At 62.1% G+C, this 90050-nt stretch carries 76 protein-coding genes, 2 tRNA genes and 2 pseudogenes (1 of these 80 cut by a window edge); 44 read left to right on the top strand and 36 right to left on the bottom strand.

Annotation, left to right across the window (positions count from 1 at the left end):
* Positions 1-189 precede the first annotated feature (189 nt).
* Positions 190-2088, bottom strand: a complete 1899-nt coding sequence (locus ACWKWX_RS06325) for a hypothetical protein (protein WP_483827237.1) — start codon at positions 2086-2088, stop codon at positions 190-192.
* 800 nt (positions 2089-2888) lie between these two features.
* Between ACWKWX_RS06325 and ACWKWX_RS06320 the strand changes: the two genes are divergently transcribed.
* Together ACWKWX_RS06320 and ACWKWX_RS06315 are read left to right on the top strand one after the other, a co-directional pair.
* The gene (locus tag ACWKWX_RS06320; RefSeq protein WP_483827236.1) at positions 2889-3908 is read left to right on the top strand and encodes a nucleoid-associated protein; all 1020 of its coding nucleotides are present in this window, start codon (positions 2889-2891) and stop codon (positions 3906-3908) included.
* Entirely contained in the window at positions 3908-5200 is a 1293-nt protein-coding gene (locus tag ACWKWX_RS06315) for a hypothetical protein (RefSeq protein ID WP_483827235.1), read from the top strand. The genes ACWKWX_RS06320 and ACWKWX_RS06315 overlap by 1 nt, the downstream gene beginning before the upstream one ends.
* Positions 5201-5413: 213 nt before the next feature.
* Here ACWKWX_RS06315 and ACWKWX_RS06310 read toward each other — a convergent pair whose 3' ends face one another.
* The 13 genes and pseudogenes from ACWKWX_RS06310 to ACWKWX_RS06250 form a co-directional block, all read right to left on the bottom strand.
* Entirely contained in the window at positions 5414-5578 is a 165-nt protein-coding gene (locus ACWKWX_RS06310; RefSeq protein WP_483827234.1) for a hypothetical protein, read from the bottom strand.
* A pseudogene (locus ACWKWX_RS06305) lies at positions 5575-6302 on the bottom strand (integrase domain-containing protein); the annotation flags it as partial. The gene ACWKWX_RS06310 and the pseudogene ACWKWX_RS06305, both read right to left, overlap by 4 nt.
* A 1798-nt stretch (positions 6303-8100) precedes the next feature.
* Positions 8101-10149 (bottom strand): antiviral reverse transcriptase Drt3b, encoded by a 2049-nt coding sequence (gene drt3b, locus ACWKWX_RS06300; RefSeq protein WP_483827233.1) that lies wholly within the window; start codon positions 10147-10149, stop codon positions 8101-8103.
* Positions 10142-11488 (bottom strand): antiviral reverse transcriptase Drt3a, encoded by a 1347-nt coding sequence (drt3a, locus tag ACWKWX_RS06295; RefSeq protein ID WP_104925708.1) that lies wholly within the window; start codon positions 11486-11488, stop codon positions 10142-10144. The genes drt3b and drt3a overlap by 8 nt, the downstream gene beginning before the upstream one ends.
* Positions 11489-11696: 208 nt before the next feature.
* Positions 11697-11972, bottom strand: coding sequence for a hypothetical protein (locus tag ACWKWX_RS06290; protein ID WP_483827232.1), 276 nt, complete (start codon positions 11970-11972; stop codon positions 11697-11699).
* Positions 11969-12949, bottom strand: coding sequence for an integrase domain-containing protein (locus ACWKWX_RS06285; RefSeq protein WP_483827231.1), 981 nt, complete (start codon positions 12947-12949; stop codon positions 11969-11971). Before ACWKWX_RS06285 ends, ACWKWX_RS06290 begins: the two co-directional genes overlap by 4 nt.
* A gap of 928 nt (positions 12950-13877) precedes the next feature.
* The gene (locus tag ACWKWX_RS06280; RefSeq protein ID WP_483827230.1) at positions 13878-15197 is read right to left on the bottom strand and encodes a tyrosine-type recombinase/integrase; all 1320 of its coding nucleotides are present in this window, start codon (positions 15195-15197) and stop codon (positions 13878-13880) included.
* Between the two features lie 163 nt (positions 15198-15360).
* Positions 15361-15436: transfer RNA gene (locus tag ACWKWX_RS06275), tRNA-Thr, on the bottom strand.
* A gap of 287 nt (positions 15437-15723) precedes the next feature.
* The gene (locus tag ACWKWX_RS06270) at positions 15724-16938 is read right to left on the bottom strand and encodes a methyltransferase (protein WP_483827229.1); all 1215 of its coding nucleotides are present in this window, start codon (positions 16936-16938) and stop codon (positions 15724-15726) included.
* 127 nt (positions 16939-17065) lie between these two features.
* Positions 17066-17755 carry an ABC transporter permease gene (locus ACWKWX_RS06265; protein WP_416421972.1) on the bottom strand — a complete coding sequence of 230 codons (690 nt, stop codon included), beginning with the start codon at positions 17753-17755 and terminating at the stop codon, positions 17066-17068.
* Entirely contained in the window at positions 17752-18447 is a 696-nt protein-coding gene (locus ACWKWX_RS06260; RefSeq protein ID WP_483827228.1) for an ABC transporter permease, read from the bottom strand. Before ACWKWX_RS06260 ends, ACWKWX_RS06265 begins: the two co-directional genes overlap by 4 nt.
* 58 nt (positions 18448-18505) lie before the next feature.
* A complete protein-coding gene (locus tag ACWKWX_RS06255) occupies positions 18506-19252 on the bottom strand; it encodes an ABC transporter substrate-binding protein (protein WP_416421974.1) in 747 nt (248 codons plus the stop codon).
* Positions 19253-19265: 13 nt separating this feature from the next.
* The gene (locus tag ACWKWX_RS06250) at positions 19266-20039 is read right to left on the bottom strand and encodes an ABC transporter ATP-binding protein (RefSeq protein ID WP_473005118.1); all 774 of its coding nucleotides are present in this window, start codon (positions 20037-20039) and stop codon (positions 19266-19268) included.
* 594 nt (positions 20040-20633) lie between these two features.
* Between ACWKWX_RS06250 and gabP the strand changes: the two genes are divergently transcribed.
* Positions 20634-22028 carry a GABA permease gene (gabP, locus tag ACWKWX_RS06245; protein ID WP_473005119.1) on the top strand — a complete coding sequence of 465 codons (1395 nt, stop codon included), beginning with the start codon at positions 20634-20636 and terminating at the stop codon, positions 22026-22028.
* 192 nt (positions 22029-22220) lie between these two features.
* A complete protein-coding gene (locus ACWKWX_RS06240) occupies positions 22221-22694 on the top strand; it encodes a WbuC family cupin fold metalloprotein (protein WP_473005120.1) in 474 nt (157 codons plus the stop codon).
* A 140-nt stretch (positions 22695-22834) separates the two neighbouring features.
* On the opposite strand, the gene ACWKWX_RS06235 is transcribed toward ACWKWX_RS06240, so the two are convergent.
* The 6 genes from ACWKWX_RS06235 to ACWKWX_RS06210 all read right to left on the bottom strand — a co-directional run bounded on the left by ACWKWX_RS06235 (position 22835) and on the right by ACWKWX_RS06210 (position 28158).
* Positions 22835-23263, bottom strand: a complete 429-nt coding sequence (locus ACWKWX_RS06235; RefSeq protein WP_416421979.1) for a hypothetical protein — start codon at positions 23261-23263, stop codon at positions 22835-22837.
* 72 nt (positions 23264-23335) lie between these two features.
* Positions 23336-24157, bottom strand: a complete 822-nt coding sequence (locus ACWKWX_RS06230; protein ID WP_416421980.1) for an acyltransferase — start codon at positions 24155-24157, stop codon at positions 23336-23338.
* A gap of 266 nt (positions 24158-24423) precedes the next feature.
* Positions 24424-24499: transfer RNA gene (locus tag ACWKWX_RS06225), tRNA-Phe, on the bottom strand.
* A 91-nt stretch (positions 24500-24590) separates the two neighbouring features.
* Entirely contained in the window at positions 24591-24863 is a 273-nt protein-coding gene (locus tag ACWKWX_RS06220) for an oxidative damage protection protein (protein ID WP_008367870.1), read from the bottom strand.
* Positions 24860-25927, bottom strand: coding sequence for an A/G-specific adenine glycosylase (gene mutY, locus ACWKWX_RS06215; RefSeq protein WP_483827227.1), 1068 nt, complete (start codon positions 25925-25927; stop codon positions 24860-24862). Before mutY ends, ACWKWX_RS06220 begins: the two co-directional genes overlap by 4 nt.
* Positions 25924-28158, bottom strand: coding sequence for an AsmA family protein (locus ACWKWX_RS06210; RefSeq protein WP_483827226.1), 2235 nt, complete (start codon positions 28156-28158; stop codon positions 25924-25926). Before ACWKWX_RS06210 ends, mutY begins: the two co-directional genes overlap by 4 nt.
* 353 nt (positions 28159-28511) lie before the next feature.
* On the opposite strand from ACWKWX_RS06210, the gene ACWKWX_RS06205 reads away from it, so the two are divergent.
* The 7 genes from ACWKWX_RS06205 to ACWKWX_RS06175 all read left to right on the top strand — a co-directional run bounded on the left by ACWKWX_RS06205 (position 28512) and on the right by ACWKWX_RS06175 (position 34326).
* Positions 28512-30176 carry an OFA family MFS transporter gene (locus ACWKWX_RS06205; RefSeq protein WP_416421983.1) on the top strand — a complete coding sequence of 555 codons (1665 nt, stop codon included), beginning with the start codon at positions 28512-28514 and terminating at the stop codon, positions 30174-30176.
* 199 nt (positions 30177-30375) lie between these two features.
* Positions 30376-30969 carry an imidazoleglycerol-phosphate dehydratase HisB gene (gene hisB / locus ACWKWX_RS06200; protein ID WP_008367877.1) on the top strand — a complete coding sequence of 198 codons (594 nt, stop codon included), beginning with the start codon at positions 30376-30378 and terminating at the stop codon, positions 30967-30969.
* On the top strand, positions 30969-31607 hold the full coding sequence (gene hisH / locus ACWKWX_RS06195) for an imidazole glycerol phosphate synthase subunit HisH (protein ID WP_416421984.1): 639 nt from the start codon (positions 30969-30971) through the stop codon (positions 31605-31607). The genes hisB and hisH overlap by 1 nt, the downstream gene beginning before the upstream one ends.
* The gene (locus ACWKWX_RS06190) at positions 31607-31861 is read left to right on the top strand and encodes a DUF2164 domain-containing protein (protein ID WP_416421985.1); all 255 of its coding nucleotides are present in this window, start codon (positions 31607-31609) and stop codon (positions 31859-31861) included. Before hisH ends, ACWKWX_RS06190 begins: the two co-directional genes overlap by 1 nt.
* 40 nt (positions 31862-31901) lie before the next feature.
* On the top strand, positions 31902-32639 hold the full coding sequence (hisA, locus tag ACWKWX_RS06185) for a 1-(5-phosphoribosyl)-5-[(5-phosphoribosylamino)methylideneamino]imidazole-4-carboxamide isomerase (protein ID WP_416421986.1): 738 nt from the start codon (positions 31902-31904) through the stop codon (positions 32637-32639).
* A 10-nt stretch (positions 32640-32649) separates the two neighbouring features.
* Positions 32650-33420 carry an imidazole glycerol phosphate synthase subunit HisF gene (gene hisF, locus ACWKWX_RS06180; RefSeq protein WP_416421987.1) on the top strand — a complete coding sequence of 257 codons (771 nt, stop codon included), beginning with the start codon at positions 32650-32652 and terminating at the stop codon, positions 33418-33420.
* Positions 33421-33570: 150 nt separating this feature from the next.
* Positions 33571-34326: a substrate-binding periplasmic protein gene (locus ACWKWX_RS06175; RefSeq protein WP_416421988.1), complete on the top strand. Its 756-nt coding sequence runs from the start codon at positions 33571-33573 to the stop codon at positions 34324-34326.
* Positions 34327-34490: 164 nt separating this feature from the next.
* Here the strand turns inward: ACWKWX_RS06175 and ACWKWX_RS06170 are convergent, their stop codons facing one another.
* The 4 genes from ACWKWX_RS06170 to gpmI form a co-directional block, all read right to left on the bottom strand.
* On the bottom strand, positions 34491-35321 hold the full coding sequence (locus ACWKWX_RS06170; protein WP_473005124.1) for a divergent polysaccharide deacetylase family protein: 831 nt from the start codon (positions 35319-35321) through the stop codon (positions 34491-34493).
* On the bottom strand, positions 35321-36673 hold the full coding sequence (locus ACWKWX_RS06165; RefSeq protein ID WP_416421990.1) for a S41 family peptidase: 1353 nt from the start codon (positions 36671-36673) through the stop codon (positions 35321-35323). Before ACWKWX_RS06165 ends, ACWKWX_RS06170 begins: the two co-directional genes overlap by 1 nt.
* Before the next feature lie 94 nt (positions 36674-36767).
* Complete coding sequence (locus tag ACWKWX_RS06160) at positions 36768-38048, bottom strand: murein hydrolase activator EnvC family protein (RefSeq protein WP_416421991.1); 1281 nt, start codon at positions 38046-38048, stop codon at positions 36768-36770.
* 140 nt (positions 38049-38188) lie between these two features.
* Positions 38189-39724, bottom strand: coding sequence for a 2,3-bisphosphoglycerate-independent phosphoglycerate mutase (gene gpmI, locus ACWKWX_RS06155; RefSeq protein ID WP_473005126.1), 1536 nt, complete (start codon positions 39722-39724; stop codon positions 38189-38191).
* Between the two features lie 211 nt (positions 39725-39935).
* On the opposite strand from gpmI, the gene ACWKWX_RS06150 reads away from it, so the two are divergent.
* Genes ACWKWX_RS06150 through secB form a run of 3 tightly spaced genes read left to right on the top strand, consistent with a single transcriptional unit; the run spans position 39936 to position 41141 of the window.
* On the top strand, positions 39936-40349 hold the full coding sequence (locus ACWKWX_RS06150) for a rhodanese-like domain-containing protein (RefSeq protein WP_416421993.1): 414 nt from the start codon (positions 39936-39938) through the stop codon (positions 40347-40349).
* Between the two features lies 1 nt (position 40350).
* Positions 40351-40605, top strand: a complete 255-nt coding sequence (gene grxC / locus ACWKWX_RS06145; protein ID WP_416421994.1) for a glutaredoxin 3 — start codon at positions 40351-40353, stop codon at positions 40603-40605.
* Positions 40606-40646: 41 nt separating this feature from the next.
* On the top strand, positions 40647-41141 hold the full coding sequence (gene secB, locus ACWKWX_RS06140) for a protein-export chaperone SecB (protein ID WP_416421995.1): 495 nt from the start codon (positions 40647-40649) through the stop codon (positions 41139-41141).
* 53 nt (positions 41142-41194) lie between these two features.
* On the opposite strand, the gene trmL is transcribed toward secB, so the two are convergent.
* Positions 41195-41650 (bottom strand): tRNA (uridine(34)/cytosine(34)/5-carboxymethylaminomethyluridine(34)-2'-O)-methyltransferase TrmL, encoded by a 456-nt coding sequence (gene trmL, locus ACWKWX_RS06135; RefSeq protein WP_008367899.1) that lies wholly within the window; start codon positions 41648-41650, stop codon positions 41195-41197.
* Here trmL and ACWKWX_RS06130 point away from each other — a divergent pair.
* On the top strand, positions 41649-42089 hold the full coding sequence (locus tag ACWKWX_RS06130; RefSeq protein ID WP_416421996.1) for a hypothetical protein: 441 nt from the start codon (positions 41649-41651) through the stop codon (positions 42087-42089). The two genes, trmL and ACWKWX_RS06130, sit on opposite strands and share 2 nt — an antisense overlap.
* 581 nt (positions 42090-42670) lie before the next feature.
* Here the strand turns inward: ACWKWX_RS06130 and ntrC are convergent.
* The 7 genes from ntrC to glnA form a co-directional block, all read right to left on the bottom strand.
* Positions 42671-44107, bottom strand: a complete 1437-nt coding sequence (gene ntrC, locus ACWKWX_RS06125) for a nitrogen regulation protein NR(I) (protein WP_416421997.1) — start codon at positions 44105-44107, stop codon at positions 42671-42673.
* Entirely contained in the window at positions 44104-45189 is a 1086-nt protein-coding gene (gene glnL, locus ACWKWX_RS06120) for a nitrogen regulation protein NR(II) (protein ID WP_416421998.1), read from the bottom strand. The genes ntrC and glnL overlap by 4 nt, the downstream gene beginning before the upstream one ends.
* 276 nt (positions 45190-45465) lie before the next feature.
* The gene (locus ACWKWX_RS06115; protein ID WP_416421999.1) at positions 45466-46071 is read right to left on the bottom strand and encodes a DUF4124 domain-containing protein; all 606 of its coding nucleotides are present in this window, start codon (positions 46069-46071) and stop codon (positions 45466-45468) included.
* Entirely contained in the window at positions 46068-46604 is a 537-nt protein-coding gene (locus ACWKWX_RS06110; RefSeq protein WP_473005127.1) for a DUF4124 domain-containing protein, read from the bottom strand. The genes ACWKWX_RS06115 and ACWKWX_RS06110 overlap by 4 nt, the downstream gene beginning before the upstream one ends.
* Positions 46605-46808: 204 nt before the next feature.
* Positions 46809-47348, bottom strand: a complete 540-nt coding sequence (locus ACWKWX_RS06105) for a chorismate mutase (protein WP_483827225.1) — start codon at positions 47346-47348, stop codon at positions 46809-46811.
* 58 nt (positions 47349-47406) lie between these two features.
* Positions 47407-47802: a cupin domain-containing protein gene (locus ACWKWX_RS06100; RefSeq protein ID WP_483827224.1), complete on the bottom strand. Its 396-nt coding sequence runs from the start codon at positions 47800-47802 to the stop codon at positions 47407-47409.
* A gap of 191 nt (positions 47803-47993) precedes the next feature.
* A complete protein-coding gene (gene glnA / locus ACWKWX_RS06095) occupies positions 47994-49400 on the bottom strand; it encodes a glutamate--ammonia ligase (protein ID WP_416422002.1) in 1407 nt (468 codons plus the stop codon).
* A gap of 332 nt (positions 49401-49732) precedes the next feature.
* Between glnA and thiI the strand changes: the two genes are divergently transcribed.
* Both thiI and typA read left to right on the top strand, forming a co-directional pair.
* Positions 49733-51187, top strand: a complete 1455-nt coding sequence (gene thiI / locus ACWKWX_RS06090; RefSeq protein ID WP_416422003.1) for a tRNA uracil 4-sulfurtransferase ThiI — start codon at positions 49733-49735, stop codon at positions 51185-51187.
* 139 nt (positions 51188-51326) lie between these two features.
* Positions 51327-53147 carry a translational GTPase TypA gene (typA, locus tag ACWKWX_RS06085; protein WP_027979873.1) on the top strand — a complete coding sequence of 607 codons (1821 nt, stop codon included), beginning with the start codon at positions 51327-51329 and terminating at the stop codon, positions 53145-53147.
* Between the two features lie 162 nt (positions 53148-53309).
* On the opposite strand, the gene ACWKWX_RS06080 is transcribed toward typA, so the two are convergent.
* Positions 53310-53714 (bottom strand): YkgJ family cysteine cluster protein, encoded by a 405-nt coding sequence (locus tag ACWKWX_RS06080; protein ID WP_416422004.1) that lies wholly within the window; start codon positions 53712-53714, stop codon positions 53310-53312.
* 201 nt (positions 53715-53915) lie between these two features.
* On the opposite strand from ACWKWX_RS06080, the gene ACWKWX_RS06075 reads away from it, so the two are divergent.
* From ACWKWX_RS06075 to ACWKWX_RS06060, 4 genes are all read left to right on the top strand, one after another.
* The gene (locus ACWKWX_RS06075) at positions 53916-56366 is read left to right on the top strand and encodes a glycogen/starch/alpha-glucan phosphorylase (protein ID WP_476294869.1); all 2451 of its coding nucleotides are present in this window, start codon (positions 53916-53918) and stop codon (positions 56364-56366) included.
* A 198-nt stretch (positions 56367-56564) separates the two neighbouring features.
* Positions 56565-59279 (top strand): DUF2339 domain-containing protein, encoded by a 2715-nt coding sequence (locus ACWKWX_RS06070; RefSeq protein WP_483827223.1) that lies wholly within the window; start codon positions 56565-56567, stop codon positions 59277-59279.
* Between the two features lie 10 nt (positions 59280-59289).
* Positions 59290-60648, top strand: coding sequence for a DUF3999 domain-containing protein (locus ACWKWX_RS06065; RefSeq protein ID WP_473005130.1), 1359 nt, complete (start codon positions 59290-59292; stop codon positions 60646-60648).
* A 173-nt stretch (positions 60649-60821) separates the two neighbouring features.
* The gene (locus ACWKWX_RS06060; protein ID WP_027979868.1) at positions 60822-61832 is read left to right on the top strand and encodes a class 1 fructose-bisphosphatase; all 1011 of its coding nucleotides are present in this window, start codon (positions 60822-60824) and stop codon (positions 61830-61832) included.
* Between the two features lie 141 nt (positions 61833-61973).
* Here the strand turns inward: ACWKWX_RS06060 and ACWKWX_RS06055 are convergent, their stop codons facing one another.
* Entirely contained in the window at positions 61974-62738 is a 765-nt protein-coding gene (locus ACWKWX_RS06055) for a methyl-accepting chemotaxis protein (protein WP_416427523.1), read from the bottom strand.
* 90 nt (positions 62739-62828) lie between these two features.
* A pseudogene (locus ACWKWX_RS06050) lies at positions 62829-63788 on the bottom strand (HAMP domain-containing protein); the annotation flags it as partial.
* A gap of 321 nt (positions 63789-64109) precedes the next feature.
* Here ACWKWX_RS06050 and bamE point away from each other — a divergent pair.
* Both bamE and ACWKWX_RS06040 read left to right on the top strand, forming a co-directional pair.
* On the top strand, positions 64110-64364 hold the full coding sequence (bamE, locus tag ACWKWX_RS06045) for an outer membrane protein assembly factor BamE domain-containing protein (RefSeq protein WP_416422008.1): 255 nt from the start codon (positions 64110-64112) through the stop codon (positions 64362-64364).
* Positions 64361-64939: a lipocalin family protein gene (locus tag ACWKWX_RS06040; protein ID WP_416422009.1), complete on the top strand. Its 579-nt coding sequence runs from the start codon at positions 64361-64363 to the stop codon at positions 64937-64939. Before bamE ends, ACWKWX_RS06040 begins: the two co-directional genes overlap by 4 nt.
* Before the next feature lie 122 nt (positions 64940-65061).
* Here the strand turns inward: ACWKWX_RS06040 and ACWKWX_RS06035 are convergent, their stop codons facing one another.
* Complete coding sequence (locus tag ACWKWX_RS06035) at positions 65062-66426, bottom strand: formimidoylglutamate deiminase (RefSeq protein ID WP_483827222.1); 1365 nt, start codon at positions 66424-66426, stop codon at positions 65062-65064.
* Between the two features lie 155 nt (positions 66427-66581).
* On the opposite strand from ACWKWX_RS06035, the gene hutC reads away from it, so the two are divergent.
* The 21 genes from hutC to ACWKWX_RS05930 all read left to right on the top strand — a co-directional run.
* Positions 66582-67292, top strand: a complete 711-nt coding sequence (gene hutC / locus ACWKWX_RS06030) for a histidine utilization transcriptional repressor HutC (RefSeq protein ID WP_416427524.1) — start codon at positions 66582-66584, stop codon at positions 67290-67292.
* Complete coding sequence (locus tag ACWKWX_RS06025) at positions 67289-67855, top strand: HutD/Ves family protein (protein WP_416422011.1); 567 nt, start codon at positions 67289-67291, stop codon at positions 67853-67855. The genes hutC and ACWKWX_RS06025 overlap by 4 nt, the downstream gene beginning before the upstream one ends.
* 336 nt (positions 67856-68191) lie before the next feature.
* Positions 68192-69871 carry a urocanate hydratase gene (gene hutU, locus ACWKWX_RS06020; RefSeq protein WP_483827221.1) on the top strand — a complete coding sequence of 560 codons (1680 nt, stop codon included), beginning with the start codon at positions 68192-68194 and terminating at the stop codon, positions 69869-69871.
* A gap of 180 nt (positions 69872-70051) precedes the next feature.
* The gene (locus tag ACWKWX_RS06015; protein WP_416422013.1) at positions 70052-70909 is read left to right on the top strand and encodes a transporter substrate-binding domain-containing protein; all 858 of its coding nucleotides are present in this window, start codon (positions 70052-70054) and stop codon (positions 70907-70909) included.
* A gap of 64 nt (positions 70910-70973) precedes the next feature.
* Positions 70974-71696 carry an ABC transporter permease gene (locus tag ACWKWX_RS06010; protein ID WP_416422014.1) on the top strand — a complete coding sequence of 241 codons (723 nt, stop codon included), beginning with the start codon at positions 70974-70976 and terminating at the stop codon, positions 71694-71696.
* Positions 71697-71710: 14 nt separating this feature from the next.
* Positions 71711-72448 (top strand): ABC transporter permease, encoded by a 738-nt coding sequence (locus ACWKWX_RS06005; RefSeq protein WP_416422015.1) that lies wholly within the window; start codon positions 71711-71713, stop codon positions 72446-72448.
* 17 nt (positions 72449-72465) lie between these two features.
* Positions 72466-73257 (top strand): ABC transporter ATP-binding protein, encoded by a 792-nt coding sequence (locus tag ACWKWX_RS06000; protein ID WP_027979857.1) that lies wholly within the window; start codon positions 72466-72468, stop codon positions 73255-73257.
* A 26-nt stretch (positions 73258-73283) separates the two neighbouring features.
* Complete coding sequence (locus ACWKWX_RS05995; RefSeq protein WP_473005134.1) at positions 73284-74750, top strand: purine-cytosine permease family protein; 1467 nt, start codon at positions 73284-73286, stop codon at positions 74748-74750.
* 16 nt (positions 74751-74766) lie between these two features.
* A complete protein-coding gene (locus tag ACWKWX_RS05990; protein ID WP_483827220.1) occupies positions 74767-75618 on the top strand; it encodes an ABC transporter permease in 852 nt (283 codons plus the stop codon).
* Entirely contained in the window at positions 75615-76424 is an 810-nt protein-coding gene (locus ACWKWX_RS05985; RefSeq protein ID WP_416422018.1) for a quaternary amine ABC transporter ATP-binding protein, read from the top strand. Before ACWKWX_RS05990 ends, ACWKWX_RS05985 begins: the two co-directional genes overlap by 4 nt.
* A 12-nt stretch (positions 76425-76436) precedes the next feature.
* Complete coding sequence (hutH, locus tag ACWKWX_RS05980; RefSeq protein ID WP_473005135.1) at positions 76437-77972, top strand: histidine ammonia-lyase; 1536 nt, start codon at positions 76437-76439, stop codon at positions 77970-77972.
* Positions 77972-79186, top strand: a complete 1215-nt coding sequence (hutI, locus tag ACWKWX_RS05975; RefSeq protein WP_416422020.1) for an imidazolonepropionase — start codon at positions 77972-77974, stop codon at positions 79184-79186. The genes hutH and hutI overlap by 1 nt, the downstream gene beginning before the upstream one ends.
* Positions 79179-79976 (top strand): N-formylglutamate deformylase, encoded by a 798-nt coding sequence (gene hutG, locus ACWKWX_RS05970; protein ID WP_483827219.1) that lies wholly within the window; start codon positions 79179-79181, stop codon positions 79974-79976. Before hutI ends, hutG begins: the two co-directional genes overlap by 8 nt.
* A gap of 218 nt (positions 79977-80194) precedes the next feature.
* Positions 80195-81328: a PheS-related mystery ligase SrmL gene (srmL, locus tag ACWKWX_RS05965; RefSeq protein WP_483827218.1), complete on the top strand. Its 1134-nt coding sequence runs from the start codon at positions 80195-80197 to the stop codon at positions 81326-81328.
* A gap of 155 nt (positions 81329-81483) precedes the next feature.
* Positions 81484-82455 carry a prolyl aminopeptidase gene (gene pip, locus ACWKWX_RS05960; RefSeq protein ID WP_473005138.1) on the top strand — a complete coding sequence of 324 codons (972 nt, stop codon included), beginning with the start codon at positions 81484-81486 and terminating at the stop codon, positions 82453-82455.
* Complete coding sequence (gene dtd / locus ACWKWX_RS05955) at positions 82452-82889, top strand: D-aminoacyl-tRNA deacylase (protein ID WP_483827217.1); 438 nt, start codon at positions 82452-82454, stop codon at positions 82887-82889. The genes pip and dtd overlap by 4 nt, the downstream gene beginning before the upstream one ends.
* Before the next feature lie 266 nt (positions 82890-83155).
* A complete protein-coding gene (locus tag ACWKWX_RS05950; protein WP_416422025.1) occupies positions 83156-84889 on the top strand; it encodes a glucan biosynthesis protein G in 1734 nt (577 codons plus the stop codon).
* On the top strand, positions 84882-87461 hold the full coding sequence (gene mdoH / locus ACWKWX_RS05945) for a glucans biosynthesis glucosyltransferase MdoH (protein WP_483827216.1): 2580 nt from the start codon (positions 84882-84884) through the stop codon (positions 87459-87461). Before ACWKWX_RS05950 ends, mdoH begins: the two co-directional genes overlap by 8 nt.
* Positions 87462-87683: 222 nt before the next feature.
* Positions 87684-88481: a transporter substrate-binding domain-containing protein gene (locus ACWKWX_RS05940; RefSeq protein WP_416422027.1), complete on the top strand. Its 798-nt coding sequence runs from the start codon at positions 87684-87686 to the stop codon at positions 88479-88481.
* A gap of 69 nt (positions 88482-88550) precedes the next feature.
* Entirely contained in the window at positions 88551-89513 is a 963-nt protein-coding gene (locus ACWKWX_RS05935; protein WP_416422028.1) for an amino acid ABC transporter permease, read from the top strand.
* On the top strand, positions 89506-90050 hold the 5' portion of the coding sequence (locus ACWKWX_RS05930) for an amino acid ABC transporter ATP-binding protein (RefSeq protein ID WP_473006804.1). 190 nt of this gene lie beyond the right edge of the window; 545 of the gene's 735 nt are visible here — the first part of the coding sequence; its start codon is at positions 89506-89508; its stop codon lies off the right edge, out of view. Before ACWKWX_RS05935 ends, ACWKWX_RS05930 begins: the two co-directional genes overlap by 8 nt.

The following is a 90050-nucleotide window of genomic DNA, read 5'->3' as shown; positions in this document are numbered from 1 at the left end:
GTTGCTTGGTCATCAGACACCTCTCTGTGGCGAGCATTCTCGCCTAAATGGGTGTCCGGTTTCATTAGACCACTACACAATTGATCGAGTATGACAGAGGGTAGCCGCTGAAATTAAGACTGTCCGCAAGACATTTGTTCTCGCGTTATGACGTCGAGATCGGTCGGAGCTATCCAGCGGCGCTCACCTTTACACTAGATCACTTGAAACTCTGCCCATGATCTCTCGTACCAAATCCTCAGTGTTGCCTGCAAATGACTCAGGGGTATTGCGGCTTTCCAAGATGTAGAAAGGAATTGGCTTCGGCATCGGAACAGCTTCTTTCGAGAGTTGTTTTAATGTGTTTTCGACTTTAGCTTTTAGCTTCAAATAACCGACCGTGCGGGCATAGCCTATTAACTGGTTTAGCATCGCCCTGTGCACTGTGAGGACGAACTGACGCTTGTGTTTCTGGCGGATGAGATTGAAAAACTTGTCAGTTCCTGATTGTCCGTAGTCTAGATCGGCTTTATATGCGTGGGGGTCTTCCATCACGATCCGCTGTCGGTATAGAACCAACATTCGACTGTAGTCTCTTGCTATGGCGATCAAATCGTCCTCGGCCGGAGGGTTCTTATCTCCAAGCCACGCAAGATTTAGACGAACAGGTATGAAGAACTGAAAGTCGATACCGGATAGGAATGACATCGCGTCCGCTACCATTGCCTGCTGTTCAGGTCGAGGAAAGCACCCTTTTGCGAGGGCAAGCCGCTGATCTGCGGAAAAGAGTTGCAGATAATTTTCACCGAGATTTAGAGCAATAAACTCATAAAGGTGCTCTGGTCCCAGCTCGATGTCGACCTCTGGGACCCCAACAGTGCGCAAACCGGATTCATCGTTTCTTTTCACGTACGGGTTGAGATTAAATTCAGTGTAAAGGGCTGCACGGCAGGGTGACGTTGCGAGCCCAGCCAAGAGTTCGTTCACCGAGTTCTTTTCATGATGGCCCAATGCGGCTTCTACGAATTCACCAAGTACTCGCTTAAACATCAGTGAACTAAGTCCTCCGGTATGGACAATTGCCATTCGAAGGAATCGGACCATGACATCTATTGCACTCCTGGTACCGTGCTGCAGATCACAGTGAGTCAGCACCTGGATACACTCAGCGACATTTTCAGAAATTTGCGCTGCGTTAAATACCGCGTCATTACGCCTAATTTCTTCAATGAAATTCCTATAAATGCCAGCTTGCGCGCCGTACGGGTCTTTGCTGCAGACAAAGTCGCGTAAATAAGCTTCGACGTGCTGAAGCTGTTCGGGCGTCATCGAGGGCGCTATGGCAATAAGAGATCTTTCACGAACGTGACGCCATTCGTCTATGCATACGGCCGTATCGCGTCGCGGCCTGCTTAATATAAAGGCCGGAGTGATCTTCATTAGCTCCTGCAAGCTGAAGCAGTTTTTGGGGAATGTCAGACCCCAAGCTTCCGCGTATCGCTCATAAAAGACAGTTGACGCGGCTATGTTGAAATTGATCGAATGGGCGTGTGAGTAGGGCTTGCCGTTGTTCCCAGTTGCTGGCTGCTCCCAGGCTGGAAAGGCCGATTGAATCTGATTCCCTCGAACCTGTATTCGGATTTTCAAAGACTTGAGAGGGGTGTCTATCAACGCATATCCGAAGAGGACCCCAGCCGGTTGTTCCTTCGTCGGATGCGTGGAATCCTCTCGGTCTAGATTATCGAAAGCTTCTGTCAAAACCCGGATGATGTCTTCTTCTGAATAGCCCACCGGGTACAGCGTTTTCCAGAGGTACCCCGACTTGTAGTGGGAGTCCGGCATCATGGTTATGCTGGCGGCGTCGCCTGTGAACATCCTCCGAGGAACCTTCAAGGTGATGACGCCATTCTGAAGCTCTCGCGCGTAAAACCAGTCGTCGTGGCGATCAACGTCGTACCTTAGCAAATGTGCTACTCGGGGATGTTGTCTGGAAAACTCTTCCCACCCTTCCCATGTGTGGAGCCCACCAGAAAGGACAACCTCACTTGAGCGCACCCCGTTTGCACTGACAGGGCGCACTACTGTGTCGCCAGTAAGGATATGCTTCATAGCTTTTTCAGATAGCTCGTACGTTCCATCTGTTCCGAACTGAATCGGATATGTCCTAGACATTTCTGGCCTTAGATTGAGGGTGGGGGTCTCGCATACTACGATGACTTCGCTTCCCAAGCTTTCTCGATCTCTGGAATTGGAATGGATGCGAGGCTTTTCGCTTCCTCGGTGGGGCACCTGGCGGGCAGCTGTCCATGGTGACCTGTTGCAGTCGGCCAACAAAAGCTTTTCCTAATCGACCCCAATCCGCCTGTCGCAATCTCCAACTTTCCTCCTGAAGTTCGACATTTGGAGCATGTTCGAGGACGTAGAGGCTTTCGCTGCATATCAATCGTTTGTCCCGGCGCAAATCCTGAGTCAATGTAAATCTACTAGGCCGTTACATCCGGTGACTAGGATATGGTGCTTTTCCCTTCCGGGCCATTCCCCAGTGATCACGCTGGCGGCTGGCGGCAACCGGGATCGGGGAGAACGGCAGGATAGTTTTGGCCGTTACCCCTCAACTGCACCCGTGTGTTTCGTAGGGGGCTCGATCCGACCGCGCCATTTTGGCTATCTCCCTCGTCTGGCGCAGAAATGAGGCTATTCGGACCTTATGCCATCATCGCACACTACCCCAGCTTGCAAGCATAGCGAAAATGAAATACTGTTTATCCATACAGTTTTTGCCGCGCCGAGATCGCCGATATCAGGTGTTGACCACAGAAATCGAAGAATGAAGGAATATGGCCTCATGCCAGCATGAGGTACAATCCCCGCCACTCCGGGGATGCACGATGTTCACGATAAGGACGGTCATGGAATTTAAGTTGCAAGGGTTTGTGTTTCACAAGATAGTGACCAATCAGCGCGACAAAAGCGTTGTATTGCTCCCTCGCGAACGACAGGTTGATCTTCCAGAACCCAAGGCTAACACCCTTGTGAGCACGATCCTGACGAGTTACCAAGGTGAGGGCAACATGGCGTACGCTCGTATCCTGGCCGATAGCTGGTTCGACACCAAAACCAAGCGTTATTTCGCAAAGGAGCTAGGGTTTTATCAGTTCTCTAGGGATACCCTTGCTCAGCTTAAAATCGAGCTAGAGAAAGCTCCACTGGCTACCGGCGGATTCTTGACCATCATTGACTATCTGATGGATGGGGAACCTAACCTCATGGTTGTTCTTATAAAGAATGCCAAAGGAATCGGTATCGATGAGAACCTCAACCTCGAGGAGATCGACACCCTCGATGTCGACAAGCTGCACTTTGCGGCGAATATTGACATACGTCGTTGGCAGGAGGCTGATAAAGATCTAGAGGCGCCCCATGTTTCTTTCTTGAAAGGAAAGAACCGGAAAGACACGGTGGTTGGATATTTCAAATCCCTCCTTGGCATTGATGAAGAAGCTTATTTGGACCCATCCAAACACACCCAGCAACTCGTGACCTTGATAAAAAACTATTGTGAGGAGTTCAAAAGCGAAGACGAGGCGTTGAATAGCCGCCGCGCCATTCAAGAGTGGGCGGACGGGAAAATTGCCAAGGGAGAGAGCATTACCCTGCGCGAAGTGGCTAACCAACTGGAACCGAGTGATCCTGATAATTTCATCACTTATGTCACTAAGAGCAAAATAGAGATTCCCGCAGAATTCGAGCCAGTAGCCAAACATCTGAAGTCACTTCTCAAATATAGGGTCTCGGGACCTAATAAGGAATATACGCTGTCGTTCGAACAGGCGGCCTTGGAAAACAAGACTATCTACCTGAATGCTGAGGGGCACCTAGTCATCACCAAGGTCCCTGAGAGCATCAAACCAAACATTCCGAAAGCCTGATGATGGCTTCCATTACGCCCATCGACGAAATAGAGGACATTCTGCGGCTAAACTGCATGTGTCCGTTGCAATGGTCCGATCATCGACTCACTGCGACGTTGAGCCTGCAAGCGCCGCAGCGCTCAATTCTGGACAGACTGAACGAGAGCGACACAGTCGAGGTTGAGGTGCGTCTGAATGGGCGACTGATCACATTTGGCGCCGCCGCCGAGCAGAACGTCGATATCGCCATCACTCCTCCTCGCGGGTCTCAGTATTGTCTAGCTAAAGATGAGGACGATCTGCTCGCCGTCTTCAACCTGCACTGCCTGCCTGAGCATTTCGCACTGCTTGACTCGGGCTATAAAACCTGGGGCGACGAACTGACGAACATCCCTCCTGCGGTGATCCGGGCTTCCAGTTTCATCAAAGAGCTTGAGCGCAATGCCATATTAGAAGTGACAGGAAGTCGCTTTACACTGATGACATACGACCAGAAAATCTATCTGACCTACGGAGTTAGTGCACCTATAGTGCGGCGTACCGCCGGAAGCGTCGCCAATGGGCTAAAAAAACTGGAGGAAATGCTATCCGACTCGCTGCACGGAACCGAAAAGAAACGGCTCATTCGTAACGCACTAATTTCCAGCTTGAAGTCCTGCGAAGAATCCAACCGGTTGGCGCACTTATTAAGTCACTGCGATGAAATCCTTGAAAATGCGCAGCAGAACTATGAGCTGTTCATCTCCAATTTCTCTTTCAACAATGATCTAGATAAGCTCAATGAGCAGAAGCGAGAATTCAGCGTCAAGCTCAATGGATTGCTTATAGGTATTCAAGGCAAACTGCTGGCAATACCTGTATCCACGATATTAGCCACAACGCAACTCAAAGACTCGACAGATGACAGTCATCTCACCATTAATAGTACGGTAATGATGTCGTCCCTTTTTTTTCTGACGATCATAGTGTGGCTTATCAAAAGCCAGATAATTGCCATCAATGCGATCAGGTATGAGATCTTGCAGAAGGAAAAGCGCTTCCGTCAGGAGTTGCCAAAGCTATTCACTGAAGTAGCAACAATTTTCGAGAGTTTGAAATCCGACTGCAGTCTAAACTTGAAAATGGCGTGGTCACTCACTCTACTTTCCTTTGTACTGACGGCCGTTACAGGCTACGTCTTTGTGGTCAAGACGCCGGAAGCTATGGTACTGCTGAAGCTGCTGCTCGAATGGGGCTCACAGTTGTGGACTTGCGCCGTAACGAGAGGTAGCAAACTGCTGGACCTATTTTTTTCCGGTAGGACTTGGTAGGGCTTGTTCGGAGCCATGACCATACGCGGGCGGCAACTACCGCCCTGTGCTGTCGCAGCACCCAATCTTTGTTCAGTCGTGATTGTCAGGATCAGGTCCCCTTCAGAGATTGAAAACCCATGACGTTTCTAGATGTCGAGCTAGCAGCCGGACCGTCAGTACGTAGTAATACTGCGTTGCCTGACTGTGTTCGCTCAAGCAATTCTCAAGAAACTACACCACATGCTTTTTCTGCCAAGCCCAAGGGTTTTCCGGTGCCAGCGCTTTGCGATTGCAACCTGAATGGTTTTTTGCCTGGCGTACATGAGGTTGTCGCGCCGCTTGCGAACCAATCAGCACACCAGCCAGGAATAGTTCCACATCGAATGACTTACTCACGTCCGTCCTCCGATGTAGGAAGGACTACATCGATCCGACCGTGCCCGAGCTCATAGCTGACTTGCTTGATAGGTGGGCGATGTGGGGTGATTTACTCGTAGCGCTCACATGCATACTCGGCTCTTAGCTCCTGGAAGCCTTTGAGCTTGTGGGCATGAATGGTGTCGCGTAGAGGGCGGACGATCGCCTGCAGAATGGTCGAGTAGCTTTCGTTCGGAGCAATCAGGTTTCAGCTAAGAGCAGGCGACACCTGCCTCGCAAACTCAAGGGCGGCACGAGTATGGTCGTCCACCGTAATCCAGCGATGTGCTGCTGCCCGGGCGCGGTGGCCTTGGTGCCGCCCTGAATGTCGATCTTGGCCAAGCTTTCAGCCTCGCGGCTAAACCGTGGCAGGTCAGCCAAGATGGCCTCAACTGCACGATCGGCGCAGCCCTTAGATGTTGATGGCTGCAGAGCGCCTCGACTATTCGCTGTATGGGCGCGCGATCTTGGCCCTACGGCACCGATTGACGAACTCCGCTGCGTTGCATACCTAACTCTTTGCCGGACTTGGCACTTTCATATACTGATCACCACGAAGCGCTGCCATTGTTCTATTAAAGCTGGATAGCCGGTTTTGCGCAGTGCTGATAGCTAGGTGGCTGTGCTCAACCAGGCCGCGAAGGTATGCGGTGTAGTTCGAAAGTACCTCGCGGTCAATCTGCCGCGCATCATTCACCCCGGGCCTTGGCGGGCATCTCGCCTTGCTGGTCGAGTATGAAGGCAGCGACATCGACCGCATGGGTCAAATTTTTTATTACCGGCATTTGGCGCCTTGTCCGCGCGGTCAAACTATTCGCACAGTTCCACTTCGTATCACGTTAGGTGTGCGGGACCTAATTGTAGGAAGCCTACATAACAACAATATTCAAAGAGTCCACCCCAGCCAACAGCCGAGGCGAACCCAACGCTTATTTACCGCAGTTCGTCAATGCTGTCTCGCAGGTAGTTCCATGCTTGAAAAGCACGGTTTGCTAACCACAAGAAGCTCAGTACGTTTCGGATTAACTTCCACATACCTTGGCCTCCTTAGCGGTGGCCAAGCCTCCAGCGTGCTTACCGGAACACGCATGCCTTCGGACAGTCTGCTGACTGTGCCCAGTGAGGCGGCCGGGCGGTTGACCCACTGCGCGAGTCCGGCACGGATTACGAGCCCGTGGAAGTGGGGCTTGAAATCTGAGCGGGCTCCGGTCGTCTCATTGGGTGTCAGCAGTGAGAGCGAGGCAGATGGTAATGTGTTTTTGGAATGGCTGCGGGACGGATTTCCGTATCAATTATATCTGGTTATTTCGTTTGCTTGAGTCCGGCCTTAATGGAATGGTTCGTTAATATATAATTGTGAAGTGAAGAAACATTGTGTTAAGTGTTTGTGTTGACAGTGCAGGCGGTCGAGCCGTAGCATTTGCCTTCTGCTGACGTGCCCAGTGAGGAACGTAAATCGGGATTACGGCCTGAATTTACTAGCTAAAAAGTTATCGTGAGAACCCGCTGGCTAAGCGGGTTTTTTCGTTTTTGGCATGGATGTAATCTTCAGGCGCCGGCAATGCCCGATGGCTGTATCGAGCCTATTAAGGGCCAGTCTGAACTGGCTGCAGGATAGGCGAGGGATAGGCTTCCCTCTACTCGTTGGAGTGACCTGTGAAAATCTGCAGCTCGACCTTATTAATCGAGTTGAATCAAAAAAACCGTCTTCTTGGGAGGCGGTTTTTTTTGGTCGGCGTTTTTTGCTTCACGAAGCAGGGCGCGAAGCGACGAAGGCATGTTTTAGGTCGACGCCGGCGACGATGCTTAGGGTCTGTATGAAAAAACATGTGAGGGTGGGTTCTGGTGTGTGAGCTGGCTTGCCAGCGAGCTTTTCGGGCCTCAAAAGCTCGCTGGCAAGCCAGCTCCCACAGTGTTCCACGCACCCTTCACATATTTCATACAGAGCCTAGGGCCAGCGCAGCCTGGCGGCAGCGGCTACGGGTGGTGGCCTTTGGGGCAGCGCCGGCGATGCCTTTCCGCGCGCAAACAAAAAAGGCCCACCTTGCGGTGAGCCTTCTTCGATACTGCGTATGGTGCGGCACCAGGAGTCGAATAAGTATTTAACTATATGATTTTCATGAGTTTTATAGTTCGACTGAAGATTTTGTATCTCTAAAAATACCCTCTAGAATTCGCGCCTTCACTCCTTTGTGTGCGGAAGCACGTATCGAGCGGGTAGAGAGGGGTACTGCTGGAGCTTTACGCTAGGCGATAGCTAGCCAATCAAACCTGGGACTGTTCACAGGCTCCTATCGGCTGGGAGTAGGTCATCAAAAAACGAGATAATCGAGCATCCTTCACTTTCCTGGTAGGCCTTAAGCTAAGAGGAAAGTGAAGGAGTCAAGACCGGAGAACTCACGAGGATTCAACGAGGCAAAGCTTTCGTGCATAGAACAACCTTGCCGTGATGCTGGTGTGTGCGACCGCAAACGGTCTTCTATGTGCGTGAAGCATCCGAATCAGTATACTTCTTGACTGACCTTAGCGTCTAGCTCCTTAGAAAAATCAAAATCGCCCCATTTGGTGAACCAGTATTCGCTATATTTTTGAACTCTTAGCAAATAATTTTTTGGCAAGCCATATTGTTCCAAGATTCTGATTTTAGTTTCATTGCTCACGAAGGGGCACGCTGTAAGGTCCAGTGCCAAATGAACCATTTCAGAATCACCGATCAACGAATCTTGCTTCAGTCTGAATCTCTCTAATATATGCTTTTCCAACGCAGTTCTTAACAGCGAGTAACGGGTCTTTTTTTCTATATAGAAAAAAAGGGTGACTATAGAAAAATAGTCAAGGCTAGATTTTGTTTGAAACTGTCCATCTGAGAAGTCAAAACCAAAGCTGTGTCCGAGAACTTTCTCATCTATGCGATAGTTTTTGCCAAGTTGACGCATTAACACCAGCAAATACATCGTTTCGATTTTCGCGCTTTTCCCGTCGGAGTTGTGATCCATGATGCTTCGGCATCTCTCATAAATTACCTGTGAGATTGATGCCTCATAGCTTAAACCGATTGGGTCAGACTTATAAAACGACAAGATACGTTGGCAGATACGGCAAAGTTTAATGGTTGTGTTTACTTTTGGTGACACGGCATAGATAAAAAAGACAAAACCTAAAAGAGCTTCTATGGACTTTGAAAAGCTCTTGTCGGTGCCGCTAAGGTTTTCTATCTTCTTGTAACTTTCAATTAACGATCCTACTTTGCGCTCTACCACGGAAAGAGAATAATTTAATATTTCCCCGTAATTAACTCCTGAGGTGGCAAGGATTGACTTGAAATCAGTGATTAATGAAGATCTTCCAATGTAAATTTCTCCCCTTGGAAGCTTCTCTCCATCCTTGATTTCTGAGGAAATTTCATAAGCTAACGTACGATCAAAAAGATCGGAGATACGCTTCTTTGCAATAGATATCGGCGTAATAATAGGGCGCTGTAGTGTTTCTTCTTTGCCCTTGTTTAAAGATAGCTTGTATAGCTTCAGACTTTCTTGCAATGTCATTTTTATCTGATGGCAGACTTCTTCATTGTTGTAAAAAACAAAATAGTCATCCACATATCGATAAATCTTGAAATCTGAGTTGTGTACATACCCTTTTTCAAGCAATTTTCCAGAGATTTCAGTATCAACGGCTTGGAGTATTATTTCCGCGAAAATCCTTGAAACCTCAGGGCCGATCAAAATTCCGTTTGTTTCATTATGATTCAACTTTTGCATCAGCGAGTCAAATTTTCCCGCAAATGAGCCTAATATGGGCTTAAGGTTTTGCTTTGCGAAGTCCTTTCCATATATTGCCCACGCTAGCGAATGTGTGTATATGCTATCGAAACAACCAGACACGTCAAACTTTGTTAGGTTTCTGAAGTCGCGCTCGCTACGCAGGTGCTCCCTCGATTCGTAGAACTTAAAAACATTGCTGAATCGTTCATATACAAAGAATGACTTTAAGTTTTCATAGTTTTCGCCGTCTACCTCTACCAAGGCATCAGATTTATCTTGCCTCTCTATTTGTGAGCGAAAATCTATATAGGTACATCCAGCAACTCTCTTGGGTGATCGCAGGCTGAACTCACTTCTGCCAGTGTAATAAATCATCAGGTCTTTATATTGATCATAAAAATCTACTACAAGCAACTGACCTTTGGGGTGCATTAGCGACAACTGTCTTAGCTGATCTTGCTTATGTGTCGTTGAAAAAATGAAGGGGACAGTGTGGACGAAATCCGATTTGTCCAGGCAAATTAGGGATTTAGATTCGCCATCTTCAGTGGCATGCTTGACAACTTTGCTTGGTTGGATACCAAGAATCATTTTTACAAGATTGTCTAGTACTTCATCTTTTGTAGTCCATGAGATCGTATTCCCATTGAACTTTATGTTGTGTTCGCACAAGAATCTGTAAAAGTATCTATTTGAGAAAACTATAGGCACTTCGTACGGAAGTACATCTGATAATATAACCCGCTCAATTGGAAAATTTATGGATAGTGCTTTTTTTCTAGACATGCTTCCAACCTCGCGAAAGCTCTGAAAGCTGTTTGGGGTCAAAATTTCTAAACAATTTGTCTTTGAACCCTTGCGCGAAAGATAGTTTCGAGAGCTTTCTCGATAGAGACGGGCTGGTAATGCTCTTGATTTTATTGATGTAGTAGTTGTCTAGCCCAGAAAGCTGAGTGGTCTCAGTTATAAACTTGTTGCTAAAGTAAACTCCGATGAATGCATTGCTTTTTCTATTGAACAAGCGCATGTTTCCGGTCAAGAAAAGACATCTGAGCATTAGTTCTCGTTCGGATTTCTCGGGGATAAATAAAGATTTTGAAGCGTAGTCGGAAAATGCTTTGTCGATACGTGATCTATATTTGTCAATTTTTCTCTGGCTCAGTCTTACGGCTGGACTGCTTTTGGAAACATCAAATGTATATCCGAGGTAGTCAAATTTACCTTTTTGCTCAATCAGTAGATCAATTACTTTTGTTTTGTCATTGAATTTCAGTCCCTTAGTCTCAAGTATTTTGCTTAGAGTAGATAGGTACTGATCTGCGAGTTCTTTTCGCTGGGGGGCATACATGAGAACCATGTCGTCAACGTATCTTGCATAATAAAATATATCCTCTTGTCGTTTGATTTCGGCATCAATGCTCGACAGGTATATTTCGGATAGATACGCACTTATACCTATGCCGCGCGGTAGTCCGTTCACGTCCCCGGATACAACGACATAATCTTTCATAAGTCGTGTTAAAATTCTTTTGATGAGTACCGAAAGCTCAGGAGCTTGGTGAATTCCATCGAGGAGCTCCTTATGCCTTACAGATTCATAAAATGATTCTACATCTGATCTAATGATGTACTTGGGTACGCCATCTAAAGCCAGTGATTTTATTTGGCTGACTAGAATGTCGCGCGGAGGCATACGAAGCTCATATAAAGTCTTTAGCGCTTGCTGAACAAACCTCATCGCGAGTATTTGATCTAAGCAATTCCCTGCGCCATAAACATTTTTACCTCCAATCGGAGCCGGCAGGAGCGTGATGATTATCCTGAAGTCTTTGCTGCTAACTGCTTTGCTAACCCTCTCCAACTCAGACTCAATCAAGGTTACATGCTGAGACTTACGTTTTTCTATAACGGTAGTCAATCGTGACATACGTTTTTCGTAGAAAGCGAGAGTAGTTTTCCCCGTGCGTAAGCGGTAGCGTGCAAATGATCTTAGCTTATTCAGCTTGTAGAGTTTTACTCTTATAGCAAAAGCGGTTGGGATATACCGCTCTTCTAAATCCCCACCCTTTTCTCTGTCAGCCTTTAGTAGCTTATTAAGATTTTTTATCGAGAAGGACTGATCCATAGTTAAGGTTAACCTTCCATATTTTTCTAGATGTGTGCTCAGTATGGCTAATAAGCGACTTTACCCGATTTTCGAGCAAGACTATGCTCCAGCGAAGGATTTCGTTAAAAGATGTTATTTTTCTGCGAACGTTTTGTAATTCTTCATTGATTCACTGGCCGTTCTTAGTCGATCACCGTTCGTCCAGACCACTACGGCCAGATCCCACTCAGCGCTTGAAAGCCCATGACGTTTCTAGGCGTCGAGTGATCAGTCGGATTGTTAACACGTAATAGTACCGTGTCGCCTCACTCCGCCGGCTAATGCAATGTTCGAGAAACCAGTCCACATGCTTTTTCTGCCAACCCCACGGTGTTCCTCGCTGCCAGCGTTCTGCAATTTCAGCCTGAATGATTTTAGCCTGGCGAACGTGGCGTTGCCGCGTTGCGTGCGAGCCGGTCAGAACGCAAGCTAAAAACAGCTCCATATCGAATGGCTTACTCATGCCCGGCCACCAATGTAGGCGGCGATCACGTCGATCCGCCCGTGCCCCAGTTCGCAGCTGATTTGCCACCGGGCCTCACGATCAAGGTTCCTATCTACCTGGTAACATTGGCCGCCGTTGATTGGCGCGGGGTGTTGGGTGATCTGCTCGTAGCGCTCACATGCGTACGCCGCTCGTAGCTCATGGAAGCCCTTGAGGTTGTGTGCATGAAGGATGTCCCGTGCAGGGCGGATGATTTCTTGCAGAACATTCAGGTAGCTTTCAGTGGGCGCAATCAGGTTGCGGCTACCTGCAGGTGACGCCTGCCATGCGAATCCAAGTGCATCACGAATATGGTCGTCCACTGTAATCCAACGCGGCGCCGAGGCTCCTGAGCGACCGCCTTTGGTGCCATCCTGAATGTTGATCCTGCCAAATTCGTTAGCCTCACGGCTGAGCCGTGGCAGGTTAGCCAAGATGGCCTCACGCAAGCGCATGCCGGTGGCTCGCGCCAACAGAACGATCGCGGCGGCCCGCTGCTGATCATGACGGCAATGCGCATCAACGATTTGCTTAACCTGTTCGCGGTCCTGGCCTTGTGGGGCCAATTGACGAACCCCGCTGCGCTGCATACCTAATGCCTTGCTCGGGCTTTGCAACTTCACGTATTGATCACCGCGAAGCGCTGCCATAGTTCTGTTAACGCTGGATAGCCGGTTTTGTGCGGTACTGACAGCGAGGTCACCACGCCTAACCACGTCGCGCAGATACGCCGCATAGTCGGCCAATACCTTCCGATCAATCTGCCGCGCATCACTAATACCGGGCCCCTGTTCGGAGCGGCACCACTTCACGAAGGCCTGCCACCGATCGCAGTGCGCCTTGACCGTGCCGTAGTGGCCACCGCCGAACATGTTTTTTAGCGCCTGCGGCCCTGCATAGCTCAGTTGTCTGCCGTAACCGAAATTGCGGCCATCGCGTCTACCTATCAATGCCATGTCGATCACCTCATCTGCCGTTCTCCGATCCTCGCCCCACGTCATCCCGCCAAGAATGCTGAGTGTTATCAGGGATCAAGGCCCCTGCGACCTGTGGGGATGTCCTCTAACGCTGGACTGGCGGCTCCTTACGTCCGGGAGCAAGGGCATCTCATGATCTGGCCTCCTGAGCACCGTTGCCGGTGGGCGGGTGGAGGCGGCATTGGTTGACGAGTCCAGTGCCTGAAGATCCTGAGCCGGGTGAACGCAGCAATGCGATGACCGAGGCATGCCTGACTGTCAGTCAGGTGCAGTCCATTCCGTGGTCTGCGGCACCATCATCTACAGCGCTGTTGCTGGTGACATCGGCGTTTGTCACGCCGATTGTCACGAGGGGAATTGCCGCAAAGCCATGTGCGATAAGGGCTGCAGCAATGGTAGGAGCGCCCGTCTCTTTCCAGTGAAAGAGACGGGCGCAGGTTGGCGCACGCGCAATGGCCAAGCGGATAGGTTGCTGCTGAGCAGATGGGTAGGGTGGTTGCCGCAGGGGCAACGATATTGAGTTGGCATCCATCACATGGGTAGTGATCGTACGAGCTGCCGGATGCGAATCGTACTTGGGGGTTGAACCACCGCGGTTGCGGCGTGACCTTTCAGGTTTCTGGCCACATTCGGCTGCCTCAGCAGCGCTTGCATCTACCGGTCTACGCTTGTGGACAATGTACGTCAAGCAAAGCGATTTCAGGAGGTTAGCGCCTGTGGATAAAACTATCCCCCGGTGGACATCACTGGTTTTCCACAGACGATAACTGTGCCAGTCGCTTTTAATAAGGTTAGGTCCATTGAAACGGGGCGGCTTTGCCGCCTCGTTTCAATGGACCCGCGCGGAGGAGCTTCATGCGGAGCTGTGGGTAACTTCACAGCTAGCTTAGGGAGGTGGTGCGGCGGGCTACTTGGTCCTCTTGGCACTGCGAAGCCGCGTGACGTTCTCGCCCGTCTGCTTGGCAAACTCGTGCGGTGTTACATGGTCCTCGCGGTTTGCCTCCAGAAACCGGCTCCACCAGGTCATGATCATCCGGCGCTCTTCGAGGAACTCGGCCTTGTGGGTATAAGCGGCCCGCACGTTGTTGCGTTCCTTGTGGCTCATCTGCCGCTCGATAGCCGTCTCCGACCATAGCCCCGACTCGACCAGCGCACTGCACGCCATGGCTCGGAACCCATGGCCGCAGATATCCACCTTGGTGTCGTAGCCCATCGTCCTGAGCGCGGCATTCACCGTGTTCTCGGACATCGGTTTCCACGGCTTGGCATCTCCCGCGAACACCAGGTCGAACTTGCCGGTGATCGCGTGGATCTGCTCAAGCAAGGCCACTGCCTGCGGTGATAAGGGTACAACGTGAATATCCCCGGCCATCTTTGTACCCCTTGTGGAAAAGGGCACTCCGTCCAGCGCCGGGCGGGTGTCGGGGATTTCCCAGATGCCGCGCTTGAGGTCAAACTCGTTCCAACGGGCGAAGCGCAGTTCACTGGAGCGTACGAACACGTGCAGCGATAGCATCACCGTGAGGCGCGTGAACGGGCGACCTTTGTAGCCGTCGATACGCGCCTGTAGCTCAGGCAATCGCGATAAGGGTAGTGCGGGTCGATGTGTAACCCGTGGCGTTTTGATCGAGCCATCGAGATCGTGAGCTGGGTTCGCCGTGATCAGGCGCAGCCGTTTGGCTTCACGCATGACGCTTTGCAGGTAGTTCTTGACCCTGAGCGCCACGTCGATGGTGCCGCGCTTCGTCAGGGCTTCCAGTGGCTGCATGAGGTCGTGGGTGTCCAACTCAACGATTGCCCTGGCACCGATCAAAGGGAACACGTGGGTCTTCAATCGGCTGAGCACAGTCTTGGCGTGGCCGGGCGCCCACTTCGGCACCATGCTCGCATGCCAGTCGAGCGCAACGCTTTCGAAGGTGCGGCCATTGATCACGGCTTGGGTCTTTGTTTGCTGCTTGTACTGGATGGGGTCTATGCCGTTGGCGAGCTGCTGCTTGATCTCGAAGCGCTTGCGGCGTGCGTCGCCCAGCCCGACCACCGGGTAGCTGCCGAGGGCGGTCAGGCCTTCGCGGCCATCGGGTTTCACGTACCTGAGCCGCCAGCCTTTGCGGCCGTTGGGTTGCACAAGCAGGTAGAGACCGTCGCCGTCGAAAAGCTTGTACTCGCGCTCTCTGGGCTTTGCCGTGCGGCAGGCGGTGTCTGTAAGCGGGGCAGTGGTGCGGGCCATAAGGGTAGTCTCCGATATCGAAACGGACCTCTATCCTTAAAACTACCCTTATTAGCGCTGGCTACCCTCGGAATCCGACGGAACGCCAAAACGAAAAAACCCGCCAGAAGGCGGGTTTTTCGGGGGTTCCAGAGATTTTGAAAGCTTTCTATGGAACCTTGAATGGTGCCGGCACCAGGAATCGAACCCGGGACCTACTGATTACAAGTCAGTTGCTCTACCATCTGAGCTATACCGGCATGTGAGGGCGCTGATTATAGCGACTCGTCGGCCCTAGGCAACCCCCAATTTGCACTATTTTCATGGCAAGCGCTGCCACCGCCAAAAACGCTTATGCACAATCCCCCGGTGAACAGACCAAACGCCCCCCGGCGCGGTGCCGATTTTGCACTCTTTGCGCAAATGGCTGTTTTTGCTGCGGAATAAATGATGAACAAAAAATGACCAGTTGGAAAACTTCGTTGGATCCAGCGATTTTCTTAGCTTGCTGGGGATTCTGCCCACAGAGTTATCCACAGGCTGTGTGTTAGTTTTGAAACGATTCTGGGCGTTCTGCCAGTAGCATGAGGTTGCGGGGGGTGAGCTGGGGTGTGCAGAAAACGCCCAGGCGTACCTGGTAGCCGTTTTCCTGCAGGAACAGGGCGCGGTCCAGGGTTAACCATAGCTCCAGCGGGCGGCGGAACAGGTTGCGGACCAGTTCCAGGTTGCGCACCTGGGCCAGGCGTTGCCAGCCGTTGGCTTCGGCGGTTTGCCAGGGGATGTCCACAGGCAGCGGGACGCCTTTCAGCTGTGCCAGTTCGCGGCAGTAGTCTGGGAATGGCTTGGCTAGCCAGGCGCTGGGCAGCGACGGGGTGGGCAGGTAGGCATTTACCGCGCTTGCCTGGCGTTGCAGCAGGTCGAAGGCCAGGCGCCAGGCCATGGACTGGTCGCGCTGGCGGCGGACGCGGGCGCCGGCGGTGACGGTTTCGCTGAGGGGCAGGCCGAGGTCGTCGCGGCTCAGGCGCAGGGCGCTGGTGGCTGCGGCGCTGGACAGCGGCTGGTAGTGGTCGGCGGCGGTGCGGTTGTAGCAGCAGGGGGCGATGGCCAGTTGCGGGCAGCCGTCGGCGGCGGCGCGCTGCAGCAGGCGTACGTGCAGGTCGCCGCAGGCGTGCAGGGCTACGGCGGTTGTGCCCGCGGGCAGGTGGCAGTCGGCGGCCATGACGTCTTGCAGGCGGTGGTCGGCGTTGAGCTGGTGGTGCTGGCTCAGGGCCAGGCCGGCGTCGACCAGGGCGGGGTCGTATTCGTAGCAGGTGAGGCTTTGCGCGGGCTGCAGCAGGCGGCGGCCCAGGTGGCCTTTGCCGGCGCACCAGTCCAGCCAGCCGTGGGTGGGCCGCTGGAAGGTGAGGGCGTCGGCGAAGGCTTCGATTTGTTGCCATTTGCGCCCGGGCACGTCGACGTTGAGGCGCGGGTGGCAGGGTTGCAGGGCGCCGGTGGGCAGCGTGGGCAGTTCGCTGAGGGCGGCGGCCTGGGCGGCGATGGCGGGGTAGGGCGCGGGGGCGTCGAGCAGTTCGGGGTGGTTGTGCTCGGCTTCGGCCTGTTCCAGGGTGCGCTCGCGTAGCCAGCTGGCCAGTTGCGGGTGGGACGTTTCCCACGGCAGGGTGAGCTGGGTGAAGGGCTTGGGGCGCCAGAGGGGCTGGTGGGCCAGCAGGAAGGCGTCGAGGGCCTGGAAGTGGGTGAGGAGGGTTTCGGCGGCGAGGCTCATGGCGGCTCCGAATGGGCGGCGTAATTTCGTGGGTGCTGCCACTGGCGTCATCGCGGCCAAGGCCGGCTCCTACCACGGGCCGCGTAGGAGCCGGCCTTGGCCGCGATGCAGGCGACGCGGGTAGGGCTCAGCGGCCTTGGCAGGCGTCCACGCGCAACCAGCGCTCCAGGCCTTTGAAGCCTTGCACCAGCACGAACGAGATCAGCAGGTACAGTACGCCGGCGGCGAAGAAGATTTCCACCGGCAGGTAGGTGCGGGCGATGATGGTACGCGCCATGCCGGTCAGGTCCAGCAGGGTGACGGTGCTGGCCAGGGCGCTGGCCTTGAGCATCAGGATCACTTCGTTGCTGTAGGCCGGCAGGCCGATGCGCACGGCGCGCGGCAGCATGATGAACAGCAGCGCCTTGGTGCGCGACATACCCAGGGCGCGCGCGGCTTCGATCTCGCCCTTGGGGATGGCCTGGATGGCGCCCCGCAGGATCTCGGCAATGTAGGCGGCGGTGTGCAGGGTCATGGTGGCGGCGGCGCACCAGAATGGGTCACGCAGGTAGGGCCACAGGGCGCTGTGGCGCACGGCGTCGAACTGCGCGGCGCCGTAGTACACCAAGAACAGTTGCACCAGCAGCGGCGTGCCGCGGAAGAAGAAGATGTAGCCGTAGGGCAAAGCGCTGACGTACCACTTGCGCGAGCTGCGGGCGATGCCCAGCGGCACGGCCAGTATCAGCCCGGCCAGCACGGCAATGGCCACCAGCTCCAGGGTCACGGTGGCGCCCTGGGTGAGCTTGGGCAGCCACTTGATGATTACTTCCCAGTTCATTGCGCGGCCCTCGTGAAGCCGCGTGCGGCGTATTTTTCCATGAAGTGCATGCCGATCATGGCCAGCACGGTCAGGCCCAGGTACATCACCGCGGCCACCATGTAGAAATTGAACGCCAGCTTGGTGTCGGTGACGGCGTTCTGGGCGTTGCGCATGATCTCTTCAAGGCCGATGACGGAGACCAGGGCGGTGTCCTTCATCAGGATCATGAACAGGTTGCCCAGGCCCGGCAGGGCGATGCGCCACATTTGCGGCAGGATCAACCGGGTGAAGATGCGCAGTTTGGACAGGCCCAGGGCCTGGCCTGCCTCGCGGTGGCCCTTGGGGATGGCGATGATGGCGCCGCGGAACACTTCCGTGGCGTACGAGCCGAAGCACAGGCCCAGGGCGATGACGCCGGCGGCGAAGGGGCTCAGGGTCAGCTCGGGCATGCCCAGCCAGCCGCCCAGCGCGGCCATCATGTTGACGGTACCGAAGTACAGCAGCAGTACCCACAGCAGTTCGGGCACGCCGCGCACGATGGTGGAATAGGTGCCGCCCAGCGCTTGCAGCGCCTTGTAGGGCGAGGTCTTGGCGAGCGCGCCGAGCAGGCCCAGGAGCAGGCCCAGGCACAGGGCCGACAGCGCGAGTTTGACAGTCATCAGCGCGCCAGCCGCCAGGGCCGGGCCGAATCCGTGGAGATCAATGTTCATGGGCAGGCTTTTTTGAGGACCAGCCGCCGCGCACCGGGCGCGGCGGCAGTCGGGCAGGTCATTCGATGCTGAACGGGAAGTACTTGTCGTTGATCTTCTTGTAGGTGCCGTCGGCCTTGATTTCCTTCAGGGCGGCGTTCAGCTTCTCACGCAGGGCGTCGCCCTTGCGCACGGCGATGCCGATCTTGTCGCTCTGCTCCACAGGCTCGCCCTTGAACTCGTAGTCCTTGCCGGCTGGCGATTTCAGCCACTCGTAGTTGGCGTACTTGTCGGCCAGGATGCCGTCCAGGCGGCCCGAGGTCAGGTCCAGGTAGGCGTTTTCCTGGGTGTCGTACAGTTTCACCTGCACGTCCGGCATGTTGTCTTCCAGCCAGGTGCCCGACAGGGTGGAGCGCTGGGTGCCGATGATCTTGTCTTTCAGCGCGTCCTTGTCCACCTTGAAGTCGACGTTCTTGGCGGCGATGAACTGCAGCTTGTTGGTGTAGTAGGGGTCGGTGAAGTCAACGGCCTGCTTGCGTTCGTCGGTGATGGACATGGACGAGATCAGGAAGTCGAACTTCTTGGCGTTCAGGGCCGGGATGATGCCGTCCCAGTCGGAGGTGACGATTTCGCACTCGACCTTCATCTTGGCGCACAGGGCCTTGCCGATGTCGGCGTCGAAGCCCACGACGTTGCCGCTGGCGTCCTTGCTGTTGAAGGGAGGGTAGGCGGCTTCGATGCCCATCTTCAGGGTGTCGGCCATCACGTTGGCGCTCATCGCCAGGCTGGCGGCAACGGCCAGGATCAATTTTTTGTAAGTCTGCATGCGTGATGCTCCGTTAACGGTTGCTGGACATGAATTGTTTGCAGCGTGCCGACACTGGGTTGTCGAATACTTGATCAGGTGTGCCTTGTTCTTCCACCAGGCCCTGGTGCAGGAACACCACTTCGCTGGACACCTGGCGGGCGAAGCTCATCTCGTGGGTGACCAGCAACATGGTACGGCCTTCTTCGGCCAGGTTGCGGATGACGGTCAGCACTTCCTGGACCATTTCGGGGTCCAGCGCCGAGGTGGGCTCGTCGAACAGGATTACTTTAGGCTGCATGGCCAGGGTGCGCGCGATGGCCGCGCGCTGCTGCTGGCCGCCGGACAGCTGGTTGGGGTACACGTGGCGCTTGTCGGCGATGCCGACCTTGGCCAGCAGCGCTTCGGCCACTTCAATGGCCTCGGCCTTGCTCTGGCCCAGCACCCGGCGCGGCGCCTCGATGATGTTGTCGAGCACGGTCATGTGCGGCCAGAGGTTGAAGTTCTGGAACACGAAGCCGATTTCGCTGCGCATGCGGTTGATCTGGCGGTTGTCGGCCGCCACCAGCTCGCCGTTGCGCGCAGCCTTGAGCTTGAGCTCTTCACCGGCCACGAAGATCTGCCCCTCGTGGGGGTTCTCCAGCAGGTTGGTGCAGCGCAGCAGGGTCGACTTGCCCGAGCCGGACGAGCCCAGGATCGAGATCACGGCGCCTTCCTGGGCGCTCAGCGAAACGCCCTTGAGCACCTCAAGCTGTCCGTAACGTTTGTGCAGGTTGCGGATTTCCAGCGCGGGCGTGGCCTGGGCCATGTGCGGTCCTCATCTATACGGTTGCGTTCCCGCCCTGAAGCGGTGCGCCAAACTAGCATGGCGCCGCCGTTATGGCAGTGGGCACGGGCACGGGGTGTCGCATGGCTGTAGCGGCATGTCGCCGACCAACGCCCATGGGGCCCGCGCGCAAGCGGGTGCGCGTGAAAAAAGGCGCGATGGTGCCAGTTTTGGCCGCCAATGGAAAGTAACCATTCATTAAACCGACCGGTGTGCACTGTGCCCAGTGACGTCCGTTGGTTGCACGTTTTTGTCGTAAAAGGCCATGCCAGGTTGCACCTTTGGTTGCACTTAAATTGTGCATTGGTGTTACCGAAGTCAGTTTTTGGTGCGACATTTCGTCCTGTTATTGTGTAGGCCGGTAACCCTTGGTTACAGGTGTACCGAAATGTCATTTTGATCAAGGGCTTGACCAATAGGGCTCAAAAGGCCGTCCTAGCGCTTTGGCATCACCGGTGAAAGGTTTTGGCGCAATATTTGCGTCAAAAATCCTCAACGGCATGTTGCATTCCCACAACACGGGTAGGTGTAACGCCAATTGCTGGACCGAACGCTATTCTTTGCATAGGTAGTTTTATGAGCAATAAGCACAACCACAACGACCTCGGGTCGGGGCTCAAACAGCGTCACGTCACCATGCTGTCCATCGCCGGCGTTATCGGCGCCGGCTTGTTCGTGGGTTCCGGCCACGCGATCGCCGAGGCCGGCCCTGCCGTGCTGCTGGCCTACGCTGCTGCCGGTACGCTGGTAGTGCTGGTAATGCGCATGCTGGCCGAGATGGCCATCGCGCAACCAGACACCGGTTCGTTCTCCACCTACGCTGACCGCGCCATCGGCCACTGGGCCGGTTTCACCATCGGCTGGCTGTACTGGTGGTTCTGGGTACTGGTAATTCCGCTGGAAGCCAACGCCGCCGCCGGCATCCTGCATGCCTGGTTCCCGGACATCGCCGTGTGGGTGTTCACCCTGCTGATTACCCTGGTGCTGACCGGTACCAACCTGCTCAACGTGAAGAACTACGGTGAATTCGAGTTCTGGTTCGCGCTGATCAAGGTAATCGCCATCATCGGCTTCATCATCCTGGGCGCTGCTGCCGTGTTCGGTTTCGTGCCGGGCAGCCAGGTCAGCGGTGTCAGCCACATCGTCGACACCGTAGGCTTCATGCCCAACGGCCTGGGCGCCGTGGTTGCAGCCATGCTGACCACCATGTTCTCGTTCATGGGTACCGAGATCGTCACCATCGCCGCTGCCGAATCGAAGGATCCGGGCAAGCAGATCACCAAGGCCACCAACTCGGTGATCTGGCGGATCTTCCTGTTCTACCTCGTGTCGATCTTCCTGGTCGTGGCCCTGGTGCCGTGGAACAACCCAAGCCTGCCGGCCATTGGTTCGTACCAGACCGTGCTGAACCTGATCGGTATCCCCAACGCCAAGATGATCGTTGACGTGGTGGTGCTGGTTGCCGTGACCAGCTGCCTGAACTCGGCGCTGTACACCTCCTCGCGCATGCTCTACTCGCTGAGCAAGCGTGGCGATGCGCCGAAGATGGCCCAGCGCACCAGCAAAGGCGGCACCCCTTACTGGGCCGTGCTGCTGTCCACCGCGGCTGCCTTCCTGGCCGTGTTCGCCAACTACGTTGCCCCGGCTGAAGTGTTCGACTTCCTGCTGGCCAGCTCCGGCGCCATCGCGCTGCTGGTGTACCTGGTGATTGCCGTGTCGCAACTGCGCATGCGCAAGCAGCGTGAGCAGAAGGGCGAAAAGGTCGAGTTCAAGATGTGGGCGTTCCCGGTGCTGACCTGGGCGGTGATCGTGTTCATCGTGGGCGTGCTGACCGTGATGGCCATTCGTGTCGACCACCGCATCGAGATCGTTGCCACCGGCCTGCTGACCATTGCCGTGGTTGCGGCTGGCCTGCTGGTTGACCGTCGTCGCAAAGCCCTGCCGCAAGGCCAGGCGGCGTTCGGCAAGTGATGTGCGGTGCTTGCTGACGCGGCTTGCAGCCGCTGCTACAGGTAACCCGTAGCAGCGGCCAAAGGCCGCGTCCAAGGCCCCCAAAAAAGCCGCTGCCAGCGATGGCAGCGGCTTTTTTGTGGGCGGCGTTCAGGAGAATTTCACTAACCGGCAGGCATACTGGGCCTTTCAACTCGAACCGTGCCCAGCCCCATGAAGCAGATCAACACCGCGCTCCTCGACGAGCTCACCGCCCGCGCCCAGCAGTCCCCACGCCTGCGCGCCCACCACAACATGCACCCGCAATTGGTCGACCCCACCCAGCGCCTGGCCGTGGCCATGGAGCCGGGCACCTACGTGCGCGCCCACCGCCACCCGCACACCTTCGAGCTGCTGCACTCGCTGCGTGGGCGTTTCGTGGTGCTGCATTTCAATGACGCAGGCGAGGTGACCGACCGCGTGGTACTGGGCGAAGAGACGAAGATGGTCGAGACCCCGGCTGGCGTCTGGCACGCGGTGTTGTCGCTGGACGAGGGCGCGGTGATCTTCGAAGTGAAGGATGGCGAGTACACGCCGATCCCCGAAGAGGACTACATGCCCTGGACCGTCGCCGAGGGCGAGCCTGGCATGGAAGCGATCATCGCCTGGTACGCCACCGCCCAGGTCGGCGACCGCTTCCAATCTTGAAACCGCGTTGCCGGAATCCTACACCGTGCGTGGTAGGAGCCGGCCTTGGCCGCGATGCAGCGGCCCTGTAGCAGCTGCCGAAGGCGGCGTCCGGGCTCGCCGCGGCGCCTTGGACGCGGCCTGTGGCCGCTGCTACGGTATCAGGCAGCCTGGGGCTGGATGTGCAGGTTGCCGTCGATGTCCTTCACCAGGCCGCTGGCCAGGAACAGCGGTACCAGGCGCTTGTGCAGCTCTGGCTCGACGAAGCCCTTGATGGCGGCCAGGTCCAGGATCGCGCCGTTGCCCAGCTCGGTCTTGGTGTACGACAGCCAGGCCTTTTTCAGCACCAGCAGCACGTCGCTGCCGGCGGTCAGCGCGTAGCGGCGGTTCAGCGCCTGGCCTTCGAGGTTGAAGGTGTGCTGGAACTCGTAGCCGGTTTCATCGCCACTGCTGGCCAGGCAACGCACGCAGGTGCACGTGCCGTCGCCAAAGGCGGCGCGCAGGTAGCTGTTGAAATCGGTGACGGGCTTGAGCGACAAGCGCTTGTCTACTTCAAACAGGTCCCCGGTCATTTTTTCCTGGGTGCTCATGGTCAATTCCTCGTCGTTCGGTTGCACAGGCGGTGCACGATACCAGCCGAAGACGGGGAGTGCTGCCAAACATTAGTACATCAGGGTGAACAGGCCCTTGCCGCCTACCTTGTAGTTCAGGTCGTGGGGGCGCTCGCCCATGGGCTTGGCGCCGCTGCCGCCGACGATCTTGTAGGGCGCGATATTCTTCGCCACCAGGGTGTTGGCCGTCACCACGGCGCCGCGGCCGATGCGCACGCTGTGGCCGATCAGGGCGCGGGTGGCGATCCAGGCGTAGTCGTCGATGTGGATGGGCCCCGACACCGACCAGAACTCGGGGGCGGTAAGGTCATGGCTGCCGGCGATGATCAGCACGTGGGAGGCGATGGCCACGTGGTCGCCGATGATCAGCCCGGCGCGCGCGTCGATCTGGCAGTGCCAGGCAATCACGCTGTCATTGCCGATGACCAGGTTTTCCACGCCCAGCACTTCGGTGTTGCGCCAGATGGTCGAGCCCTTGCCGATCTTCGCGCCGCCCAAGCGCAGCCAGGCCAGGCGCACGTTGTGGCTGGGGATCTTGTTGATGATGATGTTGTAGGTCTGCTCCCACACCCGCAGCCAGCGGTCCTTGAGGGTCGCCCAGTTCTTGCCGTAGCGCGGCACCAGGGTAGTGGGGATATCCTGCCGCAGGCGCTGGTACAGGCGCTTGGCCAGGGGGTCGTCGATGGTGGTCTCGATATTCACCGAGCAGATGCTGTAGCGCGCCTGCTCACCTTCGCCCTCGGCGAACAGCACGTTGTTGCTCATGCCCCATTGGTAAACCGCTTTCAGCCGGTCGAGGGTGACGCCCAGTTCCTCGGCCAGCGAGGGCAAGCGTTCGGGGAGGTCGGTAGAGTGGAAGATGCGATGTTTCATGCCTGACAGTCCTTTGGGCGCCCACCAGTGGTCGTTTGATGAGGGCAGGCGATCCTGCCTCATGTTTGGGGTCCATCAGCAGCCAATGCGGAGCGGTAATGGCAAAGGGCCAAACAGCGGCAATCTTAGCCCAGAACGGGGCCTGGTGCCGCCCACCGTGTGTCGGCATTTATACGAGATAGAGAAATCGCAGACAACAAAAAACCCGCACTAGGCGGGTTTCTTGTGGCTTTCAGGTACTGCATGCACCACCTGAAAGCGGAAGGTGGTGCCCAGAGACGGAGTCGAACCGCCGACACGAGGATTTTCAATCCTCTGCTCTACCGACTGAGCTATCTGGGCAACGGGGCGCATTAAAAGGCTTTTTCGACCTTGCGTCAAGCACGATCGCAAAAAATTTTTAATTAATTCCTCCGCTTACGTTTTTCCGGGCTCATTCGCTCGGTGGCACGTAGCCTTCGGCCTGGGCGTAATCCTCGCCGCTGAAGAACTTGTCCATTTCGCCCTGCAGGTATTTGCGGTCTTCGGCGTTCATCATGTTCAGGCGCTTCTCGTTGATCAGCAGCGTCTGGTGCTTCTGCCAGTCGGCCCAGGCCTTCTGCGAAACGTGTTCGAAGATGTCCTGGCCCTTGGCACCCGGGTAGGGCGGGCGCTCAAGGCCTGGCAGCTCTTCTTTGTACTTGCGGCACATTACGGTGCGGGTCATGACAACTCTCCTGCATTCAAGGCATCGGCCGCGCGTTTCAGCAGTTTCTTCACCGGGGCGGCAAGGCCCAGGCGCGGCGGGGTGGCGAGGTTATACCAGAGCCAGTCGGCCTCGGCCACGTGGTGGGCCGACTCTTCGACGTGCACCAGCCACGGCGCGATGGCCAGCTGGAAGTGGCTGAAGGTGTGCGTCAACGGCTCCAGGGCCTTGGGCGCCGCCATCACCAGGGCGTGCTGGGCGGTGAGGTGCTCGATGTCCTCGTAGCGGTCCAGCTCGGGCAGGCTCCACAGCCCGCCCCACAGGCCGGTGGAGGGCCTGCGGTAAAGCAGGATGGCGCCGTCGCGGTTCATCAGCAGGGGCATCAGCGTGTGCTTGAGCGGCACGGCCTTCTTCGGCTTGGGCACCGGGTAGCGAATTTCCAGGCCCAGCATGTGCGCCTGGCAGCCCTTCTCCAGCGGGCACAGCAGGCAGCTGGGCTTGGTGCGGGTGCACAGGGTGGCGCCCAGGTCCATCATCGCCTGGGTGTAGTTGTTCACCCGGGTGTGCGGGGTGTAGCGCTCGGCGTTGGCCCACAACTGCCTGGCCACCTTGGGTTCGCCCGGATAGCCCTCTTGCGCGGTGTAGCGCGCCAGCACGCGCTTGACGTTGCCGTCCAGGATAGGCGCGCGCAGGCCCATGCTGATGCTGGCGATGGCGCCGGCGGTGGACAGGCCGATGCCGGGCAGGTCGGTCAGTTTTTCAACGTCGCGGGGGAATTCGCCGCCGTACTGCTCGACGACGATCTTCGCGGTCTTCTGCAGGTTGCGGGCGCGGGTGTAGTAGCCCAGCCCGGTCCACAGGTGCAGCACTTCGTCTTCGGGCGCCTCGGCCAGTGCCTGGACCGTGGGCAGCGAGGCCATGAAGCGGTCGAAGTAGTTCAGCACGGTGCTGACCTGGGTCTGCTGCAGCATGATCTCCGACACCCACACCCGGTAGGGGGTGATGCCCTGTTGCCAGGGCAGGTCGTGACGGCCGTTGCGGTCGAACCATTCCAGTACTGCGGTGGAAAATTGCTCTGGGTTCATCGTTTGAACAGACCTTTCAGCGTGTTTTTCAGCTCGGGGCTGACCTTGTCGCCGAATTTTTCTTCCAGTTTTTCGGTGATCCTGTCGCCGGCAACCTTGGCAGCTACCTTGCCCATGCCTTCGCGGTCGATACGGCAGGCCTTGGCCCCCAGTTCGATCGGACCGCGGCAGCGCAGTGGCCATTCAATGCCGGCGAAACGTTCGTTGACCTGGCAGGCGGGGTCGGGCATGTCGCTCTTGTCGCCGTCCACCACCACGCCCACCTTGTAGTCCATGCCCAGCACGCGCAGGTCGATGTCGCCGTCGCCGTTCACGGTAATGCCGGGGATGCGCACCTTCAGGTCCTGGTTGCTGGCCACGCCGTTGCGCACCACCACGCTGCCCTTGAGTTCCTGGAAGGGCGTGTCCTTGCCGCGCGGGGTGCTGCTCAGCTCCTTGCGGTTGAGGGTGGCGATGCCCTGGCACACCTGTTGTTCCAGGTTGGCGTTGACCAGCAGGCCGTCGGTGAGGGCGAAGTTGGCGGTGCCGTTGAGGCTGTCGATCAGTGCCTTCTGGCTGTTGCCGGTGCCGGTCAGGTTGCTGTTGAGGGTCATCAGGCCGCGCACGGGGGCGGCCTTGCCGTCCTTGCCCTTGATGAAGTGCTCGACCGGCACCTTGTTCAGCTGGGTCTGCAGCGCCACCAGCGGTTTGTCCGGGCGCACGTCGAGGCTGCCCTTGGTGCTGAAGGTGCCGTCGTAGAGCCCGCCGGACAGGTTTTCCAGGGTGATCAGGCCGCCCTGGCCCTGGGCCTTGAGGCTGGCGTCGTCGATGGGCCACTGGTGCAGGGTGAGCTGGCCGAAGCTCAGGTCGGCGGACAGCTCAAGCTTGCGCAGGCGTTCCACCGGCAGGAGCGTGTCGTTGCTCCAGGCGCCCTGGGTGGGGGCGCTGGGCAGTGGGCTGTCGCCGCCACCACCGATGGCCGTGGCCTCGGTGGTCTTGACCTCGGCGTCGCGCGCTGCGCCGGCGCTGGAGGCTTCGGCACTGGTGGGTTTCAGGTAGCGGTCGGCGTTGAACGTGTCGCCCTTGAGCTGCACGGTGATGGCTTGTTTGGCGAAGTCGGTCACCGCCAGGTTGCCGACCAGGCTGCTGCCGTCCAGCTTCACCGCCAGGTTGTTCAGCGCCAGGCTGTTGGGCGTGCCTTCCAGGCGGGTGACCATCTCGAATTGGGTCAGGCTGCCATCGGCCATGGCCGGCAGGGTCTGGTTGAGGCCGGCCATGAACGCGCGCAGGTCCATCTGGGCGATGGAAATGCCGCCACTGACCTTGGGCTCGGTGCCCAGGTCGCGGGCGTTCAGCTCGCCCAGCGCACGCAGTTGGTTGAACGACAGCTTCAGGTTGCTCCAGTCGGCCACGTTGGCGCCCATGTCGACGTTCAGGTTGCCCTGGGCCGAATAGGTCACGGTCTTGCCTTGCAGCGGGTCGCCGCTGGCTTCGCCGGCCACTTTCATGTCGCTGAACTGGTAGCGCTTCAGCGCGCGTTCCATGCGCAGCTCGCCATTGATTTCGGTGCGCGCGCGCAGGTTGGGCTGGTTGGTGCCCAGGAAGGCGGTGAGCTTGACCGGTATGTCGATGCCGTCATGCACCGCGCCGGTGCTCAGCTGGATGCTCTCGGCGCTCAGCTCGCGGCCGCTCTTGGCGTCGCTGTAATGCACGCGGGCGTTGTTCACGGTGAGGCTGTCGATGTCCAGTTTCACCGGGCGGTCGGCCTTGTCCGGGGCGCCCTGGGTGTCGGCGGCGGGGTTGGCGATGTTGGGGGTCACCACCTCGCCGGGCGCAGGCGCCTTGGGCAGTGGCTTGCCGATGTCCTGCCAGTTGCCGTGGCCGTTTTCGTCGCGGGTCAGGGTCAGGCTCAGGCCTTCCACGCGCACGTCGCTCATCTGCACTTCACGGCGCAGCAGCGGCAGCACGCGCACCGACAGGCCCAGCATCTGCAGGTCGGCGAACGGCGTGGTGGGGTTCTGCAAGGTGGCGATGCTGGCGTCGTGCAGTTCCAGGCCCAGCCAGGGGAACAGGCTCCAGCCGATGTCGCCATTGAGGGTCAGCTCGACGTGGGCCTTGTCGCGGGCCAGCTTGCGGATCTCGTCTTTGTAGTCGTTGGGATCGAAGAAGTGGGTCACGGCGAAACCGAGCGCCACAATGATCAGCAACAGCCCGAGAATACACAGCCCCAGGATTTTGCCGAACGCTTTCATGGGCGAGTCCTTGTAGTGTCGAATTCAAAATTAGCCCGCGAGTATAGCGCCACGGGCCAGGCGGCAGGGTAACCGAGTGGGCAAGTGGGGATTTGCCGCCGGGCGTACCTGTTTCAGTATATTTCTACACCCGGCTGGCTGAACGAGCAGCGCAGTTTCGGCGCAAAAAGCGATATCAGATTGCTTCTACTGTAACCATCCGATGGTAATCTTTCGCCGTTCACCGGTCAGGTTGCGGCTTTTTGTCGCGAAAAACCTGCAGCTGCCGATAAAACGATCGAACGCCAGCGTGCTTCAAGGTCGTGGGCGGCCAAGAGGGCCGTGGACCATAAAAAAATCAAAGGGGTACAACAATGAGCAGCACCATTACTGCTGGGGGAGTCGCGGCCGAACGGCCGGCGTTCTTCTCCAAGGAACGCATCATCGCCAAGCCGGGGTTCAACCGCTGGCTGGTGCCACCGGCCGCCCTGGCCATTCACCTGTGCATCGGCATGGCCTATGGCTTCTCGGTGTTCTGGCTGCCACTGTCCAAGGCCATCGGCATCACGGCGGCCACCGCCTGCCCGGCCGACATGGGCTTTTTCGACCAGGTGTTCTCGTCCACCTGTGACTGGCCGATCTCCATGCTCGGCTGGATCTACACCCTGTTCTTCATCTTCCTGGGCTGCTCGGCGGCTATCTGGGGCGGTTGGCTGGAACACGCCGGGCCACGCAAGGCCGGCACCGTGTCGGCCATCTGCTGGTGCGGCGGCCTGCTGATTTCGGCGCTGGGCGTGTACACCCACCAGATCGCGCTGATGTGGCTGGGCTCCGGGGTAATCGGCGGTATTGGCCTGGGCCTGGGCTATATCTCGCCGGTATCGACCCTGATCAAGTGGTTCCCGGACAAGCGCGGCATGGCCACCGGCATGGCGATCATGGGCTTCGGCGGCGGCGCCATGGTGGGCGCGCCCCTGGCGGCGGCACTGATGAGCCACTTCGCTACCCCTGGCAGCGTCGGCGTGTGGCAGAGCTTCGTGGCCATGGCGGCGATCTACTTCGTGTTCATGCTCGGCGGTGCGCTGTCGTACCGCGTGCCGCCTACCGGCTGGAAGCCCGAGGGCTGGACCGCGCCGGTCAAGAAAGCCAGCAACGCGATGATCACCCACCGCCATGTGCACGTCAGCGTGGCGTGGAAAACCCCGCAGTTCGCCCTGGTGTGGCTGGTGCTGTGCCTGAACGTGTCGGCCGGCATCGGCATCCTCGGCATGGCCTCGCCGCTGCTGCAGGAAGTGTTCGGCGGCAAGCTGCTGGGCCTGGACCTGACTTTCAGCCAGCTCAGCGCGGCGCAACTGGCCCAGATCGGCGCCATTGCCGCCGGTTTCACCGGCCTGCTCAGCCTGTTCAACATTGGCGGGCGCTTCTTCTGGGCCTCGTGCTCGGACTTCATTGGCCGCAAGAACACCTACTTCGTGTTCTTCGCCCTGGGCGTGGCGCTGTACGCGCTGGTGCCGAACCTCGGCCACCTGGGCAACATCGCCCTGTTCGTGGCGGCGTTCTGCGTGGTGCTGTCCATGTACGGCGGCGGTTTCGCCACCGTGCCGGCGTACCTGGCCGACCTGTTCGGCACGCAAATGGTCGGTGCCATCCACGGCCGCCTGCTGACCGCCTGGGCCGCTGCCGGCGTGCTGGGCCCGGTGCTGGTGAACTACCTGCGCGAGTACCAGCTGAGCATCGGCGTGGAACGCGCCGCGGCCTACGACATCACCCTGTACATCCTCGCCGGCCTGCTGGTGCTGGGTTTCCTCTGCAACGCACTGGTGCGCCCGGTGGCCGACAAGCACTTCATGACTGAAGCGCAGCTGGCCGCCGAGCAGGCGCTGGGCCATGACAAGGGCGCCGACGCCAGCACCGTGCTGGAGTGGAAAGCCGCGCCGGGCAGCAAGCCGCTGGCCGTGCTGGCCTGGCTGGTGGTGGGTATTCCACTGGCATGGGGCGTGATCGTGACCCTGCAGAAAACCGCCGTGCTGTTCCACTGATACATCTTCAGGCCCCCTGAAGGGCGCCTGAACCTGTGGGAGCTGGCTTGCCAGCGAGCTTTTAAAGCCTGAAAAGCTCGCTGGCAAGCCAGCTCCCACAAACGCACCGGTCAGTTCATGTCAGCCTTTTGTTTCTGTTTGGCGCCCGCCCGGCCTATAATGTCTGCCTTTTTCGCCCAATGATTTTGCGGAGCTGGTGATGGCCGAACGTAAGGCGTCCGTCGAGCGCAACACTCTGGAAACCCAGATCAAAGCCTCGATCAACCTGGATGGCACCGGAAAGGCCCGATTCGATATCGGGGTACCCTTCCTTGAACACATGCTCGATCAGATCGCCCGTCACGGGCTGATCGACCTGGACATCGAGTGCAAGGGCGACCTGCATATCGACGACCACCATACCGTCGAGGACGTGGGTATCACCCTGGGCCAGGCGTTCAACCAGGCCATCGGCGACAAGAAAGGCATCTTCCGCTACGGCCATGCCTACGTGCCGTTGGACGAAGCGCTGTCGCGCGTGGTCATCGACTTCTCCGGCCGCCCAGGCCTGCAGATGCACGTGCCGTACACCCGCGCCTCCGTCGGCGGCTTCGACGTTGACCTGTTCCAGGAATTCTTCCAGGGCTTCGTCAACCACGCCAACGTCACCCTGCACATCGACAACCTGCGTGGGCACAACACCCACCACCAGATCGAGACCGTGTTCAAGGCGTTCGGCCGTGCACTGCGCATGGCCATCACCCTGGACGAGCGCATGGCCGGGCAAATGCCTTCCACCAAAGGTTGCCTGTAATGCAGACGGTAGCGGTTATCGACTATGGCATGGGCAACCTGCACTCGGTGGCCAAGGCCCTGGAGCACGTGGGTGCCGGCAAGGTCCTGATCACCAGCGACGCTGCGGTGATCCGCGAAGCCGACCGCGTGGTGTTCCCCGGCGTGGGCGCGATTCGCGACTGCATGGCCGAGATCAAGCGCCTGGGCTTCGACGCCCTGGTGCGTGAAGTCAGCCTGGACCGCCCGTTCCTGGGCATCTGCGTGGGCATGCAGGCCCTGCTGGACCACAGCGAAGAGAACGACGGCGTCGACTGCATCGGCCTGTTCCCCGGCAACGTGAAGTTCTTCGGCAAGGACCTGCACGAAGACGGCGCGCACCTGAAGGTGCCGCACATGGGCTGGAACGAAGTCACCCAGAGCGTCGACCACCCGCTGTGGCACAACATTCCGGACCTGGCGCGCTTCTACTTCGTGCACAGCTACTACATCGCCGCCGCCAAGGCCGGCCAGGTAGTGGGTCGTGGGCACTACGGCGTCGATTTCGCCGCGGCCCTGGCCGAAGGTTCGCGCTTTGCCGTGCAGTTCCACCCGGAGAAGAGCCATACCCATGGCCTGCAGCTGCTGCAGAACTTCGCCGCCTGGGACGGCCGCTGGTAATGAGCAAGAAGAAACCGCCGATCCTCACGCTCACCCCCGAGCAGGAAAACGAAGCCACCACGAAGATCAAGCGCTTCATGGAGGACCGTTTCGAACTGGACCTGGGGTCGTTCGAGGCGGCGGAGATTCTTGAGCTGTTTACCCGTGAAATTGCTCCGCACTATTACAACAGGGCGATTTTCGATGTTCAGGCGCACCTCAAGGAGCGTTTCGAGAGCATTGAAAGCGACCTGTGGGCGCTCGAGAAAAACTGATCTCGAGCATCGCTGAAAAATCGAATTGAAGGTTTGCCAGATGCTGATTATCCCCGCTATCGATCTCAAAGACGGTGCCTGCGTACGTCTGCGCCAGGGCCGCATGGAAGATTCCACGGTGTTCTCCGATGACCCGGTGAGCATGGCTGCCAAGTGGGTGGAGGGCGGCTGCCGCCGTCTGCATCTGGTCGACCTGAACGGCGCCTTCGAAGGCCAGCCGGTCAACGGCGAAGTGGTCACCGCCATCGCCAAGCGCTACCCCAACCTGCCGATCCAGATCGGCGGCGGCATCCGCTCGCTGGAGACCATCGAGCACTACGTGAAAGCCGGCGTCAGCTACGTGATCATCGGCACCAAGGCCGTGAAAGAGCCCGAGTTCGTGGCCGAGGCCTGCAAGGCCTTCCCAGGCAAGGTCATCGTCGGCCTGGACGCCAAGGATGGTTTCGTCGCCACCGACGGCTGGGCTGAAGTGAGCAGCGTGCAGGTCATCGACCTGGCCAAGCGCTTCGAAGCCGACGGCGTCAGCGCCATCGTCTACACCGACATCGCCAAGGACGGCATGATGCAGGGCTGCAACGTGCCGTTCACCGCTGCCCTGGCCGCGGCCACGAAGATCCCGGTCATCGCCTCCGGCGGCATCCACAACCTGGGTGACATCAAGGCCCTGCTGGACGCCAAGGCCCCTGGCATCATCGGCGCCATCACTGGCCGTGCCATCTACGAAGGCACCCTGGACGTCGCTGAAGCCCAGGCGTTCTGCGATTCCTACAAAGGCTGAGGACTGACCCATGGCGCTGGCCAAACGCATCATCCCTTGCCTGGACGTGGACAACGGCCGCGTGGTCAAGGGCGTGAAGTTCGAGAACATCCGCGACGCCGGTGACCCGGTGGAAATCGCCCGTCGCTACGACGAGCAGGGCGCGGACGAAATCACCTTCCTGGACATCACCGCCAGCGTCGACGGCCGTGATACCACCCTGCACACCGTCGAGCGCATGGCCAGCCAGGTGTTCATCCCGCTGACCGTGGGCGGTGGCGTGCGCACCGTGCAGGACATCCGCAACCTGCTCAACGCTGGTGCCGACAAGGTGTCGATCAACACGGCGGCGGTGTTCAACCCCGAATTCGTCGGTGAAGCCGCGCAGCACTTCGGTTCCCAGTGCATCGTGGTGGCCATCGACGCCAAGAAGGTCTCCGGCCCGGGCGAAACCCCGCGCTGGGAGATCTTCACCCACGGCGGCCGCAAGCCTACCGGCCTGGACGCAGTGGAGTGGGCGATGAAGATGGAAGGCCTGGGTGCCGGCGAGATCCTGCTGACCAGCATGGACCAGGACGGCATGAAGAACGGCTTCGACCTGGGCGTCACCCGCGCCATCAGCGACGCGCTGGGCATTCCGGTGATCGCTTCGGGCGGCGTCGGCAACCTGCAGCACCTGGCCGACGGCGTGCTCGAAGGCCACGCCAGCGCCGTGCTGGCGGCCAGCATCTTCCACTTCGGCGAATACACCGTGCCGGAAGCGAAGGCGTTCATGGCCAAGCAGGGCATCGTCGTCCGCTGATACAGGCTGTGGGAGCTGGCTTGCCAGCGAGCTTTTGGGGTCTCCAACAGCTCGCTGGCAAGCCAGCTCCCACAGGTTTAACGATTTGTGGGTAATGGCAAATTGCCTTAGTGTTGTATTCGACAGCCATGGATTTGGGGCTCGACTCTCATGAAGCGTTTTGCATTCGCCTTTCTCGCCAGTGTCAGCCTGTCGTTTGCCCTGGGCGCCCGCGCCGAGGTGCCAGCCGACTACTCCATGGTGCTGCTGACCGAGAATTTCCCGCCGTACAACATGGCCGCCAACGGCAAGAACTTCGCCCGGGAAGAGAACATCCAGGGCATCGCCGCCGACGTGGTGCGCGAGATGTTCAAGCGCGCCGAAATCCCCTACAGCATGACCCTGCGTTTCCCCTGGGACCGCATCTACAAGCTGACCATGCAAAGCCCCGGCTACGGCGTGTTCGTCACCGCGCGGCTGCCCGAGCGCGAGCAGGCGTTCAAGTGGGTGGGCCCCATCGGGCCTGACGACTGGATTCTGCTGGCGCGTGCCGACAGCAAGCTCAAGCTCGACAGCCTGGCCCAGGCCCGGCGCCTGAAGATAGGCGCGTACAAGGGCGACGCTATCGCCGAGACCCTGACCCGCGAGGGCATGCACCCGGTGATCGCCCTACGTGACCAGGACAACGCCCAGAAGCTGCTGGATGGCGAGATCGACGTGTGGGCCACCGGTGACCCGGCCGGGCGCTACCTGGCGCGGCTGGAAGGGGTGAGCGGGCTCAAGACGGTGTTGCGCTTCAACAGCGCGCAGCTGTACCTGGCGCTGAACAAGGACACCCCGGACGAGGTGGTGGCGCGCCTGCAGAAGGCGCTGGACCAGATGCGCAGCGAAGGCATCGTCGACGACATCATGTCCCGTTACCTTTAACCCCGCCCCGTAGCAGCTGCCGAAGGCTGCGTCCGTGCCCATCATTGCGGTGCCCCGGGACGCAGCCTTCGGCAGCTGCTACATCCTGTGGGAGCTGGCTTGCCAGCGAGCTGTTGGGGCCTTAAAAGCTCGCTGGCAAGCCAGCTCCCACAAGACAGTTGCTGCTACGGGACGGGTGTTGGAGCGGGTGCTGGCGCTGGCGCTGGTGCCGGGGTATAGGTGCCCCCCTTGCCATGCGCCGGCATCGCCCGGTTCGAGCGCACGGCAATCATCTGCCGCACCGGAATCCAGTCGATGCCCTGGCCCTTGAGGTCGGGCAGCTCGCGGGCCAGCACGTCCATGGTCACCGGGTAAGGGTGGCCGATCACTACCACCGAGCCGAACTTCTGCGCATGGGCAATGGCCGTGTGCAGCTGCTTGGCCACGGCCTCGGGGGTGCGCACGTCATCCAGGAACACGTCCCGCGACACGTGCGCCAGGCCGATCTCCTGGGCCTTGGCCGCGGCCACGGTGGCGGCGCTGGTGCGGCTGTCGACGAAGAACAGGTTGCGCTGCTGCAGCTCGCCCATGAGCATGGCCATGGCCTCGGGCTGCGAGGTCATCTTGCTGCCTTCGTGGTTGTTCATGCCGGCAGCGTAGGGCACGGCCTTGAGCGCCGCCTGCAGGCGCGTGCGCAGTTCGTCCATGGGCAGGTCGGGGTGCCAGGCGAACGGCCCGGTGGCCGGGTCCATGGGCATGTGCACGATCACCGTCTTGCCGGCCTTGTGCGCCTCGCGGGCGAAGTCGGCGGCGTGCGGGGTGTCGGGCATCACCGCCAGGGTGACCGGGCCTGGCAGCGCCAGGGCGCGACGGTCCCGCGGCAGGTTCTGCCCCAGGTCGTCGATGATCAGCGTGAAGTAGGCCTTGCGGGGCTTGGCGTCGCTGCTGCCCGGCGTGGCGTGGGCCAGGCCGGACAGGCAGCACAACAGGGCGAGGAATACAGCGCGTAGAGGCATCACTTGTTACGAGTGACGCTCAGGCCCTTGAGCAGCGACAGCGCCTGGCTCAACTGGAAGTCGCCGTCCTGCGGGCGGGCCTTCTGCTTGCCGATCGGCGCCTGGCCGGACGGGCGATCCTTGCCGCCGTTGCCGTTGCCCAGGTGACCCTGCAGGTCGGCTTCCTTGAAGTTCTCGTTGTCGGCGGTGTCGTTGGTGACCTTGCCCTGGCGCACGGTCACGTCAGGCACGATGCCCTGGGCCTGAATGGAACGGCCGTTGGGCGTGTAGTACAGCGCCGTGGTGATCTTCAGCGCGCGGTCATTGTTGAGCGGCAGCACGGTCTGCACCGAGCCCTTGCCGAAGCTGTCGGTGCCCATCAGCACGCCACGCTTGTGGTCCTGCAGGGCGCCGGCAACGATTTCCGAGGCCGAGGCGCTGCCGCCGTTGATCAGCACCACCAACGGCACGCCGTCGCTTTCGTCGTGGCCGGTGGCCGAGAAGCGCAGTTCGGAGTTGGCGATGCGGCCCTTGGTGTACACAATCAGGCCGCTGCTGATGAAGTGGTCCACCACTTCCACGGCCGCCTGCAGCACGCCGCCGGGGTTGTTGCGCAGGTCCAGCACCAGGCCGTTGAGCTTCTTGCCGTTGTCCTTGCGCAGCTTGGCCAGGGCCTTGGAGACTTCCTCGCCGGTCTTGACCTGGAATTGGGTGATGCGGATGTAGCCGTAGCCGTCTTCCAGCAGCTGCGCCTTCACGCTCTTGACCTGGATGACCGCTCGGGCCAGGGTCACGTCGAACGGGTTGCCGCCGTTGCGCACCAGGGTCAGGGTGATTTTCTCGCCGATCTTGCCGCGCATCTTGTCCACGGCCTCGGTCATGGACTGGCCGCGGGTAGGCTGGCCGTTGATCTTCACGATCAGGTCGCCGGCCTCGATGCCGGCGCGGGTGGCCGGGGTGTCGTCGATGGGCGAGACCACCTTGATCACGCCGTCTTCCGCGCCCACTTCGATGCCCAGGCCGCCGAATTCGCCGCTGGTGCTTTCCTGCAGCTCCTGGAAGTCTTCCGGGCCCAGGTAGGCGGAGTGCGGGTCAAGGTTGCTGAGCATGCCCTTGATGGCGTTTTCCAGCAGGGTCTTGTCGTCCACCGGCTCCACGTAGGCGGCCTTGATGCGGTCCATCACCTCGGCGAAGGTGCGCAACTCGTCCAGCGGCAGCGGTGCCTTGGCCGGGTCGGCGGCGGCCGCGGCGGGTGCCGGGGCGGTCGTGGTGGTGGCGGCCAGGTGCGCAGGCTCCGCCGCACGGGCGAGGGGGGCGCCGATCACCACGGCGATCGTCAGGGCCAGCGAGGTAAGGCGGGGCAAGTGCAGCATGACGAACGAACTCCTGATTCTGGTTTTGCGCCTTTCGGGGCATTGGCGCGCCGTCATTCACGACGGCCTTGACGCCCTTGTTGTGGTGCCGACTTCAGCCGCGGCACCATTGCGAAGGATCGCTGGGGCGACCTTGCTGGCGAACGGCAAAATACAATGCCGAGGTGTCCTGCCCACCACTATTGCCAACCGTCGAGATAGCCTCGCCGGCCTTCACGACATCCCCGGCGCCCTTGAGCAGGCTCTGGTTATGCCCGTACAACGTCAGGTAGCCATCGCCGTGGTCGAGAATCACCAGCAGCCCGGCACCGCGCAGCCAATCGGCGAACACCACGCGGCCGCCATGCACGGCATGCACCTGGGTGCCGGCCGGTGCGCTGATCATGACACCATCCCACTTGGTGCGGGCGTCATCACCGCGAGTTTCACCAAAGCGTGCCAACAATCGACCATCGACAGGCCACGGAAGTTTGCCCCGGCCTGCAGCAAACGGCCCGCCGTAGCTGGCGCCGCCACTGGAGACTAGTGCACCCGGCGTGGTTTTGGCACGTTTTGGCGCGTCATCGGCCTTGGCCTGGGCGTTTTCACGCTGGCGCTGCTTCTCGGCCTCCTGGGCCGCCAGCAGGGCTTTCTGCCGCGCTTCCTCGGCTTCGCGGGCCTGGCGGGCCAGGGTTTCCTCGATGGTCTTGAGCACCTTGGCCAGGTCTTCCTGGTCCTGCTGGCGCGCGGAAAGCTTCTGGTCCTGCTGCTTGTAGCTGTCGTTGAGCTTGGCCAGGGCGGCCTGGCGCTCCTTGCGGACCTTGTCCAGGTCCTGGCGCTGGCTGTCCAGGCTGCTTTGCTGGGCCAGCAACGCTGCCTGCTGGCCGGCGATGTCCTGTTCGACATTGGCCAGCTGGCGCAGGGTCTCGTTGAACTGCTTGAGCTGCGCCATGCGCGCGGTGCTCATGTAGTCGTAATAGGTCAGCGTCCGGGCGAATTTCTCCGGATTCTGCTGGTTGAGCAACAGCTTGAGGTATTCCTGGCGGCCGCCCTGGTAGGCAGCGCGGGCCTGGATGGCGATCAGGCGCTGTTGTTCAGTCTTGCTTTGCTGGAGTTGATCTTTTTGCTGGGCTAGGCGATCCAGCTCGCCTTGGGTCTTTTTTAGTTCCGTTTGCAGGGCCTCCACCTGCTTCTCCAGCTTGCCCATCTGCGTTTCAGTTCCGCGCAGGTCTTTCTGCACGCCGTTCTTTTGTTCCTGTACCTGGCTGAGTTGTTTTTTCAGCTCGGCGATGTCCTGCTTGGTGGCGTCCAACTGCTGTTGGGTTTGCTCACGGTCGTCGGCGTAGGCCGTACTCAGCAGGCCGGCTAGGGCTAGGGCTATCAGTGCACGAAGCATGGGGGTGGGCGATACCAGTGTGGAGACGGGCCTAGTATGCCCGCCGCGGCTTGCAAAAAAAACGTCCGTGCGGCAACTGCCGGACGTTTCATCCAGGGCGCGGGGGGCAGGGCGCTGGCACCGGCCCCCGCGCAGTGAGCTTAGTCGTCTACCAGAATCGAGTGGCCAGTCATTTCCTCAGGCTTGGCCATGTTCAGCAGGTGCAGCATGGTCGGCGCCACGTCGGCCAGCACGCCGCCTTCGCGCACGTGGACCTTGCGCTTGCCGACGTAGATGAACGGCACAGGCTCCGTGGTGTGCGCGGTGTGTGCCTGGCCGGTGGACTCGTCTTCCATCTGCTCGCAGTTGCCGTGGTCGGCGGTGATCAGCGCTTCGCCGCCCACCTTGTCCAGGGCTTCGACGATGCGGCCCACGCAGGTGTCCAGGCATTCCACGGCCTTCACCGCGGCTTCCATGATGCCGCTGTGGCCGACCATGTCGCCGTTGGCGTAGTTGACCACGATCACGTCGAAGCGCTGGTGCTCGATGGCGTCGACGATCTTGTCGGTAACCTCGGGGGCGCTCATTTCCGGCTGCAGGTCATAGGTGGCGACCTTTGGCGACGGGATCAGGATGCGTTCTTCGCCGGGGAACGGCTCTTCGCGGCCGCCGGAGAAGAAGAAGGTCACGTGGGCGTACTTCTCGGTCTCGGCGATGCGCAGCTGGGTCTTGCCGTTGTTGGCCAGGTACTCGCCCAGCACGTTGTGCAGGCTGCCGGCGGCGAAGGCGGCCGGGGCGGGGATTTTCACCGAGTACTGGGTCAGGCCCACGAAGCCGGCCAGCTTGGGCTGGCGCTTGCGCGGGAAGTCGGCGAAGTTGTCTTCGACGAACACGCGGGTGATTTCCCGGGCGCGGTCGGCGCGGAAGTTCATGAACACCACGGCGTCGCCGTCTTCCACCTGCACCTGGTCGCCAATGCGCGTGGCCTTGACGAATTCGTCGTTCTCGCCGCGCTCGTAGGCAGCGTTGAGGCCGTCCACGGCGGTGGCGGCGGTGAATTCGCTGGTGCCGTCGACAATCAGCTCATAGGCCGCGCTGACGCGGTCCCAGCGGTTGTCGCGGTCCATGGCGAAGTAGCGGCCGATAATGGTGGCCGTGCGGCCCTTGCCCAGGCGGGCGAAGGTCTTGTCCATCAGCTCCAGCGGCGCCTCGGCGCTTTTGGGCGGGGTGTCGCGGCCGTCGAGGAAGGCGTGCAGGTAGATCTTCTCGGCGCCACGCTGGGCGGCCAGCTCGGCCATGGCCACGATGTGGTCCTGGTGGCTGTGCACGCCGCCGTCCGACAGCAGGCCCAGGATGTGCACGGCCTTGCCCGCGCCCACGGCCTTGTCCACGGCGGCGCAGATGGTCGGGTTCTCGAAGAACTCGCCGTCACGAATGGCCTTGGTCACGCGGGTGAAGTCCTGATACACCACGCGGCCGGCGCCCAGGTTCATGTGGCCGACCTCGGAGTTGCCCATCTGACCGTCGGGCAGGCCCACGTCCATGCCTGAACCGGAGATCAGGCCATTGGGCATGGTCTGGGTCAGGCGGTCCAGCGTGGGCTTCTTCGCCGAATAGACAGCATTGTATTCGTGGCTTTCGCTGTGACCGAAACCATCCAGGATGATCAGGACCAAAGGTTTAGGCGTGGTTGTCATAGATCCACTCGCGGCTATGTCAGATGGAAAAGGAGAAGCGTATTTTAGGGCATAGACGCCAAGGCTTGCGAATAACCTTCATCAATCGCACTTATGAAGCACAGACAAGGCCCTTGCGCCGGCGGTTCCGTGAAGGTTGCGCCCGGCGGGCTTTGGCCGACTTTGACGGCTGTGTATACTGGCCGACATTTTAACGCCCTGGAACCTGCTGATGGCCGATCACCTGCTTCAATTCGCCACAAATCACTATCTGCTCGTCGGCGCTTTCGCCATCCTGCTGATCATGCTGCTTGCGCTGGAAGCCAGCCGTGGCGGCAAGAGCCTGAGCCCGCGTGAACTGACTGCACTGGTCAATGCCGAGCAGGCCGTGGTCATCGACATCCGCGCCAAGAAAGACTACGCCAGCGGCCACATCGTCGGCGCCCTGAACATTCCCCAGGACAAGCTGGCCTCGCGCATGGCCGAGCTGGAAAAGCACAAGGGCAAGACCCTGATCATCGTCGACAGCCTGGGCCAGCACGCCGGTACTACCGCGCGCGAGCTGCTGAAGGCAGGCTATACCGCGGCCAAACTGTCAGGTGGTGTTTCCAGCTGGCGCGCTGACAATCTTCCACTGGTAAAGTGAAATGAGCCACGTCGTCGTCTACTCCAGCGATTGGTGCCCCTACTGCATGCGGGCCAAGGCCCTGCTGGAAAGCAAGGGCGTTGCCTTCGAAGAAATCCGCGTCGACGGCCAGCCACAAGTGCGCGCCGCCATGGCCCAGAAGGCCGGGCGCACCTCGGTCCCGCAAATCTGGATCGGCGAGCAGCACGTCGGCGGCTGTGACGACCTGTACGCACTGGAGCGCGCCGGCAAGCTCGACGCGCTGCTCAAGGCCTGAATTCAAACCACGTTACGACCTTAATGTAAGAAGGATCTGCGATGACTGATCAACCGAACAACGGCGCGGCAAACGACGAAGCCAACGCCCCGCAATTCTCCCTGCAGCGCATCTACGTGCGTGACCTGTCGTTCGAAGCGCCGAAAAGCCCGGCCATCTTCCGCCAGCAGTGGGAGCCAAGCGTTGCCCTGGACCTGAACACTCGCCAGAAGGCGCTGGAAGAAGGTTTCCACGAGGTCGTGCTGACCCTGTCGGTCACCGTCAAGAACGGCGAGGAAGTGGCCTTCATCGCTGAAGTGCAGCAGGCCGGTATCTTCCTGATCAAGAACCTGGACGACGCCTCCCTGAGCCACACCCTGGGTGCCTTCTGCCCGAACATCCTGTTCCCGTACGCGCGCGAAACCCTGGACAGCCTGGTTGTCCGTGGCTCGTTCCCGGCGCTGATGCTGGCCCCGGTCAACTTCGACGCCCTGTACGCGCAAGAGCTGCAACGCATGCAGGAAGCCGGCGACGCGCCGAAGCCTTCGCTGCAGTAAGGCTTGCCGCAACGAAAAAGCGCCCCTCGGGGCGCTTTTTTGTGGCTACAAGGTCAGGCGAAGCCCAACTGGCGCCACGCCTCGTACACCGCGATGGCCACGGTGTTCGACAGGTTCAGGCTGCGGCAGCCTTCACGCATCGGCAGGCGCAGGCGTTGGTCGCTGCCCAGCGGGTCCAGCACCTCGGGCGGCAGGCCGCGGCTTTCCGGGCCGAACAGGAAGGCGTCGCCGTCGGCGAAGCTCACCTCGTGGAACGGCTTGGAGCCCTTGGTGGTGAACGCGAACAGCCGCGGGTTGCCCAGGCTTTCCAGGCAGCTGGCAAGGTCGGCGTGGCGCTTGAGCGTGGCGTACTCGTGGTAGTCCAGGCCGGCGCGGCGCAGGCGCTTGTCATCGAGCTCGAAGCCGATCGGTTCGATCAAGTGCAGGTGGCAGCCACTGTTGGCGCACAGCCGTATAATGTTGCCTGTATTGGGCGGTATCTCTGGTTGAAAAAGGATGACGTGAAACATGCACGGCTCCGAACTGAAAGACGGGCAGCATTCTACCCCTGAACCGGACCCGCGTCCGAGCCTGTTCCCGCGGGTGATGTTCTCCTTGGCGATCATCGGCCTGATGGTGGGGCTGATGATCGGCAAGCTCACCAACCCCGAAGTGCTGGAACTGGTGAAAATCGAGCCACAACCGGCGGCGCTGGTGTTCTGGTTCACGGGCGAACCCAAGGTGCAGACCACCACGGTGGACGGGGCGCTGGTGGTGCAATTCGAGGCCCACGGCCTGACTCGCAACGGCCAGGTGGATATCAACGGCAAGAAGGCCAACTGGCGCACCCAGCCAGGCGAGAACGGCCTGTTGTTGAACGTGGTGGCGGCGCGGCCCTTGCACGGTGATATCAGTGGGGAAGAAGAGGATGGGCGCTGGAGGCTGAAGCTCAGCCTCCGGGAGGAATAAAAGAGGGAATCCCCGGCCTGCCTGTACCAAGGTCCCCAAAACGGGAGGGGTGCGCAACGCTCGTCGAGTGCTGCGCGCCCCGTTGTAAAGAAGGGGAATCCCCGGCCTGCCTGTACCAAGGTCCCCAAAACGGGTGTGGGACCGCAACCCTCGTCGAGTGCTGCGCGTCCCGGCTGTAAAGAAGGGTTCCCCGGCCTGCCTGTACCAAGGACCCCAAAACTGGGCGTGTGTTTCTGTTCCTGCACTTACTACATTGCAGAGCGCGTGCCAGCTTTTGAAAAAATGCGCTCATGATGTTGCGAATTTGTGATCCGACGGCCGCAAGCCTTGTATTTCGCGGGTTTGGCGATGAATGGCAATTTTTGCCGAGGTATTTTTCAGGCCATTTTTGCTGGATCCAAGGGCAAAAACGCCTTGCGGCGGTGCACGCCAGGGCCACCATGCACAACCCCGTAGCAGCTGCCGAAGGCTGCGTCCGGGCGCAATACCGGGTTGGCTGGGGACGCCGCCTTCGGCAGCTGCTACGGGTAAAAAAAAACCGCCAGGGTCGCTGGCGGTTTTTTTTGGTGTAACGGGGTGGGTCAGGCGTCGTCGCCTTCGTCTTCGTCGCCGCCATCCACCTTCATGCCCAGTTCCTTGATCTTGCGGGTCAAGGTGTTGCGGCCCCAGCCCAGCAGCACGGCGGCGTCGCGGCGGCGGCCGGCGGTGTGCTTGAGGGCGGTCTCGATCATGATGCGCTCGAAGCTCGGCACGGCGCTGTCCAGCAGGCTGGACTGGCCACGGGCCAGGGCCTGGTCGGCCCATTGGCGCAGGGCCTGCTCCCAGTTGGTCACCGGCGCTGCGTCCTGCGGCAGGCTCAGCAGCTCGGGTGGCAGGTCGCCGATGTGCACTTCACGGCCCGAGGCCATCACGGTGATCCAGCGGCAGGTGTTCTCCAGCTGGCGCACGTTGCCGGGCCACGGCAGGTTCTTCAGGTATTCCTCGGTCTCGGCCTTCAGCAGCTTGGGCTCCACGGCCAGCTCCTGGGCGGCGCGGCTGAGGAAGTGCTTGGCCAGGGTCGGGATGTCTTCACGGCGGTCCGACAGGCGCGGAATGTGGATGCGGATCACATTCAGGCGGTGGAACAAGTCCTCGCGGAACTTGCCGGCGTGCACCAGGGTTTCCAGGTTCTGGTGGGTGGCGGCGATGATGCGCACGTCGACCTTCACCGGGGTGTGGCCGCCCACGCGGTAGAACTCGCCGTCGGCCAGCACGCGCAGCAGGCGGGTCTGGGTGTCGGCCGGCATGTCGCCGATCTCGTCGAGGAACAGCGTGCCGCCGTCGGCCTGCTCGAAGCGGCCGCGGCGCAGGTTGGCAGCACCGGTGAACGCGCCTTTCTCATGGCCGAACAGCTCGGACTCCATCAGGTCCTTGGGAATGGCGGCCATGTTCAGGGCAATGAACGGCGACGCCGCGCGCGGGCTGTGACGGTGCAGGGCGTGGGCGACCAGCTCTTTACCGGTACCCGACTCACCGTTGATCAGCACGGTGATGTTGGAATGGCTGAGGCGGCCGATGGCGCGGAAGACTTCCTGCATGGCCGGCGCTTCGCCGATGATTTCCGGCGTGCGGGTCAGCGTCGGCACTTCGGTCAGGCCTTGTTGCTCCTGGGCGTGCTGGTTGGCGCGCTTGACCAGGGCCACGGCCTCGTCCACGTCGAACGGCTTGGGCAGGTATTCGAACGCACCGCCCTGGTACGACGCCACGGCGCTGTCCAGGTCCGAATGGGCGGTCATGATGATGACCGGCAGGCGCGGGTGCGATTCGCGGATGCGCGCCAGCAGGTCCAGGCCACTGGCGCCGGGCATGCGGATGTCGGAGATGATCACGTCCGGCTGCTGGCGGGCCAGGCGGCTCATGACGCCATCGGCACTGTCGAAGCTCTGGGTGGTCATGCCTTCCTGCTGCAAGGCCTTTTCCAGCACCCAACGGATGGAACGGTCGTCATCGACGATCCAGACAGTTTCACTACGACTCATGACGAAGCGGCTCCTTGTTCCAGCGGCAGGAAGATCGAGAAAGTGGTGTGGCCGGGGTGGCTTTCACACTCGATCAGCCCCTGGTGCTGGCTGATGATGTTCTGGGTAATGGCAAGGCCAAGGCCTGTACCGTCCGGGCGCCCGCTGACCATCGGGTAGAAGATGGTCTCCTGGAGCTCGGCCGGTATACCGGGTCCGTTGTCGGTAATTTCGATTTTGGTCACCAGCCGGTGGCGGGTGTGGCCAATGGTGAACTGGCGCATGGTGCGCGTGCGCAGGCTGATGCGGCCCAGGCGCAACTCGTTCTGGCCGCTGATGGCCTGCATGGCGTTGCGCACGATATTGAGCACGGCCTGGATCATCTGCTCGCGGTCGATCAATACGTCGGGAATGCTGGGGTCGTAGTCGCGCACCAGGGTGATGCCGCCCTGGGCTTCTGCTTCCACCAGGCTGGACACGCGCTCCAGCACCTCGTGCACGTTGGTCATGGCCAGCGACGGCAGCTTGTTGGAACCGAGCATGCGGTCCACCAGGTTGCGCAGGCGGTCGGCCTCTTCAATGATGACATTGGTGTAGTCCTTCAGGCTCTCCTCGGGCAGCTCCCGGGCCAGCAGCTGCGCGGCGCCACGGATGCCGCCCAGCGGGTTCTTGATCTCGTGGGCCAGGCCGCGCACCAGCATCTTGGTGGTTTCCTGCTTGGACAGCTGGGCCTCTTCCTTGGTGATGCGCAGCAGCCGGTCACGGGGGTGCACTTCGAGCAGCAGCAGGGTCTGGCCGTTGTTGAGAATCGGCGTTACCGCGTAGTCCACGGTCAGGGTCTGGCCGGTGAGCGCGGTGAGCATGGCCTCGCGCTTGGTGAACGGGTGGGCCTGTTCCACGGCCTGGCGCAGGGAGTTGAGGGCCTCGGCCGACTCGGTGAACAGCTCGCTGATGAACTGCCCATGGCTGCGCTGGCCGCTGATGGCCAGGAGCATTTCCGCGGCCGGGTTCATGTACTCCAGGCGCAGCTCGGCGTTGAGCAGGATGGTGGCAGTGGTCAGGTTGTCCAGAAGCAGTCGGTGCAGTGCATCACTGATGGTCATTAGCTGTCGTTGACCTCTTTTGGCCCATTGCCGCAGGAGCGCGGGTCCTTGGCGGCGCGGGCTGGTAATCCGCTGATACACCTTAAAATGCAAGAACTAAACCAAAGCTCCGAAAAGAAGCGCGGCCGGCGGAAAATGGCGCTTTCACTGCTCATTAAATGACGCAGCGGGCAGGGTCTCGTTCAGGATTGACCCAAAATGGGATGTTCGTCCGACTTTACCGGTTCTATTCGCACCAAAATAGAGCGGATGCGGAAACTATAGCGGCTGGATGTGTCATTCGCTGTCTTCGTCGTCGGCGGGCTTGTCGGCGAGCGGGCATTCGGGGCGCACGCCGTAGTCCTCGGTCTTGCAGGGGTTGTTGCGGCGCTTCTGGATCAGCGAGATGCGTTGCATGTGGAACGGCTGGGCCGGGGTGCGTTCGATCACGGTTTCATGGTTGTCGATGATCTCCGCTGCAAGCTGGTGCGTGCCGCGGTCGACGTTCTTCAGCGCGAACACCGGGCTTACCGCGGGGCCGGCGACCACGTTGCCGTCCATCAGCAGGCGGTAGCCGTGGTTAGCCATCAGCGGCGGGTCGCTGGTGATGGTCACGATCATGTTGCCGGAAGCGTCATGGATGCTGGCGTCCGGTTCCGGAATGAGGATACGCAGCATGTCGTAGTGGCTCACGGGCTGCTTCCTGGCCAGCTTGCGCGCCGGGGTGGGCAGCACCGGGGTGGCGCTCATGCTGTTGCTGGGCCGCACGTCCACCACGGTGGCGTTGGCGTGGGGCTTGTCGGTGTAGACGCGGTTACCCTGGGCATCGATATAGGTGTAGACCTGGGCCATGGCCGATGCGCTCAGCACCAGCAATGCAAGGCCCGACAGCAGGCGGTTCATGGGCGTTTTCCGGCGGGTGGCAGGTGGTAGCGCTGCAGGGTGAAGGTGACCGTGGGGCTTTGCTGCACCACCTTGTCATTGAACAGCACTTGCACGGCCAGGCTGTGGTCGCCGCGGTCGATGTTCACCAGTTGCAGGCGTGGCACGTTGGTGGGCTGGCCGTAGGGCTGGTCGTCGAGCAGCAGGCGCAAGCGGTGGATGTCGCGCAGGCGCGGGTCGATCAGCACGCCCACGGTGAAGGTGCCGTTGTTGGCGCGCAGCGCTTCGTCGCTGGGGATGTCGGTGAGCTGCAAGGTGTTGTAGGCCTGCTGGGGCTGGTTGCTGCGAGGGCTGCGCGGCACCGGCACCATGGGCGCAATGGGGGCCTGCGGTTCCACGCTGTTGAGCGGTGGCAGTTCCACGGTCTGCGAGCGGGTGCCGTCGGGCGGCTGGTTGGAGTAGGCGGTGTTGCCTTCGGCGTCGGTGTATTTGTAGATCTGCGCGAAAGCGGGCAACGCCATCAGCATCAGTACCCAGATAAGGCATGAGCGCATGAACGCATCCTGTCGGTTCATGGAAGGAACGGCCTCGCGGCCCAGGTGCCAGCATAGAACAGAATGGCCGACGGATGGTTTCGGCTTTGTAGCAACGTGCCGGGTTCACGTAGCAGCTGCCGAAGGCTGCGTCCGAGGGCGCTGGGGTTTGCCTGTCATCCAGCGGTGCCTGTGACGCGGCCTGCGGCCGCTGCTACGGGCGCGTCAGGAAGGGCTGGCGCACAACTCGCCGGTGGCCCGCACCAGCGCCGTGCGCTGCAGCGCATCAGCCTTGCGCGCTTCGATGGCACTGGCCACCCAGCGTGGGCATTGCGGGTCGCTGCGCGCCGGCGCGAACGCCGCCAGGCGCTCCAGCAGCTGCTTCTGCAGCACGTCCAGCTGCGGGCGGATCTCCTTGGCCAGGTCTACCCGTGGCGTATCAGGCGCGGCGCCCTTGGCGTTCCACTGGGTCAGCAGGCCGTACTGCACCAGCTTGTTGGCCTCGATCTGCGCGGCGAAGAACTGTTCGGCCAGGGCGCCATCCACCTTGTACTCGGCGGCCAGCTTGCCAGCGCCGGCGATCACGTCGCGCTCGCGCGGGGCGTCGAGCACCGGCTTGTGGTTGTCCCATTTGGTCAGGGCGACCTTGGGGGCGATGTCCAGGCGTTGTTGCACGCTGTCCAGCAGCGGCGCGAGGGTGGCGGGCGGCGCGGCGAAGGCAGCGCTGGAGAACAGGGTGGCGGCGAGCAGCAGGGTTCTACGCATTGTCGTACTCATGTTGTTATTGGTGACGAACGGCAGCGGATGATTCTAACAGCCAATCCTATTGGGCAAGTGGCATGCCTGGGCTGCCGGCGTAGAAAACGATCAATTCTGCTGGCAGCGCACCGGTACGGCCGCGGTGCTGGGTGCCGATCAACTCGGCCATCGCATCACCTGGCCGGACGGTTACCGTCTTGCCGGTGTCCTGGGTTTCGACGATCAGCTCGCCGGACAGCAGGTAACCTGCGTTAGGCATGGCATGGCTGTGCCAATCCAGCACAGTATTGGCGGGGATGCGCAGCTTGAGCAGGGTCAGTTCTGGCTTGCCCTGGGGATAGGCCTGGTAAGGTGTACCGTCCCAGGACGTGGTGCTTTGCAGCAGGATCTGTTTTTCCACCGCCATGCCCAGGGTGGGTAGGCAGGCGAGGGCGGCGATCAGCAGGTGTCTCGGTTTCATGAGGGTTTGCCTTGCGCGAAAGGAGAGGTGAAGCCTATCGGCGGGGCGTGATCGAGAATGTCGGCAGGAGGCGGATTGAGATGAAGGATGAGTAGCAAGACGGTGTAGGACATGGCTCTGCAGCAGGCATAAAAAAGGCCTCCCGAAGGAGGCCTTTTTCAAATCACGCGGCTTGCGCCAACGTCACCGGATTAGCAGCTGTAGTACAGCTCGTATTCCAGTGGGTGCACGAAGGTGCGCACCTTGATTTCCTCTTCGCTTTTCAGGGCGATGTAAGCGTCGATGAAGTCGTCGCTGAAAACGCCGCCTTTGGTCAGGAACGCACGACCTTTGTCCAGCTCTTCCAGGGCTTCTTTCAGGCTGCCGCAAACTTGTGGGATCTCTTTCGCCTCTTCAGGCGGCAGGTCGTACAGGTTTTTGTCAGCGGCGTCGCCAGGGTGGATCTTGTTCTGGATACCGTCCAGGCCGGCCATCAGCAGTGCTGCGAAGGCCAGGTATGGGTTGGCAGCCGGATCCGGGAAGCGTGCTTCGATACGACGGCCGCGCGGGCTGTTGACGTAAGGAATACGGATCGAAGCCGAACGGTTGCGAGCCGAGTAGGCCAGCATTACTGGAGCTTCGAAGCCTGGGACCAGACGCTTGTACGAGTTGGTCGCCGGGTTGGTGAAGCCGTTCAGGGCCTTACCGTGCTTGATGATACCGCCGATGAAGTACAGGGCGGTGTCGGACAGGCCGGCATAGCCTTCGCCAGCGAAGGTGTTCTTGCCATCTTTGGCGATGGACATGTGTACGTGCATACCCGAGCCGTTGTCGCCGTACAGTGGCTTAGGCATGAAGGTAGCGGTACGGCCGTAAGCGTCGGCAACGTTGTGCACAACGTACTTCAGGGTCTGGACTTCGTCGGCCTTCTTCACCAGGGTGTTGAACTTGACGCCGATTTCGTTCTGGCCAGCAGTTGCCACTTCGTGGTGGTGAACTTCAACGACCTGGCCCATCTCTTCCAGTGCGTTGCACATGGCGGTACGGATTTCGTGGTCGTGGTCGAACGGAGGAACTGGGAAGTAGCCGCCTTTCACGCCTGGACGGTGGCCCTTGTTGCCGCCTTCCACGTCCTGGTCGGACATCCACGAACCTTGTTCCGAGTAGATCTTGAACATGGAACCGGAGATGTCGGACTTGAACTTCACTTCGTCGAAGATGAAGAACTCTGGCTCTGGGCCGGCGAACACGGTGTCACCGATACCGGTCGACTTCAGGTATTCTTCGGCGCGGTGGGCGATGGCGCGCGGGTCGCGATCGTAGCCTTGCATGGTCGAAGGTTCGATGATGTCGCAGACCAGGATCAGGGTCGGCTCTTCGGTGAACGGGTCCAGGACGGCAGTTTCGTCGTCCGGCAGCAGGATCATGTCGGAGGCTTCGATGCCTTTCCAGCCAGCGATGGAGGAACCGTCGAACATCTTGCCGACTTCGAAGAAGTCGTCTTCCAGCGCGTCACGGGCTGGCATGGTGACGTGGTGCTGGGTGCCCTTGGTGTCCGTGAAGCGCAGATCAATCCACTTGACGTCATGATCTTTGATGAGTTGAACCGACTTCGACATGTTGTCCTCCGGGGTGAATAAGGGCTGGTAGTGGTTAGCCCTGTAATTTGGGTGATGCCGGGCGCGAATAGTCTGCCAAGGCAACCTGCCTCACAAGGGAGCAATTTGCATGCCAGTGCCCCGAGATGGGTTTTTTGCCCCAAACCCAAGCATTTCGGCCTGTTTTCGGCAAAATGCGCCGATTTGCCGCACTGTTTTGAAGCGCTAGCAATCCTTAAGGCACCATAAAGGTGCACTGAAAACCTTCTGTACGATAACTGGTTAAAAGCTGAGCAATTTCCGCTATAATCCTGCCCCCCCTTTTTCGGCTGGCACCTCGCGCGCTGTTTTTCATGAAACTAATCGTAAAAGTCTTCCCAGAAATCACCATCAAGAGCCGGCCCGTTCGGAAGAACTTCATTCGCCAGCTCGCCAAGAACATCCGCGTCGTGCTCCGTGAACTGGACCCGAAGCTGGTGGTGGATGGCGTGTGGGACAACCTCACCGTTGTCACCCGCATCGAAGATGCGAAAATCCAGCGCGAGATGATCGAGCGCCTCAAGTGCGTGCCCGGTATCACCCATTTCCTCCAGGTGGATGAATACCCACTGGGCGACATGGACGACCTGGTCGCCCAGTGCAAGCAGCACTTCGGCCACCTGCTGGCGGGCAAGATGTTCGCCGTGCGCTGCAAGCGCGCCGGCAAGCACACCTTCAGTTCCATGGATGTGGACCGTTACGTTGGCAGCCAATTGCGCCAGCAGTGCGGCGCCGCCGGCATCGAGCTGCGCACCCCGGACGTGGAAGTGCGCCTGGAGATCCGCGACAAGCGCGTGTTCATCATCCACAGCCAGCACCAGGGCATCGGCGGCTACCCGCTGGGCTCGCTGGAGCAGACCTTGGTACTGATGTCCGGTGGCTTCGACTCCACCGTGGCCGCCTACCAGATGATGCGCCGCGGCCTGATGACCCACTTCTGCTTCTTCAACCTGGGCGGCCGTGCCCACGAGCTGGGCGTGATGGAAGTCGCGCACTTCCTGTGGAAAAAATACGGTAGCTCCCAGCGCGTGCTGTTCATCAGCATCCCGTTCGAGGAAGTGGTGGGCGAGCTGTTGGGCAAGGTCGACAACAGCCACATGGGCGTGATTCTCAAGCGCATGATGCTGCGCGCCGCCAGCCGCATGGCCGATCGTCTGCAAATTGATGCCCTGGTAACCGGCGAGGCCATCTCGCAAGTGTCGAGCCAGACGCTTCCGAACCTCTCGGTGATCAGTGCGGCAACCGACAAGCTGCTGCTGCGTCCATTGCTTGCCAGCCATAAGCAGGACATCATTGACCAGGCCAACGAAATCGGCACCGCCGACTTCGCCAAGCACATGCCTGAATATTGCGGGGTGATTTCGGTCAACCCCACCACCAAGGCCAAGCCCCACCGCGTCGCCTATGAAGAACAGCAGTTCGACATGGCCGTGCTGGAGCGGGCCCTGGAACGCGCCAAGCTCGTTTCCATCGACAATGTGATCGATGAATTGGGCCAGGACATCGAAATCGAGGAAGTCGCCCAGGCCCTGGCCGGGCAGGTGATCATCGACATTCGGCATCCGGACGCCCAGGAAGACGAGCCCCTTGAACTCGAAGGCATCGAGGTCAAGGCACTGCCGTTCTATGCACTGAACAGCCGTTTCAAGGAACTGGACCCCACCCGTCAGTACCTGCTGTATTGCGACAAAGGCGTGATGAGTCGCCTGCATGCCCACCACTTGCTCAGTGAGGGACATGCCAATGTGCGCGTTTATCGACCGAGCTAAGCGCCCGGGGCTGTTTGCCTGTGGCCTGCGTCACCGGCCCCCCGACGCCACCGTAAAGCTGTAACGGCTTTGCGGGACTCTAAGTCAAATCGCTGTCACAACCTGTCAGCACACCGAATCCTCTGATCGAGATACACAAGTGATCGAAAATCTACGTAACATCGCCATCATCGCTCACGTTGACCATGGTAAAACCACCCTGGTAGACAAACTGCTGCGTCAATCGGGCACCCTGGAGCGCAACGAGCTCAACGACGAGCGCGTGATGGACTCCAACGACCAGGAGAAAGAGCGCGGTATTACCATTCTGGCGAAGAACACCGCCATCAACTGGAATGGCTACCACATCAACATCGTCGACACCCCCGGCCACGCCGACTTCGGCGGTGAAGTAGAACGCGTTATGTCGATGGTCGACTCCGTTCTGCTGCTGGTTGACGCTCAAGACGGCCCTATGCCGCAAACTCGCTTCGTGACCAAGAAGGCCTTCGAAGCCGGTCTGAAGCCGATCGTCGTGATCAACAAGATCGACCGTCCGGGCGCGCGTCCTGATTGGGTTCTGGACCAGATCTTCGATCTGTTCGACAACCTGGGTGCCACCGACGAACAGCTGGACTTCAAAGTCGTCTACGCCTCGGCCATCAACGGCATCGCCGGCCTGGACCACACCGACATGGCCGAAGACATGACCCCGCTGTACCAGGCGGTCGTGGATCACGTGCCAGCTCCAGCCGTTGACCGTGACGGCGCGTTCCAGATGCAGATCTCGGCTCTGGACTACAACAGCTTCCTGGGCGTCATCGGTGTTGGCCGTATCGCTCGCGGTCGCGTCAAGCCTAACACCCCGGTTGTGGCTATCAGCGCCGACGGCAAGCGCCGCAACGGTCGTATCCTGAAGCTGATGGGTCACCACGGCCTGCACCGCATCGACGTAGAAGAAGCCGCTGCCGGCGACATCGTCTGCATCAGCGGTTTCGACGAGCTGTTCATCTCCGACACCCTGTGCGACCCACTGACCGTCGAAGCCATGAAGCCGCTGACCGTCGACGAGCCAACCGTTTCCATGACCTTCCAGGTAAACGACTCGCCATTCTGCGGTAAAGAAGGCAAGTTCGTGACCTCGCGTAACATCAAGGACCGTCTGGACAAAGAGCTGCTGTACAACGTTGCACTGCGCGTTGAAGAAGGCGACTCGGCTGACAAGTTCAAGGTGTCGGGCCGTGGTGAGCTGCACCTGTCGGTACTGATCGAAACCATGCGTCGCGAAGGCTTCGAGCTGGCCCTGGGCCGTCCGGAAGTGATCATTCGTGAAGTCGACGGCGTCAAGCAAGAGCCGTTCGAAAACGTGACCATCGACATCCCTGAAGAAGCTCAGGGCAAGGTCATGGAAGAGATGGGCCTGCGTAAAGGCGACCTGACCAACATGGTGCCGGATGGCAAGGGCCGTGTTCGTCTGGAATACAACATCCCTGCTCGCGGCCTGATTGGTTTCCGTAACCAGTTCCTGACCCTGACCAACGGTGCTGGCATCCTGACCTCGATCTTCGACCGTTACGACACCGTCAAGTCGGGCCACATGTCCGGCCGTTCGAACGGCGTTCTGGTTTCGGTTGAAACCGGCAAGGCTCTGACCTACTCGCTGGAAACCCTGCAGGCTCGTGGCAAGCTGTTCGTGGAACACGGCCAGGAGATCTACAACGGTCAAATCGTCGGCCAGAACAGCCGCGACAACGACCTGGGCGTGAACCCTACCAAGGGCAAGAAGCTCGACAACATGCGTGCTTCGGGTAAAGACGAAACCATCGCCCTGGTTCCACCTGTTCGCTTCACCCTGGAACAGGCCCTGGAATACATCCAGGAAGACGAGCTGTGCGAAGTCACTCCTAAGTCCATCCGTCTTCGCAAGAAGATCCTGGACGAAAGCGAGCGTACCCGCGCTGCCAAGAAAGCCAAGGCTTGATCTAGCTTTCGCTGAATGAAAAACGCCCCCGGTCGAAAGGCCGGGGGCGTTTTTTTATGTCTTTACAAATCTGTAGTCGCAACACGCTTATGTGGGAGCTGGCTTGCCAGCGAGCTGTTGATGCCCAAAAAGCTAGCTGGCAAGCCAGCTCCCACAGGCGGTTTAGAACGTCGCGGGCTTTGGCTTGTACGCGCAATACCCAGGCCGCGGGCCTACGCGCGGGTGGTTGCGGCAGGTATCCGGGCGCTTGTCGTAGATGGTGCACAGGCGGCTCTTGCGGTCCAGGTACAGGCAGTCGTTGTTGCTCATGCGCTGCAGGGTGAAGATGCCCGACTTCTGGTTGAAGCGCTCGACGATGCCGTCCTTCTGCAGGCGCTTGGCGATGTTCTTCGGCGGGTCGCCCAGTTCGAATTCGTCCACCACGCCGATGCGCACCAGATCCTTGATCTTCACCTCCACGGGCAGGGTGCAGCAGGTCGACATGCAGGCGCCGCACATGGGCTGGGTGAATTTCTGCCAGGTCTCCAGGCGGTCGACTTCGGCAGCGGCTATCAGGGTGGTCTTCATCGGGTTCGGTTTTTCGGGGTAATCGGGCGCGCGATGATACCGGGACTGGTGAAATTGTGAACAACCATTTGCCGGTTTCACCCCCGGGTGTTTCGTGGTTCTTACAGAAAAGCGCGAACCTGGCCTTTCACCTCCTGTCGAACCGTCTAGGCTCAGACAACCCCATCCTAAAAATCCGTCAACTTCCCCGAGGACGCATCAATGTCTCAGGAACCGCTTGTCCGTGACGCAGAGGTGGCCGAATTTCGCGCCGCTGTACTCGCAAAACTCACATACGCGGTAGGCAAGGACCCGGATCATGCCTTTGATCACGACTGGTTCGAAGCCATCGCCCTGGCGGCCCGCGACCATATGGTCGAGCACTGGATGGACCACACCCGGCAGATCTACCGCAAGGCGCAGAAGCGGGTGTACTACCTGTCCCTGGAATTCCTGATCGGCCGGTTGCTGTACGACAGCCTCAGCAACCTGGGGCTGCTGGACATCGCCAAGGAGGCCCTCACCGACCTGGGCGTGGACCTGGAGCGCATCCGCCTGCTGGAGCCCGATGCGGCCCTGGGCAACGGCGGCCTGGGCCGGCTGGCGGCCTGCTTCATGGAAAGTATGTCGACCCTGGGCATCGCCGCCCACGGCTACGGCATTCGCTACGAACACGGGCTGTTCCGCCAGGCCATCGTCGACGGCTGGCAGCAGGAGCAGACCGAGAACTGGCTGGACTTCGGCAACCCCTGGGAGTTCGAGCGCCCCGAGGTGATCTACCCGATCAGCTTCGGCGGCCACGTGGAAACCGTGCAGGACGCCGGCGGCCAGCAGAAACAAGTGTGGTGGCCCGCCGAGACCGTGCGGGCGGTGGCGTACGACACCCCGGTGGTGGGCTGGCGCGGTTCCAGCGTGAATACCCTGCGGCTCTGGCGTGCACGCGCGCTGGAAGAGCTGCACCTGGAACGCTTCAACGCCGGTGACCACCTGGGCGCCGTGGCCGAAGTGGCCCGCGCCGAAAGCATCTCGCGGGTACTCTACCCAGCCGACAGCACCGAGGCCGGCCAGGAACTGCGCCTGCGCCAGGAGTACTTCTTCGTCTCGGCCTCGCTGCAGGACCTGCTGCGCCGCCACCAGAACATCCACCCCTCGCTGCTGAACCTGGCCGACGGCGCCGCCATCCAGCTCAACGACACCCACCCCTCCATCGCCGTGGCCGAGCTGATGCGCCTGCTGGTGGACACCCACGGCCTGGCCTGGGACACCGCCTGGAACATCACCGTCAACACCCTGGCCTACACCAACCACACCCTGTTGCCCGAGGCGCTGGAAACCTGGCCGGTGGGCCTGATGGAGCGCATGCTGCCGCGGCACATGCAGATCATCTACCTGATCAATGCCTACCACATCGATTCGCTGCGGGCCAAAGGCATCCACGACTTCGACGTGCTGCGCGCGGTGTCGCTGATCGAGGAAGACAACGGCCGTCGCGTGCGCATGGGCAACCTGGCGTTCCTGGGCTCGCACAGCGTCAACGGCGTGTCGGCGCTGCACACCAAGCTGATGCGCAGCACCGTGTTCGCCGAAATGCACAAGCTGTACCCCGACCGCATCAACAACAAGACCAACGGCATCACCTTCCGCCGCTGGCTGTTCCAGTCCAACGGCGAGCTGACCTCGATGCTGGTGGATGCCCTGGGCGAGGACGTGCTCGACCATCCCGAGCAGCGCCTCAAGGACCTCGAACCCTTCGCCGAAAAGCCCGAGTTCCGCAAACGTTTCGCCGCCCAGCGCCTGAGCAGCAAGAAGGCCCTGGCGCGCATCATCCAGGACCGCCTGGGCGTGGCCATCAACCCCGAGGCCATGTTCGACGTGCAGGTGAAGCGTATCCACGAGTACAAGCGCCAGCTGCTCAACCTGCTGCACACGGTGGCGCTGTACCAGGCCATTCGTGCCGAGCCGGGTACGCACTGGGTGCCGCGGGTGAAGATCTTCGCCGGCAAGGCGGCCGCCAGCTACCACCAGGCCAAACTGATCATCAAGCTGGCCAACGACATCGCCCGCACTGTCAACAACGACCCCACCGTGCGCGGCCTGCTGAAGGTGGTGTTCCTGCCCAACTACAACGTCAGCCTGGCCGAAAGCATCATCCCGGCGGCCGACCTCTCCGAGCAGATCTCTACCGCCGGCTATGAGGCCTCGGGTACCAGCAACATGAAGTTCGGCCTCAATGGCGCGCTGACCATCGGCACCATGGACGGCGCCAACGTCGAGATGAGCGACCTGATCGGCACCGAGCACATGTTCATCTTCGGCCTGACCGCCCAGCAGGTCGAAGCGCGCAAGCGCGCCGGGGAGTTCAACGCCAGCGGTGATATCGCCGCGTCCCACCGTCTCAACGACGTGTTGCAGGCGATTCGCGGCGGGGTGTTCTCGCCGGACGATTCGTCGCGCTATGCCGGGCTGATCGACGGCCTGATCGCCTACGACCGTTTCCTGGTGTGCGCCGACTTCGACGCCTACTGGGACGCGCAGAAGCGCGTGGAAGACCTGTGGCACGACCCGGACCGCTGGTGGCGCTCGGCGGTGCTGAACACCGCGCGCACTGGCTGGTTCTCGTCCGACCGCACCATTCGCGAATACGCCGAGGAGATCTGGAAGGCGCTGGAGTAACGCGACTGCCGCAGCGACGCCGCCCGCGTAGCCGCTGCCGCAGGCTGCGCTGGCCCTCATGTACGCTGGAAATCTTCAGTGCACACCATGGCCAGCGCAGCCTGCGGCAGCGGCTACGGTTTTGCAGGGCACATGCAGCCCTACCCGATATACTGTCGCCCTGCCATGGACTTGTGACACCGGTTAGGGAAATCGATCATGCAATGGGTACTGCTGTTGCTGGGCCTTGCGTTGGGTGGTGCGTTCGATGAATCCATCGACGGCGCGCTCATTGGTGGGCTGTTGGGGCTGGGCCTGGGCCAGGCCTTGCGGCTTGCCACGCTTACGCGTCGCAGCGAGGAACAAGCCCGGGCGCTGACGGCCTTGCAGCTGCGGTTGCAGGCGCTGGAAGGGCCTGCGCCGGTGGTAGCGCCTGCTCCCGCCCCCGAAGCAGCCGCGGAGCTGGAATGGGAGTTGCCCGCAACCCCGCCCGAAGCCGCTCCCGAGCCTGTCACTGCCAAAGCCTGGGCCACCGAGCCCCGGCCACCTGGCGAACCCGATCTCTTCGGCAAGGCCTTCGCGGCCGCCCGCGGCTGGCTGCTGGGCGGCAACACCGTGCTGCGCGTGGGCCTGGTGCTGCTGTTCCTGGGCCTGGCGTTCCTGCTGCGCTACGCCACCGAAAACGTCGTGGTGCCGGTGGAACTGCGCTACGCCGGCGTCGCCGCCAGCGCCCTGGCGCTGCTGGGGCTGGGCTGGTGGCTGCGGCTGAAACGCCGCGGCTACGGCCTGCTGCTGCAAGGTGCTGGCGTGGGCGTGCTGTACCTGACCATCTTCGCTGCCATGCGCCTGCATGCGCTGATCGACCCCGGCCCGGCCATGGCCCTGCTGGTGGCCATCACGGTGTTCTCGGCCATCCTGGCGGTGCTGCAGGATGCCCTGGGCCTGGCTTGCGCGGCGGCCCTGGGCGGCTTTGCCGCGCCTATCCTCGCATCCACCGGGGCCGGCAGCCATGTGGCGCTGTTCAGCTATTTCGCCTTGCTCAACGCCGGCATCCTCGCCATTGCCTGGTTCAAGGCCTGGCGCCTGCTGAACCTGATCGGCTTCGCCGGCACCTTCGGCGTCGGTTTCGCCTGGGGGGTGCGCGCCTATACGCCCGAGCTGTTCTGGAGCACGGCACCCTTCCTGTGGCTGTTCTTCGCCATGTACCTGGCCATCGGCCTGCTGTTCGCCCGCCGCACCCTGCTGGATAGCCCAGCGCCGCCTGCCGACGCCGACCGCGCCACGCTGCTGCGCTGGGCGGCGCGCCAGGGCGACTACGTGCATGGCACCATCCTGTTCGGGCCGCCGCTGGTGGGCTTCGGCCTGCAATGGGCGCTGGTCCATCACCTGCCGTTCGGCGCGGCGTTCAGCGCCCTGGGCCTGGGCGCGATCTACATGGTGCTGGCCTGGCTGCTGGCCCGCAGGGCCCCGCAACGCGCCACGCTGCTGACCGAAACCTGCCTGGCGTTGGCGGTGATCTTCACCAGCCTGGCCATTCCCCTGGGCCTGGACGCGCACTGGACCAGCAGCGCCTGGGCCCTGGAAGGCGCGGGGCTGTACTGGCTGGGGCTGCGCCAGCAACGACGCCTGGCGTGCTGGTTTGCCTTGCTGCTGCAACTGGGGGCTGCCGGCTGCTGTCTGTTCGCCTGGAGCCTGTCGCCTTACCTGGCGGTCACCGGTGACCTGGCGTTCAGCGCCTTGCTGCTGGCCGTCGCCGGCCTGGTCTGTGCCTGGCGCCAGCATGCCGAACGGCCTGGCAGCGGCCTGGGCGTGGTGCTGCTGGTGTGGGGCGGGCTGTGGTGGTTGCTGGCGTGTGTCAGCGGGGTGGCGCGCTGGGTGAATTGGCCGCTGGACACGGCGGCGCTGCTGCTGGCCTTCAGCGCCAGCGGCGCCGTGGCCAGCGCCCTGGCACCGCGGCTGCGCTGGCCAGGCCTGGCGCACGGGGCGCTGCTGCTGGTGCCGCTGGCCTGGCTGCTGCTGCCCTATGGGTGGGGGCACAGTTTCCACGTCGCCGCCGACCTTGGCTGGCTGGCCTGGCCGGCGGTATTGGTGGTGCATTTCTGGTCGCTGCGGCGCCTGCCCGAGTGGCTGGGCAGCCGCGTGCTGACCATCAGCCATGTGCTCGGCGCCTGGTTGTTGATTGCCCTGCTGGCGCTGGAGCTGAGCTACGGCCTGGAACAGCTGGCCGGCTACTACAACGCCTGGCGCTGGCTGGGCTGGGCGGTGTTCCCGGCGCTGTTCCTGCTGGCCATGGCCAGCCCGCGCGAATGGCCGTGGCCGCTGGCCAGTTATCCACAGGCCTACCGCTGGTGGGCCGCCTGGCCCTTGGCGTGTGGCATGCTGGGCTGGCTGTGGCTGGCCAACTGCTTCAGCGACGGCTCGGCCGAGCCGCTGCCGTACGTGCCGCTGGTGAACCCACTGGAGCTGGGCCTGCTGCTGGTGATCTACGCCCTGTTCGTCTGGGCGCGGCACTTCGACAGCCGCCTGCGCAGCCTGGGGGTACGCGGGCCGGTAACCTGGATGCTGGGCGCCTCGCTGTTCGCGGTGCTCACCGCCATGGTCCTGCGCACCGCCCACCATTACGCCGGCTTGCCCTATGATCTACAGGCCTTGCTGGCCTCGATGCTGGTGCAGGCCAGCCTGTCACTGGTGTGGACGCTGGTGGCCCTGGGCCTGATGATTGGTGGGCACCTGCGCGGGCGGCGCAAGGTGTGGCTGGTGGGGGCGGGGCTTATCGCGGTAGTGGTGGCCAAGCTGTTCTTCGTCGAACTGAGCAATCATGGCGGCCTGGCCCGGATCGTCTCGTTCATTGGGGTGGGCGTGCTGTTGCTGGTGGTGGGGTATTTCGCTCCGCTGCCGCCACGGCGAATTGAAACGGCGGGGGCCGATTCCTGATATGGGGCACATGATCAAGACGTGGTGTGGGGTAATGGGCTTGTGTGCCGTGCTGTCGGCCATGGCTCAGGAGCAACCGCAAGACTTTGCCAACCAGGTGCCGCTGAGCACCAGTGGCCAAGGCCCGTGGTACCGCCTGGAGCTGCCGCTGGCGCTGCAGTTGGGCGCGCGGCAGGCGGACCTGGGCGACATTCGCGTGTTCAACGCCGCCGGTGAGCCCCAGGCCTATGCCCTGGTGCACGAACCGGCGCGCCATGGGCAAAGCGAGCACCAGGCCAGCGTGAAGTGGTTCCCGCTGTACGATGACGCCGAAACCGCGCCGGGCACGCCCAAGGTGCGGGTGCAGACCGGCCCCAACGGCAGCCTGATCGAGGTGCAGCCCGACGAGGAACTGGAAGCCGGTGAAGAGGTGCTGCGCGGCTGGCTGCTGGACACCAGCGCCATCAAGGAACCCTTGAACCAGTTGAGCCTGGACTGGAGCAGCGAGCGCGAAGGCTTCCAGCGTTTCACCATCGAGGCCAGCGACGACCTGCAGCATTGGCGCCCCTGGGGTGAAGGGCAGGTGGCGCGGCTGTCGTTCGCCGACGAACGCATCGAGCAGCATGAAGTCAGCCTGCCGGGCCTGCCGGCGCGCTACCTGCGCCTGTTGTGGCAGGTGCCGCAATCGGCGCCTGTGCTCAGCCAGGTGCTGGTGCAAAGCAGCGCCAGCAGCCATGTGCCGCCACCGCTGGTGTGGTCGGAGCCGATCAAGGGCAGCAGCGCCAAGGCCAACCAGTACGTCTGGATGCTGCCAGCGGCGCTGGCGGTGGAACGGGTGCAGATCGACCTGGACCAGCCCAACAGCCTGGCCCCGGTCGACCTGTTCGGCCGCTACGACCTCAATGGCAGTTGGGAACCGCTGGAAAGCGGCCTGCTCTACCGCCTGACCCAGAACGGCCAGGACGCCGTGCAGAGCGAGCTGCCCATGCGCGGCGAGACCCTGCGCCAGCTCAAGCTGGAGGTGGACGACCGTGGCGGTGGCCTGGGCGCCGAGGCGCCGCTGCTGCGCGTGGCGGTGCGGCCGGTGCAGCTGGTGTTCCTGGCGCGGGGTGCTGGCCCCTACCGCCTGGCCATCGGCAACCCGAATGCAGTCAGTGCGCAGTTGCCTTTGAGCACGCTGATACCCGACGTGGACGAGCAGCGCATGGCCGCCCTGGGCGTCGCCGAGCCCGCCGTGACGCCGGTCATCGTCGCGCCGCCGCCACCGGTGGCCGCGGCGCCATCGTCGAACTGGAAACACATCAGCCTGTGGCTGGTGCTGGTGGTCGGCGTGCTGGCGCTGGCGGCCATGGCGTACAGCCTGGTGCGGGCAAAACCCGGCGGCCAGTGAGGCCATAAGCGTCACCCGCGGGCATTTTCGGACTACGCTTGAGCGGGTGGCGTGAACCTTTATCGTTACAGCCCGGTCTGAAGGGCTGGAACCGCGCCCCTATCGCTCGCTAGGTTGTGAATGAGCCTGTAAACTGCGCGGGTTTTTCCCCACCCCATTCTCCGGAGCCGTCCATGTCCCGCGTTACCCTGAGTCGCTATTTGATTGAGCAGACCCGCAGCAACAAGACCCCTGCCGATCTGCGCTTCCTTATCGAAGTGGTGGCGCGCGCATGCAAAGAGATCAGCCACGCTGTGTCCAAGGGCGCCCTGGGCGGCGTGCTGGGCAGCATGGGCACTGAAAACGTGCAGGGCGAAGTGCAGAAGAAGCTGGACGTGCTGTCCAACGACATCCTGCTGGAGTCCAACGAATGGGGCGGCCACCTGGCCGGCATGGCGTCCGAGGAAATGGACAATGCCTACCAGATCCCGGGCCAATACCCCAAAGGCGCCTACCTGCTGGTGTTCGACCCGCTGGACGGCTCGTCGAACATCGACGTCAACGTGTCGGTAGGTACCATCTTCTCGGTACTGCGTTGCCCAACCGAGTACCTGACCCAGAACGACAGCCTCAACGAGCAGGCTTTCCTGCAGAAAGGTACTGAGCAGGTCGCTGCCGGCTACGCCATCTACGGCCCGCAGACCATGCTGATCCTGACCCTGGGCAACGGCGTCAAGGGCTTCACCCTGGACCGCGAGATGGGCAGCTTCGTGCTGACCCACGAAAACATCAGCATCCCGGAAACCACCGCCGAGTTCGCCATCAACATGTCCAACCAGCGCCACTGGGAAGCCCCGGTGAAGCGTTACGTCAGCGAGCTGACCGCGGGTGAAGAAGGCCCGTTGAAGAAGAACTACAACATGCGCTGGATCGCCTCCATGGTGGCCGACGTGCACCGTATCCTCACCCGTGGCGGCCTGTTCATGTACCCGCGCGACGGCCGTGAGCCAGAGAAGCCAGGCAAGCTGCGCCTGATGTACGAAGCCAACCCGATGTCGTTCCTGGTGGAACAGGCTGGCGGCGCTTCCACCGACGGCCACCAGCGCATCCTCGACATCCAGCCTGAAGGCCTGCACCAGCGCGTGGCGGTGTTCCTGGGTTCCAAGCAGGAAGTGGAGCGCGTGACCGCGTACCACAAGGAATAATTTGTAGCCGCTGCCGAAGGCTGCGCTGGTCCTCATCCCCGCTGGAGATCTTCAGTGAGGTTGAGGGCCAGCGCAGCCTGGCGGCAGCGGCTACGAGTCTGGCGCAAAAAAATGCCCCCATCACTGGGGGCATTTTTGTTTTCAGATGCGGAAGCTGCCCACCAGCTGCTTCAACCGCGACACCTGCTGCTCCAGCTCGCTGCACGCGCGCAGGGTGGATTGCAGGTTCTCCACGCCTTCCTGGTTCAGCGTGTTGATCTCGGTGATGTCCATGTTGATGGCCTCCACCACGGCGGTCTGCTCCTCGGTGGCGGTGGCCACCGACTGGTTCATGCCGTCGATCTCGCCGATGCGCTGGGTCACGCTGCCCAGGCGCTCGCCGGCCTGGTTGGCGATGCCCACGCTTTGCTCGCTCTGGCTCTGGCTTTCGGTCATGGTGCCCACGGCTTCGCGGGCGCCTACCTGCAGTTCCTCGATGATTTTCTGCACCTGCTGCGCCGAGTCCTGGGTGCGGTGCGCCAGGTTGCGCACCTCGTCGGCCACCACGGCGAAGCCACGGCCGGCGTCACCGGCACGGGCGGCTTCGATGGCGGCGTTCAGCGCCAGCAGGTTGGTCTGCTGGGAGATGCTGGTGATCACTTCGAGGATCTGGCCGATGTTCACGGTGTTGGCGTTCAGGGTCTCGATATTGCCGCATGAGTCGCTGATCTTCGCCGACAGTTGGCCCATCACCTCGATAGTCTTGTTCACCACCTGCTGGCCATCTTCGGCCAGGCTGCGCGCGTCGCTGGAGTGCTGCGAGGCGAGTGCTGCGTTCTGGGCGATTTCCTGGGCGGCGGCGCCCAGTTCGTTGATGGCCGCGGCCACGCTGCTGGTGCGGCTGGCCTGCTGGTCGGAGTTGAGCATCGACGAGTTGGAGGCGCTGACCACCTGCAGGGCCACCTCGTTGACGCGGCCGGTGGCCGAAGACACCTCGCGGATGGACTCGTGAATGCGTTCCACGAAGCGGTTGAACGATTGCGCCAGGGTGCCGAATTCGTCGTTGGCGTGGATCACCAGGCGCTTGGTCAGGTCGCCTTCGCCTTCGGCGATGTCGTGCATGGCGCGGCCCATCACGTGCAGCGGCTCCATCAGCACGCGAATCAGCAGACCCAGCAGGGCGATGATGATCACCACGGCGATCACCGTGGCCACCAGCGCCGAGTTGCGGAATTCGCCGAGCATGGCGTAGGCCGCGTCCTTGTCCAGCACCAGCGCCACGTACCAGTCGGCCGACGGCACGCCGTTCACGCGGGTGAAGGAGATGAACTGGGTCTTGCCGTTCAGCTCTACCTCCTTGAGGCCCGGCGACACCTGCGGGGCGCCCTGTGGATAAGCTTCCGACAGGCTCTTGAGGTCCAGCTTCACGTCCGGGTGGATAAGAATCTTGCCGTCGCCGGTGACGATGAAGGCGTGGCCATGGCCGCCGAAGTTCAGCGAGTTGATGATGTCGCTGATGCTGGTCAGGTCGATGTCCGCGCCGGCCACGCCGATGAACTGGTTGTCATGGCGCACCGGGGTGGCGATGGTAATCACCAGCTTGCCCGAGGAGGCGGCGATGTAGGGCTCGGTGACGATGGTCTGCTGGGCCGCGTTGGCCGCCTTGAACCAGCCGCGCTGGCGCGGATCGTAGTCAGCCGCGCGGTTGCCCGCAGGCACCGAGAACATCACGCCGTTCTGGCCGCCGAAGTAGGTCAGCTGGAAGTTGCTGGAGTAGGCCGGCAGGCCCACGCTGCGCGCCAGGCTTGGCGCCGAGTCGCCATCCACTGCCACTTGCTGGCCCAGGGACTGCAGCAGCTGGATGCGGCTTTCCAGCCACGTCTGGATGTTGCTGGTGGTCAGGGTGCCCAGCTGCTTCATCGAGGCTTCGGTGTTCTCGTGCAGCGTGGCGCGCTGGCGGTAGTCGTTGAACGCCATGAAGCAGGAGAACGCCAGGGCGACGATGAGAGCGGCCGCGATCAGGATCTTGTGGCTGAATTTCAGGTTTTTTGTCATTGGGGTGATCTGTACGCAAAGGGGCTGATCAAACGGGGGTGGCAATCTGCCAGATGCACGCAGATAGCGCTATCTACTGTCGGCCGAAACTTCGTGAAGATTAATGTACGGTTTGGTGAGTTGACCGGCGGGCAGGGCGGGGCTGGCATAAATGCCCGGGGTGGCCGGGAACCAGATCGCGGTTTTCTCTTCTAAGCTCTAGCTGGCAGCCAAGCCGGCACTACTGTCCAGGAGTGACCTTTCATGTCTTTGCGTTCCCTCGCCCTGTTGTCGTTCTGCGTGTTGCTCGCCGCATGCAACAAGATCAACCAGGAAAACTATTCACAGATCAAGGCGGGCATGACCAAACCTGAAATCGAGAAGCTGCTGGGCAGCCCCACCGATTGCTCCGGCGCGCTGGGCATGTCCAGTTGCACCTGGGGTGACAAGAACAGCTTCATCAGCGTGCAGTACGCCGGTGACAAGGTAGTGATGTACTCGGGGCAGGGCCTCAAATGAGCCGCTTGAAGATGGTGGCCATGCTGCTGGGCGGCCTGGCGGCAGGTGCGCTGCTGGCCGGCTGCGCCAACAAGGCCAGCGACCCGCTGGCGCCGCGCACCGAGGAGCAGGTGGACCTCAAGCGTTACCAGGGCACCTGGTACGAACTGGCGCGCTTGCCGATGTTCTTCCAGCGCAACTGCGTGCAGTCCGAGGCGCACTACCGCCTCAAGCCTGATGGCAACATCGCCGTGCTCAACCGCTGCCGCACCGCCAGCGGTGAGTGGGAAGAAGCCACCGGCACCGCGTCGCCGCAGGTGCCGGGCAAAACCGACAAGCTGTGGGTGGTGTTCGACAACTGGTTCTCGAAGATCCTGCCGGGCGTGGCCAAGGGCGACTACTGGGTGCTGTACGTGAGCGACGACTACAAGCAGGCCATCGTCGGCAACCCGGACCGCAAGTACCTGTGGCTGCTGTCGCGCACGCCAACGGTTTCGCGCGAGGTGCGGGAAGAGCTGCTGGCCAAGGCGCAGCAGCAGGGTTACGACACCACCAAGCTGATCTGGCGCGCCAAAGACTCTGAAGTCGGCAAATAACCCGTACACCCGTACACCTGTACACCCGTAGCCGCTGCCGCCAGGCTGCGCTGGCCTTTTTGTGCGCTGGAGATGTTCAGTGGGGCACAGGCCCAGCGCAGCCTGGCGGCAGCGGCTACAGGTCAGTTAAGGAGGTCGCGTAGCACCTGGGCGAAGGCCGTGGCGCTTGCGCGCTCTTGCGCATGCCGGCCTTCGCTGACCACCTGTTTGCCGTTCACCCACACGTCCCGCACCTGGCGGTCGCCGCCGGCAAACAGCCAGCGGTTGAGAATGCCGTCGCCGCTGGCGGTGGCCAGGTAGGGGTCTTCGCCATCCAGCACCAGCCAGTCGGCGCGGGCGCCTACGCGCAATTCGCCAATGGCCTGCCCCAGCGCCTGGGCGCCGCCTTGCAGGGCGGCGTCGTACAGGGTGCGGCCAACCATGGGCTGCTCGGCGCCGTAGAGGCGGTTGCGGCGCTGGTCGCGCAGGCGCTGGCCGTATTCCAGCCAACGCAGTTCCTCCACCACGCTCAGTGACACATGGCTGTCGGAGCCGATGCCCATGCGCCCGCCCTGGGCCAGGAAGTCCACTGCGGGGAAGATACCGTCGCCCAGGTTGGCCTCGGTGGTCAGGCACAGCCCGGCCACGGCGCGGCTGTGCGCCATGCGCTGCACTTCGTCGGCGTCGGCGTGGGTGGCGTGCACCAGGCACCAGCGTTCATCCACCGGCACGTTGTCGTACAGCCACTGCAGCGGGCGCTTGCCGCTCCAGGCCAGGCAGTCGTTGACCTCTTTCATCTGCTCGGCGATGTGGATGTGCACCGGCGCGCCTGGGTCGCTGGCGGCCAGCACCTGGTTAATCTGCTCGGGCGTCACCGCGCGCAGGGAGTGGAAGCACAGGCCCAGGCGCTGGGCCGGCTGTTCGGCGAGGATCGGCGTCAACTGCTGCTGCAGCCGCAGGTAGCCCTCGGTGCTGTTGATGAAGCGCCGCTGACCGTCGTTGGGCGCCTGGCCGCCGAAGCCGGAATGGCTGTACAGCACCGGCAGCAGGGTCAGGCCGATGCCGCTGCTGGCCGCCGCCTGGCTGATCTGCCGCGACAGCTCGGCCGGGTCGGCATAAGCCTTGCCTTGCTGGTCATGGTGCACGTAGTGGAATTCGGCCACCGAGGTGTAGCCGGCCTTGAGCATCTCGATGTACAGCTGGCGGGCGATGACGCCCAGTTGCTCGGGGCTGATCTTGCCCACCAGGCGGTACATCAGGTCGCGCCAGGTCCAGAAGCTGTCGTTGGGGTCGCCGGCCACTTCGGCAAGGCCGGCCATGGCGCGCTGGAAGGCGTGGGAGTGCAGGTTGGGCATGCCCGGCAGCAGCGGGCCCTTCAGAGGCGTGGCGTTCTCGGCACTGGCGTTGGCCTGCAGCTGGGTGATCAGGCCGTCGGCGCCCACCTCGATGCGGACCTTTTCGGCCCAGCCGGTGGGCAACAACGCACGTTCGGCAAAGAAAGCGGACATCGACACTTACCTCATCAGGTTTATTTGTATATACATATACAGACGTTTGCCTGCCCGGTAAACTGCGGCAAGCTATCCATCTATCGATTCAGATTGGCTTAACAGAAGGATTTCCCGTGTCGACTCCGCCCGTAGTTTCTCCACTGGTTGCCCAGATGGGCGAAAGTCCGGCACCGCTCTATGCCCGCGTCAAACAGATGATCGCCGGGCAGATCCAGAACGGCACCTGGCCGCCGCACCATCGCGTGCCCTCCGAAAGCGAGCTGGTGACCCAGTTGGGTTTCAGCCGCATGACCATCAACCGCGCCCTGCGCGAACTCACTGCCGAAGGCCTGCTGGTGCGCATGCAGGGCGTGGGCACGTTCGTGGCCGAGCCCAAGAGCCAGTCGGCGCTGTTCGAGGTGCACAACATCGCCGATGAAATTGCCTCGCGCGGCCACCGTCACCGCTGCCAGGTGATCATGCTGGCCGAGGAGGCCGCCGGTTCCGAGCGCGCGCTGGCGTTGGACATGCGCGAAGGGCAGAAGGTGTTCCACTCGTTGATCGTGCATTTCGAGAACGACATCGCCGTGCAGATCGAAGACCGCTACGTGAACGCGGTGGTGGCGCCGGACTACCTCAAGCAGGACTTTACCCAGGAAACGCCCTACGCTTACCTGTCCAGGGTCGCACCGCTGACCGAGGGCGAGCACGTGGTCGAGGCAATCCTGGCCGATCCGTCGGAGTGCAAGCTGCTGCAGATCGAGCCGGGCGAACCCTGCCTGCTGATTCGCCGCCGCACCTGGTCGGGGCGCACGCCAGTAACGGCCGCGCGGCTGATCCACCCCGGCTCCCGTCACCGCCTGGAAGGAAGGTTCAGCAAATGAACAGCATCAAGCACCTGCGCGCCGCCGGCTACCCACGCATGCCGTGGAAGAATGGCGGCGGCAGCACCGAGGAAATCACCCGCGACGGCGGCGACGGCCTGGACGGCTTCGGCTGGCGCCTGTCGATCGCCGACATTGGCGAGTCGGGCGGCTTTTCCAGCTTTGCCGGCTACCAGCGGGTGATCACCGTGCTGCAGGGCGCGGGCATGGTGCTGACCGTGGACGGCGAAGCCAGCCGCGAGCTGCAGCCGTTCGATGCCTTTGCCTTCAAGGGTGACAGCGCGGTGGCGTGCGCGCTGGTGGGCGGTGCCATTCGTGACTTCAACCTGATCTACGCGCCGGCCCGCTACCGCGCCCGCCTGCAATGGCTGGAAGCGCCGCAACGGCTGTTCAGCGCGGCGCACACGGTGCTGGTGTTCAGCGTGGCAGACGCGCTGACCGTGAAGGCCGACGCCACCACCCACATCCTTGGCTTGTACGACTGCCTGCAGATCGAAACCGCCGCCCTCACCGAGCTGGCCATCGATGGCCACTGCTGCCTGATCGAAATCTCCCCGCTCTAAAAACCCCCCTCGTAGCAGCGGCCCCAGGCCGCGTCCCGGCGCACCGCACGGCCGCCGTCGGACGCCGCCTTCGGCAGCTGCTACGGTTACGGTGGGGTGCACCATTTTGTTACCGTTTGCCCCATGGGGGCGCAAAATTCCCACTTGGGCGGGTGGCCTTCAGCGCCGCCAAACGCCTCGAAAATTTTTTTCATCGCCTCGCAACCCGCTTCCAGCCTGCCTTCAGCCCTAACGACTGCCTCGCTCCCGCAAACTTGGCAACTCAATTGCATATGCTTGTATGTACAAGTAAATACGTGCACGGATCAGTGCACTCAATGCTGAGGAGTCTCGTTCGTGACTGACAATGCCCAAAACAAATTCCGTGACGTTGAAATCCGTGCCGCCCGCGGCAACAAGCTGACCGCCAAGAGCTGGCTGACGGAAGCGCCGCTGCGCATGCTGATGAACAACCTCGACCCGCAGGTGGCCGAGAACCCCAAGGAATTGGTGGTGTACGGCGGCATCGGCCGCGCGGCGCGCAACTGGGAGTGCTACGACAAGATCGTCGAGAGCCTGACCAACCTCAATGACGACGAAACCCTGCTGGTGCAGTCGGGCAAGCCGGTAGGCGTGTTCAAGACCCACAGCAACGCCCCGCGCGTGCTGATCGCCAACTCCAACCTGGTGCCGCACTGGGCCAACTGGGAGCACTTCAACGAACTGGACGCCAAGGGCCTGGCCATGTACGGCCAGATGACCGCCGGCAGCTGGATCTACATCGGCAGCCAGGGCATCGTCCAGGGCACCTACGAAACCTTCGTCGAAGCCGGCCGCCAGCACTACAACGGCAGCCTCAAGGGCAAGTGGGTACTGACCGCCGGCCTGGGCGGCATGGGTGGCGCGCAGCCGCTGGCCGCGACCCTGGCCGGTGCCAGCTCGCTGAACATCGAATGCCAGCAGAGCCGCATTGATTTCCGCCTGGCCAGCCGCTACGTCGACGAGCAGGCCACCGACCTGGACGACGCCCTGGCGCGCATCGCCAAATACACTGGCGAAGGCAAGGCCATCTCCATCGCCCTGCTGGGCAACGCCGCCGAGATCCTGCCGGAGCTGGTAAAACGTGGCGTACGCCCGGACATGGTCACCGACCAGACCAGCGCCCACGACCCGCTGAACGGCTACCTGCCCGCCGGCTGGACCTGGGAACAGTACCGCGACCGCGCGCAGACCGACCCGGCCGCCGTGGTGAAAGCTGCCAAGCAGTCCATGGCCGTGCACGTGCAAGCCATGCTCGACTTCCAGCAGCAGGGCATCCCCACCTTCGACTACGGCAACAACATCCGCCAGATGGCCAAGGAAGAGGGCGTGGCCAACGCCTTCGATTTCCCAGGCTTCGTGCCAGCCTACATCCGCCCGCTGTTCTGCCGCGGCATCGGCCCATTCCGCTGGGCTGCGCTGTCGGGCGACGCCGAGGACATCTACAAGACCGACGCCAAGGTCAAGGAACTGATCCCGGACGATGACCACCTGCACAACTGGCTGGACATGGCGCGCGAGCGCATCAGCTTCCAGGGCCTGCCGGCGCGTATCTGCTGGGTGGGCCTGGGCCAGCGCGCCAAGCTGGGCCTGGCGTTCAACGAAATGGTCCGCCGTGGCGAGCTGTCTGCCCCGGTAGTGATCGGCCGCGACCACCTGGACTCGGGTTCGGTCTCCAGCCCCAACCGCGAAACCGAAGCCATGCAGGACGGCAGCGACGCCGTGTCCGACTGGCCACTGCTGAACGCCCTGCTGAACACCGCCAGCGGCGCAACCTGGGTGTCGCTGCACCACGGCGGCGGCGTGGGCATGGGCTTCAGCCAGCACTCGGGCATGGTCATCGTCTGCGACGGCACCGATGAAGCCGCCGAGCGCATCGCCCGCGTGCTGCACAACGACCCGGCCACCGGCGTCATGCGCCACGCCGATGCCGGCTACCAGATCGCCATCGACTGCGCCAGGGAGCAGGGCCTGAACCTGCCTATGATCAAAGGCTAATCCACAGTTGTGGGAGCTGGCTTGCCAGCGAGCTTTTCAGGGCAACCAAAAGCTCGCTGGCAAGCCAGCTCCCACAATCCTGAGATTGGCTTCCAATTTGCTTGTATGTACAAGCATAGGTGATTGCCTGGTGCGGGCTAGTAACACTTTCTCTCATTCGACTTTGCAGGAAGGTTAACGATGGCGCAGAAATTCAGCTTGTTGGGTTCATTGGCCCTGGGTGCAGTACTGCTGGCGGGCTTGCCGCTGGCGCAGGCCAAGGAGTGGACCTCGGTCAACATCGCGACCGAAGGCTCCTACGAGCCCTGGAACGTTACCCTGCCTGGCGGCAAGATCAGCGGCTTCGAGCCCGAGCTGATGGAGATCCTCTGCCAGCGCATGAAGCTTACCTGCAACATTTCGGTGCAGAACTGGGACGGCATGATCGCCAGCCTCAACGCCGGCAAGTTCGACGTGCTGATGGACGCCGTGGTCATCACCGAAGACCGCAAGAAGGTCATGGCCTTCTCCATTCCCTACGCACGTACCCCGGCAAGCTTCGTCGCCCTGGACGCCAACGTGCTGCCTGGCAAGCCGGGGCCGGCCAACGAAATTACCCTGGGCACCGACGAGAAGCAGATCGGCGAAGCCATCGAAGGCCTGCGCAAGGCCCTCAAGGGCAAGACCATCGGCATCGCCTCGGGGACCATCTACACCCCCTTCATCGACGACCACTTCAAGGACGTCGCCACCATCCGCGAATACAACGCCTCGGCCGACACCATCCTCGACCTGCAGGCCGGGCGCATCGACGTGGCGTTCGACGACGTGACCTTCCTCGACTCGCTGAAGGCCAAGGACGAGAACAAGAACCTGGCCTACACCGGCCCGCAGATCGGCGGCCCTATCTGGGGCGAAGGCGAGGCCCTGGGCTTCCGCCAGGCCGATGCGGACCTGAAGGCCAAGTTCGACGCCGCGCTGAAAGAGGCCCTGGCCGACGGCACGGTGAAAAAGCTCAGCGAGAAGTGGTTCAAGCTCGACCTTACGCCCAAGTCGTAAGCGTGGCAGGGCCGGCGCCTGCGGGCGCCGGGTGTTCAATGATTGAAGTGGTGGGAAAAACCTCATGAATCTCTTGCAGATGCTCAGCTTCGGTGACACCGGTTGGGGCATGGCCTTGCTCAAGGCGGCGGCCATGACCCTGCTGTTGACCCTGGCGGCGTTGCTGATCGGCGCCCTGGTGGGCAGCCTGGTGGCGGCGGCGAAACTCTCGCGCCAGCGCAGTGTGCGCTACCTGGGCGATGCCTACTCGATCCTGTTCAGAGGGATTCCTGAACTGCTGGTGATCTACCTGTTCTACTTCGGCGGCGCCAGCGTGGTGTCGGCCATCAATCACTGGTTCGGTGGCCAGGGCTACGTCGACGTGCCGCCGTTCCTGGTGGGCGCCATTGCCGTGGGCCTGATCTCCGCGTCGTACCAGGCCGAGGTCTACCGTGGCGCCTTCATCGCCGTGGCCAAGGGCGAACTGGAAGCGGCGCTGGCCATCGGCATGACCCGCGGCATGCGCATTCGCCGCGTGCTGATCCCGCAGATCTGGCGCTACGCGCTGCCGGGCCTGGGCAACGTCTGGCAGATGAGCCTCAAGGACTCGGCGCTGATCTCGGTGATCGGCCTGGTCGAGCTGATGCGCGCCAGCCAGGTAGCCGCCGGCTCCACCCGCCAGTACTTCACCTTCTACATCGTCGGTGGGGCCTGCTACCTGATCCTCACCGGCCTGTCGGGGCGCCTGTTCAACATTGCCGAAAACCGCGTGCAGCGCACCCAGCGCCGCAACCCGGCCCAGTCCTGAGAAGGGGAACCGTGATGATCGACTTTGCCTTTCTCGCCGACACCATGCTCAAGCTGCTGGGCGCGCTGCCCACCACGCTGACGCTGTTTTTCTCCTCCCTGCTGCTGGGGCTGATCCTGTCCCTGGGCGTGGTGTCCATGCGCGTCAGCCGCTGGTGGTTCCTGAGCTACCCGGCGCGCTTCTACATCATGCTGTTCCGCGGCACGCCGCTGCTGATCCAGATGTTCCTTATCTACTACGGCCTGGGCCAGTTCCCGGCCATTCGCGACAGTTTCCTGTGGGTGGTGCTGAAGTCGCCCTACGGCTGCGCCGTGGTATCGCTGGCCATGTGCACCGCCGGCTACACCGCGGAAATCATCCGTGGCGGCCTGCAAAGCGTGCCCCACGGCCAGATCGAGGCCGGCCAGGCCGTGGGCATGAACCGCTGGACCCTGCTGTACCGGGTAATCGGCCCGGTCACCCTGCGCCAGGCGCTGCCCGCGTACTCCACCGAGGCCATCCTGCTGGTGAAGTCCACCGCCCTGGCCAGCCTGGTCACCGTGTGGGACGTGACCGGCGTGGCCCAGCAGATCATCCAGCGCACCTACCGCACCATGGAAGTGTTCATCTGCGCGGCGCTGATCTACCTGGTGCTGAATTTCCTGGTGGTGCGGGCCGTGGCCTGGATCGAGCATCGGCTGTCGCCGCACCTGCGCGAGCGGCCCCAGGGCCAGCCCGTGGTGCCTGCGCCTGAAGCCTCTACCCATTCCTGATTGCAGCGGAGCTTGTCATGAGTACTCAATTCCAGACCGCCCTGTCGGTCGCCAATATTCACAAGGCCTTCGGTGCAACCCAGGTGCTCAAGGGCATTTCCCTGGACGCGCACAAGGGCGACGTCATCTCCATCCTCGGCGCCAGCGGCTCGGGCAAAAGCACCTTCCTGCGCTGCATCAACCTGCTGGAAACCCCGGACGAGGGCAGCATTGTCCTCGACGGCGAGGCCATCGAGATGAAGCGCCACCGCGACGGCCGCCTGCTGCCGGGCAACCGCCGCCAGGTGGAAGCCATGCGCAGCAAGCTGGGCATGGTGTTCCAGAGCTTCAACCTGTGGTCGCACATGACCGTGCTGCAGAACGTCATCGAAGGCCCGATGCGCGTGCTCAAGCGCTCGCGCGCCGAATGCGTGGAAGAGGCCGAACAGCTGCTGCACAAGGTGGGCCTGTACGAGCGCCGCGACTACTACCCGGCGCACCTGTCGGGCGGCCAGCAGCAGCGCGTGGCCATCGCCCGCGCGCTGGCCATGAACCCCCAGGTGATGCTGTTCGACGAGCCCACCTCGGCGCTCGACCCGGAGCTGGTGGGCGAGGTGCTGCGGGTGATGCGCTCGCTGGCCGAAGAGGGCCGCACCATGCTGGTGGTCACCCACGAGATGGGTTTCGCCCGCCATGTGTCCAACCGCGTGGTGTTCATGCAGGGCGGCCAGATCGACTGCCAGGGCACCCCCGCCGAATTGTTCGAAGGCCTGCCGACCGAGCGTTTCCGCCAGTTCGTGTCCAGCCATCAGCAGCGTAACGCCGAGTAATCGCCACCATTTTTGAGGGTCGTTGTATGGCTGGTTCAGTTGACCGTGCTGCAAGCACGCCATTGATCGAAAAACGCTCAATTGACTACATTCCTGAATCCGAGCGTCACGGTCGGTTATTCAGCCAGTTCACCCTGTGGCTGGGTGCCAACCTGCAGATCACCGCCATCGTCACCGGCGCCCTGGCCGTGGTACTGGGCGGCGACGTGTTCTGGTCGCTGGTGGGGCTGTTCGTCGGCCAGCTGCTGGGTGGCGGGGTGATGGCCCTGCACGCCGCGCAAGGCCCGCGCCTGGGCCTGCCGCAGATGATCTCCAGCCGCGTACAGTTCGGCGTCTACGGCGCGGTGATCCCGCTGGTGCTGGTGTGCCTGATGTACATCGGCTTCTCGGCCAGCGGTTCGCTGCTGGCCGGCCAGGCCATCGCCCAGCTGCTGCAGGTGGATGACTGGCAGGGCATCGTCATCTTCGCCGCCCTGATCGTGGTGCTGACCATCTTCGGCTACCGGGTTATCCACATGATCGGCCGCGTCGCCAGCGTGCTCGGTGTCATCGCCTTCATGTACCTGTTCTACCGCCTGCTGGCCGGCAACGACGTCGGTGCGCTGCTGGGCAACAAGCACTTCTCCCTGAGCAGCTTCCTGCTGGCGATTTCCCTGTCGGCGTCCTGGCAGATCGCCTTCGGCCCGTACGTGGCGGACTACTCGCGCTACCTGCCGAGCAAGACCTCGGTGGCCGGCACCTTCTGGGCCGTGGGCCTGGGCGCGGTGATCGGTGCGCAGGCGTCCATGGTGTTCGGCGTGTTCGCCGCCGCCCTGGCCGGCGCGCAGTTCGCCCACCACGAAGTGTCGTTCATCGTCGGCCTGGGCGGCACCGGCGCGGTCGCGGCGTTGCTGTACTTCAGCGTGGCGTTCGGCAAGGTAACGGTCACCACCCTCAACGCCTACGGCAGCTTCATGTCCATCGCCACCATCATCAGTGGCTTCCGCGGCAACCGCCATATCTCCAGCGCCCTGCGCCTGACCTACATCTTCCTGATGGTGGGCACGGCGACGCTGCTGGCGGTGCTGGGCAAGGACTCGTTCCTCAAGGACTTCTCGGCCTTCATCCTGTTCCTGCTGGCGTTCTTCACGCCCTGGAGCGCCATCAACCTGGTGGACTTCTACTGCATCACCAAAGAGCGCTACGACATCCCGGCGCTGTCCAACCCCGATGGCCGTTACGGCCGCTGGAACATTCCCGGCATCAGCATCTACGTGGTCGGCGTGGTGATCCAGATGCCCTTCATCTCCACCCACTTCTACACCGGCCCGCTGGTGGCCAGCCTGGGCGACACCGACATTTCCTGGATCATCGGCCTGGTCGTGCCGGCGGTGCTGTATTACCTGGTTGCCAAGCGCTGGCACGGCGCGGTGCCCGACCGCCTGATCCTGCCGGACGAGCAGCCTTTGGCCACGGCGGCGGCAGGGAAGGCTATACCTCAGGGGACCTTCTGACGTGTGAGAGCCGCCCATGTTCCCCGATACCCTGACCTTCTCCATTGCCGACTGGGTCAACCGTGGCGTCGACGCCCTGGTGACCCGCTACGGCGATCTGTTCCGGCAGGTGTCCGATTCGCTGCTGTGGCTGATCGTGCGCCTGGAAAGCGGCCTGCGCCTGCTGCCCTGGTGGTTGCTGCTGCTGATTGTCGGGGGCATAGCCCTGCATGCCACGCGCAGGGTGTTCAGTGCGCTGGTGATCATGGCGCTGCTGTTTCTGGTGGGGGCCGTGGGGCTGTGGGACAAGCTGCTGCAAACCCTGGCGCTGATGCTGGTGGCCACGCTGATCTCAGTGCTGATCGGCATTCCCCTGGGTGTGCTGGCCGCGCGCAGCAAGCGCCTGCGCGCGGTGCTGATGCCGCTGCTGGACATCATGCAGACGCTGCCCAGCTTCGTGTACCTGATACCGGTGCTGATGCTGTTCGGCCTGGGCAAGGTGCCGGCGATCTTCGCCACGGTTATCTACGCCGTGCCGCCGCTGGTGCGCCTGACCAGCCTGGGCATCCGCCAGGTGGACCGCGAAGTGATGGAGGCGGTCAACGCCTTCGGCGCCAGCCGCTGGCAGCAGTTGTTCGGGGTGCAGTTGCCGCTGGCCATGCCCAGCATCATGGCTGGGGTCAACCAGACCACCATGATGGCGCTGTCGATGGTGGTGATCGCCTCGATGATCGGCGCCCGCGGGCTGGGCGAGGACGTGCTGGTGGGCATCCAGACCCTGAACATCGGCCTGGGCCTGGAAGCCGGGCTGGCCATCGTCATCCTCGCGGTGGTGATCGACCGCATCACCCAGGCCTACGGCCGTCCGCGCCACGAGGTGCGGCCATGATCGAGGTGCGCAACGTGTCCAAGGTGTTCGGGGTGAAACCCGAGCGGGCGCTGGCCCTGCGCGCCGAGGGCGCCAGCAAGGAGCAGATACTGGCCGCCACCGGCTGCGTGATCGGCGTCGACGACCTGTCGCTGACCGTGGAGGCGGGCGAGATCTTCGTGATCATGGGCCTGTCCGGCTCGGGCAAGTCGACCCTGGTGCGCCACCTGAACCGGCTGATCGATCCTACCAGCGGGCAGATTCTGGTCGATGGCCAGGACATCCTCGGCTACGACCGCCGCGCCCTGCGCGAATTTCGCCGGCATCAGGTCAGCATGGTGTTTCAAAGCTTCGGCCTGCTGCCCCATCGCACCGTGCTGGAAAACGTCGCCTATGGCCTGAAAGTGCGGGGCGAAAGCCGCCAGCAGTGCGCCGAGCGTGCCGCCCACTGGATAGCCGCGGTGGGCCTGCAGGGCTACGAACACGCCTGGCCGGCGCAGCTGTCGGGCGGCATGCGCCAGCGCGTCGGCCTGGCGCGGGCGCTGGCGGCCGACACGCCGATCATCCTCATGGACGAGGCCTTCAGCGCCCTCGACCCGCTGATTCGCGCCGAAATGCAGGACCAGTTGCTGGCGCTGCAGCAAGGCCTGCACAAGACCATCGTGTTCATCACCCACGACCTGGACGAAGCTGTCCGGCTGGGCAACCGCATTGCCATCCTGCGCGACGGCCGCCTGATTCAGGTCGGCGCTGCGCAGGACATTCTTCATCACCCGGCCGACGACTACGTGGACCGTTTCGTTCGCCGCCGGGTGGCCACTTATTAAGGAGCGTTGTAGATGTTGTTGGCCGAAAACGTCGTAATCGCCGATGCACGCTTGCGTTGGCAGGATGTGGTCGCCGTGGCGCGCTTTGGCGCCCGCCTGGAGCTGTCGCCCCAGGCCTGGGCGCGTATCGATAACGCCCAAGCCATCGTCCAGCGCATCGTCGAGAGTGGTGAGCGCGCCTATGGCGTGAACACCGGGCTGGGCGCGCTGTGCAACGTGTCGCTGCAGGACGAGCAGCTCAGCCAGCTGTCGCGCAATACCCTGCTCAGCCACGCCTGCGGGGTGGGCAAGCCGCTGACCGACGAACAGACCCGGGCGATTATCTGTGCGGCCATCATCAACTTCTGCCAGGGCAAGTCCGGCCTGCACCGCCAGGTGGTGGAAGCGCTGCTGGCGCTGCTCAACCGTGGTATTACCCCGCAGGTGCCGTCCCAGGGCTCGGTGGGCTACCTGACGCACATGGCGCACATCGGCGTGGGCTTGCTGGGCATCGGCCCGGTCAGCTACCGCGGGCAGATCGTCGACGCCGCCCAAGCGTTCGCCGCCGAAGGCCTGCAGCCGGTGATCCTCGGCGCCAAGGACGGCCTGTGCCTGGTCAACGGCACGCCGTGCATGACCGGCCTCAGCTGCCTGGCCCTGGACGACGCCTGGCGCCTGACTGGCTGGGCCGACGTGATCGGCGCCATGAGCTTCGAGGCCCTGCGCGGGCAGATCGACGCCTTCGACCCGGCCATCATCAGCCTCAAGCCGCACCCCGGCATGCAGGTAGTGGCGAGAAACCTGCGCTGGCTGCTGGCCGATAGCGAGGTGATCGCCAGCAGCCGCGGCATCCGCACCCAGGACGCCCTGAGCATTCGCTCCATTCCCCAGGTACACGGCGCCTCCCGTGACCAGCTGGCGCACGCGGCGCGGCAGATCGAGATCGAGCTCAACTCGGCCACCGACAACCCGCTGCTGCTGGGCACGCCTGATGACTACCGGGTGATGTCCCAGGCCAACCCCCACGGCCAGTCCGTGGCCATGGCCGCCGACGTGCTGGCGATCACCGTGGCCGAGATCGGCGCCATCGCCGAGCGCCGCCTGGACCGCATGATCAACCCGCTGGTCAGCGGGCTGCCGGCGTTCCTGGTCAGCCAGCCGGGGGTGAACTCGGGGATGATGATCGTGCAATACGTCGCCGCTTCGCTGTGCGCCGAGAACCGCCAACTGGCGCAGCCGGCGGTTGTGGATAACTACGTGACCTCGGGCCTGCAGGAAGACCACCTGAGCATGGGCACCAACGCCTCGCTCAAGCTGCACCGGGCGCTGGAGAACTGCACGCAGATCCTCGCCATCGAGTACCTGCTGGCCGCCCAGGCCTTCGAATTCCTCAAGGACCAGCGCTTCGGCGCCGGCACCGACACCGCCTGGCGCCTGCTGCGCGAGCGCATCCCGCCCTACGACCAGGACCGCTGGCTGGCGCCGGACATCGCCGCCAGCGCCGCCATTCTCAAGGACCCGGCCCTGCTGGGCCGCACCTTCCCCGAATTGTTCCAGGAGACTCTGTGATGAAAACCCTGTGGCAGCACTGCCATGTGGCGACCATGGCCCACGGCAAATACTCGATCATCGAAGACGCCGCCATCGTTACCGCCGACGGCCTCATTGAATGGATCGGCCCGCGCAGCGAGGCGCCGGCAGGGCAGGGCGTGGACCTGGGCGGTGCCTGGGTGACCCCGGGGCTGATCGACTGCCACACCCACACGGTGTTCGGCGGCAACCGCAGCGGTGAGTTCGAACAGCGCCTGCAGGGCGTCAGCTACGCCGAGATTGCCGCGGCCGGCGGCGGCATCGCCAGCACCGTGCGGGCCACCCGCGCCGCCAGCGAGGACGAGCTGTTCGCCAGCGCCCGCAAGCGCCTGGCCAGCCTGCTGCGCGACGGCGTGACCACGGTGGAGATCAAGAGCGGCTACGGCCTGGACCTGGCCAGCGAGCGCAAGATGCTGCGGGTGATACGCCGCCTGGGCGAGGCGCTGCCGGTGAGCGTGCGCGCCACCTGCCTGGCCGCCCACGCGCTGCCGCCTGAATACAAGGACCGCGCCGACGACTACATCGCGCACATCTGCGACGAGATGCTGCCGGCGCTGGCGGCCGAAGGCCTGGTGGACGCCGTGGACGCCTTCTGCGAATACCTGGCGTTCTCGCCGGCGCAGGTGGAAAAGGTCTTCCTCAAGGCCCGCGAGCTGGGCATCCCGGTGAAGCTGCACGCCGAGCAACTGTCGTCGCTGCATGGTTCCAGCCTGGCGGCACGCTACCAGGCGCTGTCGGCCGACCACCTGGAGTTCATGACCGAGGACGACTGCCAGGCCATGGCCGCCGCCGGCACCGTGGCGGTGCTGCTGCCGGGCGCGTTCTACTTCCTGCGCGAGACCCAGCTGCCGCCCATGGACGCCCTGCGCAAGCATGGCGTGGCCATCGCCATTGCCAGCGACCTCAACCCCGGCACCTCGCCGGCGTTGTCGGTGCGGCTGATGCTGAACATGGCCTGCACGCTGTTCCGCATGACCCCCGAGGAAGCCCTGGCCGGCGCCACCCTGCATGCCGCCAAGGCCCTGGGCCTGGGCGCCAGCCACGGCTCGCTGGAGGTGGGCAAGGTCGCCGACTTCGTCGCCTGGGACATCGAGCGCCCGGCCGACCTGGCCTACTGGCTGGGCGGCGAATTGAACAAGCGCGTCGTGCGTCACGGCGTGGAAGTCACTGTTGGAGAATTGCACCGTGGATAACGTCCTGACCTTCAAACGCGGCCGCGTGCCGCTGCTGATCAGCATGCCCCATGCCGGCCTGCGCCTGACCCCGGCGGTGAAAAGCGGCCTGATCGACGAGGCGCAAAGCCTGCCCGACACCGACTGGCACATCCCGCGCCTGTACGATTTTGCCGACGAGCTGGGGGCCAGCGTCGTTGCGGCTGAGTATTCGCGCTTCGTCATCGACCTCAACCGGCCTTCGGACAACAAGCCGCTGTATGCCGGGGCTACTACCGGGTTGTACCCGGAGACGCTGTTCGATGGCGTGCCGTTGTTCCATGAACGGCCCTCGGACGACGAGCGCGCACGGTATCTGCAGGAAATCTGGGTGCCGTACCACCGTACCATCGAGCAGGAACTGGCGCGCCTGCGCGACGAGTTCGGTTATGCGCTGCTGTGGGACGCGCATTCCATCCGCTCCCAGGTACCGCACCTGTTCGAGGGCCGCCTGCCGGACTTCAACCTGGGCACCTTCAATGGCGCCAGCTGCGACCCGGAACTGGCCCGGCGCCTGGAAGGCGTGTGCGCAGGGTTCGACGGCTACAGCCACGTGCTCAACGGGCGCTTCAAGGGCGGCCACATCACCCGCCACTTCGGCGACCCGGCCAACCACATCCATGCGGTGCAGCTGGAGCTGGCACAGAGCACCTACATGGAAGAATTCGAGCCGTTCAACTACCGCGAAGACCTGGCGGCACCGACGCAGGTAGTGCTGAAAGCGTTGTTGAGCGAACTCATCTCTTGGGCTTCTCAGCGCTACCCTCGCTGACCCCGCGCCAATTGTGGGAGCTGGCTTGCCAGCGAGCTGTTGAGGCCCTGAAAGCTCGCTGGCAAGCCAGCTCCCACAGCCATGAAGAGCGCTCCTGTAGGAAGCATCCGTAGTCCAATTCCGAAAATACACCCCCGGCGCGGTTTCGCATTGAGCCGCGCCGCCACCCCCGGTACGTTGGCCCCCGCATTCTTCGCAAATGGAAGTGGGGTACTGGCATGGCCGGCAATCGCTACATCACACCGCAGCAGCTGGAACAGGCCCTGCTCACGCCGGACCTGACCGACCCGTTCGAAGCCCACGCCGTGGGCATGACCGCGGAGCTGGTGCTCAAGCGCCTGCAGCACCGCGGCTGGCCAGCCGCGACGCCCCTGCGCGGGCCCAAGGTGGTATCGCCCCAGGACAACTACGGGCTGTTGGGCTACAGCCGCGAAGCGTTGATCCTCGACAGCGAGCAGGCGCGCTGGGTAGACAGCCAGAAACTGCTGCGCACCCACACCAGTTGCCTGCTGCCGCCCGCCCTGCGCGCTGCCGCGGCTAAGCGCTGGCCCGGTGAAACCCTGCTGTTGGCCGCCCCCGGCATTACCTTCCGGCGCGACGTGCGCGACCGCTGGCACTGCACCGAGCCGCACCAGATGGACGTCTGGGTGCTGGGCGGGCCGCAGCTGTCCAGCCGCCAGCAACTGATGCGGCTGGTCGGCGACATCCTCGAGGGCACGATTCCCGGCGCGCGGTGGCTGCACCGCGAGCGCCCAAGCGCCTACACCGACCGCGGCGTGGAGATAAACGTGATCAGGGACGACAGGGCTATCGAGGTCATGGCCGGCGGCTGCATCGCCCGCTCCCTGCTCGAGCACCTGGGTATCGACCCGGCGCGCCACGGCGGCCTGGCGCTGAGCGTGGGCCTGGACCGGCTGACCATGCTGTGCAAGGGAATTCCCGACATTCGCCTGCTGCGCGACCCCGATGAGCGCGCGGCGGCGCAGATGCACGACCTGCTGCCCTGGCGACCGCTGCCGCGCTTGCCGGCCATCACCCGGGAACTCTCGGTGGCCATGGCGGCCGGCCATAGCCTGGAGGTGCTCACCGAGCGCATCCTGCAGGCCGCCGGCGCCTGCGCCAGCTGGGTCGAGGAAATCACCCTGCGGGGCCGCTGGCCCATCAGCGAGCTGCCCCTGGCGGCCATCGAGCAACTGGGCCTGGTACCCGGCCAGGAAAACCTGCTGCTGCGCATCACCCTGCGCGACGCCACCCAGCCACTGCCGGTGGAACAGGCCAACGCGCTCTACGACGTACTGGAGGACGCCCTGCACGAAGGCTTCCCGGGCGGCAGCTACCGCCTGGAGCGCTGAACACCCCGCCCATCGTTTGCGCCGCGCATGGAGGGGGGGAATGCCCCTCGACGCCATGGGGGCATGATCTGTAAGCGATTCGGGTTTATGATGCCTGACGGCACTTATGACAGAAGTCCCAGCAGGGATGACCCAACACCCTTACGGAGCGTGCAATGCAGACTTTGTACCCGCAGATCAAACCCTACGCCCGGCACGATCTGGCCGTGCAAGAGCCGCATGTGCTGTATGTAGACGAGAGTGGTTCGCCCGAAGGCCTGCCGGTGCTGTTCATCCATGGCGGCCCCGGTGCCGGCTGTGATGCCCAGAGCCGCTGCTATTTCGACCCGAACCTGTATCGAATTGTCACGTTCGACCAGCGTGGCTGTGGCCGTTCCACCCCCCATGCCAGCCTGGAGAACAACACCACCTGGGACCTGGTGGCCGACATGGAACGCATCCGTGAACACCTGGGCATCGACAAGTGGGTGCTGTTCGGTGGCTCCTGGGGCTCAACCCTGGCGCTGGCCTACGCGCAAACCCACCCCGAACGCGTGCACGGCTTGATCCTGCGGGGCATCTTCCTGTGCCGCCCCCAGGAGATCCAGTGGTTCTACCAGGAAGGCGCCAGCCGCATGTTCCCCGACTACTGGCAGGACTACGTGGCGCCGATACCGGCCGACGAGCGCCATGACCTGCTCGGCGCGTTCCACAAGCGCCTGACCGGCAACGACCAGATCGCCCAGATGCACGCCGCCAAGGCCTGGTCCACCTGGGAAGGCCGCACCGCCACCCTGCGCCCCAACCCGCTGGTGGTGGACCGCTTCTCCGAGCCGCAGCGGGCGCTATCCATCGCCCGCATCGAATGCCACTACTTCATGAACAACGCCTTCATGGAGCCTGACCAGCTGATCCGCGACGTGCCGAAGATCGCCCATCTGCCGGCGGTGATCGTGCATGGCCGCTACGACGTCATCTGCCCGCTGGACAACGCCTGGGCGCTGCACCAGGCCTGGCCCAACAGCGAGCTGCAGGTGATCCGCGACGCCGGCCACGCCGCGTCCGAGCCAGGCATCACCGACGCCCTGGTGCGCGCCTGTGACCAGATGGCCCGGCGTTTGCTGGACCTGCCCCTGGAGGAAGCGTGAAGGGGCTGCTGCAGCGCGTCAGCAGCGCGCGGGTGGAAGTCGAGGGGGAGGTCGTGGGGGCCATCGACCAGGGCCTGATGGTGCTGGTGGCGGTGGAACCTGAAGATACCCGCGCCAGCGCCGACAAACTTCTGCACAAGCTGCTTAACTATCGAGTGTTTTCCGATACGCAGGGCAAGATGAACCTGTCGCTCAAGGACGTGGGGGGTGGCCTGCTGCTGGTGTCGCAGTTCACCCTGGCGGCGGACACGCGCAGCGGCATGCGCCCCAGCTTCTCCACCGCGGCGCCGCCAGCACTGGGCGCCGAGCTGTACGAGTACCTGCTGGCCCAGGCGCGGGTGCAGCACGAAGGCGTGGCGTGTGGCCGTTTTGGCGCCGACATGCAGGTGCACCTGGTCAACGATGGCCCGGTTACGTTGCTGTTACAGTCATAAGTGGCGGTAAAACGTTCATTTGCGCGAATTTCGGTGAGTTTGTAGCATAAAAAGTTTACCAACCCTGATGCGTTGTAACGCGGGCTGCTGGATAATCTCGCGCCATGACGATCAGCGTTCGTTGATCCATTTTGTTCCGACCTGAGCCTTGGTCTTTGCCGTCTGGGGAATCATTGCGCCCTTTCGGAGTCGGAACAATGCTCGCCAACCCGGCACATGACCGCTGGCCGTTGGTTCTTTGATTTGTTTTTCGGCGAGGGTTGCTCGTGATTGTTAGTCCCTGTAATGCACCAAGAACCCCAGGCAAGCGCCTACGCACCGCGCTGTTGACGGGGTCTGCACTCCTCTGCCTGCTGAGCGCGGGCCAGATCTGGGCCTTTGGCCTGGATGACGTGGCAGCCAAGGCAAAGGATCTTGCCGGGCAGAAATTCGAGGCACCCAAAAGCAATCTGCCTGCCGAATTCCGGGACATGAAGTTCGCTGACTACCAGAAAATTCGTTTCCTGAACGAGAAAGCCGAGTGGGCGAACGACAAGACCCCCTTCAAGCTCTCGTTCTACCACCAGGGCATGCACTTCGACACGCCGGTGAAAATCAACGAAATCGCCAACGACAAGGTCGAGGAAATCAAGTATGACCCGGCCCGTTTCGATTTCGGTGACCTGAAGTTCGATCCAAAGTCCACCGAGAAACTGGGCTACGCCGGTTTCCGCGTGCTGTACCCGCTGAACAAGGCGGACAAGCAGGACGAAGTCATGACCCTGCTGGGTGCCAGCTACTTCCGCGTCGTCGGCAAGGGCCACACCTACGGCCTGTCGGCCCGTGGCCTGGCCATCGACACCGCGCTGCCGTCGGGCGAGGAGTTCCCGCGCTTCACCGAGTTCTGGGTGGAGAAGCCGAACCCGGCCGACAAGTTCCTGGTGATCTACGCCCTGCTGGACTCGCCACGCTCCACCGGCGCCTACAAGCTGACCCTGCGCCCGGGTGAAGACACCGTCGTCGACGTCAAGTCCAAGGTGTTCCTGCGTGACCACGTCAGCCGCCTGGGCATCGCCCCGCTGACCAGCATGTTCCTGTTCGGCTCCAACCAGCCGTCCAAGGTGCTCAACTACCGTCACGAGCTGCACGATTCCACTGGCCTGTCGATCCATGCCGGCAACGACGAGTGGATCTGGCGCCCGCTGAACAACCCGAAACACCTGGCCGTGAGCAGCTTCACCGTCGAGAACCCGAAAGGTTTCGGCCTGCTGCAGCGTGGTCGTGAATTCGGCCGCTACGAAGACCTCGACGACCGCTACGACAAGCGCCCAAGCGCCTGGGTAGAGCCGAAGGGCGACTGGGGCAAGGGCACCGTCGACCTGGTCGAGATCCCGACTGCCGACGAAACCAACGACAACATCGTTGCCTTCTGGAACCCGGAAAAACTGCCGGAGCCAGGCCAGGCCCTGGACCACGACTACCGTCTGGTCTGGACCTCCAACGAAGACCAGCTGCACTCGCCTGAAACCGCCTGGGTCAAGCAGACCCTGCGTTCCACCGGCGACGTCAAGCAGTCCAACCTGATCCGCCAGCCTGACGGCAGCGTGGCCTTCCTGATCGACTTTACCGGTCCGGTGCTCGCCGCCCTGCCGGAAGACGCCCAGGTGCGCAGCCAGGTGAGCGTTGGCGACAACGCCGACCTGGTCGAGAACAACCTGCGCTACAACCCGGAAACCAAAGGCTGGCGCCTGACGCTGCGCCTGAAGGTCAAGGATCCTAAACAGTCGGTCGAGATGCGCGCCGCACTGGTCAAGGACGCACCACTGCCGCCCGCCAAGCCGGCTGAGCCTGTGAAGGAAGAGAAGCCTGCCGCCAAGCACGCCAAGGCCAACGCCAAGCATGCCAAGGCCGACAAGCCTGCCGAGCAGCCTGCCCCGGCTGCGCCCACCCCCGAGGAGCCGGTCAAGCCCGATCAGGTACTGACCGAAACCTGGAGCTACCAGTTGCCTTCCGATGAGTAATTCACAGACCCGGCCAGAGTCGCTCGGCGAGTACCTGGCCCACCTGCCCCTGAGCGAGGAGCAGCGCGCAGAACTTGCCCGCTGCAACTCGTTCAGCGAGCTGCATGAATACCTCTCCGCGCAGCCGGCGGACGAGTCGCGCGAGGCCGCCCAGGCCTCGGTCGGCCGTCGGTTGACCCTCAACAGCGCCGCTGAACTGGAAGAGGCCGAGATGCTCTCGGTCGACGCCGACGGCCGCGTGAAGCTCAAGGCCACGCCGCCGATCAACCGCACGCGGGTGGTCCCGGAGCCTTGGCGCACCAACGTACTGGTGCGCATGTGGCGCCGGGTCACCGGCCAGAAGAGCGCGCCGGAACCGGTCAGCGACAAGCGCGAGCTGCCCAAGGCGCGCTGGCGCTGGGTGGGCTCCATGCGCCGCTACATCCTGCTGGCGCTGATGCTGGGCCAGACCATCGTCGCCGGTTACTACATGAAAGGCATCCTGCCCTACCAGGGCTGGTCGTTCGTGGACCTGGACGAGGTGCTGCACCAGTCCGTGGCGCAAACCGCGCAGCAAGTGCTGCCGTACGTGCTGCAGACCAGCATCCTGATTCTGTTCGGCATCCTGTTCTGCTGGGTGTCGGCGGGCTTCTGGACTGCCCTGATGGGCTTCCTGGAACTGCTGACCGGGCGCGACAAGTACCGCATCTCCGGCGCCAGCGCCGGCAACGAGCCGATCGAGCCCGGTGCCCGTACCGCGCTGGTGATGCCTATCTGCAACGAAGACGTGCCGCGGGTGTTCGCCGGCCTGCGCGCTACCTTTGAATCGGTAGCCGCCACCGGTGACCTGGACCGTTTCGACTTCTTCGTGCTGTCGGACACCAACGACACCGACATCGCCGTGGCCGAGCAACAGGCCTGGCTGGACGTGTGCCGCGAGGCCAAGGGTTTCGGCAAGATCTTCTACCGCCGCCGTCGCCGCCGCGTTAAGCGTAAAAGCGGCAACCTCGACGACTTCTGCCGTCGCTGGGGCAGCGACTACCGCTACATGGTGGTGCTGGACGCCGACAGCGTCATGAGCGGCGAATGCCTGACCAGCCTGGTGCGCCTGATGGAGGCCACCCCGGACGCCGGTATCATCCAGACCGCGCCGAAGGCGTCGGGCATGGACACCCTGTATGCGCGCATGCAGCAGTTCGCCACCCGCGTGTATGGCCCGCTGTTCACCGCCGGCCTGCACTTCTGGCAGCTGGGCGAGTCGCACTACTGGGGCCACAACGCGATCATTCGCATGAAGCCGTTCATCGAGCACTGCGCGCTGGCGCCGTTGCCGGGCAAGGGCGCCTTCGCCGGCGCCATCCTGTCCCACGACTTCGTCGAAGCCGCGCTGATGCGCCGTGCCGGCTGGGGCGTGTGGATTGCCTACGACCTGCCGGGCAGCTACGAAGAACTGCCGCCCAACCTGCTCGACGAGCTCAAGCGCGACCGTCGCTGGTGCCACGGCAACCTGATGAACTTCCGCCTGTTCCTGGTGAAGGGCATGCACCCGGTGCACCGCGCGGTGTTCCTGACGGGCGTGATGTCGTACCTGTCGGCGCCGCTGTGGTTCTTCTTCCTGGTGCTGTCCACCGCGCTGCTGGCGGTGAACACGCTGATGGAGCCGGCGTACTTCCTGGAACCGCGGCAGCTGTACCCGCTGTGGCCACAATGGCACCCGGAAAAAGCCGTGGCGCTGTTCTCCACCACCATCGTGCTGCTGTTCCTGCCCAAGCTGCTGAGTATCATCCTGATCTGGGCCAAGGGCGCCAAAGAGTACGGCGGCCGCATCAAGGTCACTATCTCGATGCTGCTGGAGATGCTGTTCTCCATGCTGCTGGCGCCGGTGCGCATGCTGTTCCACACCCGGTTCGTGCTGGCCGCGTTCCTGGGCTGGGCCGCTACCTGGAACTCGCCGCAGCGTGACGACGACTCCACGCCATGGAGCGAAGCCGTGCGCCGCCACGGCCCGCAGACCCTGCTGGGCTTCCTGTGGGCGCTGCTGGTGTGCTGGCTGAACCCAAGCTTCCTGTGGTGGCTGACGCCTATCGTCGGCTCGTTGATGCTGTCGATCCCGGTGTCGGTGATCTCCAGCCGCACCAACCTGGGCCTCAGCGCCCGCGACGAGAAGCTGTTCCTCATCCCCGAGGAATACGACACGCCGCAGGAGCTGATCTCCACCGACCAGTACACCCATGAAAACCGCTGGCACGCGCTGAAGGATGGCTTCATCCGCGCCGTGGTGGACCCGCAGCAGAACGCCCTGGCCTGTGCCCTTGCCACTGCCCGGCACCGTTCGGTGGCGCCGATCGAATCGCTGCGCGAGGAGCGTATTCGCAAGGCGCTCAGCGTCGGCCCGCTGAAGCTGGACGGCAACACCCGCCTGCACCTGCTCAGCGACCCGGTGGCGCTGGCACGCCTGCATGCACTGGTTTGGAGCGAAGGCAACGATGCCTGGCTCGGCGCCTGGCGCCAGTCGCTGGAAGCGGACCCGCATTCGCCGCTGCTGCCGCTGCAACCGCACTCATCCACGCCGCCAGCCCTGGCCAACGCGTGATTCCAAAGGCCCCGGGCGCACTGCCCGGGGCCGCTGGAAACCTCTGGAAACACTGCCAACGGTCACTTTCTGTCGACCTTTGCGCATTAAATCCCTCTTCAGCACTTGTACTACCAGACGAGTACGTTAGGATCGCACCCCGAAATGGTGCGCCCCCGATGTGCGGCGCCCTGAATTGACACGCGCGAGCACGTTGCAACGCGTTAGTTAGGGGACTTGGTGATGAAGAAGTATCTGTCGATGCTGCTGCTGGGCGTCATGGCGCTGGGCGCAGTGGGTTCCGCCCAGGCGGGCGCCATCGATGACGCGGTCAAGCGCGGCACGCTGCGGGTGGGCATGGACCCTACCTACATGCCATTCGAGATGACCGACAAGCGCGGCGAGATCATCGGCTTCGAAGTCGACCTGCTCAAGGCCATGGCCAAGTCCATGGGCGTGAAGCTGGAGCTGGTGTCCACCAGCCTCGACGGCATCATCCCGGCGCTGATGACCGACAAGTTCGACCTGATCGGCAGCGGCCTGACCCTGACCCAGGAACGCAACCTGCGTATCAACTTCAGCGACCCCTTCATCGTGGTCGGCCAGACCCTGCTGATCCGCAAGGAGCTGCAAGGCACCATCAAGTCCTACAAAGACCTGAACGATCCCCAGTACCGCCTGACCTCCAAGGTCGGCACCACCGGCGAGATGGTCTCGCGCAAGCTGATGTCCAAGGCCCAGTACCACGGCTATGACAACGAGCAGGAAGCGGTGATGGACGTGGTCAACGGCAAGGCCGACGCCTTCGTCTACGATTCGCCCTACAACGTGGTGGCCGTCGACAAGGCCGGCAACGGCAAGCTGGTGTACCTGGAGAAGCCGTTCACTTACGAGCCGCTGGCCTTCGGCCTGAAGAAGGGCGACTACGACAGCCTGAACTTCATCAACAACTTCCTGCGCCAGGCCCACGAAGACGGGTCCTACGATCGCATTCACGACAAGTGGTTCAAGAGCACCACGTGGCTCAAGGACATGGAATAACCCCAGTCGTCCTTGTCTGACACCAGCGCGCGGGCTTGCCCGCGCGTTCGCATTTACGGAAAGGCAGTAGTGATCAAACACAAGAAAGCCCAGTGGCCCTGGCACGGGCTGACGGCGCTGGTCCTGGTGGGCCTGGCTGTCACCCTGTTTTACGCGACTTCGCTGATTTCCTACGAGTGGCGCTGGAGCCGCGTGCCGCAGTACTTCGCCTACCAGGCCGAAGACGTGCAGCGCGCCACTGGCAACGGCACGGTCGAGGCCATCGACGCCCAGGGCAGCATGACCCGGGTGACGCTCAAGGACGAGGACGGCGACCAGCAGGTGCTGACCGTGGCCCAGGACAGCGTGAGAGTGTCCCAGGGCGACGATATCTCCGAAGGTGACCCGGTAGGCGTCACCCGCCACTGGGCCGCAGGGCCGCTGGCCTGGGGCCTGTGGGCCACGGTGTGGATCTCGGTGGTGTCAGGGGTGATCGGCCTGTTCATCGGCCTGGTCGCCGGGTTGTGCCGCCTGTCCGGCAACCCCACCCTGCGCGACCTGTCCACGGTGTACGTCGAGTTGGTGCGCGGCACGCCGCTGCTGGTGCAGCTGTTCATTTTCTACTTCTTCATCGGCACCGTGCTCAACCTGTCGCGCGAGTTCGCCGGCGTGGCGGCGCTGGCGCTGTTCACCGGCGCCTACGTGGCCGAGATCGTCCGTGCCGGCGTGCAGTCCATCGCCCGTGGCCAGGGCGAGGCGGCCCGTTCGCTGGGCCTGAGCGCTGGCCAGTCGATGCGCCATGTGATTTTGCCGCAGGCGTTCAAGCGCGTGCTGCCGCCCCTGGCCGGGCAGTTCATCAGCCTGGTCAAGGACACCTCGCTGGTGTCGGTGATCTCCATCACCGAACTGACCAAGGCCGGCCGCGAAGCCATCACCACCTCGTTCTCCACGTTCGAGATCTGGTTCTGCGTGGCGGCCCTGTATTTGCTGATCAACCTGCCGCTGTCGCACTTCGCCAGCCGGCTTGAGCGGAGGCTTGCACAAAGTGATTGAAGTTCGTGATCTGGTGAAAGTCTTCGACACCCGCGGCCATGTGGTGCGCGCGGTGGACCACGTGACCACCCAGGTGGCCAAGGGCGAAGTGCTGGTGGTAGTCGGGCCTTCGGGCTCGGGCAAGTCCACTTTCCTGCGCTGCCTGAACGGCCTGGAACAGTTCGACGCCGGCACCGTGAGCATTGACGGCCTGTCCCTGGCCGACCCGAAAACCGACATCAACGCCTACCGCCGCGAAGTGGGCATGGTGTTCCAGCACTTCAACCTGTTCCCGCACATGACCGTGCTGGAAAACCTGTGCCTGGCGCAGAAAATCGTGCGCAAGCGCAGCAAGAAAGAGCGCGAGGAAAAGGCGCGCATGCTGCTGGACAAGGTGGGCATCGGCCAGAAGGCCAATGAATTCCCGTCGCGCCTGTCGGGCGGCCAGCAACAGCGCGTGGCCATCGCCCGCGCGCTGGCCATGGACCCCAAGGTGATGCTGTTCGACGAGCCCACCTCGGCCCTGGACCCGGAAATGGTCGGCGAAGTGCTGGACGT

The sequence above is a fragment of the Pseudomonas imperatae genome (assembly GCF_057128625.1).
The sequence above is the reverse complement of the archived record's forward strand: the minus strand, read 5'-3'. Positions and strand labels throughout refer to the sequence as shown.

What these genes read in the sequence shown, in the direction of transcription:
- ACWKWX_RS06325 (WP_483827237.1), bottom strand. Translation starts at nt 2,088, where the DNA reads ATGAAGCATATCCTTACTGGCGACACAGTAGTGCGCCCTGTCAGTGCA.
- ACWKWX_RS06320 (WP_483827236.1), top strand. Translation starts at nt 2,889, where the DNA reads ATGGAATTTAAGTTGCAAGGGTTTGTGTTTCACAAGATAGTGACCAAT.
- ACWKWX_RS06315 (WP_483827235.1), top strand. Translation starts at nt 3,908, where the DNA reads ATGATGGCTTCCATTACGCCCATCGACGAAATAGAGGACATTCTGCGG.
- drt3b (WP_483827233.1), bottom strand. Translation starts at nt 10,149, where the DNA reads ATGTCTAGAAAAAAAGCACTATCCATAAATTTTCCAATTGAGCGGGTT.
- drt3a (WP_104925708.1), bottom strand. Translation starts at nt 11,488, where the DNA reads ATGGATCAGTCCTTCTCGATAAAAAATCTTAATAAGCTACTAAAGGCT.
- ACWKWX_RS06290 (WP_483827232.1), bottom strand. Translation starts at nt 11,972, where the DNA reads ATGAGTAAGCCATTCGATATGGAGCTGTTTTTAGCTTGCGTTCTGACC.
- ACWKWX_RS06285 (WP_483827231.1), bottom strand. Translation starts at nt 12,949, where the DNA reads ATGGCATTGATAGGTAGACGCGATGGCCGCAATTTCGGTTACGGCAGA.
- ACWKWX_RS06280 (WP_483827230.1), bottom strand. Translation starts at nt 15,197, where the DNA reads ATGGCCCGCACCACTGCCCCGCTTACAGACACCGCCTGCCGCACGGCA.
- ACWKWX_RS06270 (WP_483827229.1), bottom strand. Translation starts at nt 16,938, where the DNA reads ATGAGCCTCGCCGCCGAAACCCTCCTCACCCACTTCCAGGCCCTCGAC.
- ACWKWX_RS06265 (WP_416421972.1), bottom strand. Translation starts at nt 17,755, where the DNA reads ATGAACTGGGAAGTAATCATCAAGTGGCTGCCCAAGCTCACCCAGGGC.
- ACWKWX_RS06260 (WP_483827228.1), bottom strand. Translation starts at nt 18,447, where the DNA reads ATGAACATTGATCTCCACGGATTCGGCCCGGCCCTGGCGGCTGGCGCG.
- ACWKWX_RS06255 (WP_416421974.1), bottom strand. Translation starts at nt 19,252, where the DNA reads ATGCAGACTTACAAAAAATTGATCCTGGCCGTTGCCGCCAGCCTGGCG.
- ACWKWX_RS06250 (WP_473005118.1), bottom strand. Translation starts at nt 20,039, where the DNA reads ATGGCCCAGGCCACGCCCGCGCTGGAAATCCGCAACCTGCACAAACGT.
- gabP (WP_473005119.1), top strand. Translation starts at nt 20,634, where the DNA reads ATGAGCAATAAGCACAACCACAACGACCTCGGGTCGGGGCTCAAACAG.
- ACWKWX_RS06240 (WP_473005120.1), top strand. Translation starts at nt 22,221, where the DNA reads ATGAAGCAGATCAACACCGCGCTCCTCGACGAGCTCACCGCCCGCGCC.
- ACWKWX_RS06235 (WP_416421979.1), bottom strand. Translation starts at nt 23,263, where the DNA reads ATGAGCACCCAGGAAAAAATGACCGGGGACCTGTTTGAAGTAGACAAG.
- ACWKWX_RS06230 (WP_416421980.1), bottom strand. Translation starts at nt 24,157, where the DNA reads ATGAAACATCGCATCTTCCACTCTACCGACCTCCCCGAACGCTTGCCC.
- ACWKWX_RS06220 (WP_008367870.1), bottom strand. Translation starts at nt 24,863, where the DNA reads ATGACCCGCACCGTAATGTGCCGCAAGTACAAAGAAGAGCTGCCAGGC.
- mutY (WP_483827227.1), bottom strand. Translation starts at nt 25,927, where the DNA reads ATGAACCCAGAGCAATTTTCCACCGCAGTACTGGAATGGTTCGACCGC.
- ACWKWX_RS06210 (WP_483827226.1), bottom strand. Translation starts at nt 28,158, where the DNA reads ATGAAAGCGTTCGGCAAAATCCTGGGGCTGTGTATTCTCGGGCTGTTG.
- ACWKWX_RS06205 (WP_416421983.1), top strand. Translation starts at nt 28,512, where the DNA reads ATGAGCAGCACCATTACTGCTGGGGGAGTCGCGGCCGAACGGCCGGCG.
- hisB (WP_008367877.1), top strand. Translation starts at nt 30,376, where the DNA reads ATGGCCGAACGTAAGGCGTCCGTCGAGCGCAACACTCTGGAAACCCAG.
- hisH (WP_416421984.1), top strand. Translation starts at nt 30,969, where the DNA reads ATGCAGACGGTAGCGGTTATCGACTATGGCATGGGCAACCTGCACTCG.
- ACWKWX_RS06190 (WP_416421985.1), top strand. Translation starts at nt 31,607, where the DNA reads ATGAGCAAGAAGAAACCGCCGATCCTCACGCTCACCCCCGAGCAGGAA.
- hisA (WP_416421986.1), top strand. Translation starts at nt 31,902, where the DNA reads ATGCTGATTATCCCCGCTATCGATCTCAAAGACGGTGCCTGCGTACGT.
- hisF (WP_416421987.1), top strand. Translation starts at nt 32,650, where the DNA reads ATGGCGCTGGCCAAACGCATCATCCCTTGCCTGGACGTGGACAACGGC.
- ACWKWX_RS06175 (WP_416421988.1), top strand. Translation starts at nt 33,571, where the DNA reads ATGAAGCGTTTTGCATTCGCCTTTCTCGCCAGTGTCAGCCTGTCGTTT.
- ACWKWX_RS06170 (WP_473005124.1), bottom strand. Translation starts at nt 35,321, where the DNA reads ATGCCTCTACGCGCTGTATTCCTCGCCCTGTTGTGCTGCCTGTCCGGC.
- ACWKWX_RS06165 (WP_416421990.1), bottom strand. Translation starts at nt 36,673, where the DNA reads ATGCTGCACTTGCCCCGCCTTACCTCGCTGGCCCTGACGATCGCCGTG.
- ACWKWX_RS06160 (WP_416421991.1), bottom strand. Translation starts at nt 38,048, where the DNA reads ATGCTTCGTGCACTGATAGCCCTAGCCCTAGCCGGCCTGCTGAGTACG.
- gpmI (WP_473005126.1), bottom strand. Translation starts at nt 39,724, where the DNA reads ATGACAACCACGCCTAAACCTTTGGTCCTGATCATCCTGGATGGTTTC.
- ACWKWX_RS06150 (WP_416421993.1), top strand. Translation starts at nt 39,936, where the DNA reads ATGGCCGATCACCTGCTTCAATTCGCCACAAATCACTATCTGCTCGTC.
- grxC (WP_416421994.1), top strand. Translation starts at nt 40,351, where the DNA reads ATGAGCCACGTCGTCGTCTACTCCAGCGATTGGTGCCCCTACTGCATG.
- secB (WP_416421995.1), top strand. Translation starts at nt 40,647, where the DNA reads ATGACTGATCAACCGAACAACGGCGCGGCAAACGACGAAGCCAACGCC.
- ACWKWX_RS06130 (WP_416421996.1), top strand. Translation starts at nt 41,649, where the DNA reads ATGCACGGCTCCGAACTGAAAGACGGGCAGCATTCTACCCCTGAACCG.
- trmL (WP_008367899.1), bottom strand. Translation starts at nt 41,650, where the DNA reads ATGTTTCACGTCATCCTTTTTCAACCAGAGATACCGCCCAATACAGGC.
- ntrC (WP_416421997.1), bottom strand. Translation starts at nt 44,107, where the DNA reads ATGAGTCGTAGTGAAACTGTCTGGATCGTCGATGACGACCGTTCCATC.
- glnL (WP_416421998.1), bottom strand. Translation starts at nt 45,189, where the DNA reads ATGACCATCAGTGATGCACTGCACCGACTGCTTCTGGACAACCTGACC.
- ACWKWX_RS06115 (WP_416421999.1), bottom strand. Translation starts at nt 46,071, where the DNA reads ATGAACCGCCTGCTGTCGGGCCTTGCATTGCTGGTGCTGAGCGCATCG.
- ACWKWX_RS06110 (WP_473005127.1), bottom strand. Translation starts at nt 46,604, where the DNA reads ATGCGCTCATGCCTTATCTGGGTACTGATGCTGATGGCGTTGCCCGCT.
- ACWKWX_RS06105 (WP_483827225.1), bottom strand. Translation starts at nt 47,348, where the DNA reads ATGCGTAGAACCCTGCTGCTCGCCGCCACCCTGTTCTCCAGCGCTGCC.
- ACWKWX_RS06100 (WP_483827224.1), bottom strand. Translation starts at nt 47,802, where the DNA reads ATGAAACCGAGACACCTGCTGATCGCCGCCCTCGCCTGCCTACCCACC.
- glnA (WP_416422002.1), bottom strand. Translation starts at nt 49,400, where the DNA reads ATGTCGAAGTCGGTTCAACTCATCAAAGATCATGACGTCAAGTGGATT.
- thiI (WP_416422003.1), top strand. Translation starts at nt 49,733, where the DNA reads ATGAAACTAATCGTAAAAGTCTTCCCAGAAATCACCATCAAGAGCCGG.
- ACWKWX_RS06080 (WP_416422004.1), bottom strand. Translation starts at nt 53,714, where the DNA reads ATGAAGACCACCCTGATAGCCGCTGCCGAAGTCGACCGCCTGGAGACC.
- ACWKWX_RS06075 (WP_476294869.1), top strand. Translation starts at nt 53,916, where the DNA reads ATGTCTCAGGAACCGCTTGTCCGTGACGCAGAGGTGGCCGAATTTCGC.
- ACWKWX_RS06070 (WP_483827223.1), top strand. Translation starts at nt 56,565, where the DNA reads ATGCAATGGGTACTGCTGTTGCTGGGCCTTGCGTTGGGTGGTGCGTTC.
- ACWKWX_RS06065 (WP_473005130.1), top strand. Translation starts at nt 59,290, where the DNA reads ATGATCAAGACGTGGTGTGGGGTAATGGGCTTGTGTGCCGTGCTGTCG.
- ACWKWX_RS06060 (WP_027979868.1), top strand. Translation starts at nt 60,822, where the DNA reads ATGTCCCGCGTTACCCTGAGTCGCTATTTGATTGAGCAGACCCGCAGC.
- ACWKWX_RS06055 (WP_416427523.1), bottom strand. Translation starts at nt 62,738, where the DNA reads ATGCTCAACTCCGACCAGCAGGCCAGCCGCACCAGCAGCGTGGCCGCG.
- bamE (WP_416422008.1), top strand. Translation starts at nt 64,110, where the DNA reads ATGTCTTTGCGTTCCCTCGCCCTGTTGTCGTTCTGCGTGTTGCTCGCC.
- ACWKWX_RS06040 (WP_416422009.1), top strand. Translation starts at nt 64,361, where the DNA reads ATGAGCCGCTTGAAGATGGTGGCCATGCTGCTGGGCGGCCTGGCGGCA.
- ACWKWX_RS06035 (WP_483827222.1), bottom strand. Translation starts at nt 66,426, where the DNA reads ATGTCCGCTTTCTTTGCCGAACGTGCGTTGTTGCCCACCGGCTGGGCC.
- hutC (WP_416427524.1), top strand. Translation starts at nt 66,582, where the DNA reads ATGGGCGAAAGTCCGGCACCGCTCTATGCCCGCGTCAAACAGATGATC.
- ACWKWX_RS06025 (WP_416422011.1), top strand. Translation starts at nt 67,289, where the DNA reads ATGAACAGCATCAAGCACCTGCGCGCCGCCGGCTACCCACGCATGCCG.
- ACWKWX_RS06015 (WP_416422013.1), top strand. Translation starts at nt 70,052, where the DNA reads ATGGCGCAGAAATTCAGCTTGTTGGGTTCATTGGCCCTGGGTGCAGTA.
- ACWKWX_RS06010 (WP_416422014.1), top strand. Translation starts at nt 70,974, where the DNA reads ATGAATCTCTTGCAGATGCTCAGCTTCGGTGACACCGGTTGGGGCATG.
- ACWKWX_RS06005 (WP_416422015.1), top strand. Translation starts at nt 71,711, where the DNA reads ATGATCGACTTTGCCTTTCTCGCCGACACCATGCTCAAGCTGCTGGGC.
- ACWKWX_RS06000 (WP_027979857.1), top strand. Translation starts at nt 72,466, where the DNA reads ATGAGTACTCAATTCCAGACCGCCCTGTCGGTCGCCAATATTCACAAG.
- ACWKWX_RS05995 (WP_473005134.1), top strand. Translation starts at nt 73,284, where the DNA reads ATGGCTGGTTCAGTTGACCGTGCTGCAAGCACGCCATTGATCGAAAAA.
- ACWKWX_RS05990 (WP_483827220.1), top strand. Translation starts at nt 74,767, where the DNA reads ATGTTCCCCGATACCCTGACCTTCTCCATTGCCGACTGGGTCAACCGT.
- ACWKWX_RS05985 (WP_416422018.1), top strand. Translation starts at nt 75,615, where the DNA reads ATGATCGAGGTGCGCAACGTGTCCAAGGTGTTCGGGGTGAAACCCGAG.
- hutH (WP_473005135.1), top strand. Translation starts at nt 76,437, where the DNA reads ATGTTGTTGGCCGAAAACGTCGTAATCGCCGATGCACGCTTGCGTTGG.
- hutI (WP_416422020.1), top strand. Translation starts at nt 77,972, where the DNA reads ATGAAAACCCTGTGGCAGCACTGCCATGTGGCGACCATGGCCCACGGC.
- srmL (WP_483827218.1), top strand. Translation starts at nt 80,195, where the DNA reads ATGGCCGGCAATCGCTACATCACACCGCAGCAGCTGGAACAGGCCCTG.
- pip (WP_473005138.1), top strand. Translation starts at nt 81,484, where the DNA reads ATGCAGACTTTGTACCCGCAGATCAAACCCTACGCCCGGCACGATCTG.
- mdoH (WP_483827216.1), top strand. Translation starts at nt 84,882, where the DNA reads ATGAGTAATTCACAGACCCGGCCAGAGTCGCTCGGCGAGTACCTGGCC.
- ACWKWX_RS05940 (WP_416422027.1), top strand. Translation starts at nt 87,684, where the DNA reads ATGAAGAAGTATCTGTCGATGCTGCTGCTGGGCGTCATGGCGCTGGGC.